Raw genomic sequence first — 113,919 nt, 5'->3', positions numbered from 1 at the left:
GGAAACATTCGTTTCTCGGCCGGCGCTGATTCCCGCCCTCGGGACGGGTGCACCGCGACAGCCGTCGACCTACTCGGGATCGATGTCCTGAATACCAGTCTCGTCCATGCTGATCCACCGCGTTATTCCGATGTCTCGCAAGAACGGAAGATCGTGACTCACCACCACCATGGCCCCGCGGAAATCCGACAGTGCCTGGGTGAGGTGAGCGAGACTCGGTAGGTCCAGGTTGTTGGTCGGTTCGTCGAGAAGAAGCAGCTGGGGCGCGGGTTCGGCCAGAAGGATCGTGGCCAGCGCCGCGCGCAGCCGTTCTCCGCCCGAAAGAGCGGACGCCAACATGTCGGAATCCGTTCCCCGGAATAGAAACCGTGCCAACTGCCCGCGAATCTCCTCAGCTGTTGCGTGTGGCGCGGCCAACGCGACGTTGTCTGCCACCGACAGATCCTCGTCGAACACGTCGAGACGTTGGGGGAGCGCACGAGAGGCTACGAACGGAGTCGACGCCGCGAGTGTGTCGAGCAGCGTCGTCTTGCCGATTCCGTTGCGTCCCAGTAGCGCGATCCGCTCCGGCCCGGTGATCTGCAGCGATACTTCTTGGCCGCTCCGTAAGGTCACCTCGTCGAGCCGCGCAACCTGCTGCCCCGGATGAACCTCTGTAGCAGGAAGGTCCAGGCGGATCTCACGATCGTCTCGAAGGAGTTCCTCCGCCTCCGACAGGGCAGACTTGGCCTCGTCTACCTTCCCGATATGGTTGAGGGCCAGCTTTCCAGCTGAAACTTGGGCCTGGCGTTTTCGTGCCTGCGCGATAATCAGTGGCACCCGCTTGTTCTCGAACATCTTCTGCCCATAGCGCTTACGTCGGTCCAGTTTCGTTCGAGCGTCGATCAGCTCGCGGCTCTGCTTTGCCAGATCGGCCTTGGCGTCGCGAACGGTGGCGAGTGCGTTTTCCTGCTCAGCGGTCACGACCTCCTGGTAGTGCGAGTAGTTGCCGCCGAACACGCGTAGATCCCCCCGACGTAGTTCGATCGTGTACTCCGCGGTGTCGAGCAGTTCCCGGTCGTGGCTGACGATCAGCACGGTTCCCGGAAACTGTTGGACTGCAGCATGAACTCGTGATCGAGCGTCGCGGTCCAGGTTGTTGGTCGGCTCGTCGAGGAGTAGCACTTGCGGATTCTTCAGCAGCGTTGCGGTCAGGCCGAGTAGTACGGTCTCTCCGCCGGAGAGGGTGCCGACCGTTCGACTCAGTGCTGCCGTATCCGGAACTACCTTCTCGAGGCCGAGCCGATGCAAGGTGGAGAGAGCGCTCTCCTCGATATCCCAATTGGTGTCCACGAGCGCAAAGTCGGCTTCGGAACCGTCACCGGTTTCGATGCGGTGCAATGCGTTTCGGAGTTCGTGGATACCGAGGATGTCATCCACCCGAACGCTCGGATCGAGTGTGATGTCCTGACGGAGGTAGCCGACCTCGCCGGAGGCGGTCACGGATCCGGATTCAGGTGAGAGCTCTCCCGCGATCAATCGCAGCAGAGTCGACTTTCCCGATCCGTTGAGTCCCACGAGACCGACACGGCCACTGGGGAATACAAAATTGGTGTGGGAAAAGACTGATTCACCGTCCGGCCAGATGAAGGTGAGATCCGAGAGCGACAGAGAAGAATGCGTATGGGTCATGGGTACTCCAGAGGGTGCTTGGACTGTGCGCCCGGCTCAGCAAGTGCTGATGGGTGCGAGTGCCTTCGCGTAATGAACCTCTAGAGGAGCAACGGCCCGTTTCCTGTTCTGTCGGGAATGATTCGTCCTCCAGGTTAACGCGGCCGACCTGGCGGTGCAATGGGTTATTCGGGCCCGATTCCTTGTGATCTTGACAATAGGCAACCGCATCGGCATTGTTACGGCTACCATATAATATGGCTGCCATACTAAATATTCGCGCAAGCATCAGGGAGGAAATCATGGCCGTAGAGGTACTCGAGTTGCATCACATCGGGTTGGGGATGGGGAATGACATCGCCGACCGAACCCGCGACTACTACCGGGACGTTCTCAACCTGACCCAGGATGCGGGACGCTGGCACATTCCCGGGATTCATGGCTACTTCCTCGATATTCCGAGTGACGTGCAGATCCATCTTCTCGGTAGTGACGGGCCTTCGCCCTACAGCAAAGGGCCGGGCAAGGATCCGGTGGAAAACCACATAGCGCTCGCGGTCGCTGACATCGGCGCCGCCGAACGCGAACTGGAGCAGCTCGGTGTGGAGTACTTTGCGCTGGACAATGTCGCCTCGCCGGACCTCAAGCAGTTGTTCGTGCGTGATCCGGCCGGCAACCTCGTCGAACTCCATCAGGTCGGATTGTGCAGATGCCGTAAGAGCCTCCGTGCGCAGCCCGCGGCCGGTTCGAACGAATGATTTTCGACGTGGGGGAGATGGCGCAGAAGTCCCGCTACAACCTCCTTGCCTCCCTCGTCGTTCCGAGGCCGATAGCCTGGATCACAACGGTGGACGCCAGAGGCGTGGTCAACGCTGCACCGTTCTCGTTCTTCAATCTGATGTCGGGAACTCCGCCGCTCGTGTGCATCGGGATCGGCGCTCGCGAGGGAATTCCGAAGGATACTGCTCGAAACATCGGTGACACAGGTGAGTTCGTGATCAATCTCGTGGACCTGGAGTCGGTCGAGAGTATGAATGTCACCGCCGGAGACTATCCATCCGCGGTAGACGAAACGGCTGTCGCAGATCTCGAGGTGGTAGCTTCGCGCAGCGTCGCGCCACCCCGGTTGGCGAGAGCGCCGGTGTCGTTGGAATGCGTGGAACAACAGACTCTGTCGATCGGCTACGGGCGATCGATCGTGGTCGGCGAGATCGTGACCGCACATGTGGACGACCGACACGTGTTGGATCCGAATCGAGGGCATATCGACGGTGCTTCGCTCGATCTTGTCGGGCGAATGCACGGTGGCGGTTGGTACACAACCACTTCCGAACCGTTCAGGCTTGCCAGGGCCGATCAGCCTTCCGCTGCGTCCGGATCTTTGAAGTGAGTCCACCACTTGCCGAGGATTCGGCCGAGGTCTTTTCTGTCGCGGTCGGAGAGAGGGGCGAGGAGGTTACGGCAAGCCTCTTCGAAAGCGGGAACCGTCTGCGCGACAGTGTCTTTCCCCGTCTCGGTGATCTGAATGGGAGTGGACCGGCGGTCAGTTCCGGTCCTCATGCGCTCGACGAACTCGCGCTTCTCGAGCCAGTCGAGTACGCCGGTCGCGCTGGCCCGGGAGATCCCGAAGTAATCCGAGATGCCGCTAGGCGTCTGCCGCATGTACGGCTCGTCTGTGTCACTGATTGCCTGGCTGTCTGTGTCGCCGATCGCCTGGGCAGCAAAGATGAGCAAAACGTCGAGCTTTCGTTCGGAGATTTCGAAAGGTTCGAGGCTCCGGTTCACCGAACCGATGATGTCGTCGGCCAGCCACAGCGCGAGCAGCCCCAGTCGAGCAGCGGCAGGGTCGTCGGCAGTTCCGAACTGGTCGAACATTGCCAGAACGGGTTCCATAGCTTCGTCAGCGGTCCGTTTGCTGCGCTCGGCATTTGTTCCTGCCGTGCCGCGCCGATCGGCCTTTTTCCCCATCGCTTCCACGATTCGAGCTTACAAGTCTCCCGGCCGCCGGTGGCAATGCAGCGCAAGCGTCTCGCACGCAGATCACTCCCTCATCTCACCCAGAAATCTCGACAGCAGGAGTGTCATGCTGACTGATCTTCAAATACGGACCGCCGCCGAAGAACTCGACCAAGCAGAGTTGTCCGGTGTGCAGGTCGGTCACTTTTCGCTCGGATATCCGAACATGGGCCTCGACGATGCCTATGCCATCCAGACCGAGTGGGTCGCGAGGAAGCTTGCCCGAGGGAGGTCGATCATCGGGCACAAGATCGGGCTCACTTCGAAGGTGATGCAGCGGGCGTCGAACATCACCGAACCGGACCACGGTGTGCTGCTCGACGACATGCTCTTCGCCGACGGTTCCGAAATACCGCACGGGCGCTTCATTGTTCCGCGGGTTGAGGTGGAGTTGGCGTTTGTCCTCGACCGGGACCTCAGTGGTCCCGGCGCGACTCTGTACGACGTACTCGACGCGACGCGGTATGTCGTTCCGGCCATGGAGATCATCGATGCGCGGATCGTGCAGGTCGACCCGGGGTCAGGTCGAACACGAACGGTCTTCGACACCATCTCGGACAATGCAGCGAACGCCGGAATCATTCTCGGTGGGCGTCCGGTAACACCGAACGAGACCGATCTGCGTTGGGTGTCAGCGCTCTGCTATCGAAACGCAGTCGTCGAGGAAAGCGGAGTAGCTGCCGCGGTCCTGAATCATCCGGCCATCGGTGTTGCCTGGCTCGCGAACAAACTCGGACGTCTCGGTGTCGGACTGAAAGCCGGCCACGTGATTCTCGCCGGCTCGTTCACTCGTCCGATCCAGGCGCAGCCAGGGGACACCTTTCATATTGACTACGGCTCACTCGGCACTGTCTCGTGTCGGTTCGCTGAGACCGGATAGGGGAACGATGTCATCCAAGCCGTTCAAGATCGCGCTTCGGTCCGATGCTGCTCCGGCCCTTGGCTTGTGGCTCGGGCTCGGGGAAGCGGTCACCGCCGAGATATGCGCCGGGGCAGGGTTTGACTGGGTGCTGATCGACTCGGAGCACGGTCCGAACGATCTCCGGTCGGTGGCGGATCAATTGCGAGCTGTTGCAGCTGATCCGGTGGAACCGATCGTGCGCCCGCCCAGTACCGACGCGGTCGCTGTCAAGCGACTCCTGGACATCGGCGCGAGAACACTGCTGCTTCCGATGGTCGAATCCGGTTCAGCGGCGAGGGATGCCGTTGCCGCAACACGATATCCGCCGTTCGGGAACCGCGGCGTCGGTAGCGCCCTCGCTCGTGCCTCGCGATGGAACAGAGATGTCGATTACCTCGAAAACTCTGCGGACGGAATCACTCTCATCGCGCAGATCGAAACCCCCGACGCGGTGGCGAACATCGGCGACATTGCAGGCACGGCCGGTATCGACGCTGTCTTCGTGGGACTGTCGGACCTCGCTGCGACGTCGGGTCATCTCGGACAACCGATGCATCCGCAGGTGCAGGAGGCATTCCGATTCGTGGTGGACGAGTGCACACGAATCGGCGTCCCGGTCGGAACTTTGGCGGGTTCTGACGCCGTGGCCGACCTTGCGATGGGTCTCGGTTGTCGATTTGTGGCCATCGGGACCGATGTCTCGCTGCTGGTCCGAGGCTGCGAAACCTTGTTGGAAAGATACCGCGCCCCGAAATCTACTCGTGGAGATGAAGTCTCGGTCTACTGAAGATCGCACGGTCCTCAGATTTTCGGACCCTCGGATCGGAGATCGTCGACCTTCGACATCGCTTCGCGGAGTTCAGTGAGCCACTGTTCGCTGTGCTTGCCCGCCAACCGGACTGTCCACATGAGAGCGTCCGCTCGCGAGCGAGCAACTCCCGCGTCCACCAGAGTGTCGAGAACCTTGCGTTCGGGCTGACGTAGCCGTGTCATCACCGGGACCGCGAGATGTGTGAACAGGACAGTCTTTTCGTCCAGGCGCACGCCCCAGGCGACCTTACGTCCGTAGCGAGCCTCGGCCTCGTCGGCGATACGCATCCGGTCGGCGCGCGTGGTTTCGCGAAAGCGCGAGATCCTTCCGTCCGTGGCTGCCTCGCCGCCGTCGACTGCCGGGAGTTCACCGATCACGACGATTTCTTCGCGGTCGACCTGGACGTCGGCGGTGCCGGTGAACCAATCGTCGGGAAGTCGACCTGCAAACCAGTCGGACGCATCGCTCGCGTCGGGAACCGACGCCTGTTGCCAACCTCCGGGACGGCCGAACCTGCGGTCGCCGGAGCCTTGTGAGTTCTTCATGGCGTTCTCCTCGGAAAGCTGGTGGAGCCTGATGTGCTCTTGTTGATTGCACTGATTACATGATTACACCGATAGTCGAACTGGCGCCACAAATTCGGGCATGATCGAAGTCGTGCGCCTTTCACACGCTCGTCAGAGCTTTCGAACTTTCCGTCGTCCCGTGGCTGCCGTAGCTCTGGGGGTGTTGGCAGCAGGATCCGTCGTTGCCTGCAGTTCTGGCCCTGATCAGCCGAAATCTGTGGCAGAGGAGTTCGCGTCCGCGCTCACCGCGGATGACGTGCAAGCGGCGGCAGCCCTCACCACTGACCCGGCGGCGGCGTCGACCGCGATTTCGGCTCTGATCGACGGACTGGGCAAGGACGAGGGAACGTTCACCGTCTCCGACGCCGTCGAGTCCGGAGATTCCGCGGGAACATTCACACTCGACGCGGCGTGGAAGTTCGGCGAAGGTCAGGACTGGAACTACTCGACGCAGGGAAACGCGTCTAAAAGCGGTGACAACTGGCTGATCCAGTGGGACCCGGCGCTGCTCGCTCCGGACCTGACCTCCTCGACGACCCTGCGCTACACGCCCACGACCGGTGCTCCGCCGTCGGTGCTGGATGCTGCGGGCCAGCCGATCATGGAGCAGCAGGTGGTGACGCTGGTCAATCTCGATTCCGCCGCGGTGACCCCGGTGGACACGGCAGCCGTGGCGGCCCTTCTCGCGCCCATCGCACCGACGATCACGGCGGCATCGCTGAGCGGCGATCTTGCGTCGGCAAGTGGGAAGCCGGTCACCGCAATCACTCTGCGGGCCGAGGATCTTGCACCGATCGAGGAGCGGTTGGCGGCGATTCCCGGAGTGAGCTTGGCACCGCAGGCGCGGTTGCTTTCGGTGGACAAAACTCTGGCGTCGCCGACGTTCAGTGGGTTGTCCGATCTGTGGCAGGAGGGGCAGGACAAGTCCGCAGGCTGGGCGGTACAGCAGGTGAAGCAGAACGGAACCGTCACCACCGTCGCTGGCCAAGACGGGCCGGTTGCTCCGAACATCGCGACAACCATCGACCGCCCGCTGCAACTTGCTGCCGAGAACGCGCTGGCAGGCGTGACGCAACAGGCGGCGATCGTTGCGCTGCAGCCGTCGACCGGAGCGGTGTTGGCGGTGGCCCAGAACGCCCCCGCCGACGCGCAGGGCCCGATCGCGTTGACCGGCCTGTACCCGCCGGGGTCGACGTTCAAGACAGTGACGACGTCCGCGGCCCTGCAAGCCGGTGTCGCTACACCGGACACTGTTCTGCCGTGCCCGGGTACCGAGAACATCGAAGGGCGTCAGATCCCCAACGACGACGAGTTCGACCTCGGATCGGTTCCGCTGCACACCGCGTTCGCGAAGTCGTGCAACACCACAATGGCGAGGATGGCCGTCGGTCTGCCCGCCGATGCTTTGCACAAAGCGGCGCTTCAGTTCGGGCTCGGCGTCGACTACATGACCCCTGGGCTCACGACAGTGACGGGCAACGTCCCCGACGCGAACACCCCCGCCGAACGCGTCGAGTCCGCGATCGGACAGGGCACGGTGACCGCCACGCCATTCGGGATGGCTCTCGTGGCGGCCTCGATCGCCAACGGAACCACGCCGTCGCCGATGTTGGTCAAGGGACAGGCCGGCGTGGCGGATCAGACGGTCGCACCTGCTCCCGCGGAGGTGACCGAACAGTTGCGGGTGATGATGCGCGAGACCGTCACGGGCGGTACTGCGACGTCGTTGCAGGACATTTCGGGGCTTCTCGGCAAGACCGGCACGGCCGAAACCGAGGGTGGCCTGGCACATGGGTGGTTTGTCGGAATCAAGGGAGACCTCGCATTTGCGGTATTCATCGCGGGCGCGGACAGCTCTTCGCCTGCAGTGCAGGTAGCGGGCACTTTTCTGCGCTGAAACCTGTTTTCCGTTGCAGTTGGATCACACCGTCGTAGCTCAACCGTGACACGTTCGTAGGCATCCCGTGCTTGTTACTCGTGTGACAGAAGTAAAGAGTTACATGCATGGGGCCCGGAGGACAGCACAACCGTCGTGGAAAATATGTCGTTGCGTCGATAACTGCTGTCGTTCTGACAGTGGCGCTCGCGTCGTGTGTCATCGGTGGGGAGAAGAAATCCGACGCCGCCTCGGTGGTGGAGGACTTCGTCACCGCCCTCAACAACCACGACGCCGAAGCTGCCGCGGCGCTCACGTCGTACCCCAACGCGGCACGGCCGTCGATCCAGCAGATGTTCGACGGACTGGCCGCCAAGTCCACCGACTTCGACGTCGCTCAGGTCATGGATCTGGGTAGCGACTCCGGACTCTTCACACTCGACGCGTCCTGGAACTTCGGGGAAGGCAAGGACTGGAGCTACCAGTCGCAGGGTGAGGTTCGCGATCTGTCCGTCGGCTGGCGTGTGTCCTGGGACCCGTCGGTCCTCGTCCCCGACCTCGGCAACGGTCGCACCGTCTCGTACACCCGTACGGACGCAGCGCCGCCGAAGGTCGTCGACAGCACCGGCACCCTGCTCATGAACGAGCAGACCATCAACGCGATCACTCTCGACCCGGCCACCATGCCGGACCCCGTCGACACCACCCGTCGCCTCGCCACGGTCCTCGAACCTGTCGCGCCGTTGGTCACCTCGGAGTCGATGCTGGCCGACCTCGCCGCCAACCCCGGCAAGCCCGTCACCGCCGTACTGCTCCGCGATCCCGACTACGCCTACCTGGAAAGCGATTTTGCGATCCCCGGCGTCGTTGTGGTCAAGACACCCAAGCTGATCGCCTCCGACCGTCGCATCAACTCGCCGTTGCTCGATCCGCTGCGAACCGTGTGGCAGGCCAATCGTGACGCCACCGCCGGCTGGGCGGTCAACCTGGTCGAGTCCAACGGGTTCCCGATCAAGCAAGCCGGCTTCCAGGGACCTCCCGGTCCCGACGTTGCCGCGACTCTCGACTCACACGCTCAACTTGCCGCGATCGAAGCCGTCGTCAGTGCGGGTACTCCTGCGGCCATCGTCGCGATCCGCCCGTCGGACGGCGCCATTCTGGCTGCAGCACAGAACAATCAGGCCATCGAACAGGGGCCCATCGCTTTCACCGGGTTGCGCCCGGCCGGCGGCGCCCTCGATCTGGTCCGTCTCGCATCGTCGATGCAGAACGGCGTCGACCCCGGAGCAGTGTCAGCCGAGCAGTTGGCCGACACGGGGCAGCAACTCGGACTGGGCAACGGCTTCCATATTCAGGGACTCGAACAGCAGACTGCAGTGCTTGCCGCGAACCGCCCCGGCGTGGACCAGGCGATGAACAACGTCATGGCAAACAAGACGTCCAACGACTCGGGTGCGCCGACGGTGACTCCATTCGGGATGGCGATGCTGGCGGCGTCGATCGCCCGCGGTAGTGCCCCGCTTCCGATGATGGTCTTCGGACAACCGGCTACCGCCGACGTCGCTCCGACGGCATTGCCCGGCGATGTGAACAATCGTCTGCGCGACGCCATGCGAGGGGCCGGCGGACTGGCCGGGTACCCGGACATGATGGCGGCCGGTGCAGCGAGCGGCGACGATCGCTGGTTCTACGGATCGCGCGGAGACTTCGCGTTCGCGGTGTTCGTCGCAGACGCCGACGGCGGCGATCGAGCAATGCAGATGACGGACAAGCTCTTCCAGGAACTCGGCAAGCCTGCCGACAAGTAGTACCGGGCACCGCGAGTAGATTCCTGGTTCGTGAACCTGCTCGATTTCCTTTTCCTCGTCGTAGCGGGATTCTTCAGCGGTCTTGTCGGTTTTGTCACTGGTCTTGCATCGATCGTTTCGTATCCGGCTTTGCTGAGCGTCGGGCTCTCACCGGTCAGCGCGAACATGACCAATACTGTTGCGTTGGTGGCCGTCGGCGTCGGAGCATTGGCGAACTCGTCACGCGAAGTTGCAGATACTGGTCCGAAACTTGTTCGCTGGGCTCTCTATTCAGCGGCCGGCGGCATTGTCGGTGCCCTGATTCTGTGGCTGGCACCGGAAGGTTCTTTCGAATCCGTTGTGCCCGCGATGGTTGTGTTCGCCTCGCTCGCGTTGCTACTGCAACCGAAGATTCGTGAGCTGGCCGGCGGCGGTGACCGTCCCGGAATCTACTCGGCAGCACTGTTTGCCGTTGCGGTTTACGGTGGCTATTTCGGCGCCGGCGCCGGTGTCATCTTCCTGGCCGCGACGCTCATCCTGACCTCCGAAACGGTCTGGCGTGCAACGATCCTGAAGAGCTTCTTTCTCGGCATCGCCAATCTTGTGGCCGCGCTCATCTTCGCCTTCTCCGGACAGGTGCACTGGGTGGCCGCGTTGGCGATGGCGCTCGGCGCGCTGGCCGGAGGATGGTGCGGGCCACCCGTCGTCAAGAAAATCCCGCCATCGGTACTGCGTGTGGCAGTAGCGATAGCGGGATTCGTGCTGGCTGTGTGGTTGTGGGTGAAGTGAGACTGTCTAATTCACGCCCTGCATCAGCTTCTTGATCCACGGCGAGGCGAGAGCAAGAATCACTCCGATTCCGATCGACGAGAAACCGATGATCAGGAAGAACGGGCGACTGTCGTCGATGTCGAAGTAGCCGGCCAAGGTCCCTGCCATCGAAGAACCCAAAGCAACGGACAGGAAGAACAACGCCACCATCTGGGTGTGGAAATGCTCGGGCGCGAGTTTGGTTGCAAGGGAAAGGCCGACGGGGGAGAGGAAGAGCTCTGCGAAGGTGAAGAGCAGAAGCACTCCGGCAAGACCGAGCAGCGGTGCGCTGTTCGGTCCGCCGCCGGTGATCGGGATGAACGCCAGGAACGCCAGACCCATCGTGCCGGTACCGAGTGCGAATTTGATCGGCGACGACGGCTGACGGTCACCGAGTTTGGTCCACATGGCCGCAAACACACCGGCAAAGATGATGATGAACACCGGGTTGATCGACTGCACCCACGTCGGCGGGAAGTCCCAACCGAAGAGATTGCGGTCCAGGAGTTTGTCGGAAATCACCGGCACGGTGGTGAACTGCTGCTGAAACAGCGACCAGAAGGCCGCACTCGCGATGAACATCGGGATGAATGCAAAGACTCGACTGCGTTCGACCTTGGTCACCTTCTTGCTGGTGAGCATGAGGAGGAAGTAGCCGACCGACGCGATGATGGTGAGTCCGACAACGACGTCGGACATGTTGTCCGCCGTGATCAAACCGGTGATGGAGGCGATCGCGACCACGACGATCGCAGCAATGCCTATACCGATGTAGAGAGCGCGCTTGTCCGCGGGCAACGGGTTGCCGGGCTCGGCTCCGATTCCGTGAAGATGCTTGCGGCCCAGCGTGTACTGGATCAAACCGAGCGCCATGCCGACGGCGGCGAGAGCAAAACCGGCATGGAATCCCCAGGCGTCCTGGACGGCACCGGTGAGCAGCGGCCCGACAAGCCCGCCGATGTTGATGCCCATGTAGAAGATGGAGAATCCGGCGTCGCGGCGGACATCCTTTTCGGAATAGAGATCTCCGACCAGTGAGGTCGCATTGGCCTTGAGACCACCACTGCCGAAGGCAACCATGACCAGGCCGACACCCACACCCCACATGCCGGGGAGAACCGACAGTGCGATGTGGCCGGCCATCACCAGCGAAGCGCTGTAGAAGAGGGTGCGCTCGGAGCCGAGAAGTCGGTCGGCCACCCACGCGCCGAGAATCGTCGACAGGTAGACGGTGCCGCCGTACGCGCCGACGATGCTGGTCGCTGCCGCCTGGCTGATGCCGAGGCCGCCGTCACTGACGCTGTAATACAGGTAGTAGATGAGGATGCCTTGCATCCCGTAGAAGGAGAATCTCTCCCACATCTCGACGCCGAACAGGTTCGCCAGCGCAAACGGCTGTCCGAAGAACCCCCGGTCTTCCTTTTCGCTACGTTCGACGGGCTCCGTAGTGTTGCTCATCCGAAAAGTGTCCTACGTCCTCGGGCATTTCGGGTGGTTCCGAGCCGTGGAATTTGGTTACGACTTGGTGCGAATCCTCGCTACCAGCGGCGCGAGTGCACGCCAGCCGAGCAGGAACGCGCCGAGGACCAGCGTCGCGACGACGATGAAGCTGAACTGCGTGCCTTGACCGCTCAGCACTCGCAGGACCATGCCGATGACGACGGCGCCGAGCCATACGGCAATGCCGGTGGGGAGCAGGAGAACGGGGTTGAACTTGTCGCGGTACAGCGCGAACGTGGCGGCCCATCCGATTGCCAGGCCGGTCAGGAACGGCCATGACGTCTTCGCGAGACCGGCGAGCGCATTGGCTTCTTCGTGGGTACGGCGCCCTATCGCGCAGAAGATTATGACAAGAATGGCGTCGATCAGCAGGAATGGTGCGTACTTCTTCACGCTCACACCATACGACTGTGCGCCTTTATTAACCGCGGGCGGTTAATAAAGGCGCACAGTGAGGTTAGGCCTGGAGGCCGGCTTCGATCTCGAGGGTGATCGTGATCTTGTCGCCGACAACTGCTCCGCCGCCTTCGAGGGGCATCTCGATGGAGATGTCGAAGTCCTTGCGGTTGATGACGGTGGTGGCTTCGAAACCGGCGACTGGGCCCTGGCCCATGCCCGGGTTGACGCCGTTGAACTCGAGGTTCAGCTCGACCTCGCGGGTGACGCCGTGGAGCGTGAAGTCGCCGGCGAGGACGAAGTCGCTGCCCTTGGAGCGCACTGCGGTGGACTTGAAGGTTGCCTTCGGGAACTTCTCGACGTCGAAGAAGTCAGCGGACTTGATGTGGCCGTCGCGCTGCTCGTTCTTGGTGTTGATGGAGTCCACGGAGATCTCGGCCTCGACGGCGGGGGTTCCGTCTTCGGCAACGGTGATCGTTCCGGAGAACTCGTCGAATGTTCCACGAACCTTGGAAACCATGAGGTGGCGAACCGAGAATCCGACGGTGGAGTGGACGGTGTCGATGACCCAGGTTCCGGCGGTCAATGTGGGCAAGGTTGCGGTGGTCATGGAAGCTCCTGAATAAGTAGTTGAATGTTCAAGTTCTTGTAGCTTCAACTATGGACCCCCGGAAATCCTTCCGCAAGATCATGTGAGCTGCATCACAGTTCGTGTGCTAGCGGCAAAGACCGCGTGAAGTGCCGACGCCGTCACGGACTGATGCACCGCAATGCCCCAGCGCCCTTCGCCGTTCACCACGCACTCTGCAATGGTGACTGCCGAATTCGCACTCCCGGAAGATTTCGGGTTGCGGGGCAGTGAATGTTGGGTGAGCGAGACGACCTCGACCGCCGAACCCTGTTCGGTCAGGATTTTGCTCAATGCCTCGACCGGCCCGGACGCGGCGGTGTGTTCCAGCGAGTATCGACGCACTCCTCCGTTGTACCCGTACTCGTGCAGCAGCAGGGTCCACAGCTGATCGGCAGTCATTTCGGTGCCCGAGTCGTCGGTCTCGAGTTGCACCCGCGAAGCGAAGTCGATCTGCAGACGCCGGGGGAGTTCGACTCCGTACTCGGTCTGCACCAGATAAGCGATTCCGCCTTTGCCCGACTGGCTGTTCACACGAATCACCGCCTGGTAGTCGCGGCCGACGTCGGCGGGGTCGATCGGCAGGTAGGGGACTGCCCACGGCGCCGATCCCGGATCGACGCCGGCAGTCTCCGCGCTCTCGTAGTGATGGGCGAAACCCTTCTTGATCGCATCCTGGTGGGTTCCGGAAAACGCCGTGTACACGAGATCGCCGCCGTACGGGTGACGCTCGTGGACGGGAATTCTGTTGCAGTACTCCACTGTTCGACGGATTTTGTCGATGTCGGAGAAGTCGATCTCCGGGTCGACGCCCTGTGTGTGCAGATTCAGCCCCAGCGTGACCAGGTCGACGTTGCCCGTGCGCTCGCCGTTTCCGAACAGACATCCCTCGACGCGTTGGGCGCCGGCCAGCACCGCCAGTTCAGCGCATGCAACCCCGGTGCCGCGGTCGTTGTGCGGGTGGACCGAGAGGATCACCGAATCGCGTCGGGCCAGGTTCTGGTGCATGTATTCGATCTGATCGGCATAGATGTTGGGGGTGGCGATTTCGACTGTGGCAGGCAGGTTGTGAATGACCGGGCGATCGGGACTCGCGTCCCAGAGTTCGGTGAGACTGTTGCATACCTGCAGGATGTAGTCGGGTTCGGTGAGGTTGAAGACCTCGGGGGAGAACTCGAATCGCCATCCGTCGTGGCCTTCGCCGCCGCGAGCCACATCTTGTGCGGCGCGGAAAATCATGTCGTGCAGCTCTTCTCGCTCCTTGCCGAGAACCACGTTTCGCCACGTCGGCGCCGTCGCCGTGTACATGTGGACGACTGCGTTCGGCAGTCCCTCTATCGATTGGTACGTCCGCTCGATCAAATCCGTACGCGCGGCGGTGAATACGACGATGGTGACGTCGTCGGGAACGAGGCCGAAGCGCACCAGGTCTCGAACGAAATCGAAATCGGTCTGGCTCGCGGAGGGGTAGCCGACCTCGATTTCCTTGTAGCCGATCGCCACCATCAGTTCGAACATTCGGCGCTTGCGCTCTGGGTCCATCGGTTCTGCGAGGGCTTGGTTGCCGTCGCGCAGATCGACGGGCACCCAGAGGGGTGCCACGGTGGTGCGATTGGACGGCCAGGTTCGCTCGAAAGTCGGAATGTCGACGCGATCCCACGCTGCGCGATAGCGCTCGGACGGCATGGGTGAGCGCTTCTGGTTGTTCCAGCGGTTGGCGCGGGTTGTGCTCATCTTCGGTTTCTCCTGCGGTCGAGTCGAAAGACCGGCATGGCGAAACCCCGCGGAGGGGTGCCGGTCTTTCAGGCCCCGCCGCGGCAGTCGAGAAGGAGTGCTCCTGTAGCCATGCGGGCTACACTAGAACGAAATCACTTATCAGACAACCTGAGGAGTTCACGTGTCACCGATCGTCGAGCGTCGGCTGCTCACCGACCAGGCCGCGGAGTTGCTGCGAGCGCGGATCGTGAGCGGTGAATGGGAAGTCGGCGCCAAACTTCCAGGTGAAACCACTCTTGCGGCGCAGTTGGGTATCGGTCGGTCCACCATCAGGGAAGCGGTGCGGACCCTCGCTGGCCTCGGCATGCTCGAATCGCGACAGGGAGCCGGCGTCTTTCTACGGAGTACGACGCCACCGGATCAGTGGCCCCGAGTGCTCGAGGCCGAGGCGATTCTTCACGTCGTCGAGGTGCGCAACGCAGTCGAGATCGAAGCGGCTCGCCTCGCAGCGCAGCGGCGCGATGCCGTTGACGTCGCGGCTCTGAGGCAAGCGTTGGACGGTAGAACTGCTGCTGCCCATTCCGGGGACGCAGCCTTCGTCGACGCCGACATCGCGGTCCACCGGGCGGTGGTGGATGCGGCACACAACCCCGTGCTGTCGGAACTCTTCGAGACCTTTGTGCCGCGTCTGCGGGCCGCGTTGATCGAGTTGATCGCGGTTCTGGACCTGCATCCACACAGCCAGCCCGACGCAGACGAACACCGAATGTTGGTGGATGCCATCGAAGCCGGCGACGCGGAGGCAGCGGTACGGATCAGCCGGGCACATCTCGATGACATGGCGGCAGCGTTGCGACGCTAGACGCCGGGTTGTTCTCGACGCTCGAATTCGAGGTCCATTTCGAGATCTTCGTGGTGAGTGGCGCGGAACGTGATCAAGAAGACGATCCAACCGACGACGGCGACCATAACGAGGCTGACCATCCGATACACCAACACCGACGCGAATACCTGAGCTCCGCTGACCCCGGCGATCGTCAGCGCTGCGATCAGAGCCGTATCCACGTAGCCCAGCCCACCGGGAAAAAACGGAATACTGCCGACTGCTTTGGCGGCGGTAAAGGCAATCAGGAGCCCAGCGAAGGAGGGTTCCGCGCCTACCGCCCAGCATGCGAAACCCAAACAAGCTACATCTGCGACGCGATGGATGGCAGACCACCCGAATGCTATGACCGAGTCGGTGCGGCTGAGCTCGACCGAATCCAGTTGCTTGAGGATTTCGGACCAACGGTGCATACCGCGCCCGGTCGGGTTCTTGCGAGAACGGTTGTACAGGGCCAGAACTCGGTGCCCGATGCGCTCGATGCTGCCCGGATTCTGGGCAATGTAGCGGAGGGCGAGAAACAGTGCGGTCATGCCCACGATCGAAATTGTCAGCGTCACCGGGCTGACCTTGGTACCGAACGCCGCTGCGCCGGTAGCGCCGAGTAAGGCCAGCGTCGCGGCAGCGATGACACCACACATCGCCAACTGCCAGGATGCGACAACCGGTGTAGCGCCCCACTTTCGAGTCTGCTTGTACGTGAACGCAGTGGAGAAGACTTGGCCGGCAGGCAACGTCAGCGCCATCGCTGTACTGGCATAAATGACCGAGAGGTTCTTGACGTGACCGGCAATCACACCGGCGGCATTGAGAAGACGTTGTTGAACGGACGCGTATCCACTGAGCGACACTGCCTGAGCCGCCACACAGGCAGCCACCCAACCCCAGTGAATCTCGGTGAGCGCTTGCCAGTATTCGTTGAGTCGGGGCCACAGGAAGGCGCCTTCGACTATCAGGAGAGCGATCAGCGCCACCCCGAGCAACCACTTCAGCCACCAGAAGCGCCCTCTGGCCCGACTGGTCTCGGCCACGGGCGAGCGTGGTCGTCTCAGTCGCCGTGGGGTGTTTCCAGGCTGAGCCATCGACTCACCCTAACCAATTTGATCCGGATCGACCTCTGGATACTTTTCCGGCCACGCCAGATGCGTCAGTCGTCGGCGTCCACGCAGTTGAACTTGCTCGCCGAGTTCCCACTCGGCCTGTTCCTCTTCGTCGGCGAAATACAGCGCGCTCGTCGACGCCAGCACTCGGCTGGGCCGAAGCTTCGCGAGCTCGGTGAGCCGCGATGCTTCGTTGACCGGATCACCGATCACGGTGTACTCGAAACGCTCGGCAGCACCGATGTTGCCGGCGACCGCGAGCCCCGCGCTCACGCCGATTCCGACGTCGAGGCCGGTGATGTCGTTGAGCTTGAACCGCAGCTCGCGGGCCGCAGCGAGGGCTGCCGTCGGAGCGTCGGGTCGATCGAGTGGTGCACCGAAGATGGCGAGCGCCGCATCTCCCATGAACTTGTTGACAAAACCGTGGTGACGATCGATGACGTCGACGACCACACGGAAGAACTCGTTGAGCAGCTCGACCACTTCGCCCGGCGGGCGCTCGGCCGCGGCACCGGTGGATCCGACCATGTCGACGAAGAGAACCGCCACGAATCGAGTTTCGCCGCCCAGCTCGGTACCGAACTTCAACGCGCGCCGGGCCACGTCCTCGCCGACGTGCTGACCGAACAGCTCACGCAGCAGGCGACGCTCGTCGGACTCTTTCATCATGCGGTTGAAGCCGACCTGCAGCCGGCCGATCTCACTGCCGTCGAACACCTCGACGCGTACGTCGGTGGCGCCGCGCTGCACTCGCTCGATGGCGCGACGCAGTTGGCGGATGGGATCGGAGATCTGAGTAGCCGTCAGCATCGACAGCGCAAAGGCCTGCACGATCGCCATGATCGAGATGAGAAGAATCGCCCACGCGAGTGAGTCGGGGGAGAACTCGAGATTTGTCGTGAGCTGCGTCGAGCACAGCAAGATGATGCCTGCGACGGGCATCAGCGTGCCGAGTCCCCAGGTCATCGCCAGCCGGGTGCCGACGCCCGGCGCCATGGTCCGATCGAATTCGCCTTCGCTCAAGGCCTGGGCGGCGACAGGACGCAAGATGCGCTCACCGAGCATGTAGGTGAACCCGAAGGTCGTGGTCGCGGCCATGCACACCGTCACGATCACCGCGATCGCGAGTCCGGGCATCTCGGTGATGGTGAGGAACACGAAGATGATTCCGCCCAAGATCCACAGCACCAGGTGGACGATGGCCTGGCGAAGCGGCGCGTGGAGTGCCGCCATCTGCTCGGACCTTGTCGGTGGTCCCCCGCGCAGCCGCCAACGGATGACCGACTTCAACATCATGGCCGCTGCCGTCAGACTGACGGCACCGGCGAACGCGAGGTACACGCCGAAGATCGCGAAGTTGCGGACCCGGTCGGCAACTATTGCGTCGGACTCCTGGATCGGCACGCCGTACCGGACGAAGGCGAAGACCAGTACCGCGCCGATCAGGTTGGCCGCGAGCATGGAGAGCATATAGAGAGGCCACCGGCTGCGGATGGTCACCGCTATTGCTCTGTATGAGGCCCGCACAGGGTTCAATTTAGCTGGCAGAGGTCGAAGTGTTGGTACGCGCGTCCGATTATTCGTCCGCTCACCTGTGTCGGCCGGGCCGGTTAGGCTCGCGATGTGAACGCAAACAGGGGGCATGCGGAGCGAGCTTCGAGGATGAACAAACCCATATCCGCCGACGCTCGGGCAGTGCATCCGGGTGTGCGTATAGCGGCGGAATGGTCGTGGCGCCTCATTGTGATCTTCGCTGGACTGTTGGTTCTCGGGTATGTCGTTCTACGTCTCGAAACCGTGCTCATCCCAGTGGGGCTGGCTCTTTTGGCATCGGCTCTGTTGATTCCGGTGGTTGATCGGCTGCAGGTGTGGGGTGTTCCTCGCTCGGCAGCTGTCATCGTCGTGTTGCTTGGCTCGATCGGGCTGGTCGCGGGAATCATGACGTTTGTCGTCGAGCAGTTCATCGACGGGTTGCCGCAGCTCACCGACCAGTTCACGGCCAGCGTCACGCAGATTCAGAACTGGCTCACCAGCGGACCGTTGCACTTCAGTGAGGATCAGATCCGCCAAGCGGGCGATTCGGTCGTCAAGTCGGTGCAATCCAATCGTGAGTCTCTGACCAGCGGCGCCCTGACCACGGCGACGGTCATCGGCGAGATCTTCACCGGGGCTCTGCTGACGCTGTTCACTCTCATCTTCTTCCTCTACGGCGGCGATCAGATCTGGCAGTTCGTCACCCGGATCGTTCCCACCGATGCTCGACGTCGCGTGCGGATTGCCGGTTCTGCGGGGTTCGGGTCGCTGATCGGCTACGTGCGGGCCACGGTCGCGGTTGCCGCCGCCGACGCGATCGGTATCGGTGCCGGCCTGGCGATTCTCGGGGTGCCGCTCGCTCTGCCGCTGGCGTCGTTGGTGTTCATCGGCGCGTTCATCCCGATCGTCGGTGCATTTCTGACCGGTTTTCTCGCGGTGTTGGTCGCTCTGGTCACGAAGGGTTTCCTGACGGCTCTGATTGTCCTCGGCATCATCATCGGCGTCATGCAGCTCGAAGCGCACGTGATGCAACCGCTCTTGTTGGGTCGCGCTGTTCGCCTGCATCCGCTGGCAGTCGTTCTCGCCATTACAACGGGCATCGTCCTCGCCGGAATCGTTGGCGGGCTCTTGGCTGTTCCGATCGTCGCAGTCCTGAATACCGCAATTCGTTCCCTCCTGGCCGACGACCCGGACATCGCGTACGCCGAACTGCACGTCGAAGATCCGGAGACCCCGCTGTTCCCAGCCGAACCCGACGAGCCGCGCGCCGAGCCTCGCATCGTGAACCCCACCCCTCCCGATGACTGAGCCCACCCGCCGTCGCCGGCTGCACTATCAGCCCACCGTCCGCGAGGCGTCGGGCATCGACACAGACCCGGATGCGCCGCTGTGGCGGGCGGCGCAGGCATTTCGCCTCGTCACGCTGGTGTACGCGATCAGCTACCAGTTCGCCTCGGCCTCCGACTACACCAACTCCCGGCTCAGCTGGTTCTTCGTCGCTCTGATGGCCGTGTGGACCGGGGTGTCGGCACTGCTGCTCGGGACCTCCGGTGCGTTATTCGGGAAGAAACTGCCGCGGTACCAGGTGGTGATTGCCGATCAGGTGGTCGTCATCTTGCTGATGGCGTCGACGAGGCTGGTCTCCGACCACGAGTGGTACCAGAATCACCAGACGCTCCCCACCACGCTGTGGGCCACCAACGCCGTCATCTCCGCGGCAATTCTCGGCGGGCCGTGGCTCGGCATGGCGTCCGGAGTTGTCATCTCGGCGGCCAGCGCGATCATCCGCGACCAGGTCAACCTGGACCTCTGGCGCGATGCGACGGCTCCCGTGCTCGTATCGGTCGGTCTGGCGTTGGGCTTGGCCACCACAACTGCTCGGCGCTCGCATCGACAACTCGAACAAGCCGTACGTCTGGCGGCGGCCACCGAAGAGCGCGAACGCTTGGCACGCGAAGTACACGACGGCGTTCTGCAAGTGCTGGCGATGGTGCGCCGGCGAGGAGCGGCGCTCGGCGGCGAGGCAGCTGAACTGGCTGCTCTGGCAGGTGAGCAGGAGGTCGCCTTGAGAATGCTGATCTCCGAGCAGGTTTCGGGTGCCGTGGCAGACGTCGGCGGACAGACAGTGGATCTGTGTCCGCTGTTGACCACGCAGGCCAGCACGTCGGTGTCGGTGTCGACGCCCGCGCACCCCGTCGTGATCGAGCGCGATCGAGCCATCGAACTGGCAGCCATCGTCGACAACGCCCTGTCCAATGTCGGGCTCCACGCCGGCCCCACGGCGAAGGCATACGTGTTGCTCGAAGATCTGCCGGACGAAGTGATAGTCAGCGTCCGCGACGACGGCGTCGGAATTCCCGAGGGTCGCTTGGCACAGGCCGAGGCCGAAGGCCGCATGGGAGTATCGAAGTCCATTCTGGGCCGAGTGCAGGTGCTCGGCGGAACTGCGGTCCTGCAAACCGGGCCGGGGGAGGGCACCGAATGGGAGATCAACGTTCCGAAGGGGAAGAGTGAGCGTGGCTGACGAACAGGGCGAGAATTCGGTGACGGTGATGGTCGTCGACGATCACCCGATGTGGCGCGACGGTGTCTCTCGGGACCTCGAGGCCGCCGGCTTCACGGTGAGTGCGACGGCGGAGGGTGTCGAGAGTGCACGCCGCCGAGCCGCCGCCGTGCAACCCGCCGTGGTTCTGATGGACATGAACCTGCCGGACGGAAACGGCGCCGACGCCACCACCGCGGTGCTCGAGGTTTCGCCAAAGAGCAAGGTACTGGTGCTTTCGGCCTCCGCCGAGCGTGACGACGTCCTCGATGCGGTCAAAGCCGGAGCGTCGGGCTACCTGGTCAAGAGTGCTTCGGTGGCGGAACTGCTCGAGGCCGTGCGAGCGACCTTCGACGGACAAGCCGTCTTCACACCCGGCCTCGCCGGATTGGTGCTCGGCGAGTACCGCCGCATGTCGACGGCGCCGGCCGACGATCGCGCACCAGAGCTGCCTCGGCTCACCGACCGTGAGACTGAAGTGCTCCGTCTTGTCGCCAAGGGGCTGAGCGCAAAACAGATCGCCACGAGGCTCTCGCTCAGCCACCGGACCGTCGAAAACCACGTCCAGGCAACGCTTCGGAAACTTCAATTGGCCAATCGCGTCGAGCTCACGCGATACGCAATAGAACAAGGACTCGAATGACGTTTATCCTGGAAAACATGGAGGCCAGGAATCTACGCGTATCCGATGCCGAACGAGAGCACGTCGGCGAGCTGCTGCAGAAAGCTGTCGGTCAAGGGATGCTCTCGCTCGGTGAGTTCACCGAGCGCATGGACACGGCCTTGGCCGCGAAGACACGAGGTGAGCTCAACTCGGTTCTTGCGGATCTTCCGGGCATCACACTGATCTCCGACTACGACCCGCCCGCGTATCCCAATGCGGGTCAGCCGATGTACCAAGGCCAGCCGTATCCGGCGCCGACCTACCAACCCCGGCCGCATCAGCCACCGCCGGTTCACCCGAGCCCGCCCTACCGCGCGCCGGTCGGGGCTCCGGTTGTCGGTGCTTACGGCGCGGCAAATGCTGCCGTGATCCGCGGACGAATGGCGACGGTGACGCGGAACGGCGCATGGATCGTTCCTCCGGCCGTCGTGGTCGACACCAGAATGTCCAGTGTGACTATCGATTTCACGCGTGCAGTGATGCAGACGCAGGTCGTGAACATCTCGATCGACGACTACGCCAGTTCGATCTCACTGATCGTTCCCGAAGAGGCGACGGTGGACATGAACGGTGTCGAGGCAGTCGGGGGAAGCGCGTCCAACAAGGTTCGCTCCGGTCCGCAGATGGGGCCGCTGCACCTGGCGGTTCACGGCAAGGTGCGATTCGGCAGTGTCACCGCGAAGCATCCCTTCGGTACCACGATCCGAAAGATGTTCGGCTCCTGAGCTTGTCGAATCCGCAGTTGCGAGCAAACGCAAAACCCTCGAGTGAGAACATCGCGTACGAGAACTTGGGGCTTCACACTTCGGGTCGGCTTCTGTCCGAACGATTGCGGAACGCAGCACCTGGGCGATAGTGCCCTGTCAGTCGAGGGTGCAGTCAGTCGAGGGTGCAGTCAGTCGAATACGAGAAGTCCCCACGCTGATCGAGTAGTACTACTCATCTGATCTCTTCGGCAGAACAGCAAGCTCATATTCATGACTACACCGAGCTCTCCCGCCGTCGATCCGCGATTGGTGACAGCCCTCTCGGCCGAGTGCGACAGCATCGGCCGGCAACTGCGTCACATGGGCCAGAACCTGTCGATTCTGCAGACTCAACTGGCCTCGACCACCGTGCCTGCGCCCGCGCCGGTAGCTTCTGTTCCAGTAGTTCCAGTAGTTCCCATGGCCTCGGTACAGCCGATGCAGCAGGTCCGCCCTCAGCAGAGCGTCCCCACGTGGCAGCCGCCGACGTATCCGGTTGCGGCACCTCGCCAGCCCTGGTGGCAACGCGACGGCGTCATCAGTCGACTCCTGGCTGCGGCAGGTGTTGCCGTCACTCTGATCGGCGTCGTGATGCTGCTGGTACTTGCAGCGCAGGCCGGATTCTTCGGACCGCCGCTGCGGGTGCTCGGTGGCGCACTCCTTTCCGGCGCCTTGGTCTTTGCCGGGGTGCGGGTGCACGGGCGCCCAGGGGGCAAAGTGGGGGCAATTGCCCTGGCTGCCACCGGTTTCGCAGGGATGTACCTCGACGTCGTCGCAGCGTCCGTTCTCTACGGTTGGGTGACGACGCCGCTCGCGGTGGTGATTGCCTTCGGAATTGCCGCCGCCGGTGTTGCCCTCGCCGTGAAGTGGGATTCCGAATCACTGGCGCTCATGATCGTTCTCGGCGCAGCGGTGCTCGCTCCCGTACTGACGTCGGGAATATCGTTGACCCTCATCGGTTTCCTGTTCGCGATCCAATCGGCGACGTTCTCCGCCCAGCTCGGTCGTGACTGGAAGTACCTGGGTATGGCGCGCACCGTACCGGTGGTTCTCGCACTGCTCGTAGCGATAGCGTCGGAGTCCATCTTCAACGAATCCGATAACAGTGCAGTGCAATTGGTGATCAGTGCCAGCGTGGTTGCAATCGTGGGCGCCGGCTGCGCGATGGCGGTGCAGTGGACGGGTTCGCCCTCGCGCGACGGCGTTCCAGGGGCGTGGTCCACCGCTACCTTTGTCGTCTCGTTCCTTCCGCTGATGAGCGTCGGAGCCGTGCTCGGGCGCACCGAATCCGCAGTGCTGTACGGAATTGCTGCGGCACTACTTCTTTCGGCTGCAGCGGCGGCAAAGCCTTTGCCGACGCAACTGCGATTCGGACTGGGCGCAACCGGCGCCCTCGCATTGTTGCTCTGCTGCTTCTCCGGGGCGACGGAATCCCTGGTCGTGCCGCTGATCCTCACAGTCGGCATGATCTTCCTCGGAGTCTCGCTGTATGCGGGTTCGCGCTTCGTCTTCGCTCTCGGAACCGCCTTTGCGGCAATCGGATCGATCGGATATCTCACGACGGTTCCGCCGGAGGCGTTGACGACCGCTCGCGCCGCATCCATGCAACTTGGTGCGATCACGGCGCTCTCGAGCCTGACGGCGATAGGCGCCCTGGTGATGCTGGTGTGGGGGATTCACCGACTGAAGTTGATCGCCGATTCCAACGCAGCGGTCTTGTGGGCAGTCGTAGGGTTTGGTGTCCTCTACGCGGTGACGTGCGCGCTCGTCTCGTCCGGCGTCGAAATCTTCGACAGTGCAACCGGATTCGTTGTCGGACACAGTGTCGCGACCATCGTCTGGATGCTTGCCGCCACGTCAGCGCTGGTGCTCGGATTGAACAACCGTCAGCACGCTCGCGTCTTGCTCGGAGCCGGGCTTGCTCTCACCAGTGCGGCAGTGGCAAAGCTGTTCCTCTTCGACCTGGCCACACTCAGCGGGCTGGTGCGCAGCGTTGCCTTCCTGGTGGTCGGCTTGCTGCTCCTGCTGGTCGGGACACGTTATGCACGAGCCTTTGCCAAGCAGGAGCAGGTCAGCTCCGCTTCTGCATCATGAGTCAGCTTCGCTTCTGGCGCGCGATGAGCTCGCTGACACTGATGGCGCCTGCGTCGTCAGGTCGGTGCCTGCCGGTTGCGTTGTCGTCGCTGTCAGAGGCGGCGTCCGGGACTCGGGGCTCGTTGGTAGACGAAGGCGCATCCGTGACCCCGTTACGACGCTCCGGAGCGGTCGGTGGAGGCGGCGACTGGGGGGTCGCCTCCACCGAGGTCGGGGCCGAGCCGTTGGTTACGGAGCCGTTTGTTGCAGAGCCGGTGGCACCGTTTGCAGAGCCGTTCCGGCTCGAGCCGTTGGAGCCTGAACCGCTGCTAGCAGCACCGTTGGTGGCCGAACCGTTTGTACGCGAAGGCGTCCGGACCACCGGCAGTGGACGTGAGGCCGGGGGAGTCTGTTCCCGGGCCCGCAGGTCTGACAACCAACTCTCGATGGGACGCTCGGCCGGCGCAGCGGGCGCGGGGTTCCTGCGCTTGTCGGTGGCGCTCGGTTGCGGTCGGTACGAAGGATTGGGGACCGGTGCCTCGATCAAGTTCTGGGGCGCGCTGGCTGCACTCCCGATATCGAGACGACGTCGCGGTGCCGGCTTCTCCGCGGCAGGTGTATCCGTGTTCGGTGCCTTGATCGCCATTTCGCTGAGCGGAATGGGCTCGGTGAGAGGATCGGGAACACGAGGTCCGCTGTCCGGCTGCGCGGCCGGGGCAGGCGGCGGCATGACCCGAGAGGCCGCTTCGATCTTGCGCGGTTGACCCGGTCCGGCGATCGCACCGACAGGCGCGATCTGCGGGACGTTCGCGAGTACCAATTCGTTGTCGAGGATCGGCTCACCCAGCCCGATCTTCTGCTGGATCCGCTTCATCCAGGCCGGAGCCCACCAGCAGTCGTCGCCGAGCAGTTTCATGGTCGCGGGGACCAGGAACATTCGGATCAGCGTGGCGTCGATGATCAGCGCGGAGATCATGCCATAGGAGATGTACTTCATCATCACCAGATCGGACAGGCCGAAAGCACCGGTGACCACGATCAGGATCAGTGCGGCAGCGGTGATGATCCGGCCGGTATGTGCCGTGCCGATTCGGATGGATTCGGTAGTACTCGCGCCCTGCGCTCGCGCTTCGACCATGCGGGAGAGCAGGAACACTTCGTAGTCGGTGGATAGGCCGTAGACGATCGCGATGATCAACACCAGGACGGGAGACATGATCGGTCCCGGTGTGAAGTTCAACAGACCGGAACCGTGCCCGTCGATGAAGATCCAGGTCAGGATTCCGAGCGTCGAACCCAGTCCGAGCGCGCTCATCAATGCAGCCTTGATGGGCAGGACGAGCGAGCCGAACGTCAAGAACATCAGCAGGGTCGTCAGCAGGATGACGGATACGACCATCAGCGGCAGACGATCGAGCAATGCGTCGACGCTGTCCTGCTCGATAGCCGGCGTACCGCCGACCAGCACAGTTGTGCCCTCGGGCCAGTCCGCGGACCGCAGATAGTCGATGGTGGGACGTGCCTCGTTGCGCTCGGTCAGACCGGCTTTGAGGACGTTGACACCGTCCTTGGTCGCAACTTCCGGGGTGAACTTCTCGACCAGACCCGGCGCAGCGTTTGCGGTCTTGGAAATTTGACCGAGAGTGGTGTTGTCGGCGCCCTCGATGACCAGTCGGACAGGTTCGGTGCGATTGCCAGGGAAGAGTTCGTCGAACTGCGCCTGCGCGACACGAGTGGGGCTGTCAGGGGGCAGGTACGTCTCGTTGATACCGCCGAACTTGATGCCCGTCAGCGGAATGATCATCAGCAGCAGGGCCGCGACGATCGGGACCGCGACCTTGAGCGGATGCTGCATGACCCAGCGGGTCAGCTTGCCCCAGAAACCGTTCTCGATTTCCTCGTTGGTCTTGGTCTGACGCAATTTCTTGAAGGTCAGCGCGTCGATCCGCTTGCCGAGTATGCCGAGAATTGCGGGAAGAATCGTGATGGACGAGATCGCGGCAAGCATGACAGCAGCGATGGCGCCGTAGGCCACCGATTTGAGGAAGCCCTGCGGGAACAACAGCAGACCGCCGAGGCTGACGGCAACCATGGTCGCCGAGAACATGACTGTTCTACCTGCCGTCATGACCGTTCGGCGTACTGCGGTCGGGGTGTCGTACCCCTCGGCTATCTCTTCTCGGAAACGGCTGACGATGAACAGTCCGTAGTCGATCGCGAGACCCAGACCGACCAAAGAGACCACGGGCGCGACAAACGCGTTGACCTCGGTGAAGTTGGTGATCAATCGAATGATTCCGTTGGCGCCGATGACGGTCAGACCGCCGACGATCAACGGGAGGGCGGCAGCGACCACGCCACCGAAAACGAAGAACAGCAGGACACCGACAGCGGGAATCGCGAGCATTTCCATGCGCTTGATGTCGTTGGCCATCGTGTCGTTGAGCGAATTCGCGACAGGTTGCAGGCCGGCGAGTTGCACGTCGACACCGTCGATGTAGAACTGCGACTCGACGTCGCGGAAGTTGTTGGACACCGCGGTGTCGTTGTCTCCGGCGATCGCGATGCTGGTGACTGCGTGTTGCTTGGTCTTGTCCGCCAGCGCCGCCACCGAGAGACCGTTGTCGACCTTGAAGTACGAGCCGTTGATCTTCATGATCTGGTCGGGGTTGTCGGCGACGAGTCGCTGCAGGTTGTCGATGACCTTCGCTTGGAACTCGGGGTCGTCGACGGTCTTGCCCTCCGGCGCCGTGTACAGCGCCAGAACGTCACCCGTCGTGCTGCGTCCGAACGTGCCGTCAGCGAGTTTTGCAGCCTCTACCGATTCCGACCCCGGATCGTCCCAGCCGCTCTGGCTGAGATGATCCTGCAGGCTCAGGCCGTACGCAGCGAGCCCGAGGAGCCCCGCCACCATGACAGCGATGACGGTGAAGCGGGCTCGATAGACGATGCTTCCCCAGCTGGCGAACACTGATCAACTCCTACTCGGCAACACTTTTTCGCCCGATGAGCAGGGCAGAAAGCGGTCGGAACGGCTGCAACCAGGCGCCCTCGTCGGGCAGGGTGTCCAGGCTTACCCGTGGCAGAGGCTCACGGAAGACACCTGGGATGTCCTCGAGATCGACGAAATCCAAGATATCGGACGACACAGCCCAGCTGGCGTGTTCACGGAACCCGAGAACCTGGACCGGGATGCCGGTTGCTGCGATGTCCTCGAGAGGTTCGCGGAACGCTTGGCCGTCGGCAGACGCGACCATGATTCCGGCGAGGCCCTCGCCGTACCGGAGCGCGATGTGCTCGAGCATGTCCGAATCGACATCGCTGTCTTCATCGACCTTCGGCTTGGCGAACACCGCGAAACCCACGTTACGCAAGGCTTCGACCCAAGGACGAACGACGTCGGCGCTGCCGGAGGCGATGTTGGTGAAAACCGTCGCTTCGGGCTCGAGCGTGCCACTGTTCTGTGCGGACAGTTCGGCGGTACGAGAGAGCAGCCAGCGACCCAGTGCATCGAATCGTGGCCGGTAGGCGGCGGTAGGCCGGCCACCGAGGATGGCGCCGAGGCCCATGTCGAGGTTGGGGGCGTCCCAGACCAGAAGCACCCGCTTGGGGTGGCGGGAGTCACGACCGAAGTCGAGAGGAGATTCCGACGACGCCACGTCGTCGGATAGCTGTTCGCTGACGCTCATGCTCTGATCTTCCCCCATATAAGCTCGGTGATTGCACTTCCGACCTTATGGGCTTTGTCCTCGAACTTGGTGACCGGACGCTCGTGGGTCATCGGAGACTCCCAGTCGAGTGCGGTCAGCAGCGGCTCGGCATTACCGGCTTCTTCGATCCATTCTGCGTATTCGGCGTGATCGGTGGCCACGTGCAGCACTCCGCCAGGCTTGAGGCGGTTGGCGATCAGCGCGAACGTCGGCCCCTGCAGGAGGCGACGCTTGTGGTGGCGGGCTTTGGGCCACGGATCCGGGAAGAACACCCGGACGCCCGTCAGGGATTCGGGGGCGACCATATTTTCGAGTACGTCCATCGCGTCACCGCGTAGTACGCGGACGTTGGGAATCTCTTCGCGTTCGACCTGCTGCAGAAGCTGTGCGAGCCCCGGGCGGTACACCTCGATCGCGACCAGGTTCACGTGCGGTTCTGCCTTGGCCATAGCGGACGTCGCGGTACCGGTACCCGAACCGATCTCGATGATCAGGGGTGCTTCGCGTCCGAACCAGGCGTTCGCGTCGAGCGGTGTGTCCGAGACGTCGGCGCCGATGAGCGGCCACTGACGGTCCCAAGCCTGCTGCTGTGCGTCGGTCAGCGCACCCCGGCGAGAGCGAAAGCTGGTCACTCTCGGATGGAGACGGGACCCCTTGGCGTGGTCCGTCTGCCCCGTCTCTGGGGTCTGCGGTGCATGCTGATCGGCTTCGTTCACGAACCCATTGTCACGCATGACCCCCGTTTAGCGCAGACGGGTCTGAAGTTTGAGTTGAGACTTTCCGCGGAAAGTCCTGAATCCGCCGACTTCGGACAGTCGGCGAAAGGGCGGTGTCACCTGCCGTCGTTGCCGAGAACCTGACAGAATCTCACCGACACGATGGGGACGTGGGGTGGGGATGAACACAGGATTTGCATGCAGTAATTGGTCGCGAATGTTGCCAGCAGAATCGCTCGACGACGCCTGCGCAGAGCCGATCGACCGGTTGCGCGCTCTGGCATACCGGCTGGCGTCGATCGATTCGGGAGCCGCAGAGGCGGTTCACTCCGTGCTCGGATCGCTGACCGCACCGCTCGAGTTGGTAGTCGCGGGCCGGTCCGGGGTGGGGCGGTCGTCGTTGGCGCGGGTCCTGGGGCGCGATGACCGGTTCTCGCGCAGAGTTGTCGGTGCACCGGTTGTGGTGACCGAGTCGCGGGCGTTCGACGTCCCTGGAACGTCGAACCCTGATCTGGGTCGTCGTTGTGTTGTCTACGTGGTGGTCGACGCGGTCCGCGAAGTCGACCGCCGAGCGATCTCCCGAGTCTCGGATCGGGCGGTGGTCGCGGCAAACAAGGCCGACCTGTTCGGACCGCGCTGGGACGAGGCACTGGGGCGGGCCGCGGAAATCTCGGAGACCGTCGGGGTGCACACGGTTCCGGTGGAGACGCTGACCGGACGCGGCGTCGAAGAGTTGTTCGCGGCTCTCGGACCTGTCCTGGAGGCGCAGTGGTGGGGCCGGGTCGAGCAGATCGGTCCAGCGCTGACGCGATCTGCCTCGCGCAGCACTGCGGGCAGGGACGAGATCGAGTTGTATCTGAGTTCGGACTCCGCGGTGTTGTTCGGCGCCGCGGCGGCGATGATGAGCTCCGAAATTCGAGGTCTGCGTCACGGCGAGCCTCCCGATCCTCGGACTGCTGACGAGGCCGGCACGTGCAGTCGGTGGTGGGGCGAGCTCATCAACGAGTTGGAAGAGGCTCCACAACAAAGGATCTCACTGATTCGCCGCGGGTATGTGCGTCGGTGGGCGCAGCTCGGGGGCGATCGTTCCGCTCCGGCGGTGACTGATGAATAGCGTTTCGGTACTTCCGGATTCGATTCTGCGTGTGGTGCAACGATGGAACCCGTCCTCCGATTCGGGTCGCCTCGTCAGTGGTGAATCATCCAGTGGCACTCGCATTTACGTTGTCGGGCCACAGAGATGTGGTCGGGAAGTCATCGTGCAGATGTTCCGTGCTTCAGGCGAGTGTTCGATAGCGGCGCGCGAAGCGGACGCCGACGTCGTACTTCTGGTCGTCGATGCTGCCAGCGTGATCGGTCGCGAGGATCTTCTTCTGCTCGACGACGCAGCAGAAAGCGGAACGCCGGTGGTGGTGGCGTTGACCCGCGTTGACGTCTACCGAGACTGGCAGGCTGTGCACAGACGCGATGCCGAGGTTCTTTCCTCTCACTGCACCGCTTTTGCCCAGGCATCGATCGTTCCGATTGCGCCTGGTCAGGAGCAGACGCTCGTTGCCATCGTGAGCCAGGTGGCACGCGAGAGGCAGGCAGGCGACTCGAATTCCGGCGTCATAGCGCAGACACGTCGGATGATCGAGGTAGAGATCCGGAATCTTCGTGACAGCGTTCCGGGTGCCGAACTGCGGGCCGAGCGATCACAGCTGCTCGCAGACCGCGACGGCCGGCGAGGCGAACGACTGGTGCAGGTGCGAAGCCGACTGCAACGAGCGCGTGGGGATCTGTCACAACAAATCGCCGAAGCCACCCGGGCGACGGTCGCAGGGGCACGTGCCTGGGTCGACACGGCCTCGCGAGCCGAATTGGGCAGCGTACCGATGCGGTTGCAGCACGAGGTCGACCATCACACTCGGGCAATCGATGCCGCGATGGCGGCAGCTGTCGAGGTGGCGGGTGCGACCGGCTACGTGGCTTCCCCACGGATTCCGGAGGACCCGCCGGATCGTCGACGGAGAAATGAGGACCGGGTGACGATTCTCGTCGGCGCGTCCGCGGGCCTCGGGCTCGGCCGGATCGCGGTGACTCCGCTGGAGATGATTCCGGCATTGGAGTTCGCGAGCATCCCGGTGACCTTGGTACTGGGTGGCGTCGCGGCGTGGTGGTTGGCGCGAACTCGCGGGCTGATGGCGGATCGTGCCCAATCGCGGTCGTGGATCGTCGAGTCGATGTCGACGGTGCGCGCTCAGTGGGGGCAGCGGGTACAGAGCGTGCTGCTCGAGGCGGAGGCAGATCTGGGAGCGGCGATCATGGCGGAGAGTCGCGAACAGTTGGCGTCGGCGCAGGCGCGAATCGTGGAGATCGACGGTGAACTTCGTGAGCTTGCCGCGGCCAGATCGGGTCAGCTCGCGTCGTGCGAGCGCGACCTCGCCGCGTTGAACACTGCCCTCTGACGATTCTCGGGCGGGCGGTTGTCCACAGGGCGGCAATTTCGGCCACGCGTGATCGGCCGAGTCTGGTAATACTGAGCGGACGGTTTCGGTAGGGGTTGCCGAAGCAGCAGTCACTTTCTTTGGGGGATTCATGGATGCATTTCTGATCACGGCCGGACACATCGACGGGCACGAATCCGAAGCGCTCGATCCTGGGCGTATCGAGCCCGAGAATTTCGGTCCTTCGTCCGGTCCGGTCGACGCGGGCGATCTGAATTTCGACGCCTTCGACTTGGACGGTGACGGGACGGTCGACAGCCACGTCGTCCACTCGGACGACGCCGTCGTGATCGTGTCCGATTTCGATCGTGACGGTAGCGCCGATCGCCTCACGATGATCGAGTCGGACGGCGACTACTCGGCCTGGGAATGCCGTCGAGACGACGCAGGCTCCCTCGTCTGGCAGAAAATCGATGCCGGCGCGCTCTGAAAAGCTTCCGTTTATGTGCTCTGAGCGCCGGGTAGGCAGCTGAACACACCAACTGAATCGTTTCTGTGACATTTCTGACCGCACCCGATTACCTGCAGGTGAACAGCCAGCGTTAACCTCAATACATAGGACACCCGGCGTCCGTGAAATCCACGTGAGTGGATGACGCGGCTGGACCCCGTCGAGAGGGGGACACCGGGATCGACTGGTATCGGGGCGCTGCAGTTCGCATCCGGTGTCACGAGAACCCGGTTCCGGCTCACCCCAGGAGAGTTTGATGACCTCAGCGACCATTCCCGGTCTCAATGGAACTGACGGCACGCCCCCCACGGAGCACAAGGAACTGCTTGCATGGGTGCAAGAGGTTGCCGAACTCACCCAGCCTGATCGCGTCGTCTTCGCAGACGGCTCGGACGAAGAATGGGACCGACTGACCACGAAGTTGGTCGAGGCAGGAACCTTCACCCGCCTCAACGACGAGAAGAAGCCGAACTCTTTCCTCGGCAACTCCGATCCGTCCGATGTGGCGCGAGTCGAATCGCGCACGTACATCTGCTCGAAGGAAGAAATCGACGCAGGTCCCACCAACAACTGGATGGACCCGGCGGAGATGCGCACCCTCATGGGTGACCTCTACCGCGGTTGCATGCGTGGACGCACCATGTACGTCGTTCCGTTCTGCATGGGCCCCCTCGACGCCGAGGATCCGAAGCTGGGCGTCGAGCTCACCGATTCCGAGTACGTCGTCGTCTCCATGCGCGTCATGACCCGCATGGGCGGCAAGGTTCTCGACAAGCTCGGCACCGACGGATTCTTCGTCAAGGCTCTGCACTCGCTCGGAGCTCCGCTGGCCGAGGGCCAGGAAGACGTGGCGTGGCCGTGCAACGACACCAAGTACATCACTCACTTCCCCGAGGATCGTGAGATCTGGAGCTTCGGTTCCGGCTACGGCGGAAACGCTCTCCTGGGCAAGAAGTGCTACTCGCTGCGTATCGCTTCGGCAATGGCGCACGACGAGGGCTGGCTGGCCGAGCACATGCTCATCCTCAAGCTGATCTCGCCCGAGGACAAGGCCTACTACATCGCGGCGGCATTCCCCTCCGCTTGTGGCAAGACCAACCTCGCGATGATCCAGCCGACCATCCCCGGATGGCGCGCCGAGACCCTCGGTGACGACATCGCCTGGATGCGTTTCGGTGAGGACGGACAGCTGTACGCCGTCAACCCGGAGTTCGGTTTCTTCGGCGTGGCTCCCGGCACCAACTGGTCTTCGAACCCCAACGCCATGCGCACCATCGACCAGGGCAACACGGTCTTCACCAACGTCGCTCTGACCGACGACGGTGACGTCTGGTGGGAGGGCCTCGAAGGCGACCCGCAGCACCTGATCGACTGGAAGGGCAACGAGTGGACGCCCGAGTCGGGCACCCATGCGGCGCATCCCAACTCGCGTTACTGCACCCCGATGTCGCAGTGCCCGATCATGGCTCCCGAGTGGGACGACCCGAAGGGCGTGCCGATCTCGGCAATCCTGTTCGGTGGACGTCGCAAGACGACGGTTCCGCTGGTCACCGAGGCTCGCGACTGGCAGCACGGCGTCTTCATGGGTGCAACGGTCGGCTCCGAGCAGACTGCAGCAGCCGAAGGCCAGGTCGGTACGGTTCGTCGCGATCCGATGGCGATGCTGCCGTTCCTCGGCTACAACGTCGGTGACTACTTCCAGCACTGGATCGACCTCGGCAAGTCCGCGGACGCGTCCAAGCTCCCCAAGGTCTTCTACGTCAACTGGTTCCGGCGTGGCGACGACGGACGCTTCCTGTGGCCAGGCTTCGGCGAGAACTCTCGCGTCCTGAAGTGGATCGTCGAGCGTATCGAGCACAAGGCTGCGGGCATCGACACCCCGATCGGCGTCGTTCCCACCGGATCGGCACTCGACATCGAAGGCTTGGACGTGTCGGACGCCGACATCACCGAGGCTCTCGCGGTCAACATCGACGAGTGGAAGGCCGAGATCCCGCTCATCGAAGAGTGGTTCGACTTCGTCGGCGAGAAGCTGCCGACCGGCATTCGTGACGAGTTCGAAGCTCTGAAGCAGCGGTTGGCCTGATAAACCGCCCCCGTATGTAGTGGCCTGATGCCGCATTGGTTCAATTTGATGAACCGATGCGGCATCGGTCGTCTGTATGCCCTTGCCTGTAGCCGTAAAGCAGTTCAGCCGTATAGCAGTGATCAGCGAGCGGGTCGACACACTCGATCCTCAGGAGGACCAGATATGAGCGGGATCTACAACAACGTGACCGAATTGGTCGGGCGCACCCCGATCGTGCGGCTCAACCGTCTGACCGAGGGCCTGGACGCACAGGTTGCCGTCAAGCTGGAGTTCTACAACCCGGCCAACAGCGTCAAGGACCGGATCGGTGTGGCAATCATCGATGCCGCCGAGAAGTCCGGTGCACTCAAGCCCGGTGGCACCATCGTCGAGGGCACAAGCGGTAACACCGGTATCGCCCTTGCCATGGTCGGTGCTGCTCGCGGCTACAAGGTCATCCTGACCATGCCCGAGACCATGTCCACCGAGCGTCGAGTGATGCTTCGTGCCTACGGCGCCGAAATCGTGCTGACTCCGGGCTCCGAGGGCATGGCCGGTGCGGTCGCCAAGGCCAAGGAAATCGTCGAGCAGACCGAGAACGCCGTCTCGGCCAGCCAGTTCGCGAACCCGGCCAACCCGGCCATCCACGAGGCCACGACGGGCGAAGAGGTCTGGGCCGACACCGACGGCGCCGTCGACATCTTCGTGTCCGGCATCGGCACCGGCGGCACCATCACCGGCGTCGGACGCACCCTCCGCAAGTACAAGCCCGAGGTCAAGATCGTCGGTGTCGAGCCCATCGATTCGCCGATTCTCAACGGTGGACAGCCCGGCCCCCACAAGATCCAGGGCATCGGCGCGAACTTCGTGCCCGACGTTCTCGATCGTGAAATCTACGACGAGATCATCGACGTTTCGTTCCCTGATTCCATCGAGGTGGCTCGCGCTCTCGGTACCCAGGAAGGCATCTTGGGCGGCATCTCGTCCGGCGCCATCGTGTGGGCAGCACTCGAACTGGCGAAGCGTCCGGAAAATGCCGGCAAGCTGATCGTGGCTGTCGTGTGCGACTTCGGCGAGCGTTACATCTCCACCCCGCTGTTCGAACACATCCGGGATTGAGACTTGTGAGTATCCTCGGGACAATTCGCGAGGACCTGCAGGCTGCGCGCGGTCAGGATCCTGCCGCGCGCAGCAATGTGGAGAACGCGCTCGTTTATTCAGGGCTGCATGCCATTTGGGCGCATCGGGTTGCGCATCGCATGTGGGCCGTCCCTGCACTACGCGGTCCGGCGCGAGTGCTCTCGCAGCTGACACGCTTCGTCACCGGCATAGAGATTCATCCGGGTGCCACCATCGGTCGACGGTTTTTCATCGACCACGGCATGGGCGTCGTGATCGGGGAGACGGCCGAGGTCGGCAACGACGTGATGCTCTATCACGGCGTCACTCTCGGTGGTCGCTCGCTCGAGCAGGTCAAGCGCCACCCGACGCTGGGCGACCGGGTCACGGTCGGTGCGGGTGCCAAGATTCTCGGGCCCGTCGTCATCGGCGAAGGTAGCGCTATCGGCGCCAACGCCGTTGTCACCAGAGATGTTCCGGCCGAATCCATCGCGACAGGCATCCCGGCGGTGGCGCGGCCACGGACCACCAAGGAGAAATTGGTGGACCCGAACAGTTACATCGATCCTGCGATGTACATCTGAACGTCTTCCTCGGATGGCCACCCCTCGTGTCGACGACGGGTGGCCATCGGCGTCTGCTCAGGCGCGCGTCAGGCGCCACCCGAGACGTCCCAGTACGACGGCAGTCAGAGCGCCCAGTGCTGCTCCGATCAGGGGATAACAGGCCAGGGCGAGCCAGCGCGGTCCGTCCAGGGGTTCGTAGGCGGTGGCCACCGTCGACTCGTAGTCCCGCGCCATTTGCGCGTCCCGAAATGGTACGTAGGCACCCTGGTAGACGATGGTCTCGTCAGGGCTGGTCATCACGTCGATCAGACTGCCCACCAGGGGAATTCCCCCGACGACAAATCCCAGAACCATCAGAATCACGATCAGTGCGCGCATCGAACGAGCCTATCGCCCAGCCGAAAGTTCAGACGGTGATCGACGGTTCTTCGGGCGTCGAGAGAGTCAGGATCGCCCGCACGACGCGTGGGCTCTGCTCGAGTGAGCGTTCGAGTTCGCGCAACGTGTGCGCCACACGGGATTCCACGTAGTCACCGACCAGATCGACGCTGGCTACCAGGTACACCTGCCGGGGCCCGAGGTATTCCATGCGCAAGAACGTGATTCGGTTGATCTCGGGTAGTTGAGTGAGGGCTTCGACGGCTGCTGCCCGCAGCGTCGGTGAGGCCTCTTCGCCCACCAGGAATCGGCGGTTGCGATCGATCAGGATGATCGCGATGACTCCGAGAAGTATGCCGACGAAGATGGAGCCGAGGGCGTCGGGGATCGGCGAACCGGTGATCTGGTGCAACAGAACACCGACGAACGCGATGACCAAACCGATAAGTGCCGCAGCATCTTCGGCGAACACGGCCCGAGTCGTCGGGTCGGATGTGTTGAGTGCCTGGGTCATGACGTCGCGGTTCACGGCGGACGCTTCGTTTCGGAGTTGTTTGTACGCCTGCCGGAACGAGATGCCTTCGAGGATGAACGAGACGCCGAGGACGGCGTAGGCGACACCGAAGTCGGACGCCGGTTCGGAATGGAACAGTTCCTGGATGCCATGGGTGATCGAGACACCCGCGCCGAGTGCAAACAGTCCGAGGGCGGCGAACATCGACCAGATGTAGGCCTCCCGGCCGTACCCGAGTGGCTGGTCTCGGTCGGGAACCCGTTTCGAGCGGCGGTTCGCGATCAGCAGCAGCACTTCGTTGCCGGTATCGGCCCAGGAGTGGGTCGCCTCGGCGACCATCGAGGCAGATCCGGTGACGATGGCGGCCGCGGTCTTGGCCCCGGCGATCAGTGCGTTCGCCGCAAACGCCAGTACGACCGTCGTGGTGCTCTCGTCGGCCGATGCTTCCGTTTCGGTGCTCACCATTCTCAGGCTAGGCGGGTGACGACGGTTTCGTGCGGTGACGCTCGGCGACGGAGCGCAGCAGTGTGGCGACGGCGTCGTGGAACTGCGTCAGGCCCGGCTCTTCGACGGGAAAGTGCCCGCACCCGTCCAACATCACGGATTCGGTGGGTGCGTTGATACGGCGAAGGAACTCCAGGCTCAGCTCGGGCGGTGTCCATCGGTCGTCGGCCGGGTGGGTGAGCAGGACAGGCGTCGTCCGAAACGATTCGGGCGCGGTGTGCTCGAACGAGAAGTAGCTGCTGAGGAATCCGAGTGGTACTCGAACGCCGCCGCCGCGCGGATCCGTCGCACACAGCGTCGAGAGTTCCCGATTGCTGCTCATGTTCGCGACGTCGGCGACCCAACGGATGGGTACGCGGATCCGGCCCACCAGCCGATCGGTGCGGCGCATCAGGGGAGCGCCGTAGACACCCATCGGGGCGAGCCGCGCTGCGGCAGCTCTGGCTGAGGGATTCGACGGATCGAGCAGGCAGGTAGCGACAACGGCGTCGGCCAGACCGGTCCGCGCGGCCACCTCGTAGGCCAGCAGACCGCCGATGCTGGCTCCCAGCAGTACCAGCGGCCGATCATCGGCTGCCTTCTCTGCTCGGACGAGATCGCAGAGAAGATCGACCCACTGCTCGTACCGGACGCCGGCGGGGTCGGCTGCAACGGTGTCGCCGTACAGCGGAAGGTCGGGGAAGAGGACTTCGGCGCCGAGTTTCACGCCGATCCCGGCAAACGGCCACAACGCGCCCGAGTACCCGCCGGCGCCGTGGATGCCGAGAACACGAACCGGCGCGTGCGGCACCACCGCCCGTGCGACGTGGACGGTATTGCCGTTCCACTCCCACCACGTCGGGGTCGGCGCCGGCATGTGGTCGGCGTACCGGGCGGGCATAAACTTCGAATAATCGGCGCTGGTCACCTACACAATTCTCGATACCGGCATCGCGGCTGACAACTCGCATCGGAGGACCGTGTCGACTCTGCGGAAAAGGCCCTCCCAGCAGCGCTCCAGGGCTACGTACGACGCGATCCTGGAGGCAGCTACTCGCGTTTTCGCTTCGGAGGGCATGGCGGCGACCACCAACCGGATTGCTGACGAGGCAGGCGTGTCGGTGGGCTCGCTCTACCAGTATTTCGGAAACAAGTACGAGATCCTCTCCGAGTTGGCGAACCGTCACGTGAGTGCCGCGCGGGAAAGTTTTGCGGTCTGCCTTTCCGACATCGTCGAGCGCGAACTCTCCCTCGACGACGCCGTCAGGATGTTGGTGGAGTGCGCGGTCGCGGTGAACAGTAAACCGCGACAGTTCTTTCACCTGCTCTACGATCAGGTTCCGCGTACGCCTGAGCTCATCGAACAGGTCGAAGGAATGAATCGGCAACTGGTACTAGGGTTTTCGGAGGTGTTGGAAAGCCGTGGATTCAGTGCGCAGGACGCGTTGTTGACCTCGCGGCTGACCGTGACTGCCGTGGACAGTCAGGTGCATCGGGTTGTGCTGGAATCGGATTCACCCGAAGAACTTCGGGTGCGCACGGAAGCCGTCGTGCGGCATGCGAGATCGATGATCGCGTCGGAATCCTGATCCAGTGTCGAGAATGGTGACCGCCGTCCGTTATGGTTCTGACGTCATCATCGAGGTAATGGGAAGTCGGTGCAATTCCGGCGCGGTCCCGCCACTGTGAGGTCGTCCACGCGTCGACCGTAGCCAGACACCACCCTCGTTGACGTTGTGTCATGCCACGAGGATGGATCGGTCACACCATGAATGCTGTTGGCGGAGCTCTGTCTCCACCTACCCACCTGCCTTCGCCGAAGGCTGGTGCACCGCGAGGACGACTCAGTCCGGGTATCGTGCTGCCCGCTCTGCTGGTCGTCACCTTGCTCTCGGCTGTGTGCGCATTGGCCTTCGGATCCGAGATGCTCCCCGTGTCCACCGTGGTGGACGTGGTGCACTCGCGCTTCGGAGGCCCGGCCGTCACACGCTCGGATCTTGCGATCGTGTGGGGGATCAGGGCACCTCGGGTGCTGCTCGGTCTGGCTGTCGGCGCTGGTCTTGCCGTTGCCGGCGCGGTGGTGCAAACCCTCGTCCGCAATGCTCTTGCCGATCCCCACCTGCTCGGAGTGTCGTCCGGCGCGAGTGTCGGTGCTACCGCCGTCATCACCACCGGACTGTTCGCCGGCGCCGGAGTATGGGCACTCAGCCTCGGTGCGATGATCGGAGCTCTGGGAGCTGCGATCCTCGTCTTCACCATCGCGACGCTGCAAGGCGGCATAACTCCGCTGCGATTGGTTCTGACCGGCACTGTTACCGCATCTGCGTTGTCGGCCATCGCGAGCTTTCTGGTGCTGCGCACCAACGACTCCCAGGCTGCGCAGTCCGTATTATTCTGGCTCCTGGGAAGTTTGGCCGGTGCCTCCTGGGACAAGTTGTGGGCGCCGGCCATCGTGGTGGTCCTGTTGACGGCAGCGGTGTTCGCGCTGCACGGTTGGTTGGACGCACTGGCGGCCGGGCCGGACGTCGCGGCTTCCCTCGGTATTCCCATCCGAACCCTGCGAAACGTGTTGTTCGGAGTGCTGGCAGCGTTGGTCGGCACGATGGTTGCAGTGTCCGGTGCGATCGCCTTCGTAGGCTTGGTCATACCGCACGTGACACGCATGATCGTCGGAGCCAGACATCGAGTGGTGTTGCCGGCGGCGGCGCTGATCGGGGCGTCGTTCCTGGTGTGGGTCGACGTCGTGGCGCGGACGTCGTTGCGGCCGACCGAGATCCCGCTGAGCGTGGTGACCGGAGTGATCGGTGCCCCGCTGTTTCTTCTGCTTCTCGGCCGTCGGCGCTACCGATTCGGTGGTAGTTCGTGAGCACCCGTGCACTGCCGCTGACTGCGTCCGGAGTAGTTGTCCGCATCGACCGTCGAACCATCGTCAAGGGCGTCGACATCGTGGCTGACGCCGGCGCAGTGGTGGGTGTGGTCGGTCCGAACGGCTCGGGCAAGTCGACCTTCTTGCGTGCTCTCGCCGGTCTCGGACCGATCGCCGGCGGTGACGTTCGCGTCGGCGGCGAGTCCGTGCACGCGATGTCGGCGCGTTCGCGGGCCAAAGCGATTTCTTTTGTGGCGCAGGAAGAGCAAAGTCCCGCCGACCTGTTGGTTCACGAATACGTGACTTTGGGGCGCACCCCACACGCAAAGCCCTGGAGCGTCGGCGGAAAGCACGAGAATGCCGTCGTCGATCGTGCTCTGGGCGAGGTCGGAATGATCGAGCACCGGTTCTCTTCGATGGACACGCTTTCCGGCGGTGAGCGTCGGCGGGTGTTTCTCGCCCGAGGTCTCGCGCAGGACGCCGGCGTACTCATCCTCGACGAGCCGACCAATCATCTCGACATCCGGCATCAACTCGAACTGCTCGATCTGGTCCGGTCGTTGGACCGGACGGTGATCATGGCACTGCACGACCTCGATTTGGCTGCAGCAGTGTGTGATCGGGTACTCGTGCTCGCGGACGGAGTTGCCAAAGCCTTCGGTCATCCCTCCGATGTACTCACCACCTCGGTGGTCGCAACTGTTTTCGGCGTCGAGACTTTCGAGCTCGTGAACCCTGCGACAGGCCGTTCACATCTCGTATTCGAATCACGAAATTCTCAACCACAACTCACATTTTCGGAGACTGCACTTTGATACACGTCAAGACCCGCGCGTTGTTCGGTGCGGTCGCAGCCGCGACAGCGTTGTTCGCCGTTTCCGGCTGCACGGCGACCGCACCCGTCGACGAAGCCGCAGACAAGACTTCGGTCACGCTGGAGAACTGCGGAACGGAAAGCACTTTCCAACTTCCGATCGAAAAAGTTGTTGCCACAAGCAATGCGGCCAATATCGGCACCATTCTCCGAGTCGGCGGACTGGATCGTCTCGCTGCGGTCGTGTTGAACACCAACAACGACGCGGTCATGGATTCGATGTTCGGTCCTGGAATCGCCGACGTTCCACACCTGGACGGAACGATCACGATGGAGACGATTCTGGGTAAGCAGGCGGACCTGGTGGTCGGCTCGTACAGCGGCTTGTTCAAGGGAGCGTCCGGTGTGACGCCGGAATCGCTGCAGGGCAACAATATCGACTCATATGTGATCTCCGACAGCTGTCGGCAGAGCGCCGCCGCGGATTCCGCGCTCGGAACGATGGGTCCGTGGGATGCCCTCCGTGCAGACGTGACGAATTACGGAAAGCTGTTCGGAACCGAGGACACCGCCGCCGAGGCGCAGACCGAATTGGATTCGCGTTTGGCACGTTTGGAGTCGGCACCGGATGCGGGCGACAAGCCGAAGGTGCTGATCTACGACAGCGGTGAAGAAGATCTGTACACCAGCGGAGGTAATGGAGCCCCCAACGGAATCATCGATGCGGCCGGGGGAACCAATGTGTTCGCCGACGTCGACAACACCTGGTTCAAGGCGAGCTGGGAGACCGTCGCGAAGTCCGAACCCGACGTCATCGTGATCATGGACTACAAGAAGAGTGCCGACGAAGTACAGGGCAAGATCGACGCGATCAAGAGCCGAGAAGGTCTACGTGACCTCGACGCCGTCAAGCAGAACCGCTTCGTCGTACTTCCTCTCGCCATGTTCACCAGCGGATTCCCCAACATCTACGGCGCGGAACAGTTGCGCGCGAAGATCGAAGAGTTCGGGCTGGCTCCGTCGAGCAGCATCGACTGGACAACCGCGCCGTCGGCATGAGCAACAACCGGTGCTCGCGTCGGGTGATTGTCGTCTTACGGCCGACTGTCAGCGGCCTGGACGAGTCGGCTGCACGACGGATGCTCGCCGCTGTTCAGGCGGGCACCGACGTCGACGTTCGCGTTGCGTACCTCGATGTCGCTTCGCCGAGCCTGCACGAGGAACTCGATCGAGCCCTTACCGATGACGTGGGCAAGGTCGTGCTGATTCCAGTTGCGGTGCCGAGGGATCGGTACCTGCTCACCTGGACAAGCAAGGCGGTTGCGAACTGGCGCGAAACCCGAATCGACGCCGAACTGGAAGTGACGCTCCACGAATCGGAATCGCTCGAAGGTGCGGTGGCCGGGCAGGTGATCGACGAACTCGACTCGGCGGGAAAGCCGATTACAGCGAGTCCGGCGTCGTACCGCAGTCCGGCGTGGTCGGTGATCGAGCAGCACGATACACATCTGTTGGTGTGCAAGGGGCCCCGCTGTATGGCGTACGGAGCAGGACCTCTCCACCGGGCGATGAGCGCGGCGGCCAAAGGTACTTCGGCAAAGGTGACGGGGACCGGTTGCCTGAGCCCGTGCAACCTGGGGCCGTTGGTGATCGCCAACCCCGGTGGCACCTGGTTCGGTCATGTGGACGCCGGAGACGCCGACGCGTTGGTGTCCGGTCTCGAGGATCAATTGGTGGATCACGTTCTGGACCGGTAGATGCAGGGTCGGTGAAAGCAGAGAACCCGCTGGGCGCGAAGTGCGCTCAGCGGGTTCTGGTGTCCTGTCTCAGGAACCGAAGGGCAGGGTTCCCGGCGGGATCTGGTATCCACTGCTGCCGACGGAGGCGCTGCCCCAGAGTGCGAGGAAAGCGTTGATGGCGTTGGTGAGCATATGAATGTCCTTTGTGAGATGACTGATTCGTTTTCGACGGTACCGGGTGGATCTGTGGATTCGCTGGGGGCTGGCACCCTTTTCACGGGGTCGGCACCCGTTCCGGCAGGTCGGAACGGGTGCCAACTGTCAGCAAAGGGTGCCAACTCCCGGGTGGGTCAGCCCACGTAGCCGGGCGGCATGAGTACGGACTTGGTCTCGCAGAAGGCCTCGAGGCCCTCAGGTCCGTTCTCGCGGCCGATACCGGAGTTCTTGTAACCACCGAACGGTGATCCGGGATCGAAGGCGTACCAGTTGATCGCGTAGGTACCCGTGCGGATCTGCGCGGCAACTTCGAGTCCGTGATCGATGTCGGTGGTCCACACCGATCCGGCGAGGCCGTAATCCGAATCGTTGGCGATCTTGATGGCCTCGTCCTCGGAGTCGTACGGAATCACCGAGAGAACGGGTCCGAAGATCTCCTCACGTGCGATGGTCATCGAGTTGTCGACGTCGGCGAAGATCGTCGGCTCGACGTACCAACCCTTGTCCAGACCGGCGGGACGTCCACCACCGAGTACGACGCGTGCGCCTTCTTCCTTGCCCTTGGCGATGTATCCCTCGACGCGCTCACGCTGCTTCTCAGAGATCAGCGGGCCGAGTTGTGCTGCAGGATCGGACGGATCGCCGACGGTCATGAAGCCTGCGGCGGTCTTCATTCCCTCGATGACCTCGTCGTAACGCGAACGGGGAGCGAGGATTCGGGTCTGAGCGACACAGGCCTGGCCGGTGTTCATCAGGCCGGACATGACGAGCATCGGCATTCCGGCGGCGATATCAGCGTCCTCGAGGATGATCGCGGCGGACTTGCCACCCAGTTCGAGGGAGCAGCGCTTGAGGTTCTGCGCGGCGATGGCACCGATCTTGCGGCCCACGGCACTGGATCCGGTGAAGGTGATCTTGTCGATGCCCGCATGAGAGACCAGGTATTCGCCGGTCTCGGCTCCGCCGGGGAGCACGGAGATGACGCCTTCGGGAACGCCTGCCTCGGTGAAGATCTCGGCGATCACGTGGACGGACAGTGGGGATTCGGGTGCGGGCTTGAGCAGAACCGTGCAGCCGGCGAGCAGGGCGGGTGCCAGCTTGTTGATCGCCAGGAACAGCGGGACGTTCCAGGCCAGCACGGCGGCGACGACGCCGACGGGCTCACGGGTCACCTTGGTCTGCCCGAATGCGCCGGTGCGCTTCTCTTCCCACGCGAACTTGTCGGCCAGCTCGGCGTAGTAGCCCAGCGTCGCCATCGACGGGGTCTGCTGCATCATGCCGACCATGGCGGGCGGCTGGCCCATCTCGTTGGAGATGAGCTGGTTGATTTCCGCGCTGCGCTCTTCGATCAGCTTGGCGGCCTTGGCGAGGATCGCGCCGCGCTCGGCGGGGGTGGTGCGTGACCACGGTCCCTCGAACGCCGCGCGGGCTGCGGACACGGCCGCGTCGATGTCTGCCGGTGCTGCGATGGGACAGCTGCCGACGCGCTCCTCCGTTGCGGGAGAGAACACTTCGAGTACCTGGTCGGTGGCCGGGGCCACCCATGCTCCACCGATGTAGAGCTTGTCGTAGTCAGTCATCAATTCATTCCTCGGTGTTGTCGGTCGCCGCGAGGGCATACGCGTCGTCTGCCTGTGCGGTGTCGGTGAAACTGGTGAATCCGTATTTCTCGTGCGGTCCGATGGCGGCTACCTCGAAAAGACCGGTGCCGGTGTGGGTGTTCGCGCCTTCCGTGAGCGTGAAGGACGCAAGATTGTCGACGGGGGAGAACATGCGTTGGAACGGTTCGATCTCGTGGACCTTGTGGCGCAGTCCCTGTACGACGAGTTCGCCTTGCCACATTCCGTGACGCCAGTCCTGTTCGAGTCCGTAGCCGGTGCCGATTCCGATGTAGTTGGCCAGCAACAGTTCGCAGGTGACGGTCAGGACTTCACCGCCTGGCCGGTGGAAGGTGATGGTTGCTCCGGTGACGTCGCGGGTGTCGGGGCAAAACGTCAGTTCGTGTTCGGGCCGGCCGAGCCATTCGTTGTCCCTGGTTTCGTCCGGCCACACTCGCATGGCCTCTTCGACTATGCGCCTGCCCTGCTCGTCTTCCTGCATGATCACCGAGATGGTGAACTCGTCGAACTGCATGACCGCGTAGATCCAGAAGAAGTTCTGGATTCCGTCGACGGCGCGTCTGCCTTGCGGTTCGGCTTCACCGACCGGACGCACACCCCACGAGCGGTCGCGATTACCTCGCCACGTCTTCGGGTCGATCGCGAGGTCCTCCCCGTCCACGGTGAGCGATCCGGTCCAGGTTCCGGTCTGCAGGAAGCGTGAGGTGTCGAACGTGACTCGTTCGAGTTGACGGCGAAAGTGCTTGGGCTCGAGCGCCGCCGGGATGGTGGCGTCGAAGGTGATATCGAAGGAGAGATCGTATTCGCTGCCTGGTTCGAGGACGACGCGGAGCTTCTGCAGTCCTTCCAGCACTTCGATGCGCAAAGGTCCGACGGTGGTGTCGGTGCGGTCGGCGCCCAGAGCCTTCGACATACGGGCAACGATGTGGTCGTCACCGCGGCGCAGTACCGCGAAGGCGTCCATGACGCCGAGGTTGGGGTACTGGCCGAGTCCGACGATGAGGAACACGTCGGGGGATTCGGTGGGGTAGCAGTTGAAGTAGTAGCGGTCGTAGAAGTTTCGATCCGAGGTGGCTACGTGACGGATCGGTTCGGCGATCTGGTGAACGGGATAGTCGTCCATCGGTGAGAGCATGTCAGGCCAACCTCTCCCAGTAGGTACCGTCGAGCATCGCGGCGAGCGAAGCGCGGTGCATGATCATGTCGTCGGGGTCTTCGGGTCGCTGTGACTGGCCGAAAGCTATGGCGCGGGCCTGGATTCGCCACATGATGACCGCCTGACGCAGTGCGGCATAGGTAACGTAGAACTCCAGATCGTGTGGGGCGTGGCCGGTGATCTCGGCGTAGGTCTGCGCGAGATCCGGCAGTCGAAGGAAGTCGGGAAGGCCGGGTAGGTTCGCCAGACCGGCGATGTCCTCGAAGAACCTGTGCAGGAATGCCATCCAGCCCAGATCCATCTCCCGCGGGCCGAGAGTTGCCATTTCCCAGTCCAGTACGGCTACCGGCGCGAAGTCCTGGTACATGACGTTGCCGATGCGCGAGTCGCCCCAACAGAGCACGGCCGGCGAATCGTCCGCGGGATTGTTCTCCTCGACCCAGTCGAGGGCACGTTCGATGAGCGGTGATCTGATCCCGTCGGAGACCACCCACTCGTAGTACGCGCGCTGCTCGGCGATGTGTGCCGTGAATGCTTCTCGTGCAGTCGTTCCCGAATTCGGGAGTCGGAGGAAGTCGAAACGCTCACCAGGTTTGTCGATGGCATGCAACTGAGCCAGGACGTCGACCGAGCTGCGCTGCAGGGTCTTTCGCTGCTCGGGAGACGCTTCGGTGACCCACGATCCGAAGTTGTACGGCATGACGTCCGGTGGCACGTCGCCGGAGATGCGTTCCATCACGAAGAACGGCGCACCCAACGCGTCCGGGTCGGATTCCGACCAGTACACCGCGGGCACGGGCACTGCCGAGTGCTCGCGCACCTGAGCCATGGTTCGGAACTGGGATTCGAGGTCGTAGGCAGGAAAGACCGGCATGGTCGATTCCGTCGGTGCCACCCGAGCGACCAAGGGATGATGTTCGCCGTCCCAGGTGGCGTCGAAGAGGATGGTTTCGCTGGACATGCCGTTGGCTGCGGGCAAGGTGACGTCGGCGACGGTCACAGTGGATTCGCTCGGCACCTTGCCGGCCATCCACCGTTCCAGGCGCTCACGGAGATCTTCGGTGTCGCGGAGGGAATCGCTCGGTCGGGCGACCTGGGCGTGATGCTCGGTTTCATCGGTCGAAGAAGCAGTCGAGGCAACGTCAGATGAGGAAGCGTCTGGGCTCACGGTCACCTCCTTCCCGTAGGCGTCACGTGCAATGCCCGTAACGGTGTGAGTCAGAACACTAAAACACGTTACAGAAATTGGGAACAGGTGGCACCCGTTTAGTGGGACTCCCTGCGGATTTATCGGGGAAGAACGCGTGTCAGATAACGGCGGTGAGCGCGAGCAAGCCCGCACCGGTCAGAGTTCCGGCGCCGCCCAGCTCGGCGGGAACGATCCGGAGCCCGGCGATGAACGACAAACGGGCATGTCGGGCAGCCGCGTCGAGCATCGGTTCCCACAGCGGTGCACCCGACTGTGCGAAACCGCCGCCGATCACCGCGAGGTCCACGTCCAGGAGGGCAGCCGCCGAGGCGATGGCACCACCGAGCGCCGTGCCTGCGCGGTGAAGCGCGTCCACGGCGATCGCGTCGCCGCTGCGTGCACCCTCGGCTAGTTCACGGCCGGTGTTCCCCGACCAGCCCTGGCTACGAGCCCATCGCACCGCGGACGGTCCACTGGCCACCGTCTCGAGGCAGCCGACGCCCCCACAGCTGCACGGTTCGGAAGAGCCTGGAACGACGAGGTGACCGATGTGGCCCGCGTTGCCGGTTCGACCTTGCGCGATCTCTCCGCCGAGAACAATTCCGCCGCCGATTCCCGTAGAGACGACCAGGCTCAGGAGGTTCGGGTTTCCGCGTCCGGCGCCGTGGTGGAACTCCGCCAGCGCCGCTGCCGCCCCATCCATGGCGAGGGCGGTTCCGGCGTCGGGAAAGAGGCTGTGGACGCCCGCTACCAGCTCGAATCCCTGAGCCCACTCGGTGATGTTGATGGGAGCGACGACGCCGGCGACGGTATCCACCGGCCCGGCGCACGCAATGCCCACACTGTCGACGTCGCGGCCGTCGGCGACTCGCTCGAGTAGCGCCGCGCACGCTCCCCACGGGTCGGTCTGCGGCGTCGGAACGCTGTCGAACACGGGAACACGGCCATCCTCGGACACGACGCCGGCAGCCATCTTGGTGCCACCGATGTCGAGTGCGAGGCGCATGCCGCTATCGCTTTTCGAGAACCACGACGAGGTTGCTCACCAGGAACTCCCGCAGGCCGGGGACTCGGACCATCCACCACGCCCACGACGGGTGGTAGCGCGGGATCGCGGCGAGCAATGTTCCCTGGCTGGTTCCACGGGCCCAGCGTAGGCCGTCGGTGGCGCCGACTTTGAACAACGACACCCCGAATCTGTTCTTCGGTTCGCGTCCGGTTTTGCGGAGGTACCGCTTGGCCGCGTACTCGCCGCCCAGCGCGTGCCACGGCCCGGTTTCGTGGCCGCCGAACGGACCCCACCACAGGGTGTACGAGAGAACCATCAAGCCGCCGGGTTTGGTCACGCGCAGCATTTCCTCGGCCATCAGCCACGGCTCACTGACATGTTCGGCGACATTGGAGGAGAAGCAGATGTCCACGGACGAGTCCAGGAACGGCAGAGCCAAACCGGATCCACGCACCGCCCCTCCTACCGTCAGACCTGCCGCGTGCATCTCCGAGGGATCGGGTTCGACGGGAATGTAGCGGGCGCCGGCGGCCTGAAAGACCTCCGCGAAATAGCCCGGCCCGCCGCCCACGTCGAGGACGGTGAGACCGTCGAGGGAGCGCCCGGCGTGACCTTCGTGCAGGTCCGAGATCAATTCGACGGAGTCGCGTGCGAGCGCACCGTAGAAGATGTCGGGTGCGGTCTGCTCGTGGCGGAAGTCGCTGAGCAGGCCGAACGAGCGTTTCAGGGTTGCCCGTCGGCCGAAAATGCGGGTCACTGCGGGCTTGGTCACGGGTAGCAACTTTAGCCACTGGGGCGCCCGGTCCACGAACACCGTCACGAGCGCGGCAATACGGACGCTCGAACAGTTAGGGTGTTCGGCAGGGTTACCGGCCGGTCAGGCGGGGCATCCCGCAGGATCGCCCGAATCGTGGTGGTCACCGACCAACTCAGGGAGTAACGCACGTGCGCGAGGTTCTGTTGCTCTGCTGGCGCGATACCGGGCATCCCCAGGGCGGTGGAAGCGAGCGTTACCTCGAGCAGGTCGGATCCCAGTTGGCCGAGCGCGGCATCAAGGTGACGCTGCGGACGGCGTCGTATCCCGGAGCGCCCGCGTCGGAGGTTCGTGACGGCATCACCATCAGCCGAGCGGGTGGACGTTTCAGCGTGTATCCCCGCGCTCTGGCTGCCATTGCCGCTGGGCGTCTGGGTTTCGGATCGCTGAAGGGCATTCGCCCCGACGCGGTGATCGACACCCAGAACGGCATTCCCTTCTTCTCGAAAACCGTGGCGGGTGCGCCGGTCACGCTTCTCGTCCATCACTGCCATCGTGAACAGTGGCCGGTGGCAGGCAAGCTCGTCGGTCGGATCGGCTGGTGGGTCGAATCGCGATTGTCACCGCGCACCCATCGGCGTAGTCAGTACCTGACGGTGTCGCTTCCCTCGGCGGAAGAATTGGTGGACCTCGGTGTCGAGCGCGAACGAATTGCCGTGGTGCGCAACGGTGCCGATCGGCTTCCCGTCGGCGTCGACGCGGGTGGATCCATCACCAGGGCCGAGCGTCCCACCATTTCGGTTCTCTCACGGCTGGTGCCGCACAAGCAGATCGAGGACGCACTCGAAGCTGTCGCGGCGCTGCGGCCGACGCTTCCTGACATCCATCTCGACGTCATCGGTGGTGGTTGGTGGGAGCAGAACCTGCGTGATCGCGCCGCCGAGTTGGGGATCGGTGACGCCGTCTCGTTCTACGGTCACGTTGACGAGGCTCGCAAACATGAACTACTGGCGCAGTCGTGGATTCATCTCATGCCTTCGCGAAAAGAAGGATGGGGCCTTGCGGTCATCGAGGCTGCGCAGCACGGTGTTCCGACGATCGGCTACCGCAGTTCCAAGGGCCTGACCGATTCGATCGTCGACGGAGTGACCGGGCTTCTGGTCGGTGGCGAGCATGCCGGCGACGGTGACATCGCTGATCTGACGCAGGCTGCCGGCACCCTGCTCCGCGACCACGAACTCCGCACGGTGCTCGGTGAGAAAGCTCGCGTGTGGTCCGGCGAGTTCTCCTGGGAACAGACCGGCACCGGAGTCCTCGAGGTGCTGTCTGCGCACAAGGACGGCCGGTGGGTCTCAGGACTGGCCGCGCCGCGCGAGTCGAATTCGGTTCTGGTTCAGTCCGACTGAGATCAGCGCGATCACGCCCATCAGTATCCACGCGAGATGCGCGACTATGACGGCAGTTCGGGCGCCGGTCGAGGCTTCCTGTGTGGCAACGTCTCCCGGTACTCGGTAGAGCTCGAGATCGTCGTCGGCGAAGATCTGCTCCAATCCGTCGAGCGTGGTTGCCGAGTTGCCGAGTTGACCTGGTGTCCCGCGCTCGATCAGTACCCATCCGACTCCGAGATCGGCCAACTGCGTAGGACTTCCGCCGGCCAGCAGTAGGTCCTCGACCCGAGTTGCCCGAGTCCCCTCGCCGCCGACCGCACCACCGGCAACCACCAGTTGGCCGGTCTGCAGAACGTCGAGGGGCAGGAAGCGTGGTGCAGGGTCGAGTACCGGCGCATCACCGCTGTAGGGGAACGCGCGGAACATTCCGGCGGGAAGCACTGCAACGTCACCGGTTTCGTCTCGCAGTTGCTCGGCCACCACGGTCCAGGACCCGGGATAGTGCACGGGTTTCAACGCGCCGCCGACGCCCCACACCAGATCCGGCAGCGCCACGATCGTCACCACGACGGCGGCGATCGAGAATGCCGGGCGGGGAACAGTGAACCGATTGCCTGCCCACATCACCGCGGCGGCGGCAGCGAGTGCGTAGAACGGGACGGCCAGCGCGACCCACTTCTGCGCGTCACGCAGCAGACCGGCGCCGGTGAACACCTCGACCGACCATCGGCCGACGTCGAGTCCCCACGGGGTGGCGCCCAGGGTCGGAGCCAGCACCGCAAACAGGGCCAGCGCGCCGAGTCCGCTGACAACGGGGTTTCGGCGTCGTCGCCACAGAGCGGGCACACCGGCGAACACCACGACAAGCAGAAGAAGTGTTCCGATCAATGCGAAGAGTGTTGTGCGCGTGGACGGTATCGCTGCCGAGTTCCAGATACCGCCGAGACCGGCGAGGCTGCCGAGCGTCGCGAGTCCGGGTTCCGCTCGGGCGGCAAAGGCCGCGACTCCTGTTGGATCGGAACCGTCGCCTGCTGCTCCGGATACGAAGGTGGCGACCAACCACGGCGAGGCTGTGACGAGGAAGAGCCCGATAGTGCCGCAGATACGCCTCGGAGCGGAGGTGCGCCCTCCTGGGGAGGCAACTACCACCAAGGCAGCCGCCAGAGCGAGCAGAGCGCCGGTCGGTGTCAGGCCCGCGAATGCCAGTGACGCGGCCAACGCCCACCACGATCCGGGCGTTGCTCGGCGAACTCCGATTCCGGCACACACGATCCACGGCAGCGCGGCATATCCGGTCAGCAGACTCCAATGTCCTTGCAGCAGGCGCTCGGCCACATACGGGTTCCAGAGCATCACCGTCGACGCGACGAGTTGTGGACCGAGACCGGCAGTCGGCAGCAGAACGGCGACCATGCGCGCCGCACCCCAACCGGCGAGCCAGAGCGCCGCGAGCAGGATGAACTTGACCACCAGTCCGCCGTCGATCACGGTGCTCAATGCTGCGATCAGCGCGTCCTGGGGAACAGCGCGGGCTGCGGCGTCGGTGAGTCCGAGGGCGGAGTCGGTCAGGTACGAGCGCGGCGTGCTGACGGCGTCGCGCAGCAGGAGGTAGCCGGGGCCGAGCAGCGGTCCGAGGATCAACAGTGCCAGCGCCAGGCTGTACGCCGCAGGCAGGTAACGGCGGTATCCGGCTTGCACTGTCATGACGCGCACGATACGTGGTGCATCATTACTGCCATGCCTCGCCAACCACTCGATCGCGCCGCCGCGGCCGGGGTCGGCATGGTTTTGGTGGGATCGATGACGGCCAATGTCGCGTCGTACCTGCTGGCATGGTTGGCCAGTCGATGGTTGGGGCCGGTCGGCTACGGAGAATTCGCGAGTCTGCTTGCCGCCCAGTTGGTGCTTGCGGTTCCGGCATTGGCGTTGCAGACGGTGGTCGCCCGCGAGGCGGTGCGTGGCAAGAGCACAGATGCGTTGCGGTCGTTGGGGTATCGATGCACCGCGATCGTCGCCGTCCTCGCGGTGGCGCTCACTCCGGCGATGGCGTGGCTGCTGGACACCGGAATCGTGGCGTCGTTCTCGGCATTGGTGACCGCGCCCATGTTGGTTCTGTTGGCCACGGAGCAGGGGTTGTTGCAGGGACACGGTCGATTCGGCACTCTCAGTGCCGTACTGGCCGGGGCCGGGGTGATGAAAGTCCTTCCGGCAGTGATCGTTCTGGCTTTCGGCGGTGGGGCAGGCGCGGCATTGGTCGCGGGCGCGGCCGGAACCGCGTTGCTGGTGGCGATAGTTCGCGTGGTCGACCGAACCGTCTCGGTGAGCGAGGACCGGCCGGTGCGTATCGGCGTCGTCTCCGTGCTCGCGGCGTCGCAGGTTCAGCTCGCGCTTATCGCGTTGTCCTCGCTGGACCTGCTGATCGTCCGCGTCGTCCTCAGTGAATACGACGCCGGTGTCTACGCACTGGGCGCCGTCGCGACGAAGGTCGCGTTCTGGCTGCCGCAGGCAGTGGGCGTCGTGCTGTACCCGAAGATGGCGAACCCGGCGCACTCGGCGCAGGCGGTTCGCTCGGCTCTGGCGGTGCTCGTCGGTATCGGCGCCGTCTTGGTTCTGGGGGCGGCGGTTGCCGGCCCACTGGTGCCGATGCTCGTGGGCGACGCGTACGCCGCCGTGGCTCCGATGCTGTGGGCCTTCGCCTTGCACGGTGCAGCGCTGGCGGTACTCCAGGGTGCTTTGCTGTCCGCAATCGCGTCAGAACGCACACGAGTGGCCCTTCTGGCATGGGCAGGGCTGGCTGTGGAGGCGACGGTCATGCTGGTGTGGGCGAAGACTCCGGGAGAGTTGATCGGCGTCGCCGTCGTGGTTGCGTCGACGACGGCGTTGGCGGTGTCCGTCGCCGCGGTGCGAAGTGCCGACCGCGCCCGGCCGGCACCTCGCAGCGGCGTCAGTTCTCCAGACGCGTGAACAGATCGTCGAAGTAGTCGAGCGTGCGCATCGCGGTGTAGACGGATCCGTAGTTGATGTTGCCACCCGTGTAGACGACGTTGTCGCCTTGAACTGCGCGGATACGGTTCCACATCGCGCGGTCGTCGGTGACGGGATCCACGCCGGGCGCGGTGGTGACGATCATTCCGTCGGCAGAGTCGAGAGCAGTCACCAGATTTTCGGTGGAGATCTCCTTCTGTCCCTCGACCGGCCACTGGAGTTGCACGCCGAGGTCTTCGGCAACCTGCGTGGAGATGCCCTTGCGATTGACGCCGTTGACCTTCTGGTTCACGTAGTTCAGCAGCACGATCTGCTTGCTCGCCAGGCTCTGGGCGTGGCGTTCCTTCAATCCGGCTGCTTTGTCCTCGTACGCTCCGATGACCTGACGGACGTCGGGGTTCTCGGTGCGCCCCAGCCAACTCGCCAACTGATCGATGTTCTCGCGCCAAGGGCGCGTGAAGTCCATCGGAAGCACCGGCGCTGTCTGGCTCAACTGCTGCAGCGGCCACATGTCTGAGGCCTCACCGATGTCGGTGCAGATGATCAGGTCCGGTTCCAGCGCGAGAATTGCCTCGACGTTGACCGGTGCTTCGAATACTTGCGCCGTGGGATCAGCGGGAACCCACGGCTCGGCGGCGTCGAAGCTGTAGGCGATGACCGGTAGGCCCATCGCGACGGCCGGTTCGAGGTCGAGTCGGGAGTCGATAGCGACGACGCGCTTCGGGGTGAGCGGAATGTCGTAGGTTCCGAGAGAGGTCGTGACCGTGCGCATCCCGGACGCATCGCTCTCGGTCCCGGCGGATCGTGCGCAACCGGCGGCGAACAGCCCGGAGAATGCTGCCGTACCGACCACGAATCTCCGCCGCGTCAGATCGCTGACACAGATGTGCGACCCCAGAACTGTTGATGCGGGCATGTGGCTCCTCGTGTTCGGGGTGATCTGGACTTCCAGAAAACGCTAAGCCCGTGACCGTGCGGAGGGAACCATCCGTCGCGCCAATCCGTACGCCGATCCGGCAACAACATCCCGAAACGCAGTAGAGCGCCCCTTCCGTGTGGAAGGGGCGCTCTACTTACTGTCTGAATCAGTCCTTGCGCAGATCCGGACGCGGGATCACCTGAGTGTCGTCCGAGGTCCAGTCGTGCTCACCCGGAGCCGGCTCGGGCGAGCCCTGGCCGCTGGGATTCTGGTTCGTTCCGCCGTGTGCAGCGCGGGCCGGAGTTCCGCCCTTGCCGCCGCGAAGGCCGAGGAAGATACCGGCGATCAGTGCGATGACGCCGAGGACACCTGCCACGATCGGGACGGTCCGGCCGAACAGCGAGAGCTTGTCCATGCCGTCACGTGCCTGCTGGACCTGGTACTCGATGGTCGCTTCGTCGAAGGGCAGGGTGACCTTGAGAACCTCGACGTCGACGGCATCCTTGTTGCGTCCGTAGTACTGGTGCAACTGCTCCTGGCCCTTGACGACAACGCCGGTCTTGGGCTCGACCCACAGGTCACGGACGTTGGTGTACCAACGCGTCATCGTGATCGGAGTAGCGCCACCGGGAACGCCCCAGGTGTCGGCGGGCAGGCTCAGCTTGTTGGTGGGGGAGTTGACGACCTTCGACAGGTCGACGGGATCGATCGTCTGCTGGAAGTGGTACACCTTCAGACCGTTGATCTCGGTCTCTTCGACGAAGTCGATGTCCTTCGTGGCGCGAGCGTTCAGGTCGAAGTAGGGGTAGCTCTTCTGTTCCGTGTTGAACGGGAACTTGTACTGCAGACCGTCGCGGGAAACTTCTTCGGCGGGCTGGTCGCTGGACGTCTGGACGGTTCCGACCGGATCGTTGGTCGGCATCGAGCTGACGCGATCGAGCGTGACGCGGTCCAGGGTTGCGGTCAGCAGCCCGGTGTCGCCCTGCTTGTCGGTACGACGGACCGTCTGGCCGGCTTCGACGGTGATGATGTCGGCGTCGGACGGGTCCTGCGTGGTGACATAGCGCTGAGCGACGATCGGCACGTTGGTGTCGACCTGTGCCTTACCGCCGAGGAGGGCCGCCGAGTTGAGGACGCTACCGGTGCCCGTGGCGACGGTGGTCACCTCGAGGTCGAGTGGCGTCTTCTCCAGCTTGCCTACCGTGTAGGTAGGAATGAGGATGGCGATGGCCAAAAGGAAGGCACCGAGGCCCACCAGAATGCAAGGAAGTATCCGGCTCGGCCCTGAGCGTTCCGCCATGCTGTGACTCCTAACCCGTTAAGTCTTTCGAGGTTCCCCAACCGGCACAATATGAGCTGCGCAGATCGCATGGGGCCCCCGATGGACACCATGTGTGGCAGAACACTAACAGTCCACCGGCCCGGTTTGTCGCATGAGGGCATGAATTGGCCAGGCATTTTGTTACGAGTCCCTGGTGGTTTCCCTCAATCGGCCTGGGGTGCACACTTATCCGTGATGATCAGTTCCACGAATTCCTCTCAGACGGTCCCGCCACAGGCTCGGGGCTTCGTTCCAGCTTTGGACGGTATGCGTGGATTGGCCGCGCTCGGCGTCCTCGTCACCCATGTCGCGTTCCAGACAGGTGAAGCTCAGTCCGGTGCGATCGGGCGCGCGTTCGGCCGACTCGATCTCGCGGTAGCGGTGTTCTTTGCCTTGTCCGGATTTCTGCTGTGGCGCCCCCACGCGGCAAAGGCTCGCGGAATCGGGCAGCCACAGTCGACCGTCCGGTACTGGATCTCCCGCGCGACGCGTATTCTGCCGGCGTACTGGGTGGCAGTGGTCCTGATCCTGCTGTTCCTGCCCGGCGCGGGCGGGGGCTACCAAGTGTGGCTGGCGAATCTCGGGTTGGCGCAGGTATTCGTGCCGTTGACACTCACCGAGGGACTCACGCAGATGTGGAGCCTGTCGGTCGAGGTGGCGTTCTACCTCCTGCTGCCGTTGTTCGCCTTCCTGATGGCGCGACTCCGTGGCAACTCGGCCCGGTTCCGGCTGCCGCTTCTGCTCGGGGTGTCTGTCTTGGCCTTGACGTGGGCATTCATTCCGATTCCGACGCCGGACGCCATCCACCACGACAACTGGCTGCCCGGCTACCTGCCGTGGTTCGGCGCCGGCATGATCCTGGCCGAGCTGGCAGTTGGCCCGTCGACGTGGGTGCATCGCCTCGCGCACCGTCGGGTACTCCTGACCTTTTTTGCCTTGGTCGCCTTCGTTCTCTCGTGCACCGATCTGGCCGGGCCCGAAGGTCTGGTGCGGCCGGAGCCGTGGCAGTACGCGATCAAGATTGCTCTCGGCGCGATCATCAGCTTCTCGTTGATCGCGCCACTGGTTCTGCGCGATCAATCGCAGCATCGATTCCTGGCCAGTCCCTTGGCGCTGGCAATTGGACGTTGGTCCTACGGCCTGTTCATCTGGCACCTGGCCGTACTGAACGCTGTGTTCCCCGTGTTCGGCATAGTTCCGTTCTCGGGCAGCTTCTTCTACGTCCTGGCCCTCACGGTCGTCCTGAGCGTCGCTGTGGCCTCGGCCAGTTACGCGTTGGTGGAGGAACCGGCGCGCGTCGCGGTGACGCGCTGGGAGAAGCGTCGCCACATTGGTGAACCGGCAAAGGGCAACGCGGCCAACCCGGTCACGACCAAGGCCACCAACATCGAGAACTGAATCGCGAACGAGTCGCCCACATAGCCGCCCGGTGCCCGCCACGGTCCCGTCGAGAGCAGCGTGATGCCGATCATCGCAGCCACGCCGGCAGTGCCGACCAGGATGCGTGCGGTTCGAGCCGGGCCGAAGAATCGCAGCGCGGCGAGCCCGAGGATCGAGCACACAACTGCGATCGCCGCTCCCACTCCGCCGCCGATGACGGTGGCCGCCGCGAGTACGCCCACCCATCCCGCCGCGACGCTGCGCCACGGTCGGGGCGGTGGGAGGGGCTTGGACTCTCGGCGAGCGGGGACAAAAGCTGCGAACAGCAGCGGGATCAGCAACACGAGTCCGCCGAAGATGCCGAGGCGGTACCAACGGTCACTGGGGAAGTCGATGGTGACGGTTCCCGCGGTGCCTGCCGGCACGATCCAGCCCTGCTGCCATCCGTTCACGACCACCGGCGTCAGTTCGGAACCGTCCGGCGCCGTGGCGATCCAGCCGATGCTGGTGCTCTCGGGATTGACGATCAGCTGATCGGTGGACGAGTTCGTGACGGTGAGTTCGCGGTGATTCGCTGTCCACGCGCTCGATTCGAGCGGTGTATTCCGTTGCGCGGCTGAAGGACCGACCGCCGTCAGGTCGAGGTTGTCGACCGAGAACGCCGGGCCGGGTTCGACGACCACCTCGGGCTGTCCAGCAGGCAGGGGCGTCGACGCGTCCAGACCGCACACACGTGCCTCGACGGGTGCGCCGGTCCGGAGTTGCGCCGCCGTCGCCGTGATCGAGGTGGGAAATTGCTGTCCGGCAACCGAAATGGTCGGGCCGTCGCCACACGGGACGGTGACGGTGCGGTTGTCGAATGAGTCCGAGCCCTGCACTCCGGAATCGGCGATCGGGGTTCCGTCGGCGCCGATGACACCGACCTCGGCGAGGCCGGTGGGCTGCGCCTGGGCGAAGCCGAGTGCCGTTTGATCGAGGACGGGTTCCCAATCTGTGACACTCAGGACGATCTTGTCGGTGACATAGGGGGAGAGGAGAACTCGACTGGTCTGAGGTGTTTCGAGGTCTCGGACCTGCGGGCCGTTGCCGAGGTTCACTGCGACGCTGGTCGGCAGCGACGGGAGGGTGCCGAGCCCTCGCGTGATGTCCAGACCGGTGACCAGAGTTGGCTCGGGGAGAGTCAGTGTCAGAGTCGGTTTCGGGCCGCCGGGTTCGGTGGTGCGCTGCGGCGCCGACCACGTGGTGCGTGCGTCGCCGTCCGTGGCAGCGAAGGCAGATCCGCGGGTGTCGCCGATGTCGCTCGAACCCGAAGCCGTGATTCGGCCGGGGACGGAAAGGAGGTCCTCGAGGGCGTTTCCTTGACGCGCTCGGACAGTCAGTTCCGGTGTAACCACGGTGTTTTCGGGAACCGAGAGCGTGCGCTGGAAACGGCTGGGCTCTTCGGGTATCGCCATGAACGCATTGCTGCATCGCACGCGGTCCGTCGAGTCCGCGCACGCATTGCGGCCGGGGAACTCCTGGCTCAGATTCCAGGCGTTCACGGATGCGCCCGACGGCGTACTCGGCAGGACCGTGTCGAAACGGATCGGTACGGTCTTCGGCGCATTGCGGTCGGAGAAATCCTCGACGGAGAGTTCGCTGATGCCGAACTGTGTTCCGGGTGAACCGTTTTCGGTGTGAGTCGCCGTGACGCGCACCCACGGCGTATTTCCGCCCGGAATCGAGACGGTGATGGGCTCGCCCGGACGCTCCACCTTCACCGCCGTGCTGCCGTTCGGTGTCGAGACCTCGAGCCATTTCACGGGGGCGCCGATTGCAGCGGCACTGGTGGTCAGGTGGAGCAGGCCACTGGAAATCGGTGCGTCGAAGTCGATCTGCAACCACTGACCCAGTGCGCGTTCGATGCCGTTGCTGAACCAACCGGTGGCCGGATCGCCGTCGACCGTCGATGCGGGACTGCTCGACGGTGAAGTGCCGCCCAGCTGGGTGGCATCGGAGGCAGCACTGGAAACGGTGATCGAAGCGCCGCTCCAGCGGCCTTCCACGAGAGGTGTGTTCGCAACCGGATAGTCGGGCACCAAGTTGTAGGTGCGACGAGCGTCGTCGGGGGTGCGTAGCGCGGAACTGTGGTTGTCGACCTGACCGAAATCGGTTTCTCGATCGCGTGGGGTGTCGGTGACGGTGACCGAATCGACCGGCAGTCCCGCAGCTTCGGCGTCGGCCGCCAGGATCATCGGCCCGGTCCCCGGAACCAGTCCGCTTTCGTGAAGGCGCACAGTCGATTCCGGCCCGCCTTGAACGCGCGGAACCTGGTTCAGGGCTACGGAGTACGGTCCACTGACCGCCGAGGTGCCGTCCGGCGGGGTGACCTCGAAGATCTCGATGGCGGGATAGCCGGGGCGCAAATCGCTGTCTGCGACCAGCCCTTCGATCGGTTCGGGGCTGTTGTCCTCACCGAAGTGCGCGACTCGTTCGATTCCAGGAGAGCCTTCGACCGCTTGATGCACGAGAATCGGCCTGGCTGAGCGCGACGTTTCGCCGTCGAGGTCGTTGCGCATCACCAGGTAGTGGATGCCTTGCCCGAGCAAGGTCTGCGCGAGTCCGTCCGACGGGCGTCCGTCGGCGATCAGACGTTGCACCGAATCGAGCGCGCGAATCGCGCCGGGCGGGGTCAGCGGGACCGAATCACGCACTGCCCACGGCGTACTCGCCAATGCCTGAAGCGGCTCGTCACGCGTCAGGCCCCAGACCTGGCTGCCGAACGGTGCTCCCGGGACAACCAGAGCACGTTCGGCTTCCGATCCGGGGGAGGTGTTGTCCTCGAGCCACTGCGCTGCTTCGTTCCAGTACGAGGGGACGTCCGGATACGCACCGCGGGGAGCGAGCTTTCCCGTCCAGGCCAAGGCGGTGGAGAGGGTGAGGGCGACAAGGATCAGGCTGGTCAGTGCGACCATCGGTTCGCGCTCGGGATGGGCGAACGCGCGTCGCCATCGGGTGAGCGGAACCGATCCCGGCAGCGGCACTTTGGCGAGTAGATGTGCGAGTCCGAGCACCAGCGGCAGACGGACCAACGGCTCGAGCTTGTGGACGTTGCGCAGCGGCGCGCCCGCCGAGTCGAGGAACAGTCGCACCGACTCCGACACCGGCGAGCTGAGTTCACCCACGTAACCCGCGGCCAGGCCGGTGATACCGACGAACAGGATGAGCGTCAGCCGGCCGCGAGCAGGCATGGACCGCATGCAGAGCCCGGCGAGGCCGGCGGCGGCAACCAGGCCGGTGGCGACGACTGCTGCGGGTTGGGTGACCAGGACGGCGCCGGCAATGCGTTCGGGGGAGACGAACGGGGTCCAACTGTCCGTGCCGCGAAGTATCTCGGCGAGCGATGCCCACTGAGTGGTGACACCGGCGGACTCGATGTAGTCGAGGAACGGCGGGCTGATCTTGCCGAGCAGCAGGAGCGGAACGATCCACCACAGGGTGCCGAGTGCGACGAACAGGGCCCACCAGGCGGTGAACGTCAGCCACGTTCGGTTGGGTTTGTGCGAGAGCCACCAGATGATCGCGACAAGGCATGCCGCGGCGGTGGCGACGGCATTGATCGAACCCATGAGCGCGACGGCGAGCGCGGATTGTGCGGCCAACCGCCTCAACCCCCGTGAGTGGTTAGGGAGTCCAGGGACTCCTTTTCCACGCACAGGGCCGAAGGCCAAAACCACCGGCAACAACACCCACGGCGCCAACATCATCGGCAGGGTTTCCGAGGAAATCGAGCCGAGCGTGGTCAGTACGCGGGGAGAAAGAACGAAGGCGACCGCTGCGATGACGCGCGAACTACGGCTGCCGATGCCGAGAGCCTCGGCAACTCGGATGATGCCCCAGAAACCCGCGATCAGGAGCAGAGCCCACCAGATGCGCTGGGTGATCCACGGCGGAACGTTCGCCAACTCGCCGAGCGCGAAGAACGGCCCGTGCGGAAAGAAATATCCGTAGGCCTGGTTCTGAACCTGGCCGAGCGGGGCCTGACTACTCCATTGATGCGACGCGCGTTCGAGGAAACCGAACGGATTCTGCGTCAGGTCGTACTTGGTGTCAGCGGTGATCAGACCCGGCGATTGCAGAAAAGTGAGAAGAAACGCTACGACGGAGGCGCCGAACAGCCACCGCTTCGACAGGGGCTCGGCCGACGGGGCGGTGTCTACCGAAGACACCGCTGCGTCGGCGGAAGAACGGGAACTCGCGAGGCCTGCGCTCTCAGCGGCTGCCGTACTCAACCTGGTTCAGCACGGAAGAATCTGCGTTTCCGCTGCGGTCGATCTCGGGACGAGTGTTGTCCGACGCGGCGGCCGTGACACCGAAGATGACGCCGGCACCCAGAACGGCACCGATGACAGCGCTGGCCACACCGGGGACAAGGAACTTCGTCATCGCGGATCTCCCAATTGGTCGTTAGTCGGTCGTTCGCGGTCGGACGGACTTACCGGCCCGTACGAACTGCTCGGGTCAAGGTATCACCCGCACTCGAGAATCCGGACGATTACCCTCGTGATGTGCTGGTCAGTCGAGGGTTTCGGCGCCAAGCGCGGTCAACAGAGTGCGCAGTTTCGTGGATGTCTCGTCGAGTTCGTCCTGCGGGTCCGATTCGGCGACAATTCCGCCACCCGCGCTGGCCCAGGCACTGAGGCCGTCTGCACCGATCTCGGCGCAGCGGATGGCAACCACCCAATCTCCGTCGCCGGCATCGTCGCACCAGCCGACGGCGCCCCCGTAGAAACGGCGTGGCTCCTCGGTCTCGCGGATGACTTTCAGTGCCGCGTCAGTGGGTGTTCCGCACAGTGCCGGCGTCGGATGCAGGGCGATAGCGAGGTCGAGCGCAGTTGTGTCGTTTCGCAGCGTGCCGCGGATCGGGCTGGCCAAGTGCCAGACCTCGTGGGTATTGGTCAGCTCGGGTATCGCCGGTACCGACAAATCACTGCACATCGGTTGCAGGATCTCGCGGATCCATGAGGTCACGAAGGCGTGCTCGGCCAGGTTCTTCGTCGAATGCAGAAGGCTCTCGCCTGCCTCGCGGTCTCGATCGGCGTCGGTGGACCGCTTTGCGGTCCCGGCCAACGGGCGACACGTCACGACGCGCCCGCGTCGACTGACCAACACCTCGGGCGTTGCGCCGACCAGGCTGTGGCCCTCGAATTCGGCTCCCGCCGCAGAGAGATCGACGGCAAAGGTGTTGGCGACGGGATTGAGCGCCGCCATGCGTGCGGCGAGCGCAGCCGGGGAGATCGGGGTCTGCGTCCGAAGCTCCACAGTGCGAGCCGCGACAACTTTGTCGACCTCTCCACTGCGGAGGCGTCCGATCAACTTTTCCACCCGACGGAGATGCTCCGACGACGACGGGATCTCTCGGCCCACCCGGGTCGTGGGCAGCGGCTGGGGATCAACCGGTTGCCACGGCCTGGGCGTGATCGTTGCCTCGGCAGGCTCGTACAACGCCGTTGCGGCAGCCGGGTCGAAAGGGAGAGCACCGACGATCAGCTTCGCCGAACCTGCCGACAAAGCGTTGGCAGCCGCGTCGGAGCTGCCGAAGCTGCGTCGTACGCCGCGGGTGACAACGCTGTGATCGGGGCGCGAGAGAACAAAACCGTCCATGGTGCATTCGACACTAGTCGGCCGCGGATCAGGAATGCGCGAAGGTCACTTCCCCGGAGGGACGATCAACACCGGCCGATGACTGTGACGCAGAACATGATCCGCGACGCTGCTCTGCAATAGCGACCGCAAACCCGTCGTACCGCGGGTGCCGGTCACGATGATGTCGACGTCCAATTCGTCTGCGGTTTCGACGATTGCAGACCAGATCGCGGAGCGGCACTCGGCGCTTCTACCTTCGACGGTCAGGCCCGCGGCTTCAGCCAGCGCGACGCCCTCGGCGAGGGTGACTTTGGCGTCGGTGTACGCGATGTCCTCGACGTCGTCGTCGGGAACCCACTCCGGTTGCATCACCCCGGACAGGCCGGACATACGAGCGGCCTGGCGAACCATCGGCTCCCAGGCGGTGACGAGAACAGCACGATTGGCGGAGAGGAAACGCCCCGCATAGTTGACGGCGCGCTTGGCGTTGTCGGAACCGTCGTACGCGATGAGCATCAGACCTTGTGGCATCACGACCTCCTCGTCAGCGGGGGGAATCGGTTCTCTTCCAGGCTACCGTCCCGATGTGCCCGTGAGGGAGTGTATGGGTACTGGGTCCGTTACGGTCGAGGTATGCGGATCAAGTTTCTGAAGGCTGCGACGACCATTGCTTTGTGCGGAGGGTTGGTTGCGGGATGCTCAGGCGAAAACGGGACCGCTGATCCTGTTTCGAGCGCCCCCACCAGCACCAGCACCGAGATCACGTCGACGCCTGCGGCATCGAGCTCCGCACCCGTCGCCGCGTCGTGCGGTAGCGACCTTCTTGCCTCGCTGTCCCTGCGTCAGAAACTTGCCCAGCTGCTCAACGTCGGCGTCACCGGGACCGACGACGCGTTGTCGATAGTGCAGAACGAGGAGATCGGCGGCATCTTCGTCGGAAGTTGGACCGATCAGTCGATGCTCACCAATCGCGAAGTGCCGCAGGTTGCTTCGGCGTCGAAGTTGCCCCTGATGGTGACGATCGACGAGGAAGGCGGACGGGTTTCGCGCGTCGCGGACATCCTCGGACCCGATCCGTCTGCCAGGGAAACTGCGCAGACCATGACAGTGGAACAGACGTACCAGATGGCGCTCGAGCGTGGACGCGGATTGAAGGATCTCGGGATCACCGTCAACTACGCGCCCGACGTCGACGTCAGCAGCCAACCCGACGACTCCGTGATCGGTGACCGCTCGTACTCCGACGACCCCCAGACCGTGGTTGCCTACGCCGGTGCGTACGCGCAGGGCATGCGCGACGCCGGAATCTTCCCGGTGATCAAGCACTTTCCCGGGCACGGCAGCGCGTCGGGTGACTCGCACCGCGGTGAGGTGACCACGCCGCCGCTGCAGGATCTGATCGCGTCGGACCTGATTCCCTTCCGTGAACTGTCGGGAACCGGAGTCGGCGTCATGATGGGTCACCTCGAGGTTCCCGGTCTGACCGAGCCCGGCACGCCTGCCAGCATCAGCCCCGCCGCCGTTGCGTTGCTTCGCGACGGAGTGGGTTACGGCGCAGCGCCGTTCACCGGTCCGGTGTTCACCGACGACCTCAGCGGCATGCAGGCGATCACCGACCGATACGATATTGCCGACGCAGTTCAGGCTGCACTTGCGGCAGGAGTCGATCAGGCATTGTGGCTGACCACCGATGACGTACCGCGGGTTCTCGACCATCTCGAGCAGGCCGTCGCGTCGGGTGCGCTTCCGCAGGCGCGAGTCGATCAGGCCGTCGTCACGGTTGCCGCGGCCAAAGGTGCCGTGACCTGCTGAGTCGAAGCTGCGATTCGACGCACAATCTTACCGTAGAGTAAGATCGACATTTACCCTGTGGTTGGAGGAAGCATGGCCGGCGGTACCAAGCGACTGCCACGCGCAGTGCGTGAGCAGCAGATGCTCGACGCAGCTGTGGACGTGTTCTCCGACAGGGGGTTTCACGAAACTTCGATGGACACCATCGCGGCAAAAGCCGAGATCTCGAAGCCGATGCTGTACCTCTACTACGGCTCGAAGGAAGAGCTGTTCGCGGCGTGCATTCATCGTGAAGGACTTCGCTTCCTCGAGGCCCTCGCCCCGGCCGGCGCGCCCAACCTGACTCCGCGTGAACAATTGCGCGCCGCTCTCGAGGGCTTCCTCGGGTTCGTGGGCGCAAACCGTAAGTCGTGGATGGTGCTCTACCGTCAGGCCGTCGGGCAGCAGGCATTTGCGGGAACCGTGCAGTCCAGTCGCGATCGGTTGATCGAGTTGACCGCGCATCTGCTCGAGTCCAGCACCAAGGATCCTGATGCCGCGCATGATTACGGGATCATTGCCATCGCGCTCGTCGGCGCCGGTGAGGCAGTGGCCGACCGAGTGGCGGGTGGGGAAATCGAAGTGGATGCCGCAGCGGATCTACTCGAATCCCTCGCGTGGCGCGGTCTGTCGGGCAAGAAGAAGTCCGAGTAGCTCTCAAACCAAACCACATCGCGTGAACGTATCGCTCCCCTCGTTGAACAAGGGGAGCGATACGTTCACACTGTCGGGGCGGGGTCGGAAACGCACCAGCCCAACCAGTTCAGTCCTGGGTCAGCGCAGCGTCGCAGTGACGTGCGGGTAACCCTTCTTCGGGTGACGCAGTGACAGATCCCAGCCGTCATCGGTGCGGTCGGCGTAGGCATTCAGCGTCGCCGGTAGCAGAATCGGCTTGCCGAAACGCACGCTGTACGTGACGTTGTCCGCAACGGAACCCTCGATGGTCCGCAGAAGGGCTGCGGCACTCCACATTCCGTGAGCAATGGTCTTCGGAAAACCGAAAGCCTTGGCGCCCAGGGAGGAGACGTGGATCGGATTGCGGTCGCCGGAGACTGCGGCGTACTTGCTGATCGTGGTCTGGTCGACGCGGATGGTGCTCATCGGCATCGGCGGAACCTCGTCGGCCTTGGGCTCCGGTCCGGGCTGGCCGGACAGCGAGGTCTTCTGCTGGTTGAGGAAGCTCGAGGTCTGTCGCCAGACCAGTTCGCGTCCCACCCGAATTTCGGTGACCACGTCGATCAGCAGGCCCTTGCGGTGCTCACGCAGGTTTTCGGCGTGTACCGAGAGGTCCAGCGGTTCGCTGACGGAGATGGGCCGCAGCGATTCGATGACGTTCTCGGCGTGAACGGAACCGACGGCGGCGAAGGGGAAGTCCTTCGACACCATCAGCTTCATCACGGTCGGGAAAGCCAAGGTGAAGGGATAGGTGATCGGCAGAGTGTCGCCGAACCGCAGTCCCGTCACACGGCAGTACGCTGCCAGATTGTCGGTGTCGACCTTCAGTCCGGTGAGGGTGAAGGTCTGCTGTGGCACCGAGCGAGTGTTGGACTTGTTCCACGGCAACAATCCCAGGACCGCGCGGGAGTAGATGTCGAGGGTCTTCGGCTGCTCGGTGAGCGCGACGGTCTTTGCTGCCATCATGCGCCCAGAAGGCTCTGGCCGCAGACGCGAACGACCTGTCCCGTAACGGCATTGGAGGCCGGGCTCGCGAAGTATGCGACGGTCTCGGCGACGTCGACGGTCTCGCCGCCCTGCAGGAGGGAGCTCATGCGGCGGCCGGCTTCGCGGGTGGCGAAGGGGATGGCTGCGGTCATGGCAGTCTCGATGAAGCCCGGTGCGACGGCGTTGATGGTGATGTTCTTCTTGGCCAGGACGGGAGCTTCGGCGTGAACGAGGCCGATGACGCCGGCCTTGGAGGTGCCGTAGTTGGTCTGGCCGCGGTTGCCCGCGATGCCGGCGATGGAGGAGACGTCGACGACGCGGCCGCCTTCCTTGAGGGCGCCCTTCTCGACGAGGTGCTCGGTGATCTTCTGTGGTGCAAGAAGATTGACGTTCATGACCATGTTCCAGCGGCCCTCGTCCATGTTGGCGAGGGTCTTGTCGCGGGTGATGCCTGCGTTGTGGACGATGATGTCCGCGCCGCCGTGACGCTCGAGGAGATGAGCTGCGAGGACCTCGGCTGCGTCGGCTGCCGTGACGTCGAGAGCGAGGGACGTGCCGCCGACCTTGTTCGCGGTCTCGGACAGCGCTTCGCCGGCGGCCGGGATGTCAGCGCAGACGACGTGCGCGCCGTCGCGGGCAAGCACCTCAGCGATGGTGGCACCGATGCCGCGGGCTGCACCGGTAACGACGGCAACCTTGCCTTCGAGTGGCTTGTCCCAGCTTGTGGGTGCGACGGAATCTTCAGCACCGACCACGATGACCTGACCGTCGACGAAGGCGGACTTGGCCGAAAGGAGAAAGCGCAGAGTCGATTCCACGCCGGAGAGTCCGGTGGACGCCTTGGGGGAGACGTAGACCAGCTGAGCGGTGGAGCCGCGCTTGATCTCCTTGCCTACGCTACGGGTGAAGCCTTCGAGGGCGCGCTGAGCGACATGCTCGTCGACGCTCGAGGTTTCTTCCGGCGTCGTGCCGAGAACGACGACGCGAGCCGACGGTGCGAGGTTGCGGATCACGGGCTGGAAGAACTCGAACAGCTGCTCCAGTTCGCTGACCTGAGTGATTCCGGTCGCGTCGAACACGAGTCCGCCGAAGCTGCTGTCGTGCGCCTGAGCTGCCGGGTAATCGGAAAGCAGTACGCGCAGTGGTTCTGCGAGCCGGCCCTTGCCGCCGATGAGGACAGGTCCGGCGAGTGCGGGTTCCCCTGCTTTGTAGCGACGCAGGTTCTCGGGCCTGGGCAGGCCTGCCTTCGACGCGATGAATGCGCCGGGGGCGGACGAGAGGAACTGTGAATAGAGGTCGGGAGCTCCCTTGCTGGCTGCCACGGTCCTACCTTCTGTTGTGTTTCGGGTTGTCTCTCACCGGGCAATCTGAAGAAAGCGGCGATAGACAAGTAACTTACTACTGAGTAAGAATAGTCTTCAACAGGTAATCGCACCATCCTTGGAGACGCAAGTGACAAGCAAAGCCCGTTCAAATGCAAAGCCCGCCGCACCGCGCACTGCACCGGCCGCAGCCGCTGCGAAGTCCGCAGGTCAGCGCCGCCCGGTTGCGATCGTCGGCGGAAATCGCATTCCGTTCGCGCGCTCGGACAAGGCGTACGCACAGGCGTCCAACCAGGACATGTTCACTGCGACGCTCGACGGTCTCGTGAGCCGATTCAATCTGCAGGGTGAGACGCTCGGCATGGTCGTCGGCGGCGCGGTGCTCAAGCACAGCCGTGATTTCAATCTCATTCGCGAGTCCGTTCTCGGCAGCGCGCTGAGCCCGTACACGTCGGCGTACGACCTTCAGCAGGCGTGTGGCACCGGACTGCAGTCGATCATCGCCGTCGGCGACGCCATTTCGGCCGGCCGCATCGATTCCGGCATCGGTGGCGGCACGGACACCACGTCCGATGCCCCGATCGGCGTCAACGATCAGGCACGCGAGTTCCTGCTCTCCCTCAACCGCGCGAAGTCCACGGGCGACCGCATCAAGCTGCTCGGCAATGTCCGTGCGGGCATGCTCGGCCTCGAAATTCCGCGCAACGGCGAGCCTCGCACCGGCAAGTCGATGGGCGACCACGCAGCGATCACAGCCAAGGAATTCGGCGTGAAGCGCGAGGACCAGGACGAACTTGCCGCGGCCAGCCACAAGAACATGGCAGCTGCCTACGACCGCGGTTTCTTCGACGACCTCGTCACCCCGTTCCTCGGTCTGACCCGCGACGACAACCTCCGTCCCGGTTCGACCGTCGAGAAGCTGTCGACGCTCAAGCCGGTGTTCGGTACCAAGCTCGGCGACGCGACGATGACGGCCGGCAACTCGACGCCGCTTACCGACGGTGCTTCGGCAGTGCTCCTCTCCACCGACGAGTGGGCAGCCGAACGCAATCTTCCGGTTCTGGCGCACCTCGTCGATTCCGAAACCGCTGCCGTCGACTACGTCCACGGCAAGGACGGGCTGCTCATGGCTCCCACCTACGCGATCCCGCGTTTGCTGGCCCGCAACGGCCTCACCTTGCAGGACTTCGATTACTACGAGATCCACGAAGCCTTCGCTTCGGTGGTTCTCGCAACCCTGCAGGCTTTCGAATCCGACGAGTACTGCAAGGAACGCCTCGGCCTCGACGGTGCACTGGGGTCGATCGACCGAAGCAAGCTCAATGTCAACGGATCGTCCTTGGCTGCAGGTCACCCGTTCGCGGCAACTGGCGGACGTATCGTCGCTTCCCTCGCCAAGATGCTCGCCGAAAAGGGTTCGGGCCGCGGCCTGATCTCGATCTGTGCCGCCGGCGGCCAGGGCGTCACGGCGATTATCGAGCGGTAACCGCTCCACAATCTCCCCACGCGTGTGAAAACTGCGCTCACCTGCAGTGATCGGCGCGAGGGGATGCGTAATCGGGGATCCGGCCACGAGGGGTGGCCGGATCCCCGAACTCTTTGCAAACTTTTTCGCGAAGGCGTGTAACGCTGCAGAATAGCTACCGATATTCATGACAGCCCCGTGTTGCTGCCTGACCCCCGACCTGGCAGCAGCGCGGGGCTCTCGTATGTCCGGATATCCTGTGTTGAGTTGTCGGTGAGCGCCGCAGCGACGGTTGATGCAGCGAGGAGCCAACAGGTGAGTGACGAAGAGGGTCCGTCCGTCGAGAAGACGAACAGCGAGGACTCGTCCCTCCCAGAGCAGGAACTCGAGTCGGTCGAGGAACTTCAGGCGGTCGAAGAGACCGAGTCGGTCGAGGAACCCCAGACCGCTGAGGACACCGAGCCAGTCTTCGAGGCTGAAACAGGAGAGCCTGAAGCAGTAGAGCCTGAACCAGCGGAGCCTGCACAAGTTGAAGCGCCAAAGCCTGTCGACGAGGACGCAATCGATTCCACAGAAGCGACCGTCGACGAACCAGCGCTGAACGAGGAAGTAGTTGCTTCCGCTGAACCAACCGTGGACGAGCCAACCGTGGACGAGCCAACCGTGGACGAGCTGGCCGACTACCAACTGACCGAGGACGAATCGGCAAACGAGGTCACCACCGTCATCCCTGTCGTCCCGGCCGACGACGCACCGCCGACGGAAGTAATCGACTCGGCTCCGGCGACTGAAGCCATCGACGAGCAGACGCAGCAGTTCGAGCCTCCAGCAGTGGTGGTTCCCCCGAAGCCGCCACGCCCCGAGTTCGTGCAGCAGTACGACACGCAGCAATTCGAACCCATCCAGCAGCAGTACGAGCCTGTTGTTCGCGAACCAGAGGTAATTGCACCCCCGCCACCGCAGCAACCAGTGGCGCCCGCTCCGGCGTCTTCCCGTAAGTGGGTCAAACCGGCGATAGCAGTCGGCGCCATCTTTGCCGTCGCAGTGATCGCCTACGGAGTGGATATCTTCACGTCGTCGGGGAAAACACCCCGAGGCACGCAGGTCGCCGGGGTCGACATCGGTGATCTCACGCCCGCCGACGCGGAAACCACGCTGCGCGCCGAACTCGGCCCAAGGCTTGTCGAACCCGTAGCCGTACATGCCGGCGGTGTCGACTCCGAGATCGTTCCCGCATCTGCGGGTGTAGACGTCGACTGGTCGGCCACGTTGTCCGGTGTGAACGCTCAGCCCATCAACCCGATCACCCGGATCACGTCGTTCTTCGGCTCCCGCGAGGTTCCGGTCGTGTCGACCGTCGACCAGGGGGCGTTGGACGCCTCGATGTCGCAGCTTGCGGCGAACAGCGATCGTGCGCCCGTCGAAGGTGCAGTCGTGTTCGAGGACGGTAAGGCGACGGGTGTTTCGCCCGCCGCTGGCCAGGCGCTCGAAGCGCAGCAGGCGGGCGCCACATTCGCCGCGGAGTGGTCTGACGGTGGCGTCGTCGATCTTCCGGTGGACGAAGTGCCGGTCACCGTCACTCAGGCCGGTGTCGATCGCGCACTGCAGGAGATCGCTATTCCGGCCGTCTCGGGTGACGTCGTGGTCAACGGCCGTGACGGCAAGGTCGCGACGCTCGGCGTCGACCAGATCGGCGAGGTCTTGACCTTCACACCGGATGCTTCCGGTGGGCTGACCCCGCAGTACAACACGGATGCCGCGATCAAGATTCTGACTCCGCAGTTGGTATCGACGGAAGTGCAACCCAAGGACGCGTCGTTCACCTTCGCCGGTGGCAAGCCGACGGTTGTGCCTGGTGTTGTCGGAGATCTGATCAACTGGCCGGACACGGTCAAGGAACTCCCGGTTCTGCTGGGCAGCACGGCTTCTCGGGCAACCCCTGCCGTGTACGGACCGGTTCCGCCGGCGCTGACCACCGAAGCCGCGAACGCACTCGGCATCAACGAGGTGATCGGCGAATTCACCACCGGTGGTTTCGAATACGCGTCTGGCGTCAACATCGGCCTGGCGGCTTCGGAGATCGACGGCGCGGTCATCAAGCCCGGAGATACGTTCTCGCTCAACGAATACACCGGTCCGCGTGGTGCCGCTCAGGGATACGTCGAGTCGGGGATCATCAACAACGGTCGCCCGGACAAGGCTGTCGGCGGCGGTATCAGTCAGCTTGCGACGACGCTCTACAACGCGACGTACTTCGCCGGCATGGACGACGTCGCGCACACCGAGCACAGTTACTACATCTCGCGGTACCCCGAGGCTCGTGAGGCGACAATCTTCGATGGTGCGATCGACCTGCAGTTCCGAAATCCGGCGAAGACCGGCGTGATGATCGAGACGATTGCGACGTCGTCGAACATCACCGTTCGGATCTGGGGAACCAAAACTGTCGATGTCACGTCGACGACCGGCCCGCGCACGTCGCCGACGTCGCCGAACACCGTGACCTTGCCGGAGGGGCCTGGCTGTGTGGCCTCGAGCGGTGCGCCCGGATTCACGGTCAGCGACACTCGCGTGATCACCGACCACGCGAGTGGCGCCGAGATTTCCTCGAACACCCGGACCGTCAAGTACGACCCGGTGCCGATCGTGAAGTGCGAGTAGGGAACTACTTGCCGACGAGTGGGCCGAGAGTGCGGCCCGCGAGGTCGACGATGCCTGGCTCTTCGCCGTTGGTGATCAGGTTGATCACGACGCCGTCGATGCCGTGGTCGAGGATGCGCGTCTGAACCTGCTCGGCGACGTCGTCCGGGCTGCCCACGAAATGACGCTCGGTGGCCTTGGCGACCACGTCTTCCGGCGCCGTGGTGATGTCGAGACCACGCTCTGCGAGGAACGTTCGCTGATGCGCGCGAGCCTTGTCGCCGTCCTCGTCGATCATCATGAACGTCAGGAAGCTGGTCTCGAGGGTAGCGGGATCGCGACCGGCTTCGTCGCAGCGTGCCGCAAGTGCTTCCATCTTGCGCGGCAGTTCCGACGGGTCACAGATGATGTTGAGGTGATCTGCGAAGCGAGCGGCGAGCCCGAACGTCTTTTTCTCACCGCCACCGCCGAGCAGGATCGGCAGGTCGTCGCGGACGCGAGGCTCGTTGATGGCGTCCTTGACGTGGTACCACTTGCCGTCGAAGGTGGGGCGATCACCGCGGAGCATCGGCGCGATGATCTGCAGTGCTTCGTCGAGCTTCTGGAAGCGCTCGGTGAACGTTCCGAACTCGTATCCGAACGAATTGTGTTCGAGTTCGAACCAACCGGCGCCAATGCCCAGGATGGCCCGACCGCCGCTCACCACGTCGAGGGTGGTGACGGTCTTGGCGAGCATGGGCGGATTGCGGTAGGTGTTTCCCGTGACCAGTGCAGACAACTGGATGGTCTCGGTGGCCGTCGCCAGCGCGGAGAGCGCCGAGTAGGCCTCGAGCATCGGGGCGTCCGGCGCTCCGATTCCGGGGAGTTGGTAGAAGTGATCCATCACGAATGCAGTGTCGAAGCCTGCGGCTTCGGCTTCGCGGGCCTGCGCTATGACGGTGGGGAAGAGGTCCTTGACCGGACCGCCGTAGCTGAAGTTGGGCATCTGGTATCCGAGGCGAGTGCTCACCGTTTCGACGTTACTCGCGATCGGTTGACCTGGCACGATTTTACCAACTCTATGGATTCCGTTGTGCCGGGCAGACTTCCGGAATTCAGAGAAGCTCTTCGGCCGCTTCGCGTCGCTTGGCCCGCTGTTGGTGGCGCTTTACGCCCAGGACGGCGGCTGTGAGGCCGACGAGTGCCCCGACCCCAGCGCCGGCCCAGGTCGCGATTCCGTCGCCCGGACGAGTTACGAGTTGGGCGACGACGCCGATCAATGCGATCAGATAGGCGGACCCGGCCATGAGAGCTCGGGGCGGCAGACCCTTCATGCTTGCGTAGACGTAGACGTCGACGTCGTGGGCCTGGGCGTACCGCAGCACCACCATCGAGCAGATAAACCATCCGATAAGCAGTCCCACTGAAATCCATGCGCCGGTTCGTCCCGCAACCCACGGCAGAATTGTCGCTGCGATCAACGTGATCCAGTAGGCGAATTGGAACCCCACCGCCGAGGCTTCGTTCCAGACGTCGCGCTGACGCTCGTCCTTGTAGAAGTCGTCGTCCAGATCTCCGACGAACCGCATTGCCTTCATCATGGTGCTCATGCCGTCTCCTCTGGAATTTCTGCGGTGAGTGCCGATTCGGGTAGGGGAAAGAGTGCTTCGACGGTGGCCCCCAGCGCTAGTGCCAGGCGAAGTGCCAGGTAGACGCTCGGTGCGTAGTCGCCGCGTTCGACGGAGACGATGCTCTGTCTGCTCACTTGGCCTGCTGTGGCCAGTTGCGCCTGGGTGAGGCCGGCGAGGCGTCGGTGCTCTCGCACGTTGTTGTCGCCAGCCTTGCCAGTCATGGGAAAAGTAAAGAATACTTGTCACATGATGTCAAGTTTGCTTGTCATATGGAAAGCTGACGGCATGCGTGAACGATTTCTCGAGATCGCCCTGTCAAATCCGGTGGTCGCAACGATCGTGGATCGGGCGCCGAAGTTGGAGTTGGCTGAGTGGTACCTGACCGCAGGTGGGCTTTTCCAAACCGTCTGGAATCACATCGACGGCCGTGACCCCGGAGCTGGAATCAAGGACTACGACCTCTTCTATTTCGACGCCGACGATCTGAGCTACGAGGCGGAAGATCGCGTGATTCGTTCGGCCGCAGAATTGTTCGCCGATGTGGATGCCGACGTCGAAGTACGCAACGAAGCCCGCGTGCACCTGTGGTACGAGCAGCATTTCGGCATTCCCGGCGTTCCGTTCACCAGTTGCCGCGACGCCATCGACCACTTCGCCTCCACAACTTGCTGTTTCGGGATCACCAAGGGAGCAAGCGGCACCGTGGACGTGTATGCCCCGCATGGATACGACGATCTCTTCGACATGATCGTCCGCCCCAACCCGGTGCTGGCGCCGCGAGAGGTGTACGAGGCCAAGGCGGCACGGTGGCGCAGGGAATGGCCTGCGCTGACCGTGGAGCCTTGGACCGAGACCTAGACTTAGACCTCGATCGGCGGATGCAACCTGTCCATGGTCCATTGCCGATTACGACGTGCGGCAAGTGAACTGGCGCCGAGTGAGGCGACGAGAAGGCCACCGAGGACGGCGATCGAGACCCACAGCCTCGAGTCGATACCGCCGACGGTGAGTTGTCGTAGCCCGTTCACCGCGTAGGTCATGGGGTCGAACGGGTGGATGATCTGGAACGGTTTCGCGGTGGTTTCGACGGGATAGATGCCGCCGGCCGAAACCAGTTGCAGCATCAGGAACGCCAGGGTGATGACGCGTCCGACGGACACTCCGAAGATGGCGTTGAATGCCTGGATCAACGCCATGTAGGTGGCGGTGATGAGCATCAGGAATCCGACGGTGCCGAGGGCATGCGTGGGGTGCAGACCGACGGCGAAGTGCACGACCAGATACATCACGATCACCTGGCAGATGCCGATGAGCAGTGCCGGCCAGTACGAGGCGAGGACCACTCGCAGCGCGCCGAGACCGTTTGCGATGGGCCGGTTCTGGAGCGGCTTGAGCAGCATCCAGGTGATGATGCCGCCCACGAACAGCGCGAGGGGCAGGAAGAACGGAGCAAATCCGGTGCCGAAGGTGCTTGCCCGGTTCTCGTAAGTTTCCTGCAGTTCGACCGGGCTGGAGAGGGTTTGAGCGGTTGCGGTTCGCTGTTGATCGGTCCAACTGGGAATCTGGCCCGCGCCCTCGGTGAGTTTGGTTGCAAGTGCGGAGGATCCGGCACGGAGTTGCTCGGTGCCGTCTGCGAGTTTGGCCGCACCGTCGGAAAGTTGGACGCTGCCGTCAGTGAGTTGAACCAGTCCGCTACTGAGGGTTTGAGCGCCGTCGTTGACTTGTTGACCGCCGTCACGAAGCTGCACCAGACCGTTGCGGAGTTCACCGCCGCCGTTGGCCGCGGCATTGAGCCCGGCTCGGAAGGTGCTCGACGGATCGTCGAGTTGGTAAGCGAGTTGTTGTGCACCGCTCTTGAGTTCGCCCAGTTGGCCCATGGTCGCTTCACCGAAACCCTGAGTGCGCAGCATGTCCTGGGCAGGCGCGAGGGCATTGGCGATCTGTTGGCTGACGGGATCCGGGTTCAGCCGAAGGCTGGCCACGGCCTGCCCGACCAGCTGTGCGACGTCTGCCTGTGTGTTCCCGAGGACGCTCAGTTGGTCAACGACCTGGGTGACGCCACCACTGAGTTGGCTTGCGCCGTCGCCCAGTTGGACGGCTCCGAGATCGAGCTGCCCCAAACCGTCGGTCAGTGCGAGGACACCGTCCGTGGCGGTGTTGATACCGGTCGAGAGTTGCGCTGTACCGCCGGCAAGAGTGGCTGCACCGTCGCGTGCGGTAACCATGTTGTCGGCCAGCGTTTTCGAGCCCGACGCCAATTCGCCGGCTCCGGCGTTGGCTGTGTTCACTCCGGCCGAGAGCTGGAGCGCTCCGTCGGCGGCCTGCTTCAAACCTGCACCGGCGTCGGTCAATCCGACCAGAACCGTCTCAACCGACTGCGCGCCGATCTTGTCGCTGACTTGGCTGAGGACCTGCTGGGCGGCATTTTGACCGATGATGGTGCCGAGATAGTTGTTGACGTCGTTGAAGGTGAACTGCAACTGCGCTTTGTGGGGGTCCTTGGACGTCGGGGAGGCAACGGCCTCGCTGAAATTCTCGGGCAGAGTGAGAGAGAAGTAGTAGGTGCCGTCCGAAACTCCCTGTTCGGCTTCCTGCTGTGAGACCAGATGGAGATCGAGTTCACCGGAATCGAGCAGCGCTTGGCTGACCTCGTCGCCCGCGTTGAGTTCCTGCCCCTGGACCATCGCGCCGCGGTCGGTGTTGACCAGAGCTACGGGGACCTTGTTCACCTCACCGAACGGATTCCAGAAGGCCCACAAGTACATCGCGCCGTACAGGAGCGGCATCAAGATGATGGTGACGAGTGCAATCCTGGGCATCGCGCCGCGGGAGAACCGCTTGAGTTCGGTTCCGAGAGACATTCCAGCGAGCATCGCGATTACCTCGCCCCTTCTTGGTCGGGATTGGTGACTTCTTGGAGCAAGGTGACGGCATCGATGGGTGATCCGTCGGGCAGCGGGTTGACGGTCGACGCGATGATGGTCTGGTAGCTCCCCATCTCGACCAGTCGCTCGACGAGATATGCGCGCTCGGAGTCACGCCGCACCTGTTCGAGATCGTCGACGACAAGCACGGCCGGCTTCTTCGTGTTCGCGACCGCGATGCGTAGCAGGGTCGCCTCGAGTTCGCCGAGGTCGCTGACATATCGGCCGAGTGCAGGCAACGGATGGTCACCGAAGACAGGGGCACACACGGCTTCGAGTTCTCGGTCCCCGGCACGTCCGATGAGCTTGTACCAGGGTGCGTCCCACCGGATCTGCTCCGTGATCAGATCGCGAACGGTGACGGACTCGGCAAGCTCGTCGATGTCCTCGAACCCGGCGACCCCGGCGATCTCGAAGATCTCACGGGGACGGGTTCGGCCGAAGACGGAGAGCGATCCGGAACTGGCTTTCATTCGCCCGCTGAGTGTCAGAAGTAAGGACGTACGTCCTGAACCGGCCGAGCCTTCGAGGATGGTCACACCGCCCGCACGAATTTCGAGGTTGACGGGTCCGAACACCGGCCCCCATGGGCCGTCGAGCGCCAACTCCGTGGCAGTCAATGCCAGGTCGGGGGCGTAATCGGGTTGTGCGTGCTCTGGTGCGACCACGATGATCACCTGTCTGTTGATCTACTCGGCCTTCGAAGGAACCGAGTGCTGGTTCAGTGGACGTTCGTGCTCACCCAATCACATCGGTAGGGGGCGAGCGGTCTCACGAACGGGATGTGTCGGACACGTCTGACAACTTGGAGACCGAACGGTATGTATTCTGTTGGAAACGGACAGGGGGAGTCGAGGTGCCGGTTCGTAGACGCGGTATGTGCGTGTTGCTTGTCATGGCCGCCCTGTCGGTTGTCTCCTGTGCCGGTGAGCGCGAGTCGCTCCCGTTCGTGTCCAGCGAAGAGCGTTTCGCGTTCACCGGACGCAATCCGGCTGCTGGTCCTCCGACTGTTCCGACCTTGCCTGCCGAGGATGCACCATACGGAGCGATCAAGCTGTCGGGTGCTTGGACGGGCGCTGCCAAAGTCTCGGTGCCCGGATCTGTCACGTGTCTCGAAACAGGTTCCGGAGATGCCACTCCAACTGGCTACCGTCAATGGACGTACGAGGTGCATACGAGTTCGTTCTACGAATACGACGGAGGCGGCGAATATCCGGGACGCGATTTTCACTTGTACGTCATGGTGAACGAGAGTCCGGAGCAAGGGCGATCCGGGGCGATAGTGAAGTTCTCCGATCAAAGCGGAGAGTTCGTGTCCTTCGGTATCAGTGACGACTCGCCCTTCGAGATGACCGGTTCCTCGGACCGAACGCGTCTGGCAATCGCAATGACCGGAACGGCGGCGAGAGCCGGCGAACAGCCGACGACGTCGGTCCTGTCCGCTCAGATCAGTTGCCCCACCATCGAGCGCAGATGACCGCTGACAACAAAGATGCCGGCCCCGAAACATTCTCGGGACCGGCACTTTTCATGAATCAGGAGCGAATCAGAATGCTGCTTCGTCGATCTCCATGATGTCGTTCTCGGTGTTCGCGACGATCTCGCGCGAAGCGGTGAGCTCCGGCAAGACGTTCTTGGCGAAGAAGGACGCGATGGCGACCTTGCCCTCGTAGAAGCTCTTGTCCTTGTCGGAAGCGCCGTTGTCGAGTGCTGCGAGAGCGATCTCGGACTGACGGAGCAGCTGCCAGCCGATGAGCAGGTCGCCCACGGACATCAGGAAGCGGACTGAGCCGAGGCCGACCTTGTACAGCTCGGTGGGCTGCTCCTGAGCTCCCATGAGGAAGCCGGTGAGCGTGGCAGCCATGGCCTGGACGTCTTCGAGTGCGGTGGCGAGCAGTGCGCGCTCCGCCTTCAGACGGCCGTTGCCGGCTTCGCTGTCGATGAAGGTCTTGATCTGTCCGGCAACATGAGCGAGCGCGACGCCGCGGTCACGGGCGATCTTGCGGAAGAAGAAGTCCTGAGCCTGGATGGCCGTGGTGCCTTCGTACAGCGAGTCGATCTTGGAGTCGCGGATGTACTGCTCGATCGGGTAGTCCTGCAGGAAGCCGGAGCCGCCGAGGGTCTGCAGGCTGTCCGTCAGGTACTGGTACGCACGCTCGGAGCCGACGCCCTTGACGATCGGGAGCAGCAGGTCGTTGACGCGGAACGCGGTGTCCTTGTCTGCGCCCGAGACGAGCTTGGCGACAACCTCGTCCTGGTGTGCTGCGGTGTAGAGGTACACCGCGCGCAGGCCTTCGGCGTATGCCTTCTGCATTGCCAGGCTACGACGCACGTCGGGGTGGTGCGTGATGGTCACGCGCGGCGCGGCCTTGTTGGTCATCTGAGTCAGGTCTGCGCCCTGCACACGCTGCTTGGCGTAGTCGAGAGCGTTGAGGTAACCGGTGGAGAGGGTGGCGATTGCCTTGGTGCCGACCATCATTCGAGCGTGCTCGATGACGTCGAACATCTGGGCGATGCCGTTGTGGACCTCGCCGACCAGCCAGCCCTGTGCGGGGATGCCGTGGCCGCCGAAGGTGACCTCACACGTGGCGGAGACCTTCAGGCCCATCTTGTGCTCGACGTTGGTGACGAAGGCGCCGTTGCGCTCGCCGAACTCTTCGGTCTCGAAGTTGAAGTGCGTCTTCGGGACGAAGAACAGGCTCAGGCCCTTGGTGCCGGGTCCGGCGCCTTCCGGGCGAGCGAGAACGAGGTGGAAGATGTTCTCGAACAGGTCGTCCGAGTCGGCCGAGGTGATGAAGCGCTTGACGCCCTCGATGTGCCAGGAGCCGTCGTCCTGCTTGATTGCCTTGGTGCGTCCGGCACCGACGTCGGAGCCGGCGTCGGGCTCGGTGAGGACCATCGTGGCGCCCCATCCGCGTTCGACGATGGTGGCGGCCCACTTCTTCTGCTCTTCGGTGCCGTTGTTGAACAGCACGTCCGCGAAGGCGGGTCCGGCCTGGTACATGTGCGCTGCGGGCTGTGCGCCCAGGATCAGCTCACCGATGGCCCACACGACGGAACGGGGAACCGGCACGCCGCCGACCTCTTCGCTCAGTCCCATGCGGTACCACTCGGCGTCCCAGAGAGCCTTGAAAGACTTCTTGAAGGATTCCGGCAGTGCAACGGTGTGCGTCTCGGGATCGAAGACAGGGGGGTTGCGGTCCGCGTCGGCGAAAGATTCGCCCAGCGGTCCCTCGGCCAGGCGTGCGACCTCTGCCAGCATGTTGCGGACAGTGTCGGCATCCAGGTCGCCCCAAGCGCCTTCGCTCAGTGGCTTCTCCAGTCCGAGAACCTCGAAGAGGTTGAACTCCAGGTCCCGAACGTTGCTCTTGTAATGGCCCATGTCTTCTGCTTCTCCCAGTGAGGTGGTGCGGTCCAGCACTCCTAGTACCGCCCGAAGTTTATTACTCGTCGGTAACTTAATACATGTTACTAGCCGTTCTTTGCATTGCCAACACCGGATTTGCGTCCGATGACAAGCGCGTCGACCGCGAGTCCCGTTTCGGTGTGCCTGTGGGGATTTCCGGCGATCTCGAACTCGAGCTTTCCTTGGAACTCCTGCATCAATTCTTCTGGGGTGTAAAGGATTTCGGGATCTTTCGGTCCGCCGACGCCGTAGTCGATGTTGCTTCGGTCGTGACCCAAAATCATGAGGATTCCATCAGGTTTCAGAGAATTTATGGCACGGTTCACAACCAGGGTGCGTTGTGGTGCGGGTAGATGAAGGTAAAGAAGCAGTGCCAAGTCGTATGCCTGCCCGTTTCTGGAGGCGTAGTCCGCGACGGTGACGTCGCCGCACCGGTAGTCGAGACGGTCGAGGACCGATCGGGGTGAGCGGGCCGCGATCGTGCGGGCTTTCTCGATCGCGACGGCCGAGTAGTCGATGCCGGTGACCTGCCAACCGCGGGTTGCGAGCCACAACGCGTTACGGCCCTCGCCACACGCCAGGTCCAGTGCCTGGCCGTGGGGGAGGGCCGTTGCGTATTCCACCAGTAGTTCGTTGGGAGGAGCGCCCCAGACGAGCTCGGATTCTTCGTACTTCTTGTCCCAGGCGGCCGCATCCATAGATGACGACGGTAGCGGCACTCAGTTCTTGCGGACACCGTCCATCGGGTTCTTGCGCAGGGCGGCGCGAGTCGGGATCGCGATGGAGACAAATCCCAGAACAGCGGTCACGGCGACGATGGAACCGTAGATCATCGGTGAGATCGCCGGGATCGGCTGCCCGGACACCGCCACGGCGATGCCCATCAGCGGCGGCAGGGCGATCAGCGATCCGACCACGACGGCGATTCCCACCACCATCAACGATTCGATGCGCATCATCGCTCGGATCTGCTTCGTCCGCGAACCCACCAGCTGCAGGAGCGCGAACTCGCGGGAACGCTCGGCAGTGGCGGCGACCAGAGTGTTCACGACGGCGACGGCCAGATAACCGAGCAGGACGAGGACGGCGAGGATGCTGACCCACGACTGCATACGCCGCTGATCTTCGCCTGCGGCTCCGAACTGGTCCTGGTTCATCGCGGCGATCGAGGGGAAAGACTGCAATGACTGCTGTACTTCAGCCGACCGTCCGGGTTCGGCAGCAACCAGAACGGTGTCGATCAGGGCGTCGGTGGAGTGCTGACGCAAAGTCTCGATCGGCATGGTCACGTCCCCGAATCCGAGGCCGCGACCGTATTTTGCGACGACCATCGGATGCACCAGCGTTCCGTCACCCAGATAGAGGTCGACGCGCTGGCCGACCTTGGCTCCGAGTGTGAAGGCGCCGTCTTCGCTCACGGCAACGGTATCGCCGGTCAGAGCGCTCAGGTCGCCTTCGGTCACCGCGAGATCGAGGGTCGCGGCGGCACTGGCAGCGTCGATGCCCTGGGTCGCGATCGCGCTGTCGGCTGAGCCGCCTTCCTCGCCACTCGGTACCGGTAAGACCTGGCTGCGCACCACGGGGTTTGCCGCACTCACACCGGGCACCGCTGCAATCGAGTCGAGGAGAGAGGGAGCGATACCGGCCGGAGCGCCCACGATCAGGTCTGCGGTGACGCCCTTGATCGACTGGTTGGTCGCCTCGGCTGCGACGGTGCTCTGGCTGAAGAACTGCACCGAGCCCAGTGCGATTGCGAGAGCCAAGGGGACAACGGCCGACGAGAGTCGCCTCGAGTTGGATTCGGCGTTGGCGGCAGCGAGAACTTTCGACGCCGATCGGCTACGGCGCAGCGGGCCGCCGAGGACCTTGATGATGCCGCGCACCAACAACGGGCCGAGCAGCGCGACCGAGAAGATCAACAGCAGTGCGCTCGAACCGGCTCCGGCGGCTGCCACGCTGCCGGGCAGGAAGGCCGGGAGGATGCACGCGCTGAGGCCGGCGGCGCCGAAGATCAGCCCGGTGATGATGCGTCCTCGGCCCAGTTTCGCCGGGCCGCTTTCGGATTCGCGCAGTGCTTCGACAGGGTCGAGCTTTGCCGGCCGACGGGCAGCGATCGCAGCCGCCGCGCGGGCAGTGAGTACGCAGATCAGGAAGGCCGCGATGGCAGGAAGCGGGCTGTACGCCAACGCGAAATCCGTGGGCATGACCCCTGCATCGGCGAACTGTGCGCCCAGAACTCGGGCGAGCAGGTATCCGGGCACCGCGCCGAGAGCTGCCGCCGCAGCAGCAACGAGCAGCACTTCACGCCCGATCATGACGTGGACTTGCCGAGTAGTGGCTCCGATTGCACGCAACAGAGCGAACTCTCGGCGCCTGGCGTTGATCGAGAGCGACAACGTGCTGGACACGACGAACATGCTGACCATCAATGCAAGACCCGCAAACGAGGCGCAGAGCACGATCAACTGAGTCCGCGCAGCACCGGCGTCGAGGAATTCGATGCCTCCGCGTGCGGTGCCGGTCGAGATCTCGGCGTCGGTCCCGGCGAGTGCCTCGCGAGCGAGAGCGGCGGCATTCACGCCTTCGGGGGCGATCAATCCGACTGCGGTGACCGAGTTCTGGTGCGGCCACAACCGTTCGGCCTCTGCGTCGTCGAGGAAGACGAGTGCCGGACGGTCGGGTGAGGGCACCGAAGACGAATCTGCTGTGCCGACAACGGTGTACTCGTCCACTATGCCGCCGTGAGCCAGCATGATCCGCTCGCCGAGCGCGGCGCCGGTGGTCGAGACCACCTCGTCGCGGCTCTGCGGAGCGCGACCCTCGGCGAGTGAGTACGGCGCCAATTGTGCTGTGTTCCAGGGATGGGCGTCGAGTACGACGCCCTCGGCGGTGCTGACGGGGACGGAGATATCGGGAACCACCGTGACATCGAGCGTGTCGAGCTTGCGGACCGTATCGCCGTCGAGGAGAACTCGCTCGGCAAAAGGCTGATCGGCGTCTTCCTTGACCTCGAGCGCCTGTGGTGCACTCACGACGGCGTCGGCACCGGCGTAGAGATGTGGTGAGACACCGCCTCGCACTCCCGATTCCAGCAACACACCCAGACCGCAGGTGAGGAGCGCTGCGCAGAATACGGAGACGAACACGGCGACGAAACCGGAGCGATGCGCTTTCAGGTGCGCAAACGTGTGCGCTTTCATCATCACCAGTCCCCGAGGTGTGTCATGCGCTCGGCGATCTGCTGCGGTGTCGGGCGGTCGATGTGCCCGACAAGTTTCCCGTCGGCGAGGAACAGCACACGATCGGCGTACGACGCGGCCACCGGGTCGTGCGTGACCATGACGATGGTCTGGTCGAACTCGGCGGCCGTTCGGCGCAGCAATTCCAGAACCTGCTTGGCGCTGCGGGAGTCGAGGGCGCCGGTCGGTTCGTCGGCGAAGAGTGCGTCGGGGTGGGTGACGAGGGCGCGCGCGATGGCGACGCGTTGCTGCTGGCCACCGGACAGTTCGGAGGGTTTGCGCTTGCGGTGCGATCCGAGCCCGACGGATTCGAGGACGAAGGTCAGGTACTGCTTGTCGGCTCGTCGTCCGGCGAGGAGTAGGGGGAGCGTGACGTTCTGCTCGACGTCGAGAGCGCCGAGCAGGTTGTAGGCCTGGAAGACGAAACCGATGTGGTCGCGTCGGAAGATGCTGCGGGCCTTCGGCTTCAGCTGTGAGATCTCGGTGTCGCCCAACCACACCGATCCGCTGCTCGGTCGGTCGAGGCCCGCGGCGCAGTGCAGGAAAGTGCTCTTACCTGATCCGGACGGGCCCATCACGGCGGTGAAGGTGCTGCGCGGCAGAGTGAGGCTGATGTTGTCGAGGGCGGTCACGGCGCCACGGCCGTTGCCGTAGATCTTGCTGACTCCCTCGAGGCGTACAGCAGATGTTCGAGCGCCCGTGGCGCCAGAAGCCGGCGGGGCGAGGACCGAGTGTCGATTCTTCATGGGAAGAACGCTATGGAGATTCGGCATTCGTCGACATCCAGCAGAGTCCCGAATCAATGGTGTAGCCAGCTGTAGTGGATCGTGCGGTGTGGTGCGGCATGCTGGGGCAGTGAAGAAGAGAACCAGGGCTGCGGTGTACGTGCTCGTCGAGGGTGCGGCAGCTGTGGTTTCCCTGTTCTTGCTGATGGTCGGTCTCATTCTCTTGTCGCTCTCGATTCTGATCGTCGGCTGGTTGCTGTTGCCGTCGTACGTGCGAGTGCTCCGGTGGTGGGCCGGCCTGGCTCGCAAACGCACTGCTGAGTACACCGGGCGCCCTGTTCTGCAGCGATATCCGCCGATGCCGAGCAATCCGACGTTCGGGGACTGGAGCCGGTTCCTCACCGATCAGTCGACGAGGCGCGACGCGGCCTGGTTGTCGATTCATGGTCTGGGTGCTTTCGTCGCGGCGATGCTGACCATTGCTCTGCCACTCGGTGCGCTCAATGCGATTGCCGTCCCGCTGTACTGGCAGCAGATGCCCGCGGGCGAACCCGTCAACAACCCGTACCCCGTGACGTCGTGGCTGGGCGCTGCCGGAATGCCGTTGATCGGCATCCTGTACTTCCTGATCGCGTGGTGGTTGATCCCCGCGATGGCGAAGTGGATCAGCTGGTCGACCACGACTTTGCTTGCGCCGGATACGCGTTCGGACCTATCGAAGCGCGTCACCGCCCTGACGGCCAGCCGCGCTGCAGCGCTCGACGCACATTCGGCCGAACTCAAACGCATCGAGCGGGATCTGCACGACGGTGCGCAGAACCGTCTGGTCGCGGTGGTGATGATGCTGGGAATGGCGGAGCGGTCGTTGCAGATCAACCCGGACCAGGCTCTGCCGCAACTGCATCGGGCGCAAGATGCCGCGACCGAGGCGTTGAGTGAACTCCGCACGTTGGTGCACGACATCTATCCGCCGATCCTCGACGAGCTCGGCCTCGAGGGCGCGATCTCCGCGCTCGCGGGGCGCTCCAGTGTGCCCTGTGTACTCGAGATCGACGATCTCCGCCGTGCCCCGGCTGCCGTCGAGGCTGCCGCGTATTTTGTCGTCGCCGAGGCTCTGACCAACGTGGCAAAACACAGCGGAGCGCGCAGCGTCACCGTCACGGCAAGGACGGAGACGTCTGCCGACTCTTCGGGTGAGACGATGCTCATCGACGTGATCGACGACGGTCACGGCGGCGCGAACGAACGTCCGGGCGGCGGCGTGGCGGGTATCCGGCGCCGGGTCGAGGCTTTCGAAGGAACCGCCACACTGGAGAGCCCGGAGGGCGGACCGACAACGATGAGGGTGGAACTACCGTGCGGATTCTGATTGCCGAGGACGACGCTCTCCTGCGCGAAGGGCTTGCACTGCTGCTTCGCGGAGAGGGATTCGAGGTGTCTGCCGTCTCCGACGCCACACAGTTCCTTGCGGTGTTCGAGGAGACCGCCCCCGACGCCGCGGTGCTCGACGTCCGGATGCCTCCTACTTTCACCAACGAGGGACTTCGAGCGGCGATCGAGGTGCGCAAGCTTCGTCCGGGCTTTCCCGTCCTGGTCCTTTCCGCCTACGTCGAGGATCGCTACGCCGGTGAACTGTTGGCAGGCGGCGCCGGCGGCGTCGGCTATTTGCTCAAGGAACGGGTTGGCAAGGTAGCCGAGTTCGTCGACGCGTTGAACCGGGTGGTCGACGGCGGAACCGTGATGGATCCCGAGGTCGTATCCCAACTGATGAGCCGTCGACGCGCCGACGATCCGATCAGATCACTGACCCCACGCGAGTCCGAGGTCCTCGGACTGATGGCAGAGGGGCTGGGAAATCAGGAAATCGCCAGGAAGTTGGTCGTCAGCGACACCGCTGTGAGCAAGCACATAGGAAATATCTTCGCGAAACTCGGCCTGTCGGCTTCGGAAAGCGGGCATCGTCGTGTTTTGGCAGTTCTAGCTCATTTGCGCGCCTGATCGAGGATCTGGACTACATACCTGACCGAAGCGTAATGTGAGCCAGCCTCATGTTGTTGTCGTGATCGAACGGTGACCTGAGAGGCAGGGGCTTATGTCCTGTACGTAACGTGTGATGTCGAATGCGCGTCATCACCAGAAACCAACGAGGAGATCGATCAATGGGTAAGCCGATTGCCAGTGTGGCCGGAGGTCGGCAGTCCGTCCTTCTCGGGCTCGGCGTTCACCGCCCGGAGCGAGTCGTGACCAACGACGAGATCTGCGAGCTGATCGATTCCACCGACGAGTGGATCCAGACGCGATCGGGCATCAAGTCGCGCCGGTTCTCCGGCGAAGGCGAAGGCATCCTCGCCATGTCGATCAGCGCTGCTCGTAAGGCACTGGACGTCAGCGGCATTGCGCCCGAGCAGATCGGCGCCGTGATCATCGCGACGTCGACGTGGGACTTGCAGACTCCTCAGGCCGCATCCATCGTTGCCCATGAGCTGGGTATCAAGGGTCCGGCTGCGTTCGACGTCGCAGCCGGTTGCGCCGGTTTCTGTACCGCCCTTGCGGTGGCCAGTGACCTCGTTCGCGGTGGCACCGTAGATCACGTTCTCGTCGTCGGCGTCGAGTTGATGAGCGAGGCCACCGAGCCCACCGATCGCAGCGTTCGCTTCATCTTCGGTGACGGCGCAGGCGCAGTTGTCGTCGGCCCGAGCGACACCGTCGGAATCGGCCCGGTCGAGTGGGGTTCGGACGGCAGCCAGTCCGACGCCATCGTTCAGGAGCCCAGCTGGCTCGACTACACCAAGAACCCGACCGGACCTCGGCCGTGGATCAAGATGGCCGGCACCGCGGTGTTCCGCTGGGCTGCCTTCGAGATGGGCAAGGTCGCCACTCGCACCCTGGAGAAGTCAGGGCTGGGTATCGAGGACATCGACGCTTTTGTCCCGCACCAGGCAAACCAGCGCATCAACGAGGTCATCGCTCGCAGCATGAAGCTGCCCGAGGGATTCCCGGTCTCCAACGACATCGCCGAGACAGGCAACACGTCCGCGGCGTCGATCCCGCTCGCCATGGAGCAGATGCTGCGCGACGGACAGTGCAAGCCGGGCGACAAGGCCTTGCTTCTCGCCTTCGGTGCCGGCCTGTCCTTCGCCGGTCAGGTTGTTGTCATGCCGCCGTTGGCTGGGGCAGAATCCGCCTGATCTTCACTCGTACGTACTGAGCGCCTCGAACTTCGGTTCGGGGCGCTCAGTCGTTTCCAGGAGGGCAGTCGTTTCCGGGGCCGGCTCGTCGGAACCTGTGATGTGGCACCCTGGCGAGATGGTCGAGAGCGTGGGAGAGTCCGAACGCACGGGTGAGACGGGCGGCAGCTTGGCGAAGATGGGCGGGCAAGTGGCGCTCGCCAGCACGGTCAGCCGGATCACCGGCTTCGTCCGCACCCTTGCCCTTGCCGCGGTCCTGGGCATCGCCCTGGTCAGTGATGCGTACAACGCGGCCAACAGCTTCCCGAACATGGTCTATCAGCTCCTCCTCGGCGGGATTCTCGCCAGCGTCCTGCTTCCGTATCTGACGCGGCAACGACGCCGTGGACGGACGCTCGAACGTGAGCAGACGCAGCGCGTGCTCACCGTGGGAGCGCTTGCTCTTGCTCTCGTGACGGCAGTGGCCGTGGTGTGCGCGCCGCCGCTGGTCTCGGCCGTGATCGATGATCCGGCTCAACGCGAACTTACGACGCTCTTCGCGTATTTGCTTCTGCCGGAGATCTTCTTCTACGGCATCACGGCGATGATGACGGCTGTGCTCAGTGTTCGATCGGTGTTCGGTGCGCCGGCCTGGGCGCCGGTGATCAACAACGTCGTCCTTCTGGTGACGGTCGCAGTCTTCCTGTGCATCCCGGGGCCGGTGGCTCTGACTCCCGAGTCGATGACCACCGCGCAGGTTCTGGTGATTGGTATCGGCACTTTGCTCGGGATCGTGGCGCAAACCGCCGTCGTTGCTCGAGCGCTGCACCGCAACGGGTTTCGGTGGCGCCTTCGCGTGCGGGTCGTACCGCACACCTGGCGCCCGGTGCGTGTCGGGGCGCCGTTGCTCGGCTGGGTACTTGTGTACGTCGTTGCCGGCCAGATCGGTGTGTGGGTGACGATGAAGGTCACTCTCTCCCGTCACGTCTACTCGATGTACACGCACGCGGATCTGCTGTTTCAAGTGGCGTACGGCATTCTCGGTGTGTCGTTGTTGACGGTGCTGATGCCGCGGATCGCCAGGTCGGTTGCTGCGGGTGATGACGTAGGCGTCGTATCCGATCTCGGCCGGGGAGCCCGGTATTCAGTGGTGGCGCTGATTCCGGTCACTGTGGCGCTCATGGTGTTCGGCCCCTCGTTGACCACCTTGATCTTCTTCGGCCGGGTCGACGGCAGCAGTGCCCGGTTGATCGGGACGGCCGTTGCGGTCAGTGCATTCGGGCTGGTGCCCTTTGCGATGGTCATGCTTCAGCTGCGAGTGTTCTACGCCGACAACAACACCCGAACTCCCGCGGTGATCGCCCTGGTGATGGTGGTCGCCAAGACTGTGCTCGTCCTTCTTGCGTCACTCTCGGCGAGTGACGAAAGGCTGGTCCTGGCCGTCTGTGCCGCCGGCTCGTTCTCCTACGTGTGTGGAGCGGTGCTCGGCCACATCCTTCTTCGAAAGCGGTACGGGCTGTTGGGATTCCGCCGCGTGCAGGCCACCGTCGGAAGGATTTCGGCGGCGGCAATTCTGGCAGGTGGTTGTGCGCTCGCTTTGGTGGTGGCGGTTCAGAACCGAGTTCCCGAGCCCAGGCTTGCTGCTGCTATTTCATTGTCGGCGGGTGCGGCCGTCGGTGCCGTCGTCCTGTTGGGCGCATGCAAGGTCGTCGGTGTTCCCGAGATTCGCCGGGCGCGAACCCTACTGCTGTCCTGAGGACAAGAGCGGTACCAGCAGTTCGTCCGGAGTGAGGGCGCCGTGCTGTCCACGGAGGCCGGACAGTCCCGATTCGACAGATCGACGTACGACGGCCACGTCCCCGGACGCAATGGCGATGACGTCACCGATCCGGCCGTGATACTCGGAATGCACTGCAGGCCCGAACAATCCTGCGACTATGCCCTCGGATCTCGTCCCGATCCACATGCGGTCACCCAGTTCGGCGCGCCAGCGGTCCGCAACATCTTGTGCAGCGCCTTCTCGGGTGTGGATGTGACGACATCTAGGTTCACCGGCAAGAGCGAGTACATCTTTGGACAGAATCGGAGTGTTGTCGAAGTCGATCTTGTTCTCGTCCGACACGTCGACCATTCCGTGGTCTGCCGTCACCAGCAATCTCACGTCCGGACCGAGAGCCGCGGCGAGTTGCTCGACCAGTCGATCGACAAGCATCAGTTGGAATGTCCACGGCTCGGACTCGGGTCCGTAGACGTGGCCGAGTGCATCGATCTCGCTGATGTAGCAGTAAGTGAACGTGCGGTCGGCAGATTTCGACGCCGCCACGGTGCGAGCGAGGAGGTCTCCGTATGCCTGGATTCCGGCGAACTGGGCACCGCGCATCCCGGCACGGGTGAGGCCGCTGCCGTCGAACTTCGACGGTACGACGGTTGTAACGGTGATGCCGGCTGCGGCGGCGCGATCGAACGTCGTGGCCTGCGGCTGCAGGGTTTCCGGGACGATGGAGTCGGTCTGCGAATCCTTCTTGCCCGCGCTGTGCCAGCCCAGCCAGTTGAACACCGAATCGGCTTCTTCGACGTAGGACTGGTAGCCGGTGATGCCGTGCGCTCCCGAAGGCAGACCGGTCCCCAGCGAGACGATGCTGGTGGCCGTCGTCGTGGGGAATCCTGCCCGGATGGGCGTTCCGGCGAGCGAATTCAGGAATGGTGCATGTTCGGCGTTGCGGGCGAGCAAATTCGCGCCCATCCCGTCTACCAGCAGAATTACGGTCTTCTTGCTGGGCTGTAGATCGAGACGGTTCGCTTCGCCGCTCACTCCGAGGGAAGCGAGTACCGACGGCGCAAGCGTCGACAGAGTCGGCTGCGAGTACACATCGAGGAGAGGGGCGGGGGCGGGCATCCCATGAGATTAGGCGTTGGACGCAGAAAACTGCATACCTTCTGGGCGAGTGTTCAAATCTGTGCGGTCAAATCCGGACTTTCCAGATGATCAGCGCGCAGAGACCGCGGACCGGTGCGGCCTCCGCGCGGAGATTCATTCCATGATCGTGGAGATCTGGAACTTGGCACCTAGTGGATCGGCCACCGACGCGAGACGACCGAAGGGCGTGTCCTCGGGATCGCGCAAGACGCTGCCGCCGAATTCGACGACCTTGGCGACGGCCGCATCGGTGTCGTCCGCCCCGAAGTACACCTGCCAGAACGACGGCGCCTCTGCCGGGAGGAACGAGCTGGCATCCATCAAACCGGCGACGACGGTGTCGCCCTGCTTGGCCTGTGAGTACCGGAACTCGTCGCTGTCGCCGATCGACTCGTAAGTCCAGCCGAACACGTCGGTGTAGAACGGCAGGACCGCGGCGTAGTTCTTGGACAATGTCTCGTGCCAGACCGGCGCTCCGGCCTCGCCGACCAAACCGAAGCCGTGGTGCTGATCTGCCTGCCAGATGCCGACGACGGCACCGGCCGGATCGCCCACGATCGCCATGCTGCCCTGAGGACCGACCTGCATTGACGGCATCATGATCGTTCCGCCCGCGGCTTGGGCCTTGGACGCCGACGCTGCCGCATCAGTCGAGGAGATGTAGGTGGTCCACACGTTGCCGTAGGGGTTTCCCTCCTGCTGGGGTCCGAGCCCGGCGATGGGCTGCTCGTCTTTGCTGAAGATCGCGTAGCCGCCGTACTGCGGATCGTCGTTTGTGTCAGCCTGCCAGCCGAACACGTTGGTGTAGAAGGATTTGGCAACCTCGGTGTCGGAGCTGGTGAGGTCGATCCAACAGGGTGTTCCGTCGAGCGCTGTGCGTGCGGGCATCTGAAAACTCTCCTTAACCGAAACGGATACACAAGCAGGGGACGCGGAAATGCTTGGCCGAGGAAGGCCTGAATCTCACGCTACGCGCGTACCCCGACACATTCCCAGGGTTCGAGAGCTTTGGGGTATGTGACCGTTTCGCGTTCCCCGGTGGGCCGGACCCGCCAACGTAGACGAGCGCCGAATCGTTCTTGATACTCCGAAGTTGATGGGGCACTTGCTCGATCGGCAAGGCTGTTCCACCGGGGGGAGTGCCGGTACGTGTCAGCTCCTGATCAGCCCCGTGCGATCGAGCCACGCGAGCGCATGACGGGTGAACTCGTCCGGAATCTCCAACTGTGGGGTGTGGCCGGTGTCGCCGAGAATGATGGTGGTCCAGTGTGGATGTGCAGCAGCGGCTGCCCGAGCGGCCTCGACCGGGACAAGCCGATCGCGGTCGCCGTGCATCAGGAGCGTCGGAGTCGTGATCTCTCGCAATGTCTTTCGATAGGAGGCAGGACGGGCGAGGGTCATCAGCAGTGACCGTGCTGCCTGAAGGAATTCGGCATCCTGGGAAGGTTCGTTGCGGCGAATCGCCGTCAAGGCAGCGCCCGCGTCGAGGACCGCGGGGTCGGCTCGTGTCGGATCGGCAAAACACAATCTGGTCATCTGAGCGGCCAACTGCCGGTCGGACATCTTTCGGCGTCCGAAGCCTAGAACCTGCTCACCGACGTACGGCATCGAGTAGAGCGCGAATTGTGCGGCGACGGTCAGGTCGGGCAGTTGGACGGGAAGGGGGAGGGCCGGATCCACCAGGACCAGGCCGGCCACTGATTCGGGACTGGCGTGGGTCGACATTGCCGAGACCATTCCGCCCATGGAATTGCCGAACAGGACGGCGGGCTCACCCACCACTGTGTCGAGAAAGCGATTCAGGAGCGCAGCGTTGGCATCGACGCCGGTGTGCCGCCCACCAGCAGAGGTGAGTCCGAATCCGGCGAGATCCAATGCATACACGCGCGTGCGTGCGGCCAACGCTGGTGCCACCCGCACCCAGTTGAGATGTGAGCCGCCCAAACCGTGAACGAGGACGATGGGCGGCGCTCCGCTGGGACCGCCGAAGTCGATCCAGTGAACGTCACCGCCAAGATCGGTGATGTTGCTTGTCCCGCCCCACGGGTGCGTGAGGGTGCTTCCGTCGGCGAGTTGGGCCGAAACAGCGGATTCCATACCTGCCAGGATGCACCGAGGTGTCGTCGTAGTCACGCACTCGTTCCGGTTCGGGATCCGAATATGTGTCCTCTATCACGGATTCTCAAGAAGCTCAGGAAACGGGCAAAACGGAATTTGACTGGTGTTCAGCACTTTTCGAGGCTGTCGCCGCTTTCCGACGGCCGTGGCGCGCGTCCGGCGGAGGTCGGTTCGGGCATACTGAAAACCATGTGGTGGATGGTCGGGCTCATTGTTCTGGCCGCGCTGGTTTTGGCATCCGTTCTGGTCGGTTTCGTTTTCCGCCGCCCGATCGCCGAAGCCAAGTCGGCGGTGCTTGCCTTCGACGACGCCAGCTCTCAGCCCCAGCGCGACTGACCACCGTCGAGCGGAATTGTTGCTCCAGTCAGATACGCGGCATCCGGGCCGACCAGGAAAGCCACCGCGGTGCCGATGTCCGTCTCGCAGTCTCCGATCCTGCGGAGCGGAATACCGGCAACAAAAGCGGCAGCCTCTTCCGGGCGTGCATCTGCCCAACGCTGCAGCCCCGGCGACGACGCGTGGGGAGCAACCGCGTTGACCCGGATCCCGTCGACGCCCCATTCGCATGCTGCCGCGTGACTGAGGGCTCGGACGGATTCCTTCACGGCCGCGTACCCGCCGTAGCCGGCAGCGTCCCAGCGGACGGCCACGGAACTGACCATGTTGATGATCGCCCCGCCGCCGCGCTCCTTCATGAACGGGTAGCACGCTTGCATTGTTCGCAGCGTCGCGACGGGGCCCGACGTCAGTCCGTCGGCAAGGCGCTCCGGAGTGAGGTCGAGGATGTTGCCGAGCGGGTTGAGGCTGGCGTTGTTGATCAGAATGTCGACGCCGCCGAACAGTTCCACCGTTCGCGCCACGGCTCCGGTGATGGAATCCGCGTCGGCGATATCCATGAGCACCGGTTCGGCACGGCCTCCGCGTTCGGCGATCTCGTTACATGTGACGACGAGTTTCGACTCAGTGCGGCCCGCGACCGCGACGGAAGCGCCCTCCTTGGCGAGCGCAAACGCAACTCCCTGGCCGACGCCTTGCCCTGCGCCAGTGATCAGGGCCACTTTTCCATCCAACTTGCCCACTGCTGTTCTCCTGCTCGTCATTTAGCGGTTGTCGAATAGTTGTCCGCTCCGTGCAATATTTGTCTCGGCGTCCTGCTGGGCGAGATGTGATCTACATCCCACTTGGTGGTACGACTTTTAAAATCGGGCGTCTTACAGATAATGTGAGCGCCGTTACACACCTGGCGCGAGGCACGCGCACACATTCCATGATGAGGAGATAGACATGGGTTCCACAGCAGACGACCTCAAGGCTTGGGAAGCAATCGGCAAGGGCATCGGCGGAGTTGCCGGTCTCTTCGCTGGTGTTATCGCAATCATTTCTGCAGTCACCGCTGCACAGTCGCTTTCCTGATCCGTTTTTCGGATAGGTAGCACTCCGGCCCGCGACCTGAAGGCAATGCCTTCGTGGACGCGGGCCGGAGGTTTATCCGAACATGAATACCTGTGCCTTGCAGGCACATTCATTTTTGTGATACGTCAATCGTTGCCGGAACATCCACGCCTTCTTCGTAGACCTGAGGTCCGAAGTTCGGCAACGGAGTGAAGTCGAGTGTCGCTTCCGAACCGCGGTAGTGGCGGAAGTAGTACAGCGATCTGTCTGGCCGGACCAAAGTGTCGGGTTCGGTTGTCTTCCAGGCCCAGTGGACGTCCGCTCGAACAATCTCCGACAGCCTCAGTATGTTCTTGCAACCGTGGCTTTGTAGCCCAAGGCATTTGAGCGTGTCGACGTCTCGTAGCTGCCCATCGCGCGTCCACCTGGATTCGTAGACCAGCGCATCGAGAACAACTCGGTGCGAATCGTCTCGAGTAACGCCGCCGAGTAGTACCTCCCAGTCCAATCCTGGTGCGTGTTGGAGGTATTCGTCCGCGTCGATGAATGCTGCCCAGGCGACGGTGTCGCGGTATCGGATCACGTAATCGACGTAGGCCTCCACCTGTCCGTGCACGATCCGACCGTCCGCGTCGCGCGGTTGCCAATCGATGATCGTCACCGGAAGATCTTGCAGTTCTTTGCGGAATGCGACCTGAACTTCACTGTCCGACATCGATCGGGTGAAGGCGCCGTAAGAGTTGCCTCTCTTGTCCTCGCTGCGGCCGTGCCAACGGTTGAGACTGAATGCGCTTGTCTTGCGGGTGGACCCGACGGAGCCGGTGTTGTCGTAGAGAACAACCTCCCAGCCTTGTTCGATGTGGTGCAGGCACCAGTCCCTGATGAAGGGGAGATGTTCGCGGGGGAGCAGGACCGCAACCACGGCGCGGCGCCCGGCGTCAGAGCTGTTCGGATGATTCTTCGGATCCGTGATCACCCGACACACGATAGTGCTCTGCGTGGATGCGAGTTACGCAATGCCGCTCGTACGAACGGTTGATCGTAGAACGTTGACACATTCGACTATTTGTCTCATAGTCGAGTCATGACAACCTCTGTGTCACATTCGCCACGGTTTGTACCTTCCACCGGGGAGTCCTGGCGTTCGCCCTGGGCCATGTACGACGCATTGCGCGAGAACGACCCGGTGCACAACGTTGTGCCGGAAGCTGCGCCGCAGGACGACTACTGGGTGCTCACCCGTCACGAAGACGTCTACAACGCCGCTCGCGACTACGAGACGTATTCGTCGGCAAAGGGATTGACCACTGTCTACGGTGAACTCGAACAGATCGGGATGCAGGACAATCCGCCGTTCGTGATGCAGGATCCGCCAGTGCAGTCGGAGTTCCGGCGCATGGTGTCGAAGGGTTTCACTCCGCGTCAGGTCTCGGCGGTCGAGCCGATGGTCCGCGAATTTGTCGTCGAACGTATCGAGGCGTTGAAAGCGCGTGGCAGCGGCGATATCGTCGTCGAGCTCTTCAAACCGTTGCCGTCGATGGTTGTCGCACACTATCTGGGTGTGCCGGAATCGGACCGTGACCAGTTCGACGGCTGGACCGAAGCCATTGTTGCTGCCAATTCGGCAGGTGGTGTGGCCGCGGCAGCGACGACGGCGCAGGCCGCCACCGGTGAGCTGATGATGTACTTCGCTTCGCTGATCGAACGCCGCAAGGTCGAACCGGGTGACGACACGATTTCGCACCTACTCGCCGCTGGACTCGGTGAAGACGGCGACATGTCCGGCCTGCTGTCGATTCTGGGCTTTGCCTTCACCATGGTGGCCGGTGGAAACGACACCACGACAGGAATGCTGGGTGGTTCGGTGGCGATGCTGACCGAACGCCTCGACCAGCGTCAGATCCTGCTGGACGATCCCGCGTTGATCACCGACGCGGTCGACGAGTTGCTTCGACTCACCTCGCCGGTCCAAGGACTGGCACGCACCACGACGCGAGATGTGGCCTTGGGCGGCAAAGTGATTCCGGCAGGACGTAAGGTTCTGCTGATGTACGGTGCGGCCAATCGTGATCCCGAGAAGTACGGACCCGACGCGGCGGAGTTGGACGTCTTGCGTCGACCGCAGAAGATCCTCACCTTCAGCCATGGCGCCCACCATTGTCTGGGCGCATCGGCAGCTCGAATGCAGGCGCGAGTTGCTTTGGAAGAGTTGCTTTCCCGGATTCCCGACTTCCATGTCGACATCGACGCGATGCAATACGCGCCGGGCAACTACGTGCGCCGTCCGCTCTCGGCTCCGATGTCGGTGACTCGGCCATGAGTAACGACTGGCTCGGCGAGGGGCGCGCCTTGGCGGCAGCCGAGAAGATCCTCGACAGCGCGGCACAATTGTTCGTCGCGAAAGGCGTCAACGCGGTCGGTATGGCGGAGATAGCCTCTGCTGCAGGATGTTCTCGGGCCACTCTGTATCGGTACTTCGAGAATCGGCAGGCTCTTCACATTGCGTTCGTTCACCGCGAAGCTCGCAGGCTGGGAACTGCGATCGCGGAATCGGTAGCGACCATCGACGATCCGAGTGAGCGTCTGGAGACGGCCATACTCACTGCAGTGTCCGCGGTGCGTAGCACTCCGACGTTGGCTGCATGGTTCACCCCGGGTGATGCGAGTCTTGCCGGTGAACTTGCCAATTCATCCGACGTCATCAACGGACTTGGTGTCGCGATGCTGGGTGAACTCGGAGCAGGCACAGCGTCGCGGGCGCGCTGGATCGTGCGGGTGATTCTCTCGCTGCTCATGGTGCCGGGGGCGGACGAGAACGACGAGCGGACGTTGGTGCGTGAGTTCGTCGTTGCGCTGTTGATTGCTGGACGGGCCACCTGATCATCCCTTCCGGGTGATGTGCGAGGGCTGCGTGGGGATCGAGGATGAACCGATATCCCGACACAGGTCACCGCGAGTTCCCGAGGAGCGTAAGAGAAGATGACTACACCGTCCGAACTCGACCCCAAGCCCGCCACCGAAGCGACTCGCCTGGCAAACGCCCAGGTTCTCCGTGACCTTCCTTTCGACGACACCTTCGACTTCGAACTGATTTCTCGAGGTCTCGTGGCACCGCTCATCGATGGCGGACTGGTCAAAGGTGACAAAGGGCAGTTCATCTTCTCGTACGACGCCTACGGGTTCGCCGACGGCGATGCACCGGATACCGTCAACCCGAGTCTGTGGCGCCAAGCCACTTTGATGGGAAAGGGCGGTGGACTGTTCAAGCTGGCTGATCGTCTGTATCAGGTGATCGGCCAGGACTTGTCGAACACGACGATCATCGAGGGCGACACCGGGTTGATCATCGGTGACACTCTGATGTCCGCGGAAACAGCCGCTCTCGCGCTGGAGTTGTACTACCAGCACCGCCCGAAGGTTCCGGTTAAGGCAATCATCTTCACGCACTCCCACGGCGATCACTTCGGCGGTGTCAAAGGATTTGTCACCGACGAAGAGATCGAGTCCGGTGCCGTAAAGGTCTACGCACCAGACAGTTTCACGGAGGAAGCGATTTCCGAGAACGTACTTGCCGGCACGGCGATGACACGTCGCGGAATGTACATGTACGGATCGTTCCTGCGTCCGGGGCCACAAGGGCAGGTATCCGGTGGTCTCGGCCTGTCCACTTCGCACGGCACTTCGACGTTCGCCGTGCCTACCGACGTCATCACCGAACCGGTGCACGAAGAGGTCATCGACGGTGTGCGCGTGACGTTCATGCTCGCGCCGGGAACCGAAGCACCATCCGAAATGCTCTTCTATTTACCAGATTTCAAGGCGCTCGGTTCGGCTGAGGACGTCACACACACGATGCACAATCTATACACGTTGCGCGGCGCCAAGACTCGCGACGCGAAGGCCTGGTCGCATTACGTTCGTCTGGCGATGGAGCTCTTCCCCGACGTCGAAATCATTTTTGCGCAGCATCATTGGCCCACGTGGGGCAATGAGAAGATTCGCAAGCTCATGTCGGATCAGGCAGACCTGTACAAGTATCTCCACGACCAGACGTTGCGTCTTGCCAACAAGGGACTGACACCCGTCGAGATCGCCGACCAGATCGAGGTGCCCGACGCCATCGGAAAGCAGTGGTACAACCGCGGGTACTACGGCTCGCTCAGCCACAACGTCAAGGCGATCTACACCTTCTATCTCGGTTGGTTCGACGGCGTTCCCGCTCACCTCAATCCTCATCCGCCGGTGGAGAACGGCAAGCGGTACGTCGAAGCCGTCGGTGGACCGGACGCGCTCCTGACGAAGGGCAAGCAGGCGTTCGATGCCGGCGACTACCGCTGGGCGGCGGAGTTGGTGAACCATCTGGTCTTCGCCGATCCGAGCAATCAGAAAGCGCGAGAGTTGTTGGCGGACACGTACGAACAGCTCGGCTACCAGGCCGAGAACGGTACGTGGCGCAACTTCTACCTGGTCGGAGCGATGGAATTGCGGCATCCGCTGGCACCGATGCCGTCCAACAACCCCACCGGCCCGGCCGTTGTCGCAGTGATGCCACTCGAGCAGATGCTGGACTTCTGGGCGGTTCGCCTCGACGGCCCGAAGGCCGCCGACGTCGACCTGTCGTTGCGATTCGTATTGTCGGACACTGCCGACAACGTCCTGGTGACAGTGCGCAACGGCGTGCTGAACTACGACACGGACAAGGCAGATGCGTCGGCCTCCCTGACTCTGACCTTGACCCGTGCGGTGTTCAACGAGGTGTATCTGGGGACGACCTCACTTACCGAATCCATCACCACCGGAACGGCAACGGCGGTGGGCGATCAGTCCGAACTGGAGACGTTCATCTCGCTGCTGGAGGATTTTGATCTGTGGTTCGATATCGTCACGCCGTGACAGGTGCGCGGAGTCACGCCGTGACAGGTGCGCGGAGTCACGCCGTGACAGGTGCGCGGAGTCACGCCGTGACAGGTGTGACTGATCGGTGATCAGTGTTCGTGAATGATGACTCCGCGCATGATCTTTCCCGACTTCATGTCGTCGTAGCCCTGGTTGATGTCTTCGAGGTGGTACTCGGTGGTGACCATTTCGTCGAGCTTCAACAGCCCGGCTTCGTAGAGGTTGAGTAGTCGGGGAATGTCGGCGCGAGGGTTACATTCGCCGAACAGGCTTCCGCGGAGCTGTTTTTGGAACAGGGTCATTTCGGCGAGGTGCAACTGTGTGTCGGTGGCGCCCATCGGTGAGACCGCCGTCAAAACCACGCGCCCACCCTTGCGGATCAGTCCGACCATCGGCTGGATCATGTCGCCGCTCGCCACCCCGACGGTCAGGATCGCGACGTCAGCCATGACACCCCAGGTCAATTCGTTGACCAGGGTCATGGCTTCGTCGATCGACGAAGCGAAGTGTGTTGCTCCGAGAGTCTCGGCCATGGCTTTCTTGTCCGGCGAGATGTCGACTGCCACGATGTGCCTCGCGCCTGCGATTTTCGCTCCTTGGAGGGCACTTCCACCTATCCCACCGATTCCGACGACGACCACGGAGTCGCCTGGCGAGACCTCTCCGGTGTTGACGGCAGATCCCCAACCGGTGGTGACTCCGCAACCGACGAGGCAGGCCTTCTCGAGGGGAATCCATTTGTTGATCTTCACGACCGACGCTTCCGGCACAACCGTGTAATTGCCGAAAGTGCCCAGAAGCGAGAAGGTTCCGACGTCCTTCCCGCGTGCTGCCGCGCGGTACGTTCCGTCGACCTGCGCGCCGGCCATCAGAATGGCGCCGAGGTCGCAGAGGTTGCTCTGTCCGACTGCGCACCAGCGGCAGCGTCCACACGAGGGAATGAACGAGAGGACGACGTGATCGCCCACCTCGACGTCTCTCACGCCGGGGCCGACCTTCTCCACTATGCCCGCGCCTTCGTGGCCACCGATCACGGGGAGCGGGACTGCCAGATCACCGGTCACTGCATGATCGTCGGAGTGGCACATTCCGCTGGCGACCACTTTGATCAGGACTTCTCGTTCTTTCGGATCTGCGAGCTCGATCTCCTCGACACTCCACGGTGTGTTGTGCTCCCACAGCACTGCTGCCTTCGCCTTCATCGACATTCCCTTCGAGCGTGCTTCGCGGCGCAGTGTCTTCTCGTCTGCTCCTGGACACATGCTGTCTCTCGCCGGGGGCCTCGGTCATGCATCTGCGCGCCACGGTCTGGTGTTTTCGTGCCGTTTCCGTCGACCCCTGAAGTGAATCTGCGCTAATCTAAGTTGTGGTTGTCGTCGGGTCGGAACAGAAGGCTGCCGAGGGCATTCCTGCCGGCATGTGGGGCCAATGGTGGGAATCTCGTCTGAGAGAGGAATTTGTTCCCCTCGACGTAAAGGTGTCCCGTTCGGATCTCCGCGAGAGATTCACCGCATCGGTGCGGAGGCGCTCGCTGGACGACTTCGGTCTCGTCGATCTCAGTTGTGATCCGTGCGCAGGAAAGCGAACACCAACTCAGGTATCCGACGCGACCGAAGACTGGGTGGTGCTGATCGCAATCCAGTCTGGACGCGAAGCGTTGACGAGAGCAGGTGAGACGACTCTCGTGGGCGCTGGTGACGTAGTTCTGTGGGATACGCACAATCAAGCCGAGTTCGAGGTGCTGGAGTCGGTTCGTTCGATCAATCTGCTGATTCCGCGCACAGCCCTGGCAGAAGTATCGGGTCGACAGTGGCCGGCCTTCGGCGGCGCGTTGGAACGGAACTCGCCGTCAGTGCGTTTGTTGGTTTCCTACCTGTCGATGCTGGCCGATTCGCTGGATGAACTTCCTGAATCTGCGGTATCGGCGGCCAGAAATGCCACCCTCGAGCTGTTCGATGGTGCGGTGAGCAGGAGAACTGATGATGCATCCGGTTCTGCCGCGCTGCGCCTGTCGATCGACGCCTGGATCGACGGGCACCTGAGCGATCCGGCGTTGTCGTTGACCTCTGTTGCCGACGCACATGCGGTCTCTGCCCGCACGGTCCAGCGAGTGTTCGGCCGCTCCGGCGAGACGTTCAACGGAACGGTACGGGCGAGGCGGTTGGCCAGGGCGCGCGAGGACTTGCGTCGAACGAACTGCTCGATCACCTCGATCGCCACTCGGTGGTGTTTCTCCGACGCGAGCCACTTCTCGCGACTGTTCAAAGAACGGTTCGGGACTTCTCCGGCGGCCTTCCGCTCTCGAAGAACGTGAATCCGACCTCGACGGTTACTCGAAACGAGAAGGGTCTCCGGCGCCGACGCGCACGATCTCGGGGACACCGGACGAATAGTCGACGACCGTGGTGGGTTCGGTTCCGCAGTCACCCGAGTCGATGACCGCGTCGAGCTGGTGGTCGAGTTCTTCCTTGATCTGCCAGCCGTCTGTCATCGGCTCCTCGGCGCCGGGCAGCAGAAGGGTGCTGGAGAGAATCGGCTCACCCAGTTCCTGCAGGAGCGCACGCACTACCGGGTGGCTGGGAATGCGCACTCCGACGGTCTTCTTCTTGGCGTGTGCCAGCCGCCGCGGGACTTCCTTCGTGGCGGGAAGGATGAACGTGTATTGGCCCGGGGTGGCCGCTTTCACCGCGCGGAACGCCGAGTTGGTGACGTGGACGAAATGCCCGAGCTGCGCGAAGTCGGCACAGACGAGCGTGAAATGGTGATCCGACCGCAGATGACGGATCTCGCGGATCCGATCGGTGCCCGAGTGATTGTCCATTCGGGCGCCCAAGGCGTAGCAGGAATCGGTGGGGTAGGCGATGACCGCGTCGTTGCGCAGCATTTCGACGATCTGGCTGATCGCGCGCGGCTGCGGGTTTTCGGGATGTACGTCGAAGTATCGGGCCATCAACCCAGCTTAGTTCAGGCCGCAGATCACGAATGCCGTTCACCGTTCAGACTGTGGTCGGCGAGCAATCCCGTCAGTTCTTCGGCGTAGGCGAGTTGCTTACGTAAGTGTATGCAGCTTTCTTCCGCTCGGGTATGGCAGGCGGTGACGAATTCGGTTGCACCGGTTCGCATTGACGCGTCCGAACCCTCGTCACCGAGCACTGCCAGAGAATCGAGGAGTTGTTTCATTTCTTCGAGACTGAATCCGAGCGGCTTCATTCGTCGGATCACCAGTAGCCGCTGGACGTCGGCTTCGGTGTACAGGCGGAAACCTCCGGCGCTCCGCTCGGACGGGGTCACCAGACCGACCTCGTCGTAATGACGGATCGTCTTGATCGACAGTTCGGTGCGCTCGGCAACCTGACCGATCTGCATGTTCTGCCCCTGGCCTGTGTGTTCCGGCTCAGACATCACTCCCACTTTCGTCGCGCTCGGCCTCCATCCTCTCAGTGACCGTCGCCCAGACGACCGGACAGGCGCAGATGGCGCTCGGCCGACGCGCCGTCGAGGCCCACGATCTCGACCTTCTTGCCTCTGGCCGCGTACTTGGTGGTGATGGCGTCCAGAGTCGCCACGGTCGACGCGTCCCAGATATGAGACTCGGAGAGATCGATGACAACGTTCTTCGGGTCGCCGGTGTAGTCGAACTGGTAGATCAGATCGTTGCTCGATGCGAAGAACAACTCGCCTCGAACCGCATAGACACGGGTGTCCTCGTCCGGATGCGCTACGTCGACAACTTCGGTGAGGTGCGCGACGCGGCGGGCGAAGATCACCATCGCGGCAATCACTCCGACGATCACTCCGTAGGCGAGATTATGGGTCGCGACGGTGACAGCCACGGTGACCAGCATGACCGTTGTTTCGCCGATCGGCATGCGGCGCAGTGTCTTCGGATTGATGCTGTGCCAATCGAAAGTGCCGACCGAGACCATGATCATGACGGCCACCAATGCGGCCATCGGAATCAACGCCACGACGTCGCCGAGGCCGACCACGAGTATCAGCAGGAACACGCCGGCGAGGAAGGTCGAGATCCGAGTGCGAGCGCCGGAGACCTTCACGTTGATCATGGTCTGGCCGATCATCGCGCACCCTCCCATGCCTCCGAAGAAGCCGGTGACGATGTTCGCGACGCCTTGGCCCCACCCTTCTCGGGTCTTGTTCGAGTGGGTATCCGTGACGTCGTCGACGAGCTTGGCGGTCATCAACGATTCCAGGAGTCCGACGAGCGCCATGGCCAACGCGTACGGAGCAATGATCGACAGTGTGTGCATTTCCAGAGGGACGTCGGGGAACAGTAGCGTCGGCAGGCTCGACGGAAGTTCGCCCTCGTCGCCGACGTCGGGAACATCGAATGCGAAAACGACTGTGGCGGCGGTCAGTAGCACGATCGCCACCAGCGGAGCCGGGACCGCGTTCGTCAGTTTCGGCAAGAACACGAGAACCAGCAGGGCGATCATCAGGAGTGGGTAGACGAGCCACGGAACATCGATCAGGTGGGGGAGTTGGGCGATGAAGATCAAGATGGCCAGTGCATTGACGAATCCCACCATGACGCTGCGCGGGATGAAACGCATCAACTTTGCGACGCCGAGGAGGCTCAACACGATCTGGAGGAGGCCGGCCAGGAGGACTGTCGCGATCAGGTAGTCGATTCCGTACTCGCGCGTCAGTGGAGCGACGACCAGTGCGACGGCGCCGGTGGCCGCGGAGATCATGGCAGGTCGTCCGCCGACGACGGCGATGGTCACAGCCATCGTGAACGAGGCGAACAGCCCCACCCGCGGATCCACCCCGGCGATGATCGAGAACGAGATCGCTTCGGGGATCAATGCCAAGGCCACGACCAGTCCGGCCAAGACTTCGGTTTTGAGTCGGCGAGGTGACCGAAGCGCGGTTCGTACCGAGTTGTCGATGGTGGATGAAGCGGTGGTTACTGCCATGAGATTCCGTCCTGACGAGGTTCTCAGACTCTACCCTCCCGTAAGGGTAGAGTGTGAACGAGAATTTGACAGCAATGCGAGTGTCGATCGAATTCTATTTCGCTGCAATGAATCTCGATTTTTTCGATTCAGCGGAAAGGGAAGGCTCGCGTTGGCTGTCAGATGTGACGGCCGGTAACCCTTACCAAGTATTTACCTACTGTGTGGTTTTTGTTGATCGAAAACTGGCCAATTCGGGCGTTCGCTCCGTTACAGTTCGGCGGCAAACGTCAATCAGGTTGTTCCGAGAGGACATCATGTCAAAACGCTTACTGAATGCTGCGCTGCTAGCCGGCCTCCTTGCCGGTGGAACCGCGGTGGCCGTGATTCCGGCGACCGCGGCACCCGTTGCAGAAACCACGTCGACAACTTTTCAGGTCACGTGCCGCGCAGTTCCGAGTGCGTTCTCCGGGCCGTCGTCAGACGGAAAGCCTGCCACGGTGCGGGTCTCGGCTCCGTCGGTCGTAGCGCCAGGTCAAGTCTTCGACATCGACGTCGATCCGGGTAGCGTCCAGATCCCGAACGATGTGAGCGGCGCAAGTGTCAAGAAGATCTCACGTCTGAAGATCGATCTTCCGATTCCGGCCAACGCGGAGTTCGTCTCGGCGGTGGTCACCGATCCGGGCAATGTCGTTGCCGGGAAACCTGCTTCGGTGATTCGTGTAAACGAAGACGGCACTCCCACTCCTGACGGCTCGATACTCCGGTTGTCCGGCGCAAACGAAGCGATCGGCAACAGTCCGTCATCGTCGTCGGGAGCGCACGGTGGTCTCGCGATCAATGCTCAGTCCGGTGCCGAGACGAACATCGTCTTTCCGAAGATCAGAATTACCGTGAAGGCCGGGTCTTCCGGCGTGGTCGAGACCAATGTCCGGACCTCGGGCGCTGCAGGTACTTTCGGTGGGCCGGAGTCATTCTTGACCTTCCTCCCTCAGGTCGGTCACTGGCTCGCGGGAACGATCTGGGCGCCTACGTCCTGCTCACCCCGCGACAGCGAGACCGGCCCTCTCAATGCCGGTGCCGGCAGCCTGGCGTCGACAAAAATCGACGGGGACCTGGGACCGGTCGATCCTGAGCCCGGTACCGACATCGTGACCACACTCGAGGGACCGGCTACCGCCGTAACCGGCACCAAAGTGTCCTTCGCTACTCACGTCGAACCGGAAAATGCCACGGGAACAGTCCAGTTCATGGTCGACGGCAAGCCCGCCGGCGAACCGCGGCCGGTGGTTCGCGGTATCGCCCGCCTGGATCTGACCTTCGGTAAGGCCGGAATCAAGTCTGTGACTGCGGTGTTCACCGCTACCGGTGACGAGGCGAAGCACATGTCGGCGGCACACATTCTCACCGTCACCGGCGATTCAACAGGTCCGGTCGATCCTAACCCGACCGATCCGGGCACGCCGGGCGGTCTGGGCAGCCTCGAGTCCGTTCTGCCGCAGCTGCCGACGGGTTCGCTCGGCGGCAAGTGATCACGGATCTACTTCACCGAACACTCGATGCCCGAGTTCTTTTGAAAGGCAATACATGAACCCCCGTTCTCTGGCTGTTTGCGCAGCCGTACCCGCTCTCGCGGCCGGACTCCTCGCTGTGTCCGCGCCGGCAGCAGCAGCATCCGATGCCGTGACTCGTACAGTTTCCTTCGAACACAAGTGCCGGGTCGACGGCGCCACCGATTGGGATTCGTCGTTCTCCGACAACATGGAGGTCACGGCGCCCACATCCGTGCGTCCCGGCGAGCAGTTCACGGTGAAACTCCATCCCGGCACCATGCGTAGTTCGGATTCGGACACCGGTCGAATCAAGTACGACATTGCGCTTCCGCAAGGGGCAACACTGGTTTCGTACTCCCTCGTCGGTGGTTCGTCGTCCAACTTGACCGGCGAAGCTGCGGTACTGCTCCGTGTGGGTGCAGACGGAAATGCGAACGCCACCGGTGAATATTTGCGCATTACCGGGACCAGCAACAAAACTGTCAACGACGGTCCGAGCGCGAACGACAACAAGCCCAAGGAAGGGCTGCAGGTCAAGGCCAACACGGACTTCCGTCTGCCGGCAGTCGAATTGAAACTCGAAGCTCGCTCCGACGAGGGCAATGCGACGACGCACCTGCGCGGAGGGGCTGCGAGCCCGACTATCAAGATCAAAGACACAAGCATGAGCTTCGGCGAGTCCCGATGGGTCAATGCCGCTGGGTATTGTGTTGCTTCGGGCGACGGACGCGGCGCCCTCTCGACTACAGAGGTCTTCTCGACCAACCAGACCGAGACGACGGTCGCTGTCGCACTAGAGGCACTGACGGGCGAAGACGTCAAGATCGCGGCGAGCATCGACCCGAATCCAGGTGAGGGAACAGTCGAGTTCTTCGACGGCGATACCAAGATCGGCAGCGCCGCAGTCGATTCGAATGGCCATGCTGAACTGGTCTGGCCGTTCCGCGACCAGGGCGAGCATCGCATCACCGCAAAGTTTCTGGGTACCAAGAAGTTCAGTTCTTCGGAATCTGCGGACAAGACCGTGACCGTCACCGTGCCTGGTGTCATCGTCGTCGAGCCGGTGGATCCGACGGATCCGGAAACACCGGGCGGAACCGGAAGCCTCGGTGACATCTTCTCGAAGCTGCCGACGGGCTCACTCGGAGGCTGAGTCACCCAAACGGCAGGGGAGCGTCGACGTTTCGGCTCGAATCTGGGTGTGGTCGAATACTGGAATGACAGGTTCGAATCATGTCGAGAGCCGCAACGCCGGCGTTCCCTGTTTTTCTCAATGGGAGTCTCCGTCACGGAAACCGGGCCGGAACCACAAAAGGTAGCTCACCAAAACTCGTGCCCTTTTACTACCGTTGGTTGAAGAACTGCGCGATCCGCGGGTTCTTACATCAACAAGCCTTCGAACTCGCCGCTGCGGTTCAGGTATGAACAAGGTAGGGAAAATGCGCAAGGTTGGTTTGCTCGCGTCCGCTGCGGCAGTAGCTGTCAGTGTGGCAATGATCGGGACGTCTACGGCTTCAGCAGCGCCGGGAAGCATTCCCGGACACGGGCTGTTCGACGTGCCGTGGGAGGTGTTGCCGGGAACCTACACGACTTCTGGACCCGAATCGGCTGACATGCCATGCATTTACGGCCGAGCAAAAGTTGGCGGCGACGGTGAATTGAATGTCCTCGAGTTCGAAAGCACCCTCGAACCGGCGACGGTCACGATTCTCTTGACGGATTCTCGCTTCACCACCGCATATTGCGCTGATTGGAAGAGAGTGTCGTCAATCGGATCGTTGGACCTCGGATCACTTTTCGGGTCATAGACGTCTCCTGGATTGACATGAATATCGGATATGGCTGTTCTTGCCATTTCGACTGAACACTCGGCTCGCGGATGCGCTCGTTCGTCTCGAGTTGCCGACCACTCGTCGCATGAGTCGACGACCAGGGACTTTGGCCCTCGGTATTTACCTACCACTCGGTATATTCTGCGAAGGTACGGACTTCGTGAACCGATGTGAGTTGGCTCCGGGGGACGTGCCGGCCTCGCAGGACCGCCCGCAAAGTCAGCCCGGTGAGGCCACCAGAAGTTCGCGCATTTCGACAGATTGCCGCTGGGTCCGTCCGCTACGAGGGGAGCGGACGGACCTGACAGCACGAGAGAGTGCCATGCCTGAACGTGGTCAAAGCAGAGTGGACGCGGGGATCATCGCCGTTGTCGCGATCGTTACCGGTGTGTTCGTTGCACTGACCGGTCACGGTCTCGTTGCAGCGCTGGCCACCGTGTTGGGGCTCGCGCTCGGAATGGCGATTGTGCGGTATCTGATCAAGGGCCGCTGATCAAGGGCCGCTGATCACTGGACTCTGATCACCGTAAAGAGTTTCAGCAGGTCGTGAGAATGTCGGCGATGGTGTCATGTTCGGCTTGGGTGACCCACAAACCGTATGCCGCTTTGACTTCCACTTGAGCAGTCACGTACTGGCAGCGGTAGGCCTTGTTGGGTGGCAGCCACGACGCCGCGTCGGAATCCGACTTCTTCTGGTTCGTGGGTCCGTCGACAGCGCGCAGGTTTCGAGGGTCGTTGGCGAGATTGGTTCGCGTTTGCGTATCGAGCTGCTGGGCGCCCTTCTGCCAGGCGTCCGAGAGTGCGACAACATGGTCGATCTGGACTGCAGAAGACGTGTCCTGGCCGCGGGTGAAGGAGATGGTCTTGTTCGTGTACGGGTCACGGAGCGTACCGGTTTGGACCGAGCAGCTTTTGGAACCGTCTTTGAATGTCAGGTCGGTGAGGTCACGCCGCAGGATGTCGTTTCGGGTATCGCAGCCGTTGTGGCCGAACTCGACGGTGACGTCGTCGGTCCAGGCGGTACCGAACAGTGCACGGTCGTATCCGGTCTTGGGTGCGCGTCCCTTGATGGGGATCTGTGCCAGCAGTTCAATTGCGGCGGACGAGGGAGCCGAAGTTCCGGCCGATACCGTCGTCGTGACGCCGGATCCGATTCCTGAACCGAGAGAAGATGTTTCGGGTGCATCGGCCTTGGAATTGGCGCAGCCTCCCAGCACGATCACGGCAGCGATGCCGATGGTGACGCCGGTGATGCCGCGCCTGTGATGTGCCGTGCGTGCCATGTGCGAGAGTCCATTTCTTCGAGAGATGAACTACAAGTATGTCATTCGCGACATTTCGGGCTGAACCGGCACCTCCCGTCAGTCCGGTCGAAGTAGCCACCGCTTCACCGGGACGGAGACTAGAACTCGCGGGCCGTCGCGAGTCTCATCTGCGGCGTCCCATCCGTCGTACTTCTTGCCGAAAAGTCGCAGGAGATCACCGAACTCGTCGATGTTGCGATGAATTGTTGCGAGACCCTGTGCGACCCACGGGTCGCGTGTGGAGCCGTCAACCGCCAAGGAGACCCGAGGATCGTCCAGCAAGTTCCGGACCTTCCGATTCCTTTCGGCGCTCGGAATCCAGAATGTGTTCTGACGCAGCAAGAACCAGACCGGAGTCGTGTGCGGCGAGCCGTCAGTTCGAAGGGTGGTCAACCACACGCAAGGAGTGTCCGCGATAGTCACGGTCTCAGTATCGGTGCCCGCCGGAGGTACACAAGTCGACGATGCGAAACAAACAAGGCCCGGTTGTCGCCGTGCGGCGATCTCCGGGCCTTGTCGGGAGGTGTGGAAGCTTCAGATCTCGATCTTGGGGGTCTGTTCGCCCAGCTTGTGGCGAGCGAGTGCCAGGTTCGCACGTGCGCGGTCGAGGACGAGGTACACGAACAGCGTCGAGAGTCCGGGCGTCTCGAGGACACGAATGAGGTGGTACTGGTTGCTCAGGGTGATCAGGATGTCTTCCAGGGTGTCGGTAATCCCCAAGTTACTCATCGTGCGGAGCTTTGCTCGCACAACCTCGGAGTTACCGGCGCCGGCGTACTCGAGGCTGAATGACGGGTTGCCGCTCATGCCGAGAACCATTCCGCTGTCGGCGTCGACGACGGCTACACCGCTGGCACCGTCGATGCGCATCAATTCGCCGAGGATTTTGTCGATGTTGCTCATTACTTCTCCTTGGTTGGGCAGAGCCGCGCGGGGCGACTCCAGGTGATGCTTCGGTGGTGAAGTCATCGGTACATTTCGAGGTGGAATCGTTGGTTGCGGCGTCGGGGGTGGGCCGGGCGGCAACTGTTCAGCCTGTGAGATTTGGGGGCCTGCTCCGCTATGCGCAGATGAGCGGCCGTTCGACGACTCGAATTCGTCGATGCGGTCTGCGGGCAGCCAGCCGTCTCCAGGGGGTGCGTTGAGCGGCCATCGCGTGTCTGTCTCGTAGTCCGGGACCGGCGGCTGGAGTTGTGGATACACCGGCGCGGTCAGTGGTCGCTTATACGGAATCGGTTGACCGCCCCCGTCGGCGACGTTCGCGAACCAGGCGGCGTACCCGGGATCGCTGCGATCGAGGTTTTGCCCGCGATCGTCATCATCCTCCCGGGAACCTCGTCGACGAAAAAGTCCCACTCGTTCCAGCCCCTTAAAGACGAACTCTTTCCGATCGGTGCGTTCCGGATGAACGCGGCAGACCGGACAAACCCACCCGTAGTTACTTTGCAGTTAAATCACCGTAGCATGGGTTTGCGAAGGCGGTATACGGTCCAATACCGCAGACGGGAGGACGAGGCGCTCGGATTCGGCAGGCTGCGCGGGCGATTGTCGCTGATCGGCGATGCCGGTCCGTTCGAACCTCAGTGGCCCTCTGGCATCCTTGAGGGATGAAGAAAACGATCACCGGGTTCATCGGTGCCTGCTCGCTGGTGGCGCTGGTTGCCTGCGGTTCTGACGGAGACAAGCCGACCGAGGTCGGAACACTCACTTCCTCCGCTTCGGCGACCACCACGGCGACGCCGACGGCGTCATCCGAGGCTCCGGCAACGTCGTCGGACATGACTACCGAGGCACCTTCGGTCGAGTCGAGCGCTCCGGTGGAGGTTCCTTCGGACCCGAACGCAAGCTCGGCGCTGCCGCGGACATACGCGCAAGCCTGCGCCGACGTTCTCCGGTACCTCGACGCGTACCAGCCGGCAATCGACCAGTCGGGTGAGGAAATGGGTATGACGCGTGAATCATTGGCAAACGACATGATGACGTCCATCCAGGCTTATCCCGAATGGTCGAGCTTGTCTGCCGACGAGCAGGCCGAGGTCACTCGCGGATTCGCCGCAGCGACCGCAGGAAGCTGCTGACTTACCTTCAGAACAACGATTCCTGAATCGCCACGCCAGGGGATACGAACTCGCCGACGGTGATGGTTCGACCGACCAGTCCGGACACGTCCGCGACAAAGCGTGGTGATTCAGGGTCGGTGTCGATCCGCAGCGATGCGATCGACCCGGCAAGGCCCTCCAAATACAGAGAATGCTCCCCGGACTCGAAAGTGTGCGGATACGCGATCAACGGTGCCGCATCGAAGACTATGTCGGCGCACGCCGGCGCCGTCCATTCTTCGGGAGCCTCCAGGATCTCGATGCCGTCGATGTCCACTCCGATGTCCTTCAACTCGTCTTTGATCGACGATACGAAGTGATGCAACGACTTTCGGATTTTTTCGCGATCCAAAGATCCTGTCAGCGCTTCAATCTTTCGAGACGTACGTATGGCCTGGCTCAAGTGGAACTCTTCCGACACCCGGGCTTCGAGTGAACGGATGCTGTAACCGTCTGTCGACCGTGCGACGAACAACGCGCAGACTGCTCCCTGCTCGGCGACTCGCGGATGCTTGCGGAACTCGGACGCCGTCCCCACCTTCATCTGACCGCCGGCGAATACGTCGACGTAGAGCCATTGTGGTTGTGCGAGGTAGGTACGCACGTTCGGATGAATGTGCGCACCGCTGACGTGTGCCTGATGAACTGTGGTGAACCCCTCACGATTTCGGCACCGATCGCATTGGCGTCCGGCAACGACGGTGGCCCCGCGGTCACACGGCGAGTGGCCTGGACCTTCTGCGGTGAGATCTCGCCACCCGAGGCAACGGCGGCCCTTCGCTTTGTCGACGGAGAATCGCAGTACCGAGTCGTGAGTGAAGAACGTCGTAGCGGAAGTGGTGTCGTCGACGCATCGGATCCGCGGTGCTGTCGGGTTCGACCATTCGATTCCGCGGACGAGCAGGGTCATGATGAAGTGTCGATTCCTTCTGGACGAGGCGTCGTCGCGGTTGGCGCGGTAGTTCGGAGGTCGACACCCATGGTAGTCAGTGCGCGGGCGGGTCAGTGCAGTGGTTGTGCCCCTCGTTGTCCGAGCATCAGTGTCATCAGCCCGGATTCCTGGCTCTGGGTGTTGATCATGTCGCGGGCCGACTGTTTTACCGGTCCACGCTCGAGCAGGGCATCGGCAGCCTGCGCCATGGCGATCCCGCCGCGGTGGTGGCGTTCCATCAGTTGAAGGAACAGAACCTCGGCATCGCTGCCTCGAGCGGCGCCCAATCTCTCGAGTTCCTCGGTCGTAGCCATTCCTGGCATGACCTCGGTGTCGGTGTCGGGCGCAGCGGGTGCCGCGTGATGATGGCCATCGCCAGTACCGCTCGCGGATACTTCCATCCACTCCATCGGCGTTCTACTGTTCGGTGGCACATCCGCCAGTCGGAGCCAACCGAGCATGACACCGATCTCGGTTCGCTGAACATCGTCGATCTGCTGGGCCAGTCTCGTCACCGCCGGGTTCACATCAGGATTCAGACGCGCGAGGATGAAGAGGGCCTGCTGATGGTGTGTCGCCATGTCGTGCACGAATCCGATTTCGGTTTCGCTCAGAACAGCTGTCTGCGTGTGGTTCTCGGGCGCGAACAGGGGACGCAATGCTGCGCCGAGTACGAGCAGCATCAGTGCCGCAGCCACCAGCGCGACGGCTTTGACCGATCGCGTAGCCGTCATGATCCGACAGTCGTTTTCTGGTTCGAGGGCGGTGCGTAGACACCGTTTTCGAGCTGCATGGCAACAAAGCCGTTGTCGGCGCACGTCGCCCACAACGTGGTCCCTCGCCATTCGGGTGGGGAGAAGCACCAATCGGTGGAGATGTCGCCGAGAGCAACCATGCCTGACCGCGAACTCAGCGCTTGGCCGGGGTCGAACTGACCTTGCGCGATCGACTGCGCAATTGCCGGCGTGCTGAGAATGGGTACCCCGATGAGCGAGGCGAGAGCGTGCGGCGAGTTGGCGAGTTGGAGATTGTCGCCGGTTCGGGCGGGTGGGTTGAAGTACGCAATTTCGTGGACGTCAAAGGGATCTCGAACATCGAAAACCCGAATCCCGCTCGAGATCCATCCACACGCCAGCGCCGTCGGGTCGACTGGGCGATCGGCCGAACAGTAGTGCGATTCGTACGCGAACAGGGATCCACCGGCAGCGGACGCCAGTGCAGCGTCCTGATTCTCCGGCAGATTGATCTCGAGCTTCACCGAATTGACGACGGACGGTTCGTTGTCATTCGAGACGTCGATCAATTTGACGCCGCCGGAACCACCCTCGTCGACGGTGAACAGGTACGGCGAACCGTCGTAGGTGACCGGAATGCTGTGTTGGGTGGCCCAGCCGTCGGTCCACGAGAGCTGGGACAGTTGGCGCACTCGCGGATTCGGGACGCGGCGCTGAACCTCACTGATGTCGAGAACATGTATTCCGCCGAGATTGTTCGACAGGTACATGCGATTTCCGTCGGGACTGATGCCGAAGCCGTGGGTCGACAACCCGATGAGGTCCTGCCAGATGACGCGGGGGTTGGCGGGATCGGTGAGATCGACGGCGCTCACAACACCGGGCGCGGTGCCGGAGGACCAGTATGTGTTCCCGTCCGGTGAGAATCCGCCTTCGTGGTTGGTGATGGGCAGCAGCATTCCCAGATCGGTTCCGGGTCCGGGGTTGAGCAGTTTCGGGTGCGCGCAGTCGGAGATGTCGTAGACCGACATCAGGCCGACGCCGGTCAAGAGCGGAACGCCCGTGCCCACCAGCAGCTTTCGTGCGGTGTTGACTTTGAGACTCTCCCACGTTCCGGCGAGCATCGCGGGTTCGGTCAGGGTAGCGGTGAGTGCGGGGTTGGCAGGATTCGATACGTCGAGAACTTGGACACCCTGCGCGGGGCCCAGGAGGTTTCCGGGGAAGAAGCTGCCGACGTACGAGCAGTGTTCGAAGTTGGTGGACGTGATTCCGCCGCCGCGACCCGAGTAGCCGCCGATCTGAGACATGTTGCAGCTGTATCCGTCTCGGCTGCGTCCGCTGTTTCGGTCCTCGGCGGGCACATCGCCCTGCAATCCTGTCTCGGGCATCGAACCGGGCCCGCATTCCGCGCGACTTGCTGCATTCGAGCCGACGCCTGAAGCCTCGAGGATGGAGCCGGGGGCAGCGGCGGGTTCGGCAGCGGCAACACACACCGGAAGGATGGTGATCAATGCGACGAGCGCGATGGCAGATCTGGTTCTGATGGTCGTGAACGATTTCATCGAGTCCAACTCCCGGTGCGGGATTGCCTTTCGTATCTCACGGACAGACGTGCCTCACGGACAGGCAGCACGGAGGGCAGGCGCGTGTTCGAGCGCTCACGACGGTCGGGTCGGGGTGTGAACCGGTGTCGGGCCGCAACCAACCGGACAATGCTGTCCGGTTGGTATCGTAGTGTGCGTGACATCGTCTGGCCGCGTCAATAGCGGATCCCTCAACAGAGGGCCGAGAGATGCGGCGCGCAATCGTGCGGCGCTCATCGCAGCAGCTCGCGAGGTGTTCGCCACTCAGGGTTTTGCTGCTCCGCTCAGCCTGATCGCCCGCACGGCAGGCGTCGGCCAGGGCAGCCTCTACCGGCACTTTCCCACTCGCGAAAGCCTTGCCCTCGCGGTGTTCGACGAGAACATCGTCGAACTGCAAGACCTGGCTGCCGATCCGGATTCGACTCTCGACGATCTTTTTCGTTTGTTGGTCGACCAGATCACCACCTCCATCGTGTTCGTGGAGGTCATCAAGCCCGTCTCCTTCGGCGACTCTCGACTGAATTCGGCAGGCACCCGCCTGACCGATCTCCTCGAAGGACGCCTCGAGGAGGCGCGTCGAGCTGGGAAGATACGCGAGTCCGTCACTGCTGAGGGCGTGATCCTGGCGATCGCCATGTTTGCCGCGATCATGGAACGGACCGCCGAGAGCTCGCGAAGAGAAGTCGCGCACTCGGCGTGGAACCTTCTTGTGCAGGGACTGGCCGGACCGGCAGCGGCGGGCTGAGACGCGTTCGCCTCGCGTCTCGAAGTGATCGCCTAGGCTCGTGCCATGGCTATTGTCTGGACAGTTCCTCGCGCTATCGGCTCCACCCTGCTCGTTGCTCCGTTGATCAAGGAGTTTCTTGTCGAGGGTGACGCCACCCTTGATGCAAAACTGACTGCCGTCGGTACGGTCTCTGCCTCTCTCGAGAAGCAAGTCGGTCGCACGTTCACCTCGATCAGCGCTGCTTCGGCGGCAATCTTTTCCGGTGCTGCCGGCTCCAGTAGCGTGCCCGACGCACTCCGTCTGGCCGTGATGCGCACTCTGTCCACCGAGGTCGTCGTCCGGAAGCCGGCTCCGCAGCCGTTTACCGAAAAGGTCGGGAAGAGGCTGGGGCAGTACGTCTTCGCCCTGCGCGACCCGCGAAACGACCAGATATTCCATGTTGGGCACGGCACGGGAAATCAGGTGTTCGCGCCGGTGTTCGAAGCGCTCGGTGAACTCGCGAACCTCGAAGGTGCGGACGGCCCGGCCGAGGCGAATACTGCAGTGACCGCAGCCAAGATCGCTCGGATCCGCGAAATTTACGACGCAGGTTCGGCGGTGGAGCACTTCGTACTTCTCCGCTCGGTCTCTGCCGCTACCGATTCGGCCGCCACCACGGGAGAGATCGTTCGCGGAATCGCGGAAGCATTGCGGATCACCGACGCGGGAGACGGGCTGACCAACCTCGCTGGCGACACGTCGGACAAGGACACCCGTGCGACCCGCGTCGAGGAACTCGCCTTGCGGTACTCGGCGGATCCCGCGCCGGAACTCCCGACACCGAGCATCGTCCTTCATGTACCGGCATCGGCTCGTCCGGGAGCAACGCCGGAAGAGATCTACGAACTCGCGCGCGCCGAGTGGTCTGCCGGGGCGGCTGTCCGCGCCGAGATCGGCATCCCGGTTCTGGTGTTTGCGGACAGCATCATTCGTGGTGCATTCCGCGCTCAGTCGTGGGAGGTGTCCACGCGCAACGCCGACGGTAGCCAACTGTGGCGGTTCAACGGAACCGTCGACGACGAGCTTGCTGCCAAGTACGTCGGAACGGAAGTCACCCCCCACAACGTCGGCCTGAAGAAGTGGCCCGTCAGTGGTTGGGTCACGCGGTTGACCACCGCCCGCCCAGGTGCGGTTATGCCGGGACCTCGTAAGTCCAAGTAAGGCAACAGTTCCAGGTAGGTAACACTGTGGGGCGGGATCCGACCGGATCCCGCCCCAC

The 113,919-nt window shown here is 63.1% G+C and carries 101 protein-coding genes, 2 pseudogenes and 1 riboswitch; of the genes and pseudogenes, 50 read left to right on the top strand and 53 right to left on the bottom strand.

The window, feature by feature from the left end; all coding sequences use genetic code 11:
• Positions 1-69: 69 nt before the first annotated feature.
• Positions 70-1,671 carry an ABC-F family ATP-binding cassette domain-containing protein gene (locus ACWF6P_RS15295; protein WP_452621537.1) on the bottom strand — a complete coding sequence of 534 codons (1,602 nt, stop codon included), beginning with the start codon at positions 1,669-1,671 and terminating at the stop codon, positions 70-72.
• Positions 1,672-1,952: 281 nt separating this feature from the next.
• On the opposite strand from ACWF6P_RS15295, the gene ACWF6P_RS15290 reads away from it, so the two are divergent.
• Both ACWF6P_RS15290 and ACWF6P_RS15285 read left to right on the top strand, forming a co-directional pair.
• Entirely contained in the window at positions 1,953-2,408 is a 456-nt protein-coding gene (locus ACWF6P_RS15290) for a VOC family protein (protein WP_452621536.1), read from the top strand.
• Positions 2,405-3,040: a flavin reductase family protein gene (locus ACWF6P_RS15285; protein WP_452621535.1), complete on the top strand. Its 636-nt coding sequence runs from the start codon at positions 2,405-2,407 to the stop codon at positions 3,038-3,040. The genes ACWF6P_RS15290 and ACWF6P_RS15285 overlap by 4 nt, the downstream gene beginning before the upstream one ends.
• On the opposite strand, the gene ACWF6P_RS15280 is transcribed toward ACWF6P_RS15285, so the two are convergent.
• Complete coding sequence (locus ACWF6P_RS15280; RefSeq protein WP_452621534.1) at positions 3,007-3,618, bottom strand: MarR family winged helix-turn-helix transcriptional regulator; 612 nt, start codon at positions 3,616-3,618, stop codon at positions 3,007-3,009. The two genes, ACWF6P_RS15285 and ACWF6P_RS15280, sit on opposite strands and share 34 nt — an antisense overlap.
• Positions 3,619-3,733: 115 nt before the next feature.
• Here ACWF6P_RS15280 and hpaH point away from each other — a divergent pair, with 115 nt between their 5' ends.
• Complete coding sequence (gene hpaH, locus ACWF6P_RS15275) at positions 3,734-4,546, top strand: 2-oxo-hept-4-ene-1,7-dioate hydratase (RefSeq protein WP_452621533.1); 813 nt, start codon at positions 3,734-3,736, stop codon at positions 4,544-4,546.
• A 7-nt stretch (positions 4,547-4,553) separates the two neighbouring features.
• Positions 4,554-5,354, top strand: a complete 801-nt coding sequence (locus ACWF6P_RS15270) for an HpcH/HpaI aldolase family protein (protein ID WP_452621532.1) — start codon at positions 4,554-4,556, stop codon at positions 5,352-5,354.
• A gap of 14 nt (positions 5,355-5,368) precedes the next feature.
• Here ACWF6P_RS15270 and ACWF6P_RS15265 read toward each other — a convergent pair whose 3' ends face one another.
• The gene (locus ACWF6P_RS15265; RefSeq protein ID WP_283306895.1) at positions 5,369-5,923 is read right to left on the bottom strand and encodes a hypothetical protein; all 555 of its coding nucleotides are present in this window, start codon (positions 5,921-5,923) and stop codon (positions 5,369-5,371) included.
• A 100-nt stretch (positions 5,924-6,023) separates the two neighbouring features.
• Here ACWF6P_RS15265 and ACWF6P_RS15260 point away from each other — a divergent pair, with 100 nt between their 5' ends.
• From ACWF6P_RS15260 to ACWF6P_RS15250, 3 genes are all read left to right on the top strand, one after another.
• A complete protein-coding gene (locus ACWF6P_RS15260; protein ID WP_452621531.1) occupies positions 6,024-7,841 on the top strand; it encodes a penicillin-binding transpeptidase domain-containing protein in 1,818 nt (605 codons plus the stop codon).
• 107 nt (positions 7,842-7,948) lie between these two features.
• A complete protein-coding gene (locus ACWF6P_RS15255) occupies positions 7,949-9,628 on the top strand; it encodes an NTF2-like N-terminal transpeptidase domain-containing protein (RefSeq protein WP_378535413.1) in 1,680 nt (559 codons plus the stop codon).
• A gap of 30 nt (positions 9,629-9,658) precedes the next feature.
• Entirely contained in the window at positions 9,659-10,396 is a 738-nt protein-coding gene (locus ACWF6P_RS15250) for a sulfite exporter TauE/SafE family protein (protein ID WP_378448816.1), read from the top strand.
• 6 nt (positions 10,397-10,402) lie between these two features.
• Here the strand turns inward: ACWF6P_RS15250 and ACWF6P_RS15245 are convergent, their stop codons facing one another.
• The 4 genes from ACWF6P_RS15245 to ACWF6P_RS15230 form a co-directional block, all read right to left on the bottom strand.
• Complete coding sequence (locus ACWF6P_RS15245) at positions 10,403-11,875, bottom strand: peptide MFS transporter (protein ID WP_378547612.1); 1,473 nt, start codon at positions 11,873-11,875, stop codon at positions 10,403-10,405.
• Positions 11,876-11,932: 57 nt separating this feature from the next.
• Positions 11,933-12,310: a DUF3054 domain-containing protein gene (locus ACWF6P_RS15240; RefSeq protein ID WP_452621530.1), complete on the bottom strand. Its 378-nt coding sequence runs from the start codon at positions 12,308-12,310 to the stop codon at positions 11,933-11,935.
• 64 nt (positions 12,311-12,374) lie between these two features.
• Entirely contained in the window at positions 12,375-12,923 is a 549-nt protein-coding gene (locus ACWF6P_RS15235) for a YceI family protein (RefSeq protein WP_019747097.1), read from the bottom strand.
• Positions 12,924-13,001: 78 nt separating this feature from the next.
• Positions 13,002-14,675, bottom strand: coding sequence for a 2-isopropylmalate synthase (locus tag ACWF6P_RS15230; RefSeq protein ID WP_452621529.1), 1,674 nt, complete (start codon positions 14,673-14,675; stop codon positions 13,002-13,004).
• Between the two features lie 163 nt (positions 14,676-14,838).
• Here ACWF6P_RS15230 and ACWF6P_RS15225 point away from each other — a divergent pair, with 163 nt between their 5' ends.
• Positions 14,839-15,519 (top strand): FadR/GntR family transcriptional regulator, encoded by a 681-nt coding sequence (locus ACWF6P_RS15225; RefSeq protein ID WP_007734477.1) that lies wholly within the window; start codon positions 14,839-14,841, stop codon positions 15,517-15,519.
• Here the strand turns inward: ACWF6P_RS15225 and ACWF6P_RS15220 are convergent.
• Both ACWF6P_RS15220 and ACWF6P_RS15215 read right to left on the bottom strand, forming a co-directional pair.
• On the bottom strand, positions 15,516-16,622 hold the full coding sequence (locus tag ACWF6P_RS15220) for a lysylphosphatidylglycerol synthase transmembrane domain-containing protein (protein ID WP_452621528.1): 1,107 nt from the start codon (positions 16,620-16,622) through the stop codon (positions 15,516-15,518). The two genes, ACWF6P_RS15225 and ACWF6P_RS15220, sit on opposite strands and share 4 nt — an antisense overlap.
• 9 nt (positions 16,623-16,631) lie before the next feature.
• The gene (locus tag ACWF6P_RS15215; protein ID WP_021343017.1) at positions 16,632-18,110 is read right to left on the bottom strand and encodes an adenylate/guanylate cyclase domain-containing protein; all 1,479 of its coding nucleotides are present in this window, start codon (positions 18,108-18,110) and stop codon (positions 16,632-16,634) included.
• Between the two features lie 192 nt (positions 18,111-18,302).
• Between ACWF6P_RS15215 and ACWF6P_RS15210 the strand changes: the two genes are divergently transcribed.
• From ACWF6P_RS15210 to ACWF6P_RS15190, 5 genes are all read left to right on the top strand, one after another.
• The gene (locus tag ACWF6P_RS15210; RefSeq protein ID WP_378535428.1) at positions 18,303-19,481 is read left to right on the top strand and encodes an AI-2E family transporter; all 1,179 of its coding nucleotides are present in this window, start codon (positions 18,303-18,305) and stop codon (positions 19,479-19,481) included.
• Positions 19,474-20,697 carry a MacS family sensor histidine kinase gene (gene macS / locus ACWF6P_RS15205; RefSeq protein WP_452621527.1) on the top strand — a complete coding sequence of 408 codons (1,224 nt, stop codon included), beginning with the start codon at positions 19,474-19,476 and terminating at the stop codon, positions 20,695-20,697. The genes ACWF6P_RS15210 and macS overlap by 8 nt, the downstream gene beginning before the upstream one ends.
• A 28-nt stretch (positions 20,698-20,725) precedes the next feature.
• A complete protein-coding gene (locus ACWF6P_RS15200) occupies positions 20,726-21,358 on the top strand; it encodes a response regulator (RefSeq protein WP_047269712.1) in 633 nt (210 codons plus the stop codon).
• A gap of 17 nt (positions 21,359-21,375) precedes the next feature.
• Positions 21,376-22,104 carry a DUF1707 SHOCT-like domain-containing protein gene (locus ACWF6P_RS15195; RefSeq protein WP_452621629.1) on the top strand — a complete coding sequence of 243 codons (729 nt, stop codon included), beginning with the start codon at positions 21,376-21,378 and terminating at the stop codon, positions 22,102-22,104.
• A 252-nt stretch (positions 22,105-22,356) separates the two neighbouring features.
• The gene (locus tag ACWF6P_RS15190) at positions 22,357-24,219 is read left to right on the top strand and encodes a DUF2339 domain-containing protein (protein WP_452621526.1); all 1,863 of its coding nucleotides are present in this window, start codon (positions 22,357-22,359) and stop codon (positions 24,217-24,219) included.
• A 1-nt stretch (position 24,220) separates the two neighbouring features.
• Here ACWF6P_RS15190 and ACWF6P_RS15185 read toward each other — a convergent pair whose 3' ends face one another.
• The 3 genes from ACWF6P_RS15185 to trmB are packed head-to-tail and all read right to left on the bottom strand — an operon-like array spanning position 24,221 to position 28,642.
• Positions 24,221-27,169 (bottom strand): MMPL family transporter, encoded by a 2,949-nt coding sequence (locus ACWF6P_RS15185; RefSeq protein ID WP_452621525.1) that lies wholly within the window; start codon positions 27,167-27,169, stop codon positions 24,221-24,223.
• A 10-nt stretch (positions 27,170-27,179) separates the two neighbouring features.
• Positions 27,180-27,887, bottom strand: a complete 708-nt coding sequence (locus ACWF6P_RS15180; protein WP_283307642.1) for an NYN domain-containing protein — start codon at positions 27,885-27,887, stop codon at positions 27,180-27,182.
• A complete protein-coding gene (gene trmB, locus ACWF6P_RS15175) occupies positions 27,884-28,642 on the bottom strand; it encodes a tRNA (guanosine(46)-N7)-methyltransferase TrmB (protein WP_378448806.1) in 759 nt (252 codons plus the stop codon). Before trmB ends, ACWF6P_RS15180 begins: the two co-directional genes overlap by 4 nt.
• Positions 28,643-28,841: 199 nt before the next feature.
• Between trmB and ACWF6P_RS15170 the strand changes: the two genes are divergently transcribed.
• The 6 genes from ACWF6P_RS15170 to epsC all read left to right on the top strand — a co-directional run bounded on the left by ACWF6P_RS15170 (position 28,842) and on the right by epsC (position 35,332).
• Entirely contained in the window at positions 28,842-29,738 is an 897-nt protein-coding gene (locus ACWF6P_RS15170) for a GTPase domain-containing protein (RefSeq protein WP_452621524.1), read from the top strand.
• A 151-nt stretch (positions 29,739-29,889) separates the two neighbouring features.
• Positions 29,890-31,071, top strand: a complete 1,182-nt coding sequence (locus tag ACWF6P_RS15165) for a hypothetical protein (RefSeq protein WP_452621628.1) — start codon at positions 29,890-29,892, stop codon at positions 31,069-31,071.
• A gap of 130 nt (positions 31,072-31,201) precedes the next feature.
• Positions 31,202-31,540 carry a DUF6802 family protein gene (locus ACWF6P_RS15160; protein WP_452621523.1) on the top strand — a complete coding sequence of 113 codons (339 nt, stop codon included), beginning with the start codon at positions 31,202-31,204 and terminating at the stop codon, positions 31,538-31,540.
• 277 nt (positions 31,541-31,817) lie between these two features.
• Entirely contained in the window at positions 31,818-33,647 is a 1,830-nt protein-coding gene (locus ACWF6P_RS15155) for a phosphoenolpyruvate carboxykinase (GTP) (RefSeq protein ID WP_317551408.1), read from the top strand.
• 165 nt (positions 33,648-33,812) lie between these two features.
• On the top strand, positions 33,813-34,748 hold the full coding sequence (gene cysK, locus ACWF6P_RS15150) for a cysteine synthase A (protein WP_019747115.1): 936 nt from the start codon (positions 33,813-33,815) through the stop codon (positions 34,746-34,748).
• A 5-nt stretch (positions 34,749-34,753) separates the two neighbouring features.
• Positions 34,754-35,332 carry a serine O-acetyltransferase EpsC gene (gene epsC / locus ACWF6P_RS15145; RefSeq protein ID WP_003945907.1) on the top strand — a complete coding sequence of 193 codons (579 nt, stop codon included), beginning with the start codon at positions 34,754-34,756 and terminating at the stop codon, positions 35,330-35,332.
• Between the two features lie 57 nt (positions 35,333-35,389).
• Here the strand turns inward: epsC and ACWF6P_RS15140 are convergent, their stop codons facing one another.
• Genes ACWF6P_RS15140 through ACWF6P_RS15130 form a run of 3 tightly spaced genes read right to left on the bottom strand, consistent with a single transcriptional unit; the run spans position 35,390 to position 37,617 of the window.
• Entirely contained in the window at positions 35,390-35,692 is a 303-nt protein-coding gene (locus ACWF6P_RS15140) for a hypothetical protein (RefSeq protein ID WP_452621522.1), read from the bottom strand.
• A gap of 28 nt (positions 35,693-35,720) precedes the next feature.
• Positions 35,721-36,671, bottom strand: a complete 951-nt coding sequence (locus ACWF6P_RS15135; RefSeq protein WP_452621521.1) for a cation diffusion facilitator family transporter — start codon at positions 36,669-36,671, stop codon at positions 35,721-35,723.
• Positions 36,672-36,678: 7 nt separating this feature from the next.
• Positions 36,679-37,617, bottom strand: coding sequence for an alpha/beta hydrolase (locus tag ACWF6P_RS15130; protein WP_452621520.1), 939 nt, complete (start codon positions 37,615-37,617; stop codon positions 36,679-36,681).
• Positions 37,618-37,765: 148 nt separating this feature from the next.
• On the opposite strand from ACWF6P_RS15130, the gene ACWF6P_RS15125 reads away from it, so the two are divergent.
• The 5 genes from ACWF6P_RS15125 (at position 37,766) to ACWF6P_RS15105 (ending at position 42,126) form a co-directional block, all read left to right on the top strand.
• Positions 37,766-38,278, top strand: coding sequence for a TetR/AcrR family transcriptional regulator (locus tag ACWF6P_RS15125; protein WP_452621627.1), 513 nt, complete (start codon positions 37,766-37,768; stop codon positions 38,276-38,278).
• Between the two features lie 16 nt (positions 38,279-38,294).
• Positions 38,295-38,430: riboswitch (cobalamin riboswitch) on the top strand.
• 117 nt (positions 38,431-38,547) lie between these two features.
• Complete coding sequence (locus ACWF6P_RS15120; RefSeq protein WP_452621626.1) at positions 38,548-39,555, top strand: FecCD family ABC transporter permease; 1,008 nt, start codon at positions 38,548-38,550, stop codon at positions 39,553-39,555.
• Positions 39,552-40,370, top strand: coding sequence for an ABC transporter ATP-binding protein (locus ACWF6P_RS15115; RefSeq protein WP_452621519.1), 819 nt, complete (start codon positions 39,552-39,554; stop codon positions 40,368-40,370). Before ACWF6P_RS15120 ends, ACWF6P_RS15115 begins: the two co-directional genes overlap by 4 nt.
• Entirely contained in the window at positions 40,367-41,428 is a 1,062-nt protein-coding gene (locus ACWF6P_RS15110) for an ABC transporter substrate-binding protein (RefSeq protein ID WP_452621518.1), read from the top strand. The genes ACWF6P_RS15115 and ACWF6P_RS15110 overlap by 4 nt, the downstream gene beginning before the upstream one ends.
• Positions 41,425-42,126 carry a (2Fe-2S) ferredoxin domain-containing protein gene (locus tag ACWF6P_RS15105; RefSeq protein ID WP_452621517.1) on the top strand — a complete coding sequence of 234 codons (702 nt, stop codon included), beginning with the start codon at positions 41,425-41,427 and terminating at the stop codon, positions 42,124-42,126. The genes ACWF6P_RS15110 and ACWF6P_RS15105 overlap by 4 nt, the downstream gene beginning before the upstream one ends.
• A 332-nt stretch (positions 42,127-42,458) precedes the next feature.
• Here the strand turns inward: ACWF6P_RS15105 and ACWF6P_RS15100 are convergent, their stop codons facing one another.
• The 5 genes from ACWF6P_RS15100 to ACWF6P_RS15080 all read right to left on the bottom strand — a co-directional run bounded on the left by ACWF6P_RS15100 (position 42,459) and on the right by ACWF6P_RS15080 (position 48,069).
• Positions 42,459-43,904: an aldehyde dehydrogenase gene (locus ACWF6P_RS15100; protein ID WP_003945530.1), complete on the bottom strand. Its 1,446-nt coding sequence runs from the start codon at positions 43,902-43,904 to the stop codon at positions 42,459-42,461.
• A gap of 4 nt (positions 43,905-43,908) precedes the next feature.
• On the bottom strand, positions 43,909-45,078 hold the full coding sequence (locus ACWF6P_RS15095) for a hypothetical protein (RefSeq protein ID WP_452621516.1): 1,170 nt from the start codon (positions 45,076-45,078) through the stop codon (positions 43,909-43,911).
• A 1-nt stretch (position 45,079) separates the two neighbouring features.
• Positions 45,080-46,267 (bottom strand): phosphotransferase family protein, encoded by a 1,188-nt coding sequence (locus ACWF6P_RS15090; RefSeq protein ID WP_452621515.1) that lies wholly within the window; start codon positions 46,265-46,267, stop codon positions 45,080-45,082.
• Positions 46,268-46,406: 139 nt separating this feature from the next.
• Positions 46,407-47,294 carry an ROK family protein gene (locus tag ACWF6P_RS15085; RefSeq protein WP_452621514.1) on the bottom strand — a complete coding sequence of 296 codons (888 nt, stop codon included), beginning with the start codon at positions 47,292-47,294 and terminating at the stop codon, positions 46,407-46,409.
• A gap of 4 nt (positions 47,295-47,298) precedes the next feature.
• Positions 47,299-48,069: a class I SAM-dependent methyltransferase gene (locus ACWF6P_RS15080; RefSeq protein WP_452621513.1), complete on the bottom strand. Its 771-nt coding sequence runs from the start codon at positions 48,067-48,069 to the stop codon at positions 47,299-47,301.
• A gap of 173 nt (positions 48,070-48,242) precedes the next feature.
• On the opposite strand from ACWF6P_RS15080, the gene ACWF6P_RS15075 reads away from it, so the two are divergent.
• On the top strand, positions 48,243-49,457 hold the full coding sequence (locus ACWF6P_RS15075) for a glycosyltransferase family 4 protein (RefSeq protein ID WP_378634826.1): 1,215 nt from the start codon (positions 48,243-48,245) through the stop codon (positions 49,455-49,457).
• On the opposite strand, the gene ACWF6P_RS15070 is transcribed toward ACWF6P_RS15075, so the two are convergent.
• A complete protein-coding gene (locus tag ACWF6P_RS15070) occupies positions 49,404-51,143 on the bottom strand; it encodes a hypothetical protein (protein ID WP_452621512.1) in 1,740 nt (579 codons plus the stop codon). The two genes, ACWF6P_RS15075 and ACWF6P_RS15070, sit on opposite strands and share 54 nt — an antisense overlap.
• A gap of 33 nt (positions 51,144-51,176) precedes the next feature.
• Between ACWF6P_RS15070 and ACWF6P_RS15065 the strand changes: the two genes are divergently transcribed.
• A complete protein-coding gene (locus ACWF6P_RS15065) occupies positions 51,177-52,403 on the top strand; it encodes a lipopolysaccharide biosynthesis protein (protein ID WP_452621511.1) in 1,227 nt (408 codons plus the stop codon).
• On the opposite strand, the gene ACWF6P_RS15060 is transcribed toward ACWF6P_RS15065, so the two are convergent.
• Both ACWF6P_RS15060 and ACWF6P_RS15055 read right to left on the bottom strand, forming a co-directional pair.
• On the bottom strand, positions 52,384-53,340 hold the full coding sequence (locus ACWF6P_RS15060; protein WP_452621510.1) for an ABC transporter substrate-binding protein: 957 nt from the start codon (positions 53,338-53,340) through the stop codon (positions 52,384-52,386). The two genes, ACWF6P_RS15065 and ACWF6P_RS15060, sit on opposite strands and share 20 nt — an antisense overlap.
• 169 nt (positions 53,341-53,509) lie before the next feature.
• Entirely contained in the window at positions 53,510-54,643 is a 1,134-nt protein-coding gene (locus tag ACWF6P_RS15055; protein WP_019747133.1) for a DUF3068 domain-containing protein, read from the bottom strand.
• 51 nt (positions 54,644-54,694) lie between these two features.
• On the opposite strand from ACWF6P_RS15055, the pseudogene ACWF6P_RS15050 reads away from it, so the two are divergent.
• Positions 54,695-55,909: pseudogene (locus ACWF6P_RS15050) on the top strand (acyltransferase family protein); the annotation flags it as partial.
• Positions 55,910-55,932: 23 nt separating this feature from the next.
• On the opposite strand, the gene ACWF6P_RS15045 reads toward ACWF6P_RS15050, so the two are convergent.
• The 4 genes from ACWF6P_RS15045 to ACWF6P_RS15030 all read right to left on the bottom strand — a co-directional run bounded on the left by ACWF6P_RS15045 (position 55,933) and on the right by ACWF6P_RS15030 (position 62,200).
• A complete protein-coding gene (locus ACWF6P_RS15045; RefSeq protein WP_452621509.1) occupies positions 55,933-60,252 on the bottom strand; it encodes an alpha-(1->3)-arabinofuranosyltransferase domain-containing protein in 4,320 nt (1,439 codons plus the stop codon).
• A gap of 43 nt (positions 60,253-60,295) precedes the next feature.
• Complete coding sequence (locus ACWF6P_RS15040) at positions 60,296-60,469, bottom strand: DUF2613 domain-containing protein (protein ID WP_003945488.1); 174 nt, start codon at positions 60,467-60,469, stop codon at positions 60,296-60,298.
• Between the two features lie 129 nt (positions 60,470-60,598).
• Positions 60,599-61,687, bottom strand: coding sequence for an isochorismate synthase (locus tag ACWF6P_RS15035; RefSeq protein WP_452621508.1), 1,089 nt, complete (start codon positions 61,685-61,687; stop codon positions 60,599-60,601).
• Between the two features lie 45 nt (positions 61,688-61,732).
• Positions 61,733-62,200: a universal stress protein gene (locus ACWF6P_RS15030; protein WP_230815001.1), complete on the bottom strand. Its 468-nt coding sequence runs from the start codon at positions 62,198-62,200 to the stop codon at positions 61,733-61,735.
• A 102-nt stretch (positions 62,201-62,302) separates the two neighbouring features.
• On the opposite strand from ACWF6P_RS15030, the gene ACWF6P_RS15025 reads away from it, so the two are divergent.
• Together ACWF6P_RS15025 and ACWF6P_RS15020 are read left to right on the top strand one after the other, a co-directional pair.
• Positions 62,303-63,481, top strand: coding sequence for a glycoside hydrolase family 3 N-terminal domain-containing protein (locus tag ACWF6P_RS15025; protein WP_378448787.1), 1,179 nt, complete (start codon positions 62,303-62,305; stop codon positions 63,479-63,481).
• Between the two features lie 72 nt (positions 63,482-63,553).
• Positions 63,554-64,153: a TetR/AcrR family transcriptional regulator gene (locus tag ACWF6P_RS15020; RefSeq protein ID WP_003945885.1), complete on the top strand. Its 600-nt coding sequence runs from the start codon at positions 63,554-63,556 to the stop codon at positions 64,151-64,153.
• A gap of 120 nt (positions 64,154-64,273) precedes the next feature.
• On the opposite strand, the gene ACWF6P_RS15015 is transcribed toward ACWF6P_RS15020, so the two are convergent.
• Together ACWF6P_RS15015 and ACWF6P_RS15010 are read right to left on the bottom strand one after the other, a co-directional pair.
• Positions 64,274-65,137: a MaoC/PaaZ C-terminal domain-containing protein gene (locus ACWF6P_RS15015; RefSeq protein ID WP_452621625.1), complete on the bottom strand. Its 864-nt coding sequence runs from the start codon at positions 65,135-65,137 to the stop codon at positions 64,274-64,276.
• A complete protein-coding gene (locus tag ACWF6P_RS15010; protein ID WP_007734554.1) occupies positions 65,137-66,483 on the bottom strand; it encodes a 3-oxoacyl-ACP reductase in 1,347 nt (448 codons plus the stop codon). The genes ACWF6P_RS15015 and ACWF6P_RS15010 overlap by 1 nt, the downstream gene beginning before the upstream one ends.
• Positions 66,484-66,613: 130 nt before the next feature.
• On the opposite strand from ACWF6P_RS15010, the gene ACWF6P_RS15005 reads away from it, so the two are divergent.
• Complete coding sequence (locus tag ACWF6P_RS15005; RefSeq protein WP_378646545.1) at positions 66,614-67,969, top strand: acetyl-CoA C-acetyltransferase; 1,356 nt, start codon at positions 66,614-66,616, stop codon at positions 67,967-67,969.
• A gap of 294 nt (positions 67,970-68,263) precedes the next feature.
• The gene (locus ACWF6P_RS15000; protein ID WP_452621507.1) at positions 68,264-70,609 is read left to right on the top strand and encodes a VanW family protein; all 2,346 of its coding nucleotides are present in this window, start codon (positions 68,264-68,266) and stop codon (positions 70,607-70,609) included.
• A 4-nt stretch (positions 70,610-70,613) separates the two neighbouring features.
• On the opposite strand, the gene ACWF6P_RS14995 is transcribed toward ACWF6P_RS15000, so the two are convergent.
• The 3 genes from ACWF6P_RS14995 to ACWF6P_RS14985 form a co-directional block, all read right to left on the bottom strand.
• Positions 70,614-71,597 (bottom strand): LLM class F420-dependent oxidoreductase, encoded by a 984-nt coding sequence (locus ACWF6P_RS14995; RefSeq protein ID WP_007734562.1) that lies wholly within the window; start codon positions 71,595-71,597, stop codon positions 70,614-70,616.
• A gap of 85 nt (positions 71,598-71,682) precedes the next feature.
• Positions 71,683-72,177: a hypothetical protein gene (locus tag ACWF6P_RS14990; RefSeq protein WP_452621506.1), complete on the bottom strand. Its 495-nt coding sequence runs from the start codon at positions 72,175-72,177 to the stop codon at positions 71,683-71,685.
• Entirely contained in the window at positions 72,174-72,419 is a 246-nt protein-coding gene (locus tag ACWF6P_RS14985) for a helix-turn-helix transcriptional regulator (protein WP_452621505.1), read from the bottom strand. The genes ACWF6P_RS14990 and ACWF6P_RS14985 overlap by 4 nt, the downstream gene beginning before the upstream one ends.
• 64 nt (positions 72,420-72,483) lie before the next feature.
• Between ACWF6P_RS14985 and ACWF6P_RS14980 the strand changes: the two genes are divergently transcribed.
• Entirely contained in the window at positions 72,484-73,056 is a 573-nt protein-coding gene (locus ACWF6P_RS14980) for a nucleotidyltransferase family protein (protein ID WP_452621504.1), read from the top strand.
• A 2-nt stretch (positions 73,057-73,058) separates the two neighbouring features.
• Here ACWF6P_RS14980 and ACWF6P_RS14975 read toward each other — a convergent pair whose 3' ends face one another.
• The gene (locus ACWF6P_RS14975) at positions 73,059-75,071 is read right to left on the bottom strand and encodes a YhgE/Pip family protein (RefSeq protein ID WP_452621503.1); all 2,013 of its coding nucleotides are present in this window, start codon (positions 75,069-75,071) and stop codon (positions 73,059-73,061) included.
• 5 nt (positions 75,072-75,076) lie between these two features.
• Entirely contained in the window at positions 75,077-75,799 is a 723-nt protein-coding gene (locus ACWF6P_RS14970) for an ATP-binding cassette domain-containing protein (protein WP_378634858.1), read from the bottom strand.
• Positions 75,800-75,978: 179 nt separating this feature from the next.
• Here ACWF6P_RS14970 and ACWF6P_RS14965 point away from each other — a divergent pair, with 179 nt between their 5' ends.
• Positions 75,979-76,599 (top strand): hypothetical protein, encoded by a 621-nt coding sequence (locus ACWF6P_RS14965; protein WP_378634863.1) that lies wholly within the window; start codon positions 75,979-75,981, stop codon positions 76,597-76,599.
• Positions 76,600-76,668: 69 nt separating this feature from the next.
• Here the strand turns inward: ACWF6P_RS14965 and ACWF6P_RS14960 are convergent, their stop codons facing one another.
• From ACWF6P_RS14960 to ACWF6P_RS14945, 4 genes are all read right to left on the bottom strand, one after another.
• Positions 76,669-78,504 carry an acyl-CoA dehydrogenase gene (locus tag ACWF6P_RS14960; protein WP_347871955.1) on the bottom strand — a complete coding sequence of 612 codons (1,836 nt, stop codon included), beginning with the start codon at positions 78,502-78,504 and terminating at the stop codon, positions 76,669-76,671.
• A gap of 89 nt (positions 78,505-78,593) precedes the next feature.
• Entirely contained in the window at positions 78,594-79,226 is a 633-nt protein-coding gene (locus ACWF6P_RS14955) for a class I SAM-dependent methyltransferase (protein ID WP_452621502.1), read from the bottom strand.
• Positions 79,227-79,247: 21 nt separating this feature from the next.
• Entirely contained in the window at positions 79,248-81,731 is a 2,484-nt protein-coding gene (locus ACWF6P_RS14950) for an FtsX-like permease family protein (protein ID WP_452621501.1), read from the bottom strand.
• Positions 81,731-82,513 (bottom strand): ABC transporter ATP-binding protein, encoded by a 783-nt coding sequence (locus tag ACWF6P_RS14945; RefSeq protein WP_378535501.1) that lies wholly within the window; start codon positions 82,511-82,513, stop codon positions 81,731-81,733. Before ACWF6P_RS14945 ends, ACWF6P_RS14950 begins: the two co-directional genes overlap by 1 nt.
• Before the next feature lie 109 nt (positions 82,514-82,622).
• Here ACWF6P_RS14945 and ACWF6P_RS14940 point away from each other — a divergent pair, with 109 nt between their 5' ends.
• The 4 genes from ACWF6P_RS14940 to murJ all read left to right on the top strand — a co-directional run bounded on the left by ACWF6P_RS14940 (position 82,623) and on the right by murJ (position 87,415).
• Entirely contained in the window at positions 82,623-83,861 is a 1,239-nt protein-coding gene (locus ACWF6P_RS14940) for a sensor histidine kinase (protein ID WP_452621500.1), read from the top strand.
• Entirely contained in the window at positions 83,849-84,490 is a 642-nt protein-coding gene (locus tag ACWF6P_RS14935; RefSeq protein WP_283307679.1) for a response regulator transcription factor, read from the top strand. The genes ACWF6P_RS14940 and ACWF6P_RS14935 overlap by 13 nt, the downstream gene beginning before the upstream one ends.
• A 161-nt stretch (positions 84,491-84,651) precedes the next feature.
• Positions 84,652-85,680 (top strand): beta-ketoacyl-ACP synthase III, encoded by a 1,029-nt coding sequence (locus tag ACWF6P_RS14930; RefSeq protein WP_003945837.1) that lies wholly within the window; start codon positions 84,652-84,654, stop codon positions 85,678-85,680.
• 118 nt (positions 85,681-85,798) lie between these two features.
• Positions 85,799-87,415 (top strand): murein biosynthesis integral membrane protein MurJ, encoded by a 1,617-nt coding sequence (murJ, locus tag ACWF6P_RS14925; protein WP_452621499.1) that lies wholly within the window; start codon positions 85,799-85,801, stop codon positions 87,413-87,415.
• Here murJ and ACWF6P_RS14920 read toward each other — a convergent pair.
• The 3 genes from ACWF6P_RS14920 to ACWF6P_RS14910 form a co-directional block, all read right to left on the bottom strand.
• Positions 87,401-88,555, bottom strand: a complete 1,155-nt coding sequence (locus ACWF6P_RS14920; RefSeq protein WP_452621498.1) for an alkaline phosphatase family protein — start codon at positions 88,553-88,555, stop codon at positions 87,401-87,403. The two genes, murJ and ACWF6P_RS14920, sit on opposite strands and share 15 nt — an antisense overlap.
• A 135-nt stretch (positions 88,556-88,690) precedes the next feature.
• Positions 88,691-89,464, bottom strand: coding sequence for a VOC family protein (locus ACWF6P_RS14915; protein WP_452621497.1), 774 nt, complete (start codon positions 89,462-89,464; stop codon positions 88,691-88,693).
• Between the two features lie 264 nt (positions 89,465-89,728).
• On the bottom strand, positions 89,729-90,673 hold the full coding sequence (locus ACWF6P_RS14910; protein WP_452621496.1) for an alpha/beta fold hydrolase: 945 nt from the start codon (positions 90,671-90,673) through the stop codon (positions 89,729-89,731).
• A gap of 219 nt (positions 90,674-90,892) precedes the next feature.
• On the opposite strand from ACWF6P_RS14910, the gene ACWF6P_RS14905 reads away from it, so the two are divergent.
• Positions 90,893-91,030: a hypothetical protein gene (locus tag ACWF6P_RS14905; protein ID WP_003945592.1), complete on the top strand. Its 138-nt coding sequence runs from the start codon at positions 90,893-90,895 to the stop codon at positions 91,028-91,030.
• Here ACWF6P_RS14905 and ACWF6P_RS14900 read toward each other — a convergent pair.
• The gene (locus tag ACWF6P_RS14900; protein WP_452621495.1) at positions 91,012-91,773 is read right to left on the bottom strand and encodes an SDR family NAD(P)-dependent oxidoreductase; all 762 of its coding nucleotides are present in this window, start codon (positions 91,771-91,773) and stop codon (positions 91,012-91,014) included. The two genes, ACWF6P_RS14905 and ACWF6P_RS14900, sit on opposite strands and share 19 nt — an antisense overlap.
• A gap of 205 nt (positions 91,774-91,978) precedes the next feature.
• Between ACWF6P_RS14900 and ACWF6P_RS14895 the strand changes: the two genes are divergently transcribed.
• Positions 91,979-92,107, top strand: coding sequence for a hypothetical protein (locus ACWF6P_RS14895; protein WP_003945944.1), 129 nt, complete (start codon positions 91,979-91,981; stop codon positions 92,105-92,107).
• 109 nt (positions 92,108-92,216) lie between these two features.
• Here the strand turns inward: ACWF6P_RS14895 and ACWF6P_RS14890 are convergent, their stop codons facing one another.
• Positions 92,217-93,062 carry a glycosyltransferase family 92 protein gene (locus ACWF6P_RS14890; RefSeq protein WP_452621494.1) on the bottom strand — a complete coding sequence of 282 codons (846 nt, stop codon included), beginning with the start codon at positions 93,060-93,062 and terminating at the stop codon, positions 92,217-92,219.
• A gap of 108 nt (positions 93,063-93,170) precedes the next feature.
• Between ACWF6P_RS14890 and ACWF6P_RS14885 the strand changes: the two genes are divergently transcribed.
• The 3 genes from ACWF6P_RS14885 (at position 93,171) to ACWF6P_RS14875 (ending at position 96,979) form a co-directional block, all read left to right on the top strand.
• Positions 93,171-94,406, top strand: coding sequence for a cytochrome P450 (locus tag ACWF6P_RS14885; RefSeq protein WP_042920218.1), 1,236 nt, complete (start codon positions 93,171-93,173; stop codon positions 94,404-94,406).
• A complete protein-coding gene (locus tag ACWF6P_RS14880) occupies positions 94,403-94,966 on the top strand; it encodes a TetR/AcrR family transcriptional regulator (RefSeq protein WP_054826166.1) in 564 nt (187 codons plus the stop codon). Before ACWF6P_RS14885 ends, ACWF6P_RS14880 begins: the two co-directional genes overlap by 4 nt.
• A gap of 99 nt (positions 94,967-95,065) precedes the next feature.
• A complete protein-coding gene (locus tag ACWF6P_RS14875) occupies positions 95,066-96,979 on the top strand; it encodes an alkyl/aryl-sulfatase (RefSeq protein ID WP_452621493.1) in 1,914 nt (637 codons plus the stop codon).
• A 92-nt stretch (positions 96,980-97,071) separates the two neighbouring features.
• Here ACWF6P_RS14875 and ACWF6P_RS14870 read toward each other — a convergent pair whose 3' ends face one another.
• Positions 97,072-98,184: an NDMA-dependent alcohol dehydrogenase gene (locus tag ACWF6P_RS14870; protein ID WP_452621624.1), complete on the bottom strand. Its 1,113-nt coding sequence runs from the start codon at positions 98,182-98,184 to the stop codon at positions 97,072-97,074.
• Between the two features lie 164 nt (positions 98,185-98,348).
• Between ACWF6P_RS14870 and ACWF6P_RS14865 the strand changes: the two genes are divergently transcribed.
• Positions 98,349-99,296: a helix-turn-helix domain-containing protein gene (locus ACWF6P_RS14865; RefSeq protein ID WP_452621492.1), complete on the top strand. Its 948-nt coding sequence runs from the start codon at positions 98,349-98,351 to the stop codon at positions 99,294-99,296.
• 15 nt (positions 99,297-99,311) lie between these two features.
• On the opposite strand, the gene ACWF6P_RS14860 is transcribed toward ACWF6P_RS14865, so the two are convergent.
• The 3 genes from ACWF6P_RS14860 to ACWF6P_RS14850 are packed head-to-tail and all read right to left on the bottom strand — an operon-like array spanning position 99,312 to position 101,919.
• A complete protein-coding gene (locus tag ACWF6P_RS14860) occupies positions 99,312-99,932 on the bottom strand; it encodes an L-threonylcarbamoyladenylate synthase (RefSeq protein ID WP_003945756.1) in 621 nt (206 codons plus the stop codon).
• A 26-nt stretch (positions 99,933-99,958) separates the two neighbouring features.
• Entirely contained in the window at positions 99,959-100,384 is a 426-nt protein-coding gene (locus ACWF6P_RS14855; protein ID WP_452621491.1) for a MerR family transcriptional regulator, read from the bottom strand.
• 35 nt (positions 100,385-100,419) lie between these two features.
• Positions 100,420-101,919: a SulP family inorganic anion transporter gene (locus ACWF6P_RS14850; protein ID WP_452621490.1), complete on the bottom strand. Its 1,500-nt coding sequence runs from the start codon at positions 101,917-101,919 to the stop codon at positions 100,420-100,422.
• Between the two features lie 296 nt (positions 101,920-102,215).
• Here ACWF6P_RS14850 and ACWF6P_RS14845 point away from each other — a divergent pair, with 296 nt between their 5' ends.
• The 4 genes from ACWF6P_RS14845 to ACWF6P_RS14830 all read left to right on the top strand — a co-directional run bounded on the left by ACWF6P_RS14845 (position 102,216) and on the right by ACWF6P_RS14830 (position 105,776).
• Entirely contained in the window at positions 102,216-103,430 is a 1,215-nt protein-coding gene (locus ACWF6P_RS14845) for an Ig-like domain-containing protein (RefSeq protein ID WP_378547457.1), read from the top strand.
• A gap of 55 nt (positions 103,431-103,485) precedes the next feature.
• Positions 103,486-104,604 carry an Ig-like domain-containing protein gene (locus ACWF6P_RS14840; RefSeq protein WP_452621489.1) on the top strand — a complete coding sequence of 373 codons (1,119 nt, stop codon included), beginning with the start codon at positions 103,486-103,488 and terminating at the stop codon, positions 104,602-104,604.
• Positions 104,605-104,890: 286 nt separating this feature from the next.
• Positions 104,891-105,259, top strand: coding sequence for a hypothetical protein (locus ACWF6P_RS14835; protein WP_378535539.1), 369 nt, complete (start codon positions 104,891-104,893; stop codon positions 105,257-105,259).
• Positions 105,260-105,605: 346 nt separating this feature from the next.
• Positions 105,606-105,776, top strand: a complete 171-nt coding sequence (locus tag ACWF6P_RS14830; protein ID WP_378535541.1) for a hypothetical protein — start codon at positions 105,606-105,608, stop codon at positions 105,774-105,776.
• Positions 105,777-105,822: 46 nt separating this feature from the next.
• On the opposite strand, the pseudogene ACWF6P_RS14825 reads toward ACWF6P_RS14830, so the two are convergent.
• The 3 genes and pseudogenes from ACWF6P_RS14825 to ACWF6P_RS14815 form a co-directional block, all read right to left on the bottom strand.
• Positions 105,823-106,566 (bottom strand): annotated as a pseudogene (locus tag ACWF6P_RS14825) (HNH endonuclease family protein); the annotation flags it as partial.
• A 78-nt stretch (positions 106,567-106,644) separates the two neighbouring features.
• Positions 106,645-107,010, bottom strand: a complete 366-nt coding sequence (locus ACWF6P_RS14820; protein ID WP_378634925.1) for a pyridoxamine 5'-phosphate oxidase family protein — start codon at positions 107,008-107,010, stop codon at positions 106,645-106,647.
• A gap of 111 nt (positions 107,011-107,121) precedes the next feature.
• Positions 107,122-107,490 carry a hypothetical protein gene (locus ACWF6P_RS14815; RefSeq protein WP_378448756.1) on the bottom strand — a complete coding sequence of 123 codons (369 nt, stop codon included), beginning with the start codon at positions 107,488-107,490 and terminating at the stop codon, positions 107,122-107,124.
• Positions 107,491-108,194: 704 nt separating this feature from the next.
• Here ACWF6P_RS14815 and ACWF6P_RS14810 point away from each other — a divergent pair.
• Entirely contained in the window at positions 108,195-108,665 is a 471-nt protein-coding gene (locus tag ACWF6P_RS14810) for a hypothetical protein (RefSeq protein ID WP_378535545.1), read from the top strand.
• A gap of 7 nt (positions 108,666-108,672) precedes the next feature.
• Here ACWF6P_RS14810 and ACWF6P_RS14805 read toward each other — a convergent pair whose 3' ends face one another.
• The 3 genes from ACWF6P_RS14805 to ACWF6P_RS14795 all read right to left on the bottom strand — a co-directional run bounded on the left by ACWF6P_RS14805 (position 108,673) and on the right by ACWF6P_RS14795 (position 111,913).
• The gene (locus tag ACWF6P_RS14805) at positions 108,673-109,596 is read right to left on the bottom strand and encodes a DUF2797 domain-containing protein (RefSeq protein WP_452621488.1); all 924 of its coding nucleotides are present in this window, start codon (positions 109,594-109,596) and stop codon (positions 108,673-108,675) included.
• Between the two features lie 92 nt (positions 109,597-109,688).
• On the bottom strand, positions 109,689-110,351 hold the full coding sequence (locus ACWF6P_RS14800) for a DUF305 domain-containing protein (RefSeq protein WP_452621487.1): 663 nt from the start codon (positions 110,349-110,351) through the stop codon (positions 109,689-109,691).
• Positions 110,348-111,913, bottom strand: a complete 1,566-nt coding sequence (locus ACWF6P_RS14795; protein ID WP_452621486.1) for an LVIVD repeat-containing protein — start codon at positions 111,911-111,913, stop codon at positions 110,348-110,350. The genes ACWF6P_RS14800 and ACWF6P_RS14795 overlap by 4 nt, the downstream gene beginning before the upstream one ends.
• A 178-nt stretch (positions 111,914-112,091) precedes the next feature.
• Between ACWF6P_RS14795 and ACWF6P_RS14790 the strand changes: the two genes are divergently transcribed.
• Entirely contained in the window at positions 112,092-112,679 is a 588-nt protein-coding gene (locus tag ACWF6P_RS14790) for a TetR family transcriptional regulator (protein WP_452621485.1), read from the top strand.
• A gap of 45 nt (positions 112,680-112,724) precedes the next feature.
• On the top strand, positions 112,725-113,861 hold the full coding sequence (locus tag ACWF6P_RS14785) for a GIY-YIG nuclease family protein (RefSeq protein WP_452621484.1): 1,137 nt from the start codon (positions 112,725-112,727) through the stop codon (positions 113,859-113,861).
• Positions 113,862-113,919: the final 58 nt, after the last annotated feature.

The sequence above is a fragment of the Rhodococcus sp. NPDC055024 genome (assembly GCF_053608585.1).
Note: the sequence above shows the minus strand (reverse complement) of the source record. Positions and strands in the feature narration are given on the sequence as shown.

What these genes read in the sequence shown, in the direction of transcription:
- ACWF6P_RS15295 (WP_452621537.1), bottom strand. Translation starts at nt 1,671, where the DNA reads ATGACCCATACGCATTCTTCTCTGTCGCTCTCGGATCTCACCTTCATC.
- ACWF6P_RS15290 (WP_452621536.1), top strand. Translation starts at nt 1,953, where the DNA reads ATGGCCGTAGAGGTACTCGAGTTGCATCACATCGGGTTGGGGATGGGG.
- ACWF6P_RS15285 (WP_452621535.1), top strand. Translation starts at nt 2,405, where the DNA reads ATGATTTTCGACGTGGGGGAGATGGCGCAGAAGTCCCGCTACAACCTC.
- ACWF6P_RS15280 (WP_452621534.1), bottom strand. Translation starts at nt 3,618, where the DNA reads ATGGGGAAAAAGGCCGATCGGCGCGGCACGGCAGGAACAAATGCCGAG.
- hpaH (WP_452621533.1), top strand. Translation starts at nt 3,734, where the DNA reads ATGCTGACTGATCTTCAAATACGGACCGCCGCCGAAGAACTCGACCAA.
- ACWF6P_RS15270 (WP_452621532.1), top strand. Translation starts at nt 4,554, where the DNA reads ATGTCATCCAAGCCGTTCAAGATCGCGCTTCGGTCCGATGCTGCTCCG.
- ACWF6P_RS15265 (WP_283306895.1), bottom strand. Translation starts at nt 5,923, where the DNA reads ATGAAGAACTCACAAGGCTCCGGCGACCGCAGGTTCGGCCGTCCCGGA.
- ACWF6P_RS15260 (WP_452621531.1), top strand. Translation starts at nt 6,024, where the DNA reads ATGATCGAAGTCGTGCGCCTTTCACACGCTCGTCAGAGCTTTCGAACT.
- ACWF6P_RS15255 (WP_378535413.1), top strand. Translation starts at nt 7,949, where the DNA reads ATGGGGCCCGGAGGACAGCACAACCGTCGTGGAAAATATGTCGTTGCG.
- ACWF6P_RS15245 (WP_378547612.1), bottom strand. Translation starts at nt 11,875, where the DNA reads ATGAGCAACACTACGGAGCCCGTCGAACGTAGCGAAAAGGAAGACCGG.
- ACWF6P_RS15235 (WP_019747097.1), bottom strand. Translation starts at nt 12,923, where the DNA reads ATGACCACCGCAACCTTGCCCACATTGACCGCCGGAACCTGGGTCATC.
- ACWF6P_RS15230 (WP_452621529.1), bottom strand. Translation starts at nt 14,675, where the DNA reads ATGAGCACAACCCGCGCCAACCGCTGGAACAACCAGAAGCGCTCACCC.
- ACWF6P_RS15220 (WP_452621528.1), bottom strand. Translation starts at nt 16,622, where the DNA reads ATGGCTCAGCCTGGAAACACCCCACGGCGACTGAGACGACCACGCTCG.
- ACWF6P_RS15215 (WP_021343017.1), bottom strand. Translation starts at nt 18,110, where the DNA reads ATGCTCTCCATGCTCGCGGCCAACCTGATCGGCGCGGTACTGGTCTTC.
- ACWF6P_RS15210 (WP_378535428.1), top strand. Translation starts at nt 18,303, where the DNA reads ATGAACAAACCCATATCCGCCGACGCTCGGGCAGTGCATCCGGGTGTG.
- macS (WP_452621527.1), top strand. Translation starts at nt 19,474, where the DNA reads ATGACTGAGCCCACCCGCCGTCGCCGGCTGCACTATCAGCCCACCGTC.
- ACWF6P_RS15200 (WP_047269712.1), top strand. Translation starts at nt 20,726, where the DNA reads ATGGTCGTCGACGATCACCCGATGTGGCGCGACGGTGTCTCTCGGGAC.
- ACWF6P_RS15195 (WP_452621629.1), top strand. Translation starts at nt 21,376, where the DNA reads ATGGAGGCCAGGAATCTACGCGTATCCGATGCCGAACGAGAGCACGTC.
- ACWF6P_RS15190 (WP_452621526.1), top strand. Translation starts at nt 22,357, where the DNA reads ATGACTACACCGAGCTCTCCCGCCGTCGATCCGCGATTGGTGACAGCC.
- ACWF6P_RS15180 (WP_283307642.1), bottom strand. Translation starts at nt 27,887, where the DNA reads ATGAGCGTCAGCGAACAGCTATCCGACGACGTGGCGTCGTCGGAATCT.
- trmB (WP_378448806.1), bottom strand. Translation starts at nt 28,642, where the DNA reads ATGCGTGACAATGGGTTCGTGAACGAAGCCGATCAGCATGCACCGCAG.
- ACWF6P_RS15170 (WP_452621524.1), top strand. Translation starts at nt 28,842, where the DNA reads ATGTTGCCAGCAGAATCGCTCGACGACGCCTGCGCAGAGCCGATCGAC.
- ACWF6P_RS15165 (WP_452621628.1), top strand. Translation starts at nt 29,890, where the DNA reads ATGTTCCGTGCTTCAGGCGAGTGTTCGATAGCGGCGCGCGAAGCGGAC.
- ACWF6P_RS15160 (WP_452621523.1), top strand. Translation starts at nt 31,202, where the DNA reads ATGGATGCATTTCTGATCACGGCCGGACACATCGACGGGCACGAATCC.
- ACWF6P_RS15155 (WP_317551408.1), top strand. Translation starts at nt 31,818, where the DNA reads ATGACCTCAGCGACCATTCCCGGTCTCAATGGAACTGACGGCACGCCC.
- cysK (WP_019747115.1), top strand. Translation starts at nt 33,813, where the DNA reads ATGAGCGGGATCTACAACAACGTGACCGAATTGGTCGGGCGCACCCCG.
- ACWF6P_RS15140 (WP_452621522.1), bottom strand. Translation starts at nt 35,692, where the DNA reads ATGCGCGCACTGATCGTGATTCTGATGGTTCTGGGATTTGTCGTCGGG.
- ACWF6P_RS15135 (WP_452621521.1), bottom strand. Translation starts at nt 36,671, where the DNA reads ATGGTGAGCACCGAAACGGAAGCATCGGCCGACGAGAGCACCACGACG.
- ACWF6P_RS15125 (WP_452621627.1), top strand. Translation starts at nt 37,766, where the DNA reads ATGGCGGCGACCACCAACCGGATTGCTGACGAGGCAGGCGTGTCGGTG.
- ACWF6P_RS15105 (WP_452621517.1), top strand. Translation starts at nt 41,425, where the DNA reads ATGAGCAACAACCGGTGCTCGCGTCGGGTGATTGTCGTCTTACGGCCG.
- ACWF6P_RS15100 (WP_003945530.1), bottom strand. Translation starts at nt 43,904, where the DNA reads ATGACTGACTACGACAAGCTCTACATCGGTGGAGCATGGGTGGCCCCG.
- ACWF6P_RS15095 (WP_452621516.1), bottom strand. Translation starts at nt 45,078, where the DNA reads ATGCTCTCACCGATGGACGACTATCCCGTTCACCAGATCGCCGAACCG.
- ACWF6P_RS15085 (WP_452621514.1), bottom strand. Translation starts at nt 47,294, where the DNA reads ATGCGCCTCGCACTCGACATCGGTGGCACCAAGATGGCTGCCGGCGTC.
- ACWF6P_RS15070 (WP_452621512.1), bottom strand. Translation starts at nt 51,143, where the DNA reads ATGACAGTGCAAGCCGGATACCGCCGTTACCTGCCTGCGGCGTACAGC.
- ACWF6P_RS15065 (WP_452621511.1), top strand. Translation starts at nt 51,177, where the DNA reads ATGCCTCGCCAACCACTCGATCGCGCCGCCGCGGCCGGGGTCGGCATG.
- ACWF6P_RS15060 (WP_452621510.1), bottom strand. Translation starts at nt 53,340, where the DNA reads ATGCCCGCATCAACAGTTCTGGGGTCGCACATCTGTGTCAGCGATCTG.
- ACWF6P_RS15055 (WP_019747133.1), bottom strand. Translation starts at nt 54,643, where the DNA reads ATGGCGGAACGCTCAGGGCCGAGCCGGATACTTCCTTGCATTCTGGTG.
- ACWF6P_RS15040 (WP_003945488.1), bottom strand. Translation starts at nt 60,469, where the DNA reads ATGACGAAGTTCCTTGTCCCCGGTGTGGCCAGCGCTGTCATCGGTGCC.
- ACWF6P_RS15035 (WP_452621508.1), bottom strand. Translation starts at nt 61,687, where the DNA reads ATGGACGGTTTTGTTCTCTCGCGCCCCGATCACAGCGTTGTCACCCGC.
- ACWF6P_RS15030 (WP_230815001.1), bottom strand. Translation starts at nt 62,200, where the DNA reads ATGCCACAAGGTCTGATGCTCATCGCGTACGACGGTTCCGACAACGCC.
- ACWF6P_RS15025 (WP_378448787.1), top strand. Translation starts at nt 62,303, where the DNA reads ATGCGGATCAAGTTTCTGAAGGCTGCGACGACCATTGCTTTGTGCGGA.
- ACWF6P_RS15020 (WP_003945885.1), top strand. Translation starts at nt 63,554, where the DNA reads ATGGCCGGCGGTACCAAGCGACTGCCACGCGCAGTGCGTGAGCAGCAG.
- ACWF6P_RS15015 (WP_452621625.1), bottom strand. Translation starts at nt 65,137, where the DNA reads ATGGCAGCAAAGACCGTCGCGCTCACCGAGCAGCCGAAGACCCTCGAC.
- ACWF6P_RS14990 (WP_452621506.1), bottom strand. Translation starts at nt 72,177, where the DNA reads ATGAGCACCATGATGAAGGCAATGCGGTTCGTCGGAGATCTGGACGAC.
- ACWF6P_RS14985 (WP_452621505.1), bottom strand. Translation starts at nt 72,419, where the DNA reads ATGACTGGCAAGGCTGGCGACAACAACGTGCGAGAGCACCGACGCCTC.
- ACWF6P_RS14980 (WP_452621504.1), top strand. Translation starts at nt 72,484, where the DNA reads ATGCGTGAACGATTTCTCGAGATCGCCCTGTCAAATCCGGTGGTCGCA.
- ACWF6P_RS14975 (WP_452621503.1), bottom strand. Translation starts at nt 75,071, where the DNA reads ATGCTCGCTGGAATGTCTCTCGGAACCGAACTCAAGCGGTTCTCCCGC.
- ACWF6P_RS14960 (WP_347871955.1), bottom strand. Translation starts at nt 78,504, where the DNA reads ATGGGCCATTACAAGAGCAACGTTCGGGACCTGGAGTTCAACCTCTTC.
- ACWF6P_RS14955 (WP_452621502.1), bottom strand. Translation starts at nt 79,226, where the DNA reads ATGGATGCGGCCGCCTGGGACAAGAAGTACGAAGAATCCGAGCTCGTC.
- ACWF6P_RS14950 (WP_452621501.1), bottom strand. Translation starts at nt 81,731, where the DNA reads ATGATGAAAGCGCACACGTTTGCGCACCTGAAAGCGCATCGCTCCGGT.
- ACWF6P_RS14945 (WP_378535501.1), bottom strand. Translation starts at nt 82,513, where the DNA reads ATGAAGAATCGACACTCGGTCCTCGCCCCGCCGGCTTCTGGCGCCACG.
- ACWF6P_RS14930 (WP_003945837.1), top strand. Translation starts at nt 84,652, where the DNA reads ATGGGTAAGCCGATTGCCAGTGTGGCCGGAGGTCGGCAGTCCGTCCTT.
- murJ (WP_452621499.1), top strand. Translation starts at nt 85,799, where the DNA reads ATGGTCGAGAGCGTGGGAGAGTCCGAACGCACGGGTGAGACGGGCGGC.
- ACWF6P_RS14920 (WP_452621498.1), bottom strand. Translation starts at nt 88,555, where the DNA reads ATGCCCGCCCCCGCCCCTCTCCTCGATGTGTACTCGCAGCCGACTCTG.
- ACWF6P_RS14915 (WP_452621497.1), bottom strand. Translation starts at nt 89,464, where the DNA reads ATGCCCGCACGCACAGCGCTCGACGGAACACCCTGTTGGATCGACCTC.
- ACWF6P_RS14910 (WP_452621496.1), bottom strand. Translation starts at nt 90,673, where the DNA reads ATGGAATCCGCTGTTTCGGCCCAACTCGCCGACGGAAGCACCCTCACG.
- ACWF6P_RS14905 (WP_003945592.1), top strand. Translation starts at nt 90,893, where the DNA reads ATGGTCGGGCTCATTGTTCTGGCCGCGCTGGTTTTGGCATCCGTTCTG.
- ACWF6P_RS14895 (WP_003945944.1), top strand. Translation starts at nt 91,979, where the DNA reads ATGGGTTCCACAGCAGACGACCTCAAGGCTTGGGAAGCAATCGGCAAG.
- ACWF6P_RS14885 (WP_042920218.1), top strand. Translation starts at nt 93,171, where the DNA reads ATGACAACCTCTGTGTCACATTCGCCACGGTTTGTACCTTCCACCGGG.
- ACWF6P_RS14880 (WP_054826166.1), top strand. Translation starts at nt 94,403, where the DNA reads ATGAGTAACGACTGGCTCGGCGAGGGGCGCGCCTTGGCGGCAGCCGAG.
- ACWF6P_RS14875 (WP_452621493.1), top strand. Translation starts at nt 95,066, where the DNA reads ATGACTACACCGTCCGAACTCGACCCCAAGCCCGCCACCGAAGCGACT.
- ACWF6P_RS14870 (WP_452621624.1), bottom strand. Translation starts at nt 98,184, where the DNA reads ATGAAGGCGAAGGCAGCAGTGCTGTGGGAGCACAACACACCGTGGAGT.
- ACWF6P_RS14860 (WP_003945756.1), bottom strand. Translation starts at nt 99,932, where the DNA reads ATGGCCCGATACTTCGACGTACATCCCGAAAACCCGCAGCCGCGCGCG.
- ACWF6P_RS14855 (WP_452621491.1), bottom strand. Translation starts at nt 100,384, where the DNA reads ATGTCTGAGCCGGAACACACAGGCCAGGGGCAGAACATGCAGATCGGT.
- ACWF6P_RS14850 (WP_452621490.1), bottom strand. Translation starts at nt 101,919, where the DNA reads ATGGCAGTAACCACCGCTTCATCCACCATCGACAACTCGGTACGAACC.
- ACWF6P_RS14845 (WP_378547457.1), top strand. Translation starts at nt 102,216, where the DNA reads ATGTCAAAACGCTTACTGAATGCTGCGCTGCTAGCCGGCCTCCTTGCC.
- ACWF6P_RS14840 (WP_452621489.1), top strand. Translation starts at nt 103,486, where the DNA reads ATGAACCCCCGTTCTCTGGCTGTTTGCGCAGCCGTACCCGCTCTCGCG.
- ACWF6P_RS14835 (WP_378535539.1), top strand. Translation starts at nt 104,891, where the DNA reads ATGCGCAAGGTTGGTTTGCTCGCGTCCGCTGCGGCAGTAGCTGTCAGT.
- ACWF6P_RS14830 (WP_378535541.1), top strand. Translation starts at nt 105,606, where the DNA reads ATGCCTGAACGTGGTCAAAGCAGAGTGGACGCGGGGATCATCGCCGTT.
- ACWF6P_RS14815 (WP_378448756.1), bottom strand. Translation starts at nt 107,490, where the DNA reads ATGAGCAACATCGACAAAATCCTCGGCGAATTGATGCGCATCGACGGT.
- ACWF6P_RS14810 (WP_378535545.1), top strand. Translation starts at nt 108,195, where the DNA reads ATGAAGAAAACGATCACCGGGTTCATCGGTGCCTGCTCGCTGGTGGCG.
- ACWF6P_RS14805 (WP_452621488.1), bottom strand. Translation starts at nt 109,596, where the DNA reads ATGACCCTGCTCGTCCGCGGAATCGAATGGTCGAACCCGACAGCACCG.
- ACWF6P_RS14800 (WP_452621487.1), bottom strand. Translation starts at nt 110,351, where the DNA reads ATGACGGCTACGCGATCGGTCAAAGCCGTCGCGCTGGTGGCTGCGGCA.
- ACWF6P_RS14795 (WP_452621486.1), bottom strand. Translation starts at nt 111,913, where the DNA reads ATGAAATCGTTCACGACCATCAGAACCAGATCTGCCATCGCGCTCGTC.
- ACWF6P_RS14785 (WP_452621484.1), top strand. Translation starts at nt 112,725, where the DNA reads ATGGCTATTGTCTGGACAGTTCCTCGCGCTATCGGCTCCACCCTGCTC.